The organism is Rhodococcus sp. NPDC003382 (assembly GCF_053589135.1).
This window is the reverse complement of sequence record NZ_JBSFRH010000007.1, coordinates 1-114139: the sequence shown is the minus strand read 5'-3', so window position 1 is coordinate 114139 and position 114139 is coordinate 1. Positions and strand designations below refer to the sequence as shown.

Annotated in this window: 110 protein-coding genes (1 of these 110 cut by a window edge); 54 read left to right on the top strand and 56 right to left on the bottom strand. The window is 68.0% G+C overall.

The window, feature by feature from the left end:
- The 4 genes in view from kdpB to ACWDUD_RS07530 are tightly spaced (at most 8 nt apart) and all read left to right on the top strand, a layout consistent with a single transcriptional unit that may run on beyond the window.
- Positions 1–1317 carry the 3' portion of a potassium-transporting ATPase subunit KdpB gene (gene kdpB / locus ACWDUD_RS07545; RefSeq protein ID WP_450108952.1) on the top strand. Its footprint begins 729 nt before the window's first position, so 1317 of the gene's 2046 nt are visible here — the last part of the coding sequence; its start codon lies off the left edge, out of view; the stop codon is at positions 1315–1317.
- A gap of 6 nt (positions 1318–1323) precedes the next feature.
- Complete coding sequence (locus ACWDUD_RS07540) at positions 1324–1980, top strand: potassium-transporting ATPase subunit C (RefSeq protein ID WP_450108911.1); 657 nt, start codon at positions 1324–1326, stop codon at positions 1978–1980.
- An 8-nt stretch (positions 1981–1988) separates the two neighbouring features.
- A complete protein-coding gene (locus ACWDUD_RS07535) occupies positions 1989–4514 on the top strand; it encodes a DUF4118 domain-containing protein (protein WP_450108910.1) in 2526 nt (841 codons plus the stop codon).
- Positions 4511–5191, top strand: a complete 681-nt coding sequence (locus tag ACWDUD_RS07530) for a response regulator (RefSeq protein WP_248674682.1) — start codon at positions 4511–4513, stop codon at positions 5189–5191. The genes ACWDUD_RS07535 and ACWDUD_RS07530 overlap by 4 nt, the downstream gene beginning before the upstream one ends.
- 27 nt (positions 5192–5218) lie before the next feature.
- Here the strand turns inward: ACWDUD_RS07530 and ACWDUD_RS07525 are convergent, their stop codons facing one another.
- Both ACWDUD_RS07525 and ACWDUD_RS07520 read right to left on the bottom strand, forming a co-directional pair.
- Entirely contained in the window at positions 5219–5860 is a 642-nt protein-coding gene (locus ACWDUD_RS07525) for a (2Fe-2S)-binding protein (protein ID WP_450108909.1), read from the bottom strand.
- 73 nt (positions 5861–5933) lie between these two features.
- Positions 5934–6116, bottom strand: coding sequence for a hypothetical protein (locus ACWDUD_RS07520; protein WP_450108908.1), 183 nt, complete (start codon positions 6114–6116; stop codon positions 5934–5936).
- Positions 6117–6290: 174 nt separating this feature from the next.
- On the opposite strand from ACWDUD_RS07520, the gene ACWDUD_RS07515 reads away from it, so the two are divergent.
- Positions 6291–6797, top strand: coding sequence for a hypothetical protein (locus ACWDUD_RS07515; RefSeq protein WP_450108907.1), 507 nt, complete (start codon positions 6291–6293; stop codon positions 6795–6797).
- Positions 6798–6806: 9 nt separating this feature from the next.
- Here ACWDUD_RS07515 and ACWDUD_RS07510 read toward each other — a convergent pair whose 3' ends face one another.
- Complete coding sequence (locus ACWDUD_RS07510) at positions 6807–8375, bottom strand: YfcC family protein (RefSeq protein WP_450108906.1); 1569 nt, start codon at positions 8373–8375, stop codon at positions 6807–6809.
- Positions 8372–9745, bottom strand: coding sequence for a M20/M25/M40 family metallo-hydrolase (locus ACWDUD_RS07505; protein WP_450108905.1), 1374 nt, complete (start codon positions 9743–9745; stop codon positions 8372–8374). The genes ACWDUD_RS07510 and ACWDUD_RS07505 overlap by 4 nt, the downstream gene beginning before the upstream one ends.
- A 169-nt stretch (positions 9746–9914) precedes the next feature.
- Here ACWDUD_RS07505 and ACWDUD_RS07500 point away from each other — a divergent pair, with 169 nt between their 5' ends.
- On the top strand, positions 9915–10526 hold the full coding sequence (locus ACWDUD_RS07500; RefSeq protein ID WP_248674674.1) for a maleylpyruvate isomerase family mycothiol-dependent enzyme: 612 nt from the start codon (positions 9915–9917) through the stop codon (positions 10524–10526).
- 68 nt (positions 10527–10594) lie between these two features.
- Complete coding sequence (locus tag ACWDUD_RS07495; RefSeq protein ID WP_248674672.1) at positions 10595–12133, top strand: acyl-CoA carboxylase subunit beta; 1539 nt, start codon at positions 10595–10597, stop codon at positions 12131–12133.
- 63 nt (positions 12134–12196) lie between these two features.
- Here the strand turns inward: ACWDUD_RS07495 and ACWDUD_RS07490 are convergent, their stop codons facing one another.
- Complete coding sequence (locus tag ACWDUD_RS07490; RefSeq protein ID WP_450108904.1) at positions 12197–13423, bottom strand: oxygenase MpaB family protein; 1227 nt, start codon at positions 13421–13423, stop codon at positions 12197–12199.
- Between the two features lie 146 nt (positions 13424–13569).
- On the opposite strand from ACWDUD_RS07490, the gene ACWDUD_RS07485 reads away from it, so the two are divergent.
- From ACWDUD_RS07485 to ACWDUD_RS07470, 4 genes are all read left to right on the top strand, one after another.
- A complete protein-coding gene (locus tag ACWDUD_RS07485; protein WP_450108903.1) occupies positions 13570–14253 on the top strand; it encodes a TetR/AcrR family transcriptional regulator in 684 nt (227 codons plus the stop codon).
- A gap of 54 nt (positions 14254–14307) precedes the next feature.
- Positions 14308–15345, top strand: coding sequence for a TIGR03857 family LLM class F420-dependent oxidoreductase (locus ACWDUD_RS07480; RefSeq protein ID WP_450108902.1), 1038 nt, complete (start codon positions 14308–14310; stop codon positions 15343–15345).
- Between the two features lie 90 nt (positions 15346–15435).
- Positions 15436–16194 carry a cutinase family protein gene (locus tag ACWDUD_RS07475; RefSeq protein WP_450108901.1) on the top strand — a complete coding sequence of 253 codons (759 nt, stop codon included), beginning with the start codon at positions 15436–15438 and terminating at the stop codon, positions 16192–16194.
- 105 nt (positions 16195–16299) lie between these two features.
- The gene (locus ACWDUD_RS07470; RefSeq protein ID WP_248674666.1) at positions 16300–17256 is read left to right on the top strand and encodes a DUF808 domain-containing protein; all 957 of its coding nucleotides are present in this window, start codon (positions 16300–16302) and stop codon (positions 17254–17256) included.
- Positions 17257–17321: 65 nt separating this feature from the next.
- Here the strand turns inward: ACWDUD_RS07470 and ACWDUD_RS07465 are convergent, their stop codons facing one another.
- On the bottom strand, positions 17322–17933 hold the full coding sequence (locus ACWDUD_RS07465; RefSeq protein ID WP_248674664.1) for a phosphoribosylanthranilate isomerase: 612 nt from the start codon (positions 17931–17933) through the stop codon (positions 17322–17324).
- Between the two features lie 179 nt (positions 17934–18112).
- On the opposite strand from ACWDUD_RS07465, the gene ACWDUD_RS07460 reads away from it, so the two are divergent.
- Complete coding sequence (locus tag ACWDUD_RS07460; protein ID WP_450108900.1) at positions 18113–18586, top strand: SRPBCC family protein; 474 nt, start codon at positions 18113–18115, stop codon at positions 18584–18586.
- A gap of 53 nt (positions 18587–18639) precedes the next feature.
- Here ACWDUD_RS07460 and ACWDUD_RS07455 read toward each other — a convergent pair whose 3' ends face one another.
- The 4 genes from ACWDUD_RS07455 to ACWDUD_RS07440 form a co-directional block, all read right to left on the bottom strand.
- Positions 18640–19089: an iron chaperone gene (locus ACWDUD_RS07455; protein WP_450108899.1), complete on the bottom strand. Its 450-nt coding sequence runs from the start codon at positions 19087–19089 to the stop codon at positions 18640–18642.
- A 243-nt stretch (positions 19090–19332) separates the two neighbouring features.
- Positions 19333–19635, bottom strand: a complete 303-nt coding sequence (locus ACWDUD_RS07450) for a WhiB family transcriptional regulator (protein ID WP_450108898.1) — start codon at positions 19633–19635, stop codon at positions 19333–19335.
- Positions 19636–19667: 32 nt separating this feature from the next.
- Entirely contained in the window at positions 19668–20441 is a 774-nt protein-coding gene (locus ACWDUD_RS07445) for an SDR family NAD(P)-dependent oxidoreductase (RefSeq protein ID WP_450108897.1), read from the bottom strand.
- 17 nt (positions 20442–20458) lie between these two features.
- Positions 20459–21283, bottom strand: a complete 825-nt coding sequence (locus tag ACWDUD_RS07440; RefSeq protein WP_450108896.1) for a sugar phosphate isomerase/epimerase family protein — start codon at positions 21281–21283, stop codon at positions 20459–20461.
- A 183-nt stretch (positions 21284–21466) separates the two neighbouring features.
- Here ACWDUD_RS07440 and ACWDUD_RS07435 point away from each other — a divergent pair, with 183 nt between their 5' ends.
- From ACWDUD_RS07435 to ACWDUD_RS07420, 4 genes are all read left to right on the top strand, one after another.
- Positions 21467–22852, top strand: coding sequence for an MFS transporter (locus tag ACWDUD_RS07435; protein WP_450108895.1), 1386 nt, complete (start codon positions 21467–21469; stop codon positions 22850–22852).
- Positions 22849–23733 (top strand): transketolase, encoded by an 885-nt coding sequence (locus ACWDUD_RS07430; protein WP_450108894.1) that lies wholly within the window; start codon positions 22849–22851, stop codon positions 23731–23733. The genes ACWDUD_RS07435 and ACWDUD_RS07430 overlap by 4 nt, the downstream gene beginning before the upstream one ends.
- Positions 23730–24719 carry a transketolase family protein gene (locus ACWDUD_RS07425; RefSeq protein ID WP_450108893.1) on the top strand — a complete coding sequence of 330 codons (990 nt, stop codon included), beginning with the start codon at positions 23730–23732 and terminating at the stop codon, positions 24717–24719. Before ACWDUD_RS07430 ends, ACWDUD_RS07425 begins: the two co-directional genes overlap by 4 nt.
- Positions 24720–24815: 96 nt before the next feature.
- Positions 24816–25469: a GntR family transcriptional regulator gene (locus tag ACWDUD_RS07420; protein WP_450108892.1), complete on the top strand. Its 654-nt coding sequence runs from the start codon at positions 24816–24818 to the stop codon at positions 25467–25469.
- Between the two features lie 107 nt (positions 25470–25576).
- Here the strand turns inward: ACWDUD_RS07420 and ACWDUD_RS07415 are convergent, their stop codons facing one another.
- The 3 genes from ACWDUD_RS07415 to ACWDUD_RS07405 all read right to left on the bottom strand — a co-directional run bounded on the left by ACWDUD_RS07415 (position 25577) and on the right by ACWDUD_RS07405 (position 28790).
- Positions 25577–26056: a hypothetical protein gene (locus tag ACWDUD_RS07415; RefSeq protein WP_450108891.1), complete on the bottom strand. Its 480-nt coding sequence runs from the start codon at positions 26054–26056 to the stop codon at positions 25577–25579.
- A gap of 193 nt (positions 26057–26249) precedes the next feature.
- Complete coding sequence (locus ACWDUD_RS07410; RefSeq protein WP_450108890.1) at positions 26250–27005, bottom strand: alpha/beta hydrolase; 756 nt, start codon at positions 27003–27005, stop codon at positions 26250–26252.
- 306 nt (positions 27006–27311) lie between these two features.
- Positions 27312–28790 carry a glyceraldehyde-3-phosphate dehydrogenase gene (locus ACWDUD_RS07405; protein ID WP_197252679.1) on the bottom strand — a complete coding sequence of 493 codons (1479 nt, stop codon included), beginning with the start codon at positions 28788–28790 and terminating at the stop codon, positions 27312–27314.
- A gap of 748 nt (positions 28791–29538) precedes the next feature.
- Between ACWDUD_RS07405 and ACWDUD_RS07400 the strand changes: the two genes are divergently transcribed.
- The gene (locus ACWDUD_RS07400) at positions 29539–29673 is read left to right on the top strand and encodes a hypothetical protein (protein WP_450108889.1); all 135 of its coding nucleotides are present in this window, start codon (positions 29539–29541) and stop codon (positions 29671–29673) included.
- A 471-nt stretch (positions 29674–30144) separates the two neighbouring features.
- Here ACWDUD_RS07400 and dnaB read toward each other — a convergent pair whose 3' ends face one another.
- From dnaB to rpsF, 5 genes are all read right to left on the bottom strand, one after another.
- Positions 30145–33342, bottom strand: coding sequence for a replicative DNA helicase (gene dnaB, locus ACWDUD_RS07395; RefSeq protein WP_450108888.1), 3198 nt, complete (start codon positions 33340–33342; stop codon positions 30145–30147).
- A gap of 446 nt (positions 33343–33788) precedes the next feature.
- A complete protein-coding gene (rplI, locus tag ACWDUD_RS07390; RefSeq protein WP_197250690.1) occupies positions 33789–34244 on the bottom strand; it encodes a 50S ribosomal protein L9 in 456 nt (151 codons plus the stop codon).
- Positions 34245–34260: 16 nt separating this feature from the next.
- Positions 34261–34503, bottom strand: coding sequence for a 30S ribosomal protein S18 (gene rpsR / locus ACWDUD_RS07385; protein WP_197250689.1), 243 nt, complete (start codon positions 34501–34503; stop codon positions 34261–34263).
- A 41-nt stretch (positions 34504–34544) separates the two neighbouring features.
- Positions 34545–35063, bottom strand: a complete 519-nt coding sequence (locus tag ACWDUD_RS07380) for a single-stranded DNA-binding protein (RefSeq protein WP_248676080.1) — start codon at positions 35061–35063, stop codon at positions 34545–34547.
- A 64-nt stretch (positions 35064–35127) separates the two neighbouring features.
- Positions 35128–35415, bottom strand: coding sequence for a 30S ribosomal protein S6 (gene rpsF, locus ACWDUD_RS07375; RefSeq protein WP_068161222.1), 288 nt, complete (start codon positions 35413–35415; stop codon positions 35128–35130).
- A 130-nt stretch (positions 35416–35545) separates the two neighbouring features.
- Between rpsF and ACWDUD_RS07370 the strand changes: the two genes are divergently transcribed.
- The 4 genes from ACWDUD_RS07370 to ACWDUD_RS07355 all read left to right on the top strand — a co-directional run bounded on the left by ACWDUD_RS07370 (position 35546) and on the right by ACWDUD_RS07355 (position 38434).
- Positions 35546–36916, top strand: a complete 1371-nt coding sequence (locus tag ACWDUD_RS07370) for a hypothetical protein (protein WP_450108887.1) — start codon at positions 35546–35548, stop codon at positions 36914–36916.
- On the top strand, positions 36913–37515 hold the full coding sequence (locus tag ACWDUD_RS07365; RefSeq protein ID WP_248676078.1) for a GNAT family N-acetyltransferase: 603 nt from the start codon (positions 36913–36915) through the stop codon (positions 37513–37515). Before ACWDUD_RS07370 ends, ACWDUD_RS07365 begins: the two co-directional genes overlap by 4 nt.
- 22 nt (positions 37516–37537) lie before the next feature.
- On the top strand, positions 37538–37951 hold the full coding sequence (locus ACWDUD_RS07360; RefSeq protein ID WP_450108886.1) for a DUF2752 domain-containing protein: 414 nt from the start codon (positions 37538–37540) through the stop codon (positions 37949–37951).
- A gap of 117 nt (positions 37952–38068) precedes the next feature.
- Positions 38069–38434: a CD225/dispanin family protein gene (locus ACWDUD_RS07355; protein ID WP_450108885.1), complete on the top strand. Its 366-nt coding sequence runs from the start codon at positions 38069–38071 to the stop codon at positions 38432–38434.
- Positions 38435–38501: 67 nt separating this feature from the next.
- Here the strand turns inward: ACWDUD_RS07355 and ACWDUD_RS07350 are convergent, their stop codons facing one another.
- Complete coding sequence (locus tag ACWDUD_RS07350) at positions 38502–42278, bottom strand: nSTAND1 domain-containing NTPase (protein ID WP_450108884.1); 3777 nt, start codon at positions 42276–42278, stop codon at positions 38502–38504.
- Positions 42279–42462: 184 nt separating this feature from the next.
- Here ACWDUD_RS07350 and ACWDUD_RS07345 point away from each other — a divergent pair, with 184 nt between their 5' ends.
- Positions 42463–42735, top strand: coding sequence for a LuxR C-terminal-related transcriptional regulator (locus ACWDUD_RS07345; RefSeq protein ID WP_450108883.1), 273 nt, complete (start codon positions 42463–42465; stop codon positions 42733–42735).
- A gap of 4 nt (positions 42736–42739) precedes the next feature.
- On the opposite strand, the gene ACWDUD_RS07340 is transcribed toward ACWDUD_RS07345, so the two are convergent.
- The 5 genes from ACWDUD_RS07340 to ACWDUD_RS07320 form a co-directional block, all read right to left on the bottom strand.
- Positions 42740–43015: a response regulator transcription factor gene (locus ACWDUD_RS07340; RefSeq protein WP_450108882.1), complete on the bottom strand. Its 276-nt coding sequence runs from the start codon at positions 43013–43015 to the stop codon at positions 42740–42742.
- A gap of 146 nt (positions 43016–43161) precedes the next feature.
- Positions 43162–43623: an RNA polymerase subunit sigma-24 gene (locus ACWDUD_RS07335; protein ID WP_197250683.1), complete on the bottom strand. Its 462-nt coding sequence runs from the start codon at positions 43621–43623 to the stop codon at positions 43162–43164.
- Positions 43624–43649: 26 nt separating this feature from the next.
- Positions 43650–45257 carry a glycosyltransferase family 87 protein gene (locus tag ACWDUD_RS07330; protein ID WP_450108881.1) on the bottom strand — a complete coding sequence of 536 codons (1608 nt, stop codon included), beginning with the start codon at positions 45255–45257 and terminating at the stop codon, positions 43650–43652.
- Positions 45258–45267: 10 nt separating this feature from the next.
- Positions 45268–47850 (bottom strand): transglycosylase domain-containing protein, encoded by a 2583-nt coding sequence (locus ACWDUD_RS07325; RefSeq protein WP_450108951.1) that lies wholly within the window; start codon positions 47848–47850, stop codon positions 45268–45270.
- Between the two features lie 572 nt (positions 47851–48422).
- The gene (locus ACWDUD_RS07320) at positions 48423–48845 is read right to left on the bottom strand and encodes a DUF5318 family protein (RefSeq protein WP_197250682.1); all 423 of its coding nucleotides are present in this window, start codon (positions 48843–48845) and stop codon (positions 48423–48425) included.
- 96 nt (positions 48846–48941) lie between these two features.
- Here ACWDUD_RS07320 and ACWDUD_RS07315 point away from each other — a divergent pair, with 96 nt between their 5' ends.
- From ACWDUD_RS07315 to ACWDUD_RS07300, 4 genes are all read left to right on the top strand, one after another.
- Positions 48942–49781 (top strand): DUF1707 SHOCT-like domain-containing protein, encoded by an 840-nt coding sequence (locus ACWDUD_RS07315; protein WP_450108880.1) that lies wholly within the window; start codon positions 48942–48944, stop codon positions 49779–49781.
- 200 nt (positions 49782–49981) lie between these two features.
- Positions 49982–50536 (top strand): PadR family transcriptional regulator, encoded by a 555-nt coding sequence (locus ACWDUD_RS07310; RefSeq protein ID WP_197250680.1) that lies wholly within the window; start codon positions 49982–49984, stop codon positions 50534–50536.
- Complete coding sequence (locus tag ACWDUD_RS07305; RefSeq protein ID WP_197250679.1) at positions 50529–51623, top strand: inositol-3-phosphate synthase; 1095 nt, start codon at positions 50529–50531, stop codon at positions 51621–51623. The genes ACWDUD_RS07310 and ACWDUD_RS07305 overlap by 8 nt, the downstream gene beginning before the upstream one ends.
- Positions 51624–51815: 192 nt before the next feature.
- The gene (locus tag ACWDUD_RS07300) at positions 51816–52259 is read left to right on the top strand and encodes a hypothetical protein (protein ID WP_450108879.1); all 444 of its coding nucleotides are present in this window, start codon (positions 51816–51818) and stop codon (positions 52257–52259) included.
- Between the two features lie 26 nt (positions 52260–52285).
- Here ACWDUD_RS07300 and ald read toward each other — a convergent pair whose 3' ends face one another.
- A complete protein-coding gene (gene ald, locus ACWDUD_RS07295) occupies positions 52286–53386 on the bottom strand; it encodes an alanine dehydrogenase (RefSeq protein ID WP_450108878.1) in 1101 nt (366 codons plus the stop codon).
- 164 nt (positions 53387–53550) lie between these two features.
- On the opposite strand from ald, the gene ACWDUD_RS07290 reads away from it, so the two are divergent.
- Positions 53551–54078, top strand: a complete 528-nt coding sequence (locus tag ACWDUD_RS07290) for an Lrp/AsnC family transcriptional regulator (RefSeq protein WP_450108877.1) — start codon at positions 53551–53553, stop codon at positions 54076–54078.
- Between the two features lie 67 nt (positions 54079–54145).
- Here ACWDUD_RS07290 and ACWDUD_RS07285 read toward each other — a convergent pair whose 3' ends face one another.
- From ACWDUD_RS07285 to ACWDUD_RS07275, 3 genes are read right to left on the bottom strand one after another with little or no spacing between them, the layout of a single operon-like run.
- Positions 54146–54907 (bottom strand): SDR family oxidoreductase, encoded by a 762-nt coding sequence (locus tag ACWDUD_RS07285; RefSeq protein ID WP_450108876.1) that lies wholly within the window; start codon positions 54905–54907, stop codon positions 54146–54148.
- Positions 54908–55972: a phosphotransferase family protein gene (locus ACWDUD_RS07280; protein ID WP_450108875.1), complete on the bottom strand. Its 1065-nt coding sequence runs from the start codon at positions 55970–55972 to the stop codon at positions 54908–54910.
- A gap of 9 nt (positions 55973–55981) precedes the next feature.
- Positions 55982–57214 carry an acyl-CoA dehydrogenase family protein gene (locus tag ACWDUD_RS07275; RefSeq protein ID WP_450108874.1) on the bottom strand — a complete coding sequence of 411 codons (1233 nt, stop codon included), beginning with the start codon at positions 57212–57214 and terminating at the stop codon, positions 55982–55984.
- 50 nt (positions 57215–57264) lie between these two features.
- Here ACWDUD_RS07275 and ACWDUD_RS07270 point away from each other — a divergent pair, with 50 nt between their 5' ends.
- Entirely contained in the window at positions 57265–57855 is a 591-nt protein-coding gene (locus ACWDUD_RS07270) for a TetR/AcrR family transcriptional regulator (protein ID WP_450108873.1), read from the top strand.
- 7 nt (positions 57856–57862) lie between these two features.
- On the opposite strand, the gene pcaDC is transcribed toward ACWDUD_RS07270, so the two are convergent.
- The 12 genes from pcaDC to ACWDUD_RS07210 all read right to left on the bottom strand — a co-directional run bounded on the left by pcaDC (position 57863) and on the right by ACWDUD_RS07210 (position 70745).
- A complete protein-coding gene (gene pcaDC, locus ACWDUD_RS07265; protein ID WP_450108872.1) occupies positions 57863–59020 on the bottom strand; it encodes a bifunctional 3-oxoadipate enol-lactonase/4-carboxymuconolactone decarboxylase PcaDC in 1158 nt (385 codons plus the stop codon).
- Positions 59017–60354, bottom strand: a complete 1338-nt coding sequence (locus ACWDUD_RS07260; RefSeq protein WP_450108871.1) for a lyase family protein — start codon at positions 60352–60354, stop codon at positions 59017–59019. The genes pcaDC and ACWDUD_RS07260 overlap by 4 nt, the downstream gene beginning before the upstream one ends.
- Before the next feature lie 13 nt (positions 60355–60367).
- Complete coding sequence (pcaG, locus tag ACWDUD_RS07255; RefSeq protein ID WP_450108870.1) at positions 60368–60949, bottom strand: protocatechuate 3,4-dioxygenase subunit alpha; 582 nt, start codon at positions 60947–60949, stop codon at positions 60368–60370.
- The gene (gene pcaH, locus ACWDUD_RS07250; RefSeq protein ID WP_450108869.1) at positions 60942–61661 is read right to left on the bottom strand and encodes a protocatechuate 3,4-dioxygenase subunit beta; all 720 of its coding nucleotides are present in this window, start codon (positions 61659–61661) and stop codon (positions 60942–60944) included. Before pcaH ends, pcaG begins: the two co-directional genes overlap by 8 nt.
- 45 nt (positions 61662–61706) lie before the next feature.
- A complete protein-coding gene (locus tag ACWDUD_RS07245) occupies positions 61707–62903 on the bottom strand; it encodes a 4-hydroxybenzoate 3-monooxygenase (RefSeq protein WP_450108868.1) in 1197 nt (398 codons plus the stop codon).
- Positions 62904–62973: 70 nt separating this feature from the next.
- Positions 62974–63753: an IclR family transcriptional regulator gene (locus ACWDUD_RS07240; protein ID WP_450108867.1), complete on the bottom strand. Its 780-nt coding sequence runs from the start codon at positions 63751–63753 to the stop codon at positions 62974–62976.
- A gap of 36 nt (positions 63754–63789) precedes the next feature.
- A complete protein-coding gene (locus tag ACWDUD_RS07235; protein ID WP_450108866.1) occupies positions 63790–65841 on the bottom strand; it encodes a transglycosylase domain-containing protein in 2052 nt (683 codons plus the stop codon).
- A 232-nt stretch (positions 65842–66073) separates the two neighbouring features.
- Complete coding sequence (locus ACWDUD_RS07230; protein ID WP_248675664.1) at positions 66074–66265, bottom strand: hypothetical protein; 192 nt, start codon at positions 66263–66265, stop codon at positions 66074–66076.
- Entirely contained in the window at positions 66262–67113 is an 852-nt protein-coding gene (locus ACWDUD_RS07225; RefSeq protein ID WP_450108865.1) for a carbohydrate ABC transporter permease, read from the bottom strand. Before ACWDUD_RS07225 ends, ACWDUD_RS07230 begins: the two co-directional genes overlap by 4 nt.
- Entirely contained in the window at positions 67110–68219 is a 1110-nt protein-coding gene (locus tag ACWDUD_RS07220; protein WP_450108864.1) for a carbohydrate ABC transporter permease, read from the bottom strand. The genes ACWDUD_RS07225 and ACWDUD_RS07220 overlap by 4 nt, the downstream gene beginning before the upstream one ends.
- Before the next feature lie 19 nt (positions 68220–68238).
- Positions 68239–69516, bottom strand: a complete 1278-nt coding sequence (locus ACWDUD_RS07215) for an ABC transporter substrate-binding protein (RefSeq protein ID WP_450108863.1) — start codon at positions 69514–69516, stop codon at positions 68239–68241.
- Between the two features lie 155 nt (positions 69517–69671).
- Positions 69672–70745, bottom strand: a complete 1074-nt coding sequence (locus ACWDUD_RS07210) for an ABC transporter ATP-binding protein (protein ID WP_197250170.1) — start codon at positions 70743–70745, stop codon at positions 69672–69674.
- Positions 70746–70792: 47 nt separating this feature from the next.
- Here ACWDUD_RS07210 and ACWDUD_RS07205 point away from each other — a divergent pair, with 47 nt between their 5' ends.
- Both ACWDUD_RS07205 and ACWDUD_RS07200 read left to right on the top strand, forming a co-directional pair.
- On the top strand, positions 70793–71602 hold the full coding sequence (locus tag ACWDUD_RS07205) for a DUF2786 domain-containing protein (protein WP_450108862.1): 810 nt from the start codon (positions 70793–70795) through the stop codon (positions 71600–71602).
- Positions 71599–72114 (top strand): TIGR04338 family metallohydrolase, encoded by a 516-nt coding sequence (locus ACWDUD_RS07200; RefSeq protein ID WP_450108861.1) that lies wholly within the window; start codon positions 71599–71601, stop codon positions 72112–72114. The genes ACWDUD_RS07205 and ACWDUD_RS07200 overlap by 4 nt, the downstream gene beginning before the upstream one ends.
- Positions 72115–72139: 25 nt before the next feature.
- Here ACWDUD_RS07200 and ACWDUD_RS07195 read toward each other — a convergent pair whose 3' ends face one another.
- Complete coding sequence (locus tag ACWDUD_RS07195; protein WP_450108860.1) at positions 72140–72364, bottom strand: CsbD family protein; 225 nt, start codon at positions 72362–72364, stop codon at positions 72140–72142.
- A gap of 240 nt (positions 72365–72604) precedes the next feature.
- On the opposite strand from ACWDUD_RS07195, the gene ACWDUD_RS07190 reads away from it, so the two are divergent.
- The 10 genes from ACWDUD_RS07190 to ACWDUD_RS07145 are packed head-to-tail and all read left to right on the top strand — an operon-like array spanning position 72605 to position 78075.
- Positions 72605–73297 (top strand): hypothetical protein, encoded by a 693-nt coding sequence (locus ACWDUD_RS07190; RefSeq protein WP_450108859.1) that lies wholly within the window; start codon positions 72605–72607, stop codon positions 73295–73297.
- 5 nt (positions 73298–73302) lie between these two features.
- Complete coding sequence (locus tag ACWDUD_RS07185) at positions 73303–74574, top strand: SRPBCC family protein (protein ID WP_450108858.1); 1272 nt, start codon at positions 73303–73305, stop codon at positions 74572–74574.
- Positions 74571–74978, top strand: coding sequence for a gas vesicle protein GvpJ (gene gvpJ / locus ACWDUD_RS07180; RefSeq protein ID WP_450108857.1), 408 nt, complete (start codon positions 74571–74573; stop codon positions 74976–74978). Before ACWDUD_RS07185 ends, gvpJ (ACWDUD_RS07180) begins: the two co-directional genes overlap by 4 nt.
- 2 nt (positions 74979–74980) lie before the next feature.
- The gene (locus ACWDUD_RS07175; RefSeq protein WP_450108856.1) at positions 74981–75784 is read left to right on the top strand and encodes a GvpL/GvpF family gas vesicle protein; all 804 of its coding nucleotides are present in this window, start codon (positions 74981–74983) and stop codon (positions 75782–75784) included.
- Positions 75785–75787: 3 nt separating this feature from the next.
- Positions 75788–76033 carry a gas vesicle protein GvpG gene (locus ACWDUD_RS07170; RefSeq protein ID WP_450108855.1) on the top strand — a complete coding sequence of 82 codons (246 nt, stop codon included), beginning with the start codon at positions 75788–75790 and terminating at the stop codon, positions 76031–76033.
- A 13-nt stretch (positions 76034–76046) separates the two neighbouring features.
- On the top strand, positions 76047–76376 hold the full coding sequence (locus tag ACWDUD_RS07165; protein ID WP_450108854.1) for a gas vesicle protein GvpO: 330 nt from the start codon (positions 76047–76049) through the stop codon (positions 76374–76376).
- Complete coding sequence (locus tag ACWDUD_RS07160) at positions 76373–76789, top strand: gas vesicle protein (RefSeq protein ID WP_450108853.1); 417 nt, start codon at positions 76373–76375, stop codon at positions 76787–76789. Before ACWDUD_RS07165 ends, ACWDUD_RS07160 begins: the two co-directional genes overlap by 4 nt.
- Positions 76779–77567 (top strand): GvpL/GvpF family gas vesicle protein, encoded by a 789-nt coding sequence (locus ACWDUD_RS07155; RefSeq protein ID WP_450108852.1) that lies wholly within the window; start codon positions 76779–76781, stop codon positions 77565–77567. The genes ACWDUD_RS07160 and ACWDUD_RS07155 overlap by 11 nt, the downstream gene beginning before the upstream one ends.
- A complete protein-coding gene (gene gvpJ, locus ACWDUD_RS07150; protein WP_197250158.1) occupies positions 77564–77785 on the top strand; it encodes a gas vesicle protein GvpJ in 222 nt (73 codons plus the stop codon). The genes ACWDUD_RS07155 and gvpJ (ACWDUD_RS07150) overlap by 4 nt, the downstream gene beginning before the upstream one ends.
- Positions 77782–78075, top strand: a complete 294-nt coding sequence (locus tag ACWDUD_RS07145; RefSeq protein ID WP_197250157.1) for a gas vesicle protein K — start codon at positions 77782–77784, stop codon at positions 78073–78075. Before gvpJ (ACWDUD_RS07150) ends, ACWDUD_RS07145 begins: the two co-directional genes overlap by 4 nt.
- A gap of 7 nt (positions 78076–78082) precedes the next feature.
- Here ACWDUD_RS07145 and ACWDUD_RS07140 read toward each other — a convergent pair whose 3' ends face one another.
- Positions 78083–79222: an acyl-CoA dehydrogenase family protein gene (locus tag ACWDUD_RS07140; RefSeq protein ID WP_450108851.1), complete on the bottom strand. Its 1140-nt coding sequence runs from the start codon at positions 79220–79222 to the stop codon at positions 78083–78085.
- Between the two features lie 9 nt (positions 79223–79231).
- A complete protein-coding gene (locus ACWDUD_RS07135; RefSeq protein ID WP_450108850.1) occupies positions 79232–80404 on the bottom strand; it encodes an acyl-CoA dehydrogenase family protein in 1173 nt (390 codons plus the stop codon).
- A 111-nt stretch (positions 80405–80515) separates the two neighbouring features.
- Here ACWDUD_RS07135 and ACWDUD_RS07130 point away from each other — a divergent pair, with 111 nt between their 5' ends.
- The 5 genes from ACWDUD_RS07130 (at position 80516) to ACWDUD_RS07110 (ending at position 85508) form a co-directional block, all read left to right on the top strand.
- A complete protein-coding gene (locus ACWDUD_RS07130; RefSeq protein WP_450108849.1) occupies positions 80516–81151 on the top strand; it encodes a TetR/AcrR family transcriptional regulator in 636 nt (211 codons plus the stop codon).
- A 47-nt stretch (positions 81152–81198) separates the two neighbouring features.
- Entirely contained in the window at positions 81199–81993 is a 795-nt protein-coding gene (locus ACWDUD_RS07125; protein ID WP_450108848.1) for an LLM class F420-dependent oxidoreductase, read from the top strand.
- Positions 81994–82019: 26 nt separating this feature from the next.
- Positions 82020–82883: an LLM class F420-dependent oxidoreductase gene (locus ACWDUD_RS07120; RefSeq protein ID WP_450108847.1), complete on the top strand. Its 864-nt coding sequence runs from the start codon at positions 82020–82022 to the stop codon at positions 82881–82883.
- A gap of 147 nt (positions 82884–83030) precedes the next feature.
- Positions 83031–84545 carry a carotenoid oxygenase family protein gene (locus ACWDUD_RS07115; RefSeq protein WP_450108846.1) on the top strand — a complete coding sequence of 505 codons (1515 nt, stop codon included), beginning with the start codon at positions 83031–83033 and terminating at the stop codon, positions 84543–84545.
- Positions 84546–84554: 9 nt separating this feature from the next.
- The gene (locus ACWDUD_RS07110; protein ID WP_450108845.1) at positions 84555–85508 is read left to right on the top strand and encodes a winged helix-turn-helix transcriptional regulator; all 954 of its coding nucleotides are present in this window, start codon (positions 84555–84557) and stop codon (positions 85506–85508) included.
- Between the two features lie 145 nt (positions 85509–85653).
- Here the strand turns inward: ACWDUD_RS07110 and ACWDUD_RS07105 are convergent, their stop codons facing one another.
- Positions 85654–86460, bottom strand: a complete 807-nt coding sequence (locus ACWDUD_RS07105; RefSeq protein WP_450108844.1) for an acyl-CoA thioesterase domain-containing protein — start codon at positions 86458–86460, stop codon at positions 85654–85656.
- 115 nt (positions 86461–86575) lie between these two features.
- Between ACWDUD_RS07105 and ACWDUD_RS07100 the strand changes: the two genes are divergently transcribed.
- The gene (locus ACWDUD_RS07100) at positions 86576–88375 is read left to right on the top strand and encodes an ABC transporter substrate-binding protein/permease (RefSeq protein WP_450108843.1); all 1800 of its coding nucleotides are present in this window, start codon (positions 86576–86578) and stop codon (positions 88373–88375) included.
- 8 nt (positions 88376–88383) lie between these two features.
- The gene (locus ACWDUD_RS07095) at positions 88384–89127 is read left to right on the top strand and encodes an amino acid ABC transporter ATP-binding protein (protein WP_450108842.1); all 744 of its coding nucleotides are present in this window, start codon (positions 88384–88386) and stop codon (positions 89125–89127) included.
- Here the strand turns inward: ACWDUD_RS07095 and ACWDUD_RS07090 are convergent, their stop codons facing one another.
- A complete protein-coding gene (locus tag ACWDUD_RS07090; protein WP_450108841.1) occupies positions 89128–89946 on the bottom strand; it encodes a glycoside hydrolase family 19 protein in 819 nt (272 codons plus the stop codon).
- 809 nt (positions 89947–90755) lie between these two features.
- Between ACWDUD_RS07090 and ACWDUD_RS07085 the strand changes: the two genes are divergently transcribed.
- Positions 90756–92807: a PhoX family protein gene (locus ACWDUD_RS07085; RefSeq protein ID WP_450108950.1), complete on the top strand. Its 2052-nt coding sequence runs from the start codon at positions 90756–90758 to the stop codon at positions 92805–92807.
- A 55-nt stretch (positions 92808–92862) separates the two neighbouring features.
- Here ACWDUD_RS07085 and ACWDUD_RS07080 read toward each other — a convergent pair whose 3' ends face one another.
- The 5 genes from ACWDUD_RS07080 to ggh all read right to left on the bottom strand — a co-directional run bounded on the left by ACWDUD_RS07080 (position 92863) and on the right by ggh (position 100439).
- Entirely contained in the window at positions 92863–94152 is a 1290-nt protein-coding gene (locus tag ACWDUD_RS07080) for a PucR family transcriptional regulator (RefSeq protein WP_450108840.1), read from the bottom strand.
- Positions 94145–95572: a phytoene desaturase family protein gene (locus ACWDUD_RS07075; RefSeq protein WP_450108839.1), complete on the bottom strand. Its 1428-nt coding sequence runs from the start codon at positions 95570–95572 to the stop codon at positions 94145–94147. Before ACWDUD_RS07075 ends, ACWDUD_RS07080 begins: the two co-directional genes overlap by 8 nt.
- The gene (locus ACWDUD_RS07070; protein WP_450108838.1) at positions 95569–97368 is read right to left on the bottom strand and encodes a DUF3556 domain-containing protein; all 1800 of its coding nucleotides are present in this window, start codon (positions 97366–97368) and stop codon (positions 95569–95571) included. The genes ACWDUD_RS07075 and ACWDUD_RS07070 overlap by 4 nt, the downstream gene beginning before the upstream one ends.
- Before the next feature lie 82 nt (positions 97369–97450).
- On the bottom strand, positions 97451–98905 hold the full coding sequence (locus ACWDUD_RS07065; protein ID WP_450108949.1) for a class I adenylate-forming enzyme family protein: 1455 nt from the start codon (positions 98903–98905) through the stop codon (positions 97451–97453).
- A 196-nt stretch (positions 98906–99101) separates the two neighbouring features.
- Complete coding sequence (ggh, locus tag ACWDUD_RS07060) at positions 99102–100439, bottom strand: glucosylglycerate hydrolase (protein ID WP_450108837.1); 1338 nt, start codon at positions 100437–100439, stop codon at positions 99102–99104.
- Between the two features lie 97 nt (positions 100440–100536).
- Between ggh and ACWDUD_RS07055 the strand changes: the two genes are divergently transcribed.
- Entirely contained in the window at positions 100537–101418 is an 882-nt protein-coding gene (locus ACWDUD_RS07055) for a spermidine synthase (RefSeq protein ID WP_450108836.1), read from the top strand.
- Here the strand turns inward: ACWDUD_RS07055 and ACWDUD_RS07050 are convergent.
- Positions 101408–102844 carry a flavin-containing monooxygenase gene (locus tag ACWDUD_RS07050; RefSeq protein WP_450108835.1) on the bottom strand — a complete coding sequence of 479 codons (1437 nt, stop codon included), beginning with the start codon at positions 102842–102844 and terminating at the stop codon, positions 101408–101410. The genes ACWDUD_RS07055 and ACWDUD_RS07050 overlap by 11 nt on opposite strands.
- 8 nt (positions 102845–102852) lie before the next feature.
- Positions 102853–103863: a PHP domain-containing protein gene (locus ACWDUD_RS07045; protein WP_450108834.1), complete on the bottom strand. Its 1011-nt coding sequence runs from the start codon at positions 103861–103863 to the stop codon at positions 102853–102855.
- 117 nt (positions 103864–103980) lie between these two features.
- Between ACWDUD_RS07045 and ACWDUD_RS07040 the strand changes: the two genes are divergently transcribed.
- The gene (locus ACWDUD_RS07040) at positions 103981–104652 is read left to right on the top strand and encodes an SDR family oxidoreductase (RefSeq protein ID WP_197251465.1); all 672 of its coding nucleotides are present in this window, start codon (positions 103981–103983) and stop codon (positions 104650–104652) included.
- A 10-nt stretch (positions 104653–104662) separates the two neighbouring features.
- On the opposite strand, the gene ACWDUD_RS07035 is transcribed toward ACWDUD_RS07040, so the two are convergent.
- The 3 genes from ACWDUD_RS07035 to ACWDUD_RS07025 are packed head-to-tail and all read right to left on the bottom strand — an operon-like array spanning position 104663 to position 107169.
- Positions 104663–105736 carry a DUF6777 domain-containing protein gene (locus ACWDUD_RS07035; RefSeq protein WP_450108833.1) on the bottom strand — a complete coding sequence of 358 codons (1074 nt, stop codon included), beginning with the start codon at positions 105734–105736 and terminating at the stop codon, positions 104663–104665.
- A gap of 48 nt (positions 105737–105784) precedes the next feature.
- Positions 105785–106786, bottom strand: coding sequence for an alpha/beta fold hydrolase (locus ACWDUD_RS07030; protein ID WP_450108832.1), 1002 nt, complete (start codon positions 106784–106786; stop codon positions 105785–105787).
- Positions 106786–107169 carry a nuclear transport factor 2 family protein gene (locus tag ACWDUD_RS07025; protein WP_450108831.1) on the bottom strand — a complete coding sequence of 128 codons (384 nt, stop codon included), beginning with the start codon at positions 107167–107169 and terminating at the stop codon, positions 106786–106788. The genes ACWDUD_RS07030 and ACWDUD_RS07025 overlap by 1 nt, the downstream gene beginning before the upstream one ends.
- Positions 107170–107325: 156 nt before the next feature.
- On the opposite strand from ACWDUD_RS07025, the gene ACWDUD_RS07020 reads away from it, so the two are divergent.
- On the top strand, positions 107326–108141 hold the full coding sequence (locus tag ACWDUD_RS07020; protein ID WP_450108830.1) for an alpha/beta hydrolase: 816 nt from the start codon (positions 107326–107328) through the stop codon (positions 108139–108141).
- Positions 108142–108179: 38 nt separating this feature from the next.
- On the opposite strand, the gene leuS is transcribed toward ACWDUD_RS07020, so the two are convergent.
- Positions 108180–111029 carry a leucine--tRNA ligase gene (gene leuS, locus ACWDUD_RS07015; RefSeq protein WP_450108829.1) on the bottom strand — a complete coding sequence of 950 codons (2850 nt, stop codon included), beginning with the start codon at positions 111027–111029 and terminating at the stop codon, positions 108180–108182.
- 104 nt (positions 111030–111133) lie between these two features.
- Between leuS and ACWDUD_RS07010 the strand changes: the two genes are divergently transcribed.
- The 3 genes from ACWDUD_RS07010 to ACWDUD_RS07000 all read left to right on the top strand — a co-directional run bounded on the left by ACWDUD_RS07010 (position 111134) and on the right by ACWDUD_RS07000 (position 114084).
- Complete coding sequence (locus ACWDUD_RS07010; protein ID WP_248674522.1) at positions 111134–111538, top strand: SdpI family protein; 405 nt, start codon at positions 111134–111136, stop codon at positions 111536–111538.
- A 72-nt stretch (positions 111539–111610) separates the two neighbouring features.
- Complete coding sequence (locus tag ACWDUD_RS07005) at positions 111611–112573, top strand: DUF1648 domain-containing protein (RefSeq protein WP_450108828.1); 963 nt, start codon at positions 111611–111613, stop codon at positions 112571–112573.
- 122 nt (positions 112574–112695) lie between these two features.
- Positions 112696–114084: a glutamate decarboxylase gene (locus ACWDUD_RS07000; RefSeq protein WP_450108827.1), complete on the top strand. Its 1389-nt coding sequence runs from the start codon at positions 112696–112698 to the stop codon at positions 114082–114084.
- Positions 114085–114139 lie beyond the last annotated feature (55 nt).

Genomic DNA, 114139 nt, shown 5'->3' with positions numbered 1-114139 from the left:
GCGCTGCTGGTGTGCCTGATCCCCACGACGATCGGCGCTCTGCTGTCGGCGATCGGCATCGCCGGCATGGACCGCCTGGTTCAACGCAATGTGCTGGCGAAGTCCGGGCGGGCCGTCGAAGCCGCAGGTGACATCGACACCCTGCTGCTCGACAAGACCGGCACCATCACGTTCGGGAATCGTCGTGCCACCGCCCTCCATCCGGCCCCGGGCATCGCCGACGACGAACTCGCGGCGTCCGCACGCCTGTCGAGTCTCGCCGACCACACCCCTGAGGGTCGCAGCATCGTCGACCTGTGCGCCGAGCACCATCACCTCGATCCGGTGCCGTCCGACGACGAGCGTGGCGCCGAGTTCGTCGCGTTCACGGCACAAACCAGGATGAGCGGCCTCGACACCACCAATCCCGCCGACGGCACACCGATCCGGATCCGCAAGGGTGCCGGCGATGCGGTGGCCCGCTGGATGCACGAGCACGACGCCGAGATTCCCTTCGCCGTAACCGATCTCGTCACCGATATCGCCCAGCGCGGCGGGACTCCCCTCGTGGTCGCTCGCAGTGCGGGCGGTGCCATGACCGTTCTCGGTGTCGTGGAACTCTCCGATGTCGTCAAACCCGGCATGGCAGAACGGTTCGCGCAGCTGCGGGCGATGGGCATCCGTACGGTGATGATCACCGGTGACAACCCGCTGACAGCGAAGGCGATCGCAGGCGAGGCCGGGGTGGACGACTTCCTCGCCGAGGCCACCCCGGAGGACAAGCTGGCGCTGATCCGCTCCGAACAGCAGGGCGGGCGACTGGTCGCGATGACCGGCGACGGCACCAACGACGCGCCCGCGCTCGCGCAGGCCGACGTCGGCGTGGCGATGAACACCGGCACCTCCGCGGCGAAGGAGGCCGGCAACATGGTCGACCTCGATTCCGACCCGACGAAGCTGATCGAGATCGTCGAGATCGGCAAACAACTGCTGATCACTCGCGGTGCACTGACCACGTTCTCGCTCGCGAACGACCTGGCCAAGTACTTCGCGATCCTGCCTGCCCTCTTCAGCGGCATCTATCCGCAACTCGCGAGGCTGAACATCATGGGGCTGGCGACCCCGCAGTCCGCGATCCTGTCGGCGGTGATCTTCAACGCCCTGGTGATCGTGGCGCTGATCCCGTTGTCGCTGAAGGGTGTCCGCTACCGCCCGTCCGGTGCGTCGGCGCTGCTGGGACGCAACCTGCTCGTGTACGGACTCGGCGGTGTCGTCACGCCCTTCGTCGGCATCTGGCTGATCGACCTCGTCGTCCGGATCGTTCCTGGAATGGGGTGACACACAATGTATTCGATGCACTTCCTCCGCCAGTTCCGTGCGGGAGCCCTGGTGCTGATCGCGCTCACCATCGCCGTCGGCGGTGTGTATCCGGCGGCGGTGTGGGCGGTGAGCCGGGTCGTCACCCCGAGCGCCGAGGGTTCGGTGCTCTCGGACGCACACGGTTGCGTCGTCGGCAGCCGCTGGATCGGGGTGGACCCCCAGGTCGCGCCGGGGCAGCCCGATCCCTACTTCCATCCGCGCGTGGTGGGGTCCGTCGCCGACGGCGACCCGTTCACACCGGGTGATCCGGCGGCGGCTGTGCCGTCCAACCTGGGGCCGAGCAGCGACGTGCTCGCCGGATTCGTCGATGCGCGCCGGGCGGCGATCGCATCCCGCGAGCAGGTCCCACCGGACCGGGTACCCGCCGATGCCGTCACCGGCTCCGGCTCGGGGATCGATCCGCAGATCTCCCCCGCCTACGCGGAGTTGCAGGTGCCGCGGGTCGCACGCGAAACCGGGCTGAGCGAGGACCGGGTTCGGGAACTGGTTGCCGAGCACACCGAGGGACGGCAGCTCGGTTTCCTCGGCGCTGCGCGAGTGGACGTGCCGGAACTGAATGTGGCACTAGGCTTGACAGCACCCGGTTGCTCGGGCGACGCAGCCGGGCCGACCGGCTCGTGAGGAGACAGATGGGCGCCACCGGCTCGCCGTCCCGGCGCGGAACGCTGCGGATCTACCTCGGTGCCGCCCCCGGCGCCGGAAAGACCTACGCGATGCTCGGAGAAGCCCACCGGCGCATCGCACGCGGCGCCGACGTCGTGGTCGCGATCGTCGACACACACGGGCGCGCACAAACTGCTCAGCAACTGGAAGGACTGGAAATCGTTCCGCCGCAACGGATCGAATACCACGGTACGGTGTTCGAGGAACTGGATCCCGAGGCGGTGCTGGAGCGTCGGCCGGCGGTGGCACTGGTCGACGAACTCGCTCACACCAATGTTCCGGGCAGCCGGCACGAGAAGCGGTGGCAGGACGTCGAGGACCTGCTCGACGCCGGTATCGATGTGCTCACCACCGTCAACATCCAGCACCTGGAGTCGCTCAACGACGTCGTCGAACAGATCACCGGGATCGTGCAACGCGAAACCATCCCGGACGAGGTGGTGCGCCGCGCCGAACAGGTCGAACTCGTCGACATCACTCCACAGGCCCTGCAGCGTCGCCTCGCGCACGGCAACGTCTACGCCCTCGACAAGGTCGACGCCGCGCTGCGCAACTACTTCCGGGAAGGGAACCTGACCGCGCTGCGCGAGATCGCTCTGCTGTGGCTCGCCGACCAGGTCGACGTGGCGCTGGCCAAGTATCGCGGCGAGCATGCGATCACCGCGACGTGGGAGGCCCGCGAGCGGGTGGTGGTCGCGGTGACCGGCGGTCCGGAATCGGAAACCCTGGTGCGGCGGGCGAGCCGGATCGCGTCCAAGGCCAGCGCGGAACTGATGGTGGTGCACGTGGTGCGCGGTGACGGGCTCGCCGGAGTGGCCGCGCCGCGAATGGGAGCGGTGCGAAGGCTGGCAACGAGCCTGGGGGCGAGCGTGCACAGCGTGGTCGGCGACGACGTGCCGGGCGCGCTGCTCGACTTCGCACGCGAGGTCAACGCGACACAACTGGTGATCGGCACGTCCCGGCACTCGCGATGGGCGCGCATCGTCGACGAGGGAATCGGTGCGGCGGTGGTGCGCCGATCCGGGAAGATCGACGTGCACATGGTCACCCACGAACACACCGCCCCCATCGCGCGGGTGGCGTTCACCGGCCGCCGCGGCCGGCGGTTGCAATCCTGGATCGCTGCATTCGCCATCCCCCTGGGCGTCACCGGACTGCTGGCCGGTGTCGACCGGTTCACCGGCATCGCCGGGCAGAACGCCCTGTACTTCATCGTCGTCCTGGCCGTCGCGCTGTTCGGCGGCATCGGCCCGGCGATCGTCGCGGCGCTGTTGTCCGGACTGCTGCTCAACTTCTTCTTCACCGAGCCCCTCTACAGCTTCACCATCGCCGAACCCGACAACTTCGTCACCACCGTCGTGCTGCTCGTCGTCGCCGTGGCGGTTGCCGCGCTCGTCGATGCCGCCGCCGCGCGCACCCGCGAAGCGCGGCTGGCCTCCCAGGAAGCCGAACTGCTCGCGGTGTTCGCCGGCGCGGTCCTCCGCGGCGCCGATGTGCCCCGTCTGCTCGAGAAGGTCCGGGAGACGTACGCGCAGCACGGGGTGAGCCTGATCCGCACGGACAGCGATCCGCCACCGGTACTCGGATCGGCCGGATCGACACCCCCGGCGACGGTCGAGACCGCGGACACCGTCTGCGTGGTGGAGGACAGTCCCTACGCGCTTCTCCTCGGCGGACCTCGGCTGCGCGCGCGGGACCGCCGGATCCTCACGGCGGTGGCCGGGCAGGCCGCTGCCCTGATCCGGCAGCAGGAACTCGCCGCCGAAGCCGCACGGGCGTCGGCGCTGGCGGAGACCGACCGCATGCGGCGGCTGCTGCTCTCCGCCGTCAGCCACGACCTGCGTACCCCGCTCGCCGCGGTCAAGGCCGCCGTGTCGAGCCTGCGGAGCACCGACGTCGAGTTCTCCCCGGAGGACACCGCCGAGCTGCTCGCCACGATCGAGGAATCCACCGATCAGCTCACCCGCCTGGTGACGAACCTGCTCGACTCCTCCCGGCTCGCCGCCGGCGTCGTCTCCCCGATCCTCGCGCCGGTCTACCTCGACGAGGTGGTGCACGGTGCGGTGACGACGCTGACCGGCGGCGGGCCGGACACCGGCGTCCGGGAGAGAATCGACATCGACATCGACGACACCGTCGTCGAGGCCGACGCTGCGCTGCTCGAACGAGTCCTCGCGAATCTGCTCGACAATGCCTTGCGCTACGCCCCCTCCGGACCGGTCCGCGTCGGCGCCGGCCCATCCGGTGACCGGATCACGATCACTGTCGCCGACCATGGACCGGGACTCACCCTCCGCGACGGATCCGGCGACGTCTTCACCCGGTTTCCGCGGGCAGGCGACCAGCACAGCAGGGGCGGGGCGGGTCTCGGGTTGACCGTCGCCCGCGGATTCGTCGAGGCGATGGGCGGTAGCATCACCACCACCGATACTCCCGGCGGCGGGACCACCGTGATCGTCGAACTCGCCGCGCCCGCGAAGGAACACCCGTGACCCGCATTCTCGTCGTCGACGATGAACCCCAGATCCTGCGGGCGTTGCGTATCAACCTCACCGCCCGCGGTTACGAGGTCGTCACCGCCGCCGACGGCGCCGGGGCACTACGCGCGGCCGCGCAACGGCATCCCGATGTCATTGTGCTCGATCTGGGACTGCCGGACCTCGACGGTATCGAGGTACTCGCCGGGTTGAGGGGGTGGTGCACCGCGCCGGTGATCGTGCTGTCCGCTCGCACCGACTCGGCCGACAAGGTCGCCGCTCTCGACACCGGCGCCGACGACTACGTGACGAAGCCGTTCGGGATGGAGGAGTTCCTCGCCCGTATCCGCGCCGCGGCACGCCGCGGGGCCGCGGCTCCGGACGCGAACGAACCGACCGTCGAGACAGGGGATTTCACCGTCGATCTTGCAGCCAAGAAGGTGACACGCGACGGTGTACAGGTGCATCTGACGCCTACGGAGTGGGGCATGCTCGAGATGCTCGTGCGCAATCGCGGCAAGCTGGTCGGTCAGCGCGAGTTGCTCACCGAGTTGTGGGGTCCGACCTATCTTGATCAAACACATTACCTCCGTGTGTATCTCGCTCAGCTACGCCACAAACTCGAACCCGATCCCGCGCACCCTCGACACTTGATCACCGAATCGGGACGCGGGTACCGGTTCGAGGCCTAGCGTCGAAGTTCGGACCGGGGCGCAATCCTACGCGAGAGGGGATGCGGGAAAAGGACAATCGCCGCATACCCCACCGGACGGGGTGCGGTAGAACAGGCAGCAACTGCGGCGGCGACCCGATTCCGGATCCAGCGCGGCCCCGAGCCGCGGATCGCAGAACAGCGGGGCGGTGATCGCATCGGCTTCCGCATCGAGAACCTCACCGGTGCCGCGCAGAGCGGATGCGGCATTGCCCCACAACAGTCCCGGGGCGACGATGTCTCTCCACGCGTCGATCAACGGCGCGAGCTGACCATCAAGGACCTCCGCCACTGCCGATCCACCGAAACACGGTTGCCGGATGTGCAGGTTCAGCGCTCCGGAGTCACTGCGCCACAACAGCCCTTCAGCATCGAGACTGACGCAGCGACCCGCGACGAGGACCGAGCCGACCGCGACCGACCACAGCCGTGCGGCATATCCGAAGAACACGGTCGATGCGGCGACACGAGTTTCGGTCACGCCCATCCGTTCGGCGGTGGACGCGACGAGGTCGTCGCGGACGGCAGGGTCACGCAGCGTCGCCGTCGGCTGCCAGGTCCCGGTGGGCACCGGTCCGGTACCCACCGTGAAGTAGGCGCCGTAGGCGGTGAGCCTGTCGAGCGTCGTGGTTGCGTCCAGGTCAGGCATGTCCGATCTCCGCGTCGATGTCGGACGCCATTGTGCCGGACGCCCTGAAGGCGGTGGACGCGGCGACCGTGTGTCACACGTCGAAGAGACGGAACTGGGATTGCTGGGCGCGCGCATCCGTGTCCTCGCGGTATCGCTCGGCCATGGCTTGCGCGAGCGATACGTCGCAGCCGAGTTCCTCGGCCACCGCGGTCCAGTCGTGCCCTGCCTGGCTGAGCTGCCACGCCAGCTCGTGCAACTGTTCGTCCATCTCCATCTCGCTGCCCCTCGCAGGTCCGGATGTGTGGTGCGCTTCCGGTACGGTAGCCCGCGCGGAACCGTTCCGGGCGGTAACATGCCGACGCAAGCTCACCGAAGTGTGTCCGGGGCTGTGCGCCTGCGGGTTACGATGCTGACACCCATCCACTCTTCCGAGGTGATCGGAGCCGGCATGAGCAAGCTCGAGAACTCGCTGTCCGAGGATGAATACGTTCTGGTTCGGGAAACCAAGAAGTCGCAGATGGCGGATCTCGACGAGGACGCCCTGATCGACCTGCACAGCCGGGTTCGCCGGGCTCGCAACAAGTACGTGAAGTTGTACCGCCGGGCCGGAGCCGAGAAGGTGGACAAGAAGAAGTCCCGGGCGACGGGCCGGTCGGCGAACCAGCGTAACGCCGGTAAGGCCGAGGTGTTCGAGGACGCGCTGGCCCGGGTGAGCCGACGGCTCGGCGCGGTGGCCCGGCAGTCCGCCGAAACACTCAAGCAGGAGCGGCTGGCCCTCTCCCGGGTCGACTCCCCGGTCGCCGGCGACGGCGTCGCGGGCCAGGGCAAGGTGAAGTCCTCGGGGAAGATTCGTGTCGATTCGACGCGGGAGTCGTCCGGCCGCAAGAAGTACGAGGCGTCGAGCATCGCTGCCGGTGCCCGTCGGCAGGCCAAGAAGGACAAGAAGAAGAGCTGACGGTTCCGGCTACTCGAACGCCGCGGCGAAACCGATTATCCCACAGACGATCACGAAGTCGATCGCCAGCAGTGGCCAGAGGAAGCGGAGATAGCGGTCGTACCCGACCTTCGCCATCGCGAGTCCACCGACGACGACGACGTTGGTCGGGGCGACCAGCAGCATCAGTCCGTGACCCATCTGGAATGCGGTGATGACCAGATCCCGTCCGACACCGGCGAAATCACCGAGCGGGGCGAGCAGCGGCATCGCCAACGTCGCATGCCCCGACGAGGACGGGATCAGGAACGCCAGCGGAATGTTCACGACCGTCACGAGAATCGCGAACACGGCCGAGGACGCGCCGCTGACCAACTGCTCCATCGCATTCAGGACGGTGTCGAGGGTTTCGGTGTTGTTCAGGATCACCGACACTCCGCGGGCGAGCATGATGACGATCGCGGGGCCGACCATGTCTCCCGCGCCCTGGGTGATGAGCGAGACGATCTTCTTCTCCCCCATGCGAGCGACGAGACCGACGACCAGCGCGGCGAATACGAACAGCATCGCCAGTTCCGGGAACCACCAGTTCAGTTCGAACCAGTAGGGCTCCGTCGCTGTTTCGTGGTACTGCTCGTATTCTGCGGGCCCGGGATCCGCACCGAAGATCGCCGACCACGGGATCACCGCGAAGATCATCAACCCGAACGTGAAGACGGTGATCGCGAGCACCGATTTCTGTACGCCCGAAAGCTTCTCGTCGGGCGGCGGTTCGTTCTCTGCGGCACCGGGCTCGATGTCGGTGGCGGAGTCTGTTTCGGAGTCGAATCCGACGAGCGAGCGGGACGGATCACGCTGGACGCGGCGCGCGTAGCGCACGACGAACACGACGGCCACGGCGGTGAGCACGACCCACAGCAGCACGCGCAGGACGATGCCGTCACCGATCGACACCCCCGCCTCTCCGGACGCGACACCGATCGAGAACGGATTGACCGTCGAGGCCATCGTTCCGGTCAGGGCACCCACGATGATCGTTGCGGCAGCGACCATCCGGTCGTATCCGAGGGCCAGCATCAACGGCACGATGAGGGCATAGAAGCCGAAGGTCTCGACGGAGAACCCCATCGTGGAACCCAGCAACGAGAACAACGTCATGATGACGGCGATGAGCAGCCATCCCCGATCCCCGAGTCGCGCACCGAGTCCGCTCACCGCGACCTCGAGGCTGCGCGTGGCGAAGCTGACCGAGATGAACGCGCCGAGCGCCATGATGAACAGCACCACCCCGACCGAACCGAAGAGTCGGCCGAGGTTGTCGGGATCGACGAATCCGCTTATCGGATCCTGTATCCCGTAGAGTCCGTTGACCGGGGAGAGGATCAGCTCGCGCACCCGCTCGCCGAACGTCAGTGGCGAGTCGATCTGCTCGAACGAACCGGGTATCGGTGCGCCGTCTTCGTCCGTCGCGAAGCGGCCGGGCGGGATCACCAGGGCGGCCAGCCACACCACGACGGTGACGAGCGCGAGCACCGTGATCGAGCCCGGGAACTCGAACTTCTTCTTCGCGGGTGCGGCGGATTCGGTGTCGGCGCTCATGGCTGCTCCCGGTAGCGGCGGGCGAACTCCTCGAAGAACAAGGCCTTCGCGACGACGGCTTTTTCGAGTTCGTCGATCAGGACGCGTTCGTTGGGACCGTGGATGTTGGCGTAGCCGTCGGTCGCCCCGAAGAGAAGCTTCTCGGCGCGCGGCACGGCTTCGTGCAGTGCCATGACGAGGGGGATCGAACCGCCACCGGCCAGCAGACCCGCGGAGGTTCCCCAGGCCTTCTCCAGGGCGCTGATCGCCGCGTCGAACGCGGGTCCACCGGTTCCGGCCGCGAAACCGTTTCCGGTCTCCCCGGCGGTGACCACGAGTCTCTGTCCGAGGGGGCGCAGCGCTTCGAGATGCCGGATCAGGGCGTCCTGCGCCTCCTCCGCATCCTGTTCGGGGTGCACACGAAGGTTCAACGATGCGCGCGCCGAGCCGGCGACCGCGTTGACGGCGCCGTCGACCGAGGGCGCGTCGAATCCGGTGACGGTGATGGCGGGGCCCGACCAGATCCGTTCACCCAGGCCGCCCGTACCGAGAAGGGGACGGCCCTCGAGTACCTCGGCGAGATCGCGGAACTCCTCGTCCGTGTACGACACGCCCGTCCACTCCTCGCGCCGGAGACCGTCGACCGCGACGTTGCCGTCCTCGTCGTGCAGCGTGGCGAGTGCGTGGATCAGCGCGAGGCGCGCGTCGGGTGCGGCGCCGCCATACAGGCCGCTGTGCTTGTCGGCGGCGAGGGTCTCGATCGCGACGGTCACGGACGCAGATCCGCGCAGTGCCACGGTCAGCGTCGGGGATCCGGGGCGGACGCTGCCGACGTCGGCGATCACCATGGCGTCGGATTCGAACACTTCCGGCGCCTGCACGGGATAGAAGTCGAACGGGCTGCCCACCTCCTCCTGACCTTCGAGGACGATGCGCAGTGTCACCGGCGGCTTGCCGTCGTAGATGCGGAGTGCGCCGATGATTCCGATGATGTTGGCCTTCGAGTCTGCGGTACCGCGACCGTAGATCGCGCCGTCCCGCTCCTCCGGCTCGAACGGCGGGCTCTCCCACAGATCGGTGTCGTCGGCGGGAACGACGTCGTAGTGCGTGTACAGCAGGACCGTCGGTGCGCCTTCCGGGCCGGGGACGGTCGCGACGATCACCGGCGCCGTCTTGCCCTCGATCACCAGGTCGTCGATCTGTTCGACGCCTGCGTCCCGCAACAGCCGAACGACCAGATCGTGCGCCTCGAAGAGCGGTTCCGGTGGATAACCGGCGGCGGAGATCGACGGAATCCGTACCAGCCGGCACAGATCGGAGACCAGTTCGGGCATGAGTCTCGCCGCAGCATCCTCGACGGGCTCGGATATCCGATTGCGTGAATCAGACATGCCTACCTCGATCCGTGTAGGAAATGTGCGACCCACCGGAGTATGGCACCGAACCCGTTGCCGATCCGGCATTTTGGGCGCGGTGGCCACCACCAGCCTCTAGATTCACCCTTTGTGAAATGTCATAGGACCGAACGCAATCGCGGTGCGCTCGAGGTGTGGTGGATCTGTGAACACCCGTGAGCACATTATCGCCGAACGTGCCGAACTCGTGGATCTGCTCCGCTCGCTGACACCGGAACAGTGGGCGACGCCGTCGCTCTGCGAGGGGTGGTCCGTGCGGGACGTCGCCGGCCACCTGTCGATCGACGGTGTGCCGTTCCACCGTTATTTCCTCGCCGGCCTGCGCAATCCGTCCGCCGACCGCCTCAACCGACACTACGTCGAGGCAGCACGCAACGTACCCGTCGATCGCCTCGTCGACGGGTTGGCGACGTCGATCTCCGGAAGCTGGTTTCCCCGTTGGTTCCCGCGGCTGACCCTCGCCGATCATCTTGTGCACCAACAGGACATCCGGCGCCCCCTGGGGATTCCCCGGGCCATCGACGCCGATCGTCTTCGCCTGGTCCTCGACCGTCCGGATCCGTTCGCCCGCCCCTCCCGCTATATCCGCGGGCTGCGTCTCGTCGCCACCGACATTGCGTGGGAGCGGGGCGATGGCCCGATCGTGCGAGCCACCGGCGAAGCACTCGCGTTGGCGATGGTCGGCCGGCCCGCCGTGCTGGACGAACTCGAGGGTCCCGGCCTGGACTTGTTGCGTTCGCGCATAGAACGAGCCTGACCTGCGCCGACAGCGCCTGTGACGATCGCGGGTGCGGGCGGCCGGCACACGGTTTCTATTGTGTCGGCATGACGATTCGCCCCGATCTCCTGGACGTACTCGCACGCCGAGCCCTCACCGAGGACTCGGCGCGGCCCGACGCCGTCGAGAAACTGCACGCTCGCGGCGGGACCACCGCCCGAGAACACATCGCGCGCATCGTCGATCCGGGCAGCTTCGTCGAGTACGGCCGCTTCGTCACCGCGGCGCAGGAAGCGCGCCGCAGCATGGACGAACTGCTCGACCGCACGGTCGCGGACGGCATCGTCGGGGGAGTGGCCACGATCGACGGACGGCCGTGCGCGGTCCTGTCCTACGACTATCTCGTCATGGCGGGAACCCAGGGGATGCGCGGGCACCGCAAGACCGATCGCCTCATCGAGGTCATCGGCCGACTCCGCCTGCCCACCGTGTTCGTCGCCTCCGGCGGTGGCGGGCGCCCCGGCGATACGGATCTGCCGCTGGTGTCGGCTCTGGACGTGACCACGTTCGCCGAGTGGGCGGCGCTGTCGGGTCGGGTACCGCGGATCGCCGTCGTCGACGACAACTGCTTCGCCGGGAACGCCGTCATCGCCGGTTGCGCCGACCTCATAGTCGCAACACCGCGTGCGTCGCTGGGCATGGGCGGTCCGGCGATGATCTCCGGCGGTGGGCTGGGCGACGTCGCCGCCGCCGACATCGGGCCGCTCGACGTGATGATCGAGAACGGGGTCGTCGACGTCGCGGTGGACGACTCCGAGGACGCGGCGGAAATGGCGTGCCACCTGCTCGGCTACTTCCTCGGAAGGTCCGAGACATGGTCCGCAGCAGATCAATCCGTTCTCCGGGATCTCGTCCCCGAGCACGAACGCACGACCTTCGACGTCGCGCCCGTCGTCGAGACCCTGTGCGACGAGGAGTCCGTCACCGTGCTGCGGCCCGGCTTCGCACCCGAGCTGTACACCGCCCTGGGACGGATCGAGGGCCGCACGGTCGGGATCCTCGCGAACGATTCCCGCCACACGGCCGGGGCGATCACCTCCGACGGCAGCGACAAGGCCGCCCGGTTCCTGCAGTTGTGCGACGCATACGGATTCCCGGTGATCTCGCTCGTCGACACCCCGGGCATCATGGTCGGCCCGGACGCGGAACGGACCGGGCTGGTTCGGCACGCGTCACGGCTGCTCGTCGCCGCGGCCCGGATCCAGGTGCCATTCATCGGTGTGATCCTCAGGCGCGCTTACGGACTCGGTGCCCAGGCGATGCTGGCGGGCAGCACCCACTCGCCGTTGATGACGATCGCGTGGCCCGGAGCAACGATGGGCGCGATGGGACTCGAAGGCGCCGTGCGACTGTCGATGCGCGCCGAACTCGAGGCGATCACCGACGACGACGAACGCGAGGAACGGGTCCGGCAACTGACCGAGATGCTGCGAGCCAACTCCACCGGCCTGAACGCGGCCCGGTACTTCGAGATCGACGACGTGATCGACCCTGCCGAAACCCGCTCTCTCATAGCTCATCTGGTGGAGGCTGCGGCCGCCGGCGGGGAGATCTCGGGAAGCGGTGGTGCCGTAGATACCTGGTGAACCCCGGTGTGCCTTTGTGGCGGCCCTGACCGCCACAAAGGCACACCGGCGGCGAAGCCGCACCTACGGGTAGTTGGGGTTGTTGAACGTCGGGATCTCGATGCTGATCGTCTGCAACTCCGACATGTACAACAACACGAACTGGCGCAGCAGTTCGTCGAACGCCCAGTAGGCGTCCGGTGCGAGCGGCAACGGCAGCAGGCCTTCGCGCACCGCGATGAACGGCCGCCACCCGACGTTCAGCAGCGTGCCCCAGACCGGCTCGGGAGGGATCTTCAGCCAGTCGGCGATCCGGTCGCCGAGCACGTAGCGGGTCAGTGCCCCCAGGATCGGCCGGGTCAGCAACGTGAAGTCCAGTCCCGCACCGAGATCGAGGAGCATGTCGGCGAGCTTCAGCCCCTCCGGCGTGGGCGCCAGGATCGGATCGAGCACCTGCGTCGCCTGGGATTCGGCGTCCGCCCACGTCGCAGGAATGTACTGGTCCTGGATACCGAGCATGTGCGCGCTGACCTGCCACGAATGCAGGAACGCCTCACTCTCGTCCGCGGCGACCGGCACCTGCCAGTTCTTCAGCACGCGCATCACCGTTGTGGGGAGGCTGTGCCAGGTCACCATCATGTCGTGCTGACTGATGGGATATTCCTCCGGCGCCACGTTCACCCAGTGCGACGACTGCGGCAGCAGATGCCGCACCCCGGCGTGCGCGAGACGCGTCTTCAGGCCCGTCACGATCATCTCGCCGTCGGGCAGGTAGGCATTGCGCGAACCGATGTCGTATCCGAGTTTCGCCGTCCGCGAGATGCGGCGCTTCATGTTGGCGCCGCCCTTGGAGTAGTAGACGGCGACCGATTCCTTCGGGATGACGGTGCTCATCATGCCGCTCGCGAAGCCGTAGAGGACACCGAGATAGAGCCCGCGCTTGTCGTTGAATTTCACTGCAGTGGCGAGCTTTCCGACATCCGCCCATTCCGGGAGCTGTCGATGCCGCTCGAGAAAGGCGTGCAGGTCGGCAGGCAGCCCGGCTGGGAGCGGCTGCCCGTTCTTCTTCCACCCGCGTAACAGGTCGTTGACCAAGGGGACCTCACCGCGCTCGAACAGCGACGCGACCAGCGTGTCCGCCTCCTCATCCCACACCAGGCGGGGATCCGCTCCGTCGCCGGTACCGGGTATCGACCCGGCCGGCGACCATCTCCACGGACGAGCCTGCGCCGGGGTCGCCGCCGCGACCGCCCCGAGCGCCGCGAGCGCCCCTCCGGCTTTCAGAACATTCCGTCTGCTCAAATCGGACATCCGCAGCCCCCATTGGCTTCGATGTGGCAATGTAACAGCAACAGTTACGCTGTATCAGGAGAGCACATCGCCACGATCCTCACGGAAGATTCCCGGAATCCGTCCCGAAGCGTCACCCTGTAACAAGGCCATCACAGGAGGTAGCCGTGGAATCACGATCGTCGACCAGGTCGGGACTGTGCAGATCGACGTCGCTTCTCGAACGCGCGTACAGCGACGCCGTCGAGCCGGCGGACGACACCGACACGACCCGAACCCGTCTGCTCGATGCGGCATACGACCAGTTCTGCCGGATGGGCATTCAGCGGTCGACGATGGAGGATGTCGCCAAGCGCGCCAATCTTTCCCGAATTACGATCTACCGCAAGTTCGACACCAAGGAGGCCCTGGTCGACCAGGTGATCCTGCGGGAGTTCAGCCGGTACTTCACCCGGTTCATCGAAGAGGTCGCCGGCGCCCCCACGGTCGCCGACCGTGTGATCCTCGGCTTCGTGAGCTCACTGCGGACGATCCGCACCAATCCGCTCGTCACCGCGCTGATCGAAACCGACCCCACCTCGTTTGCCGGATCCATCATCGGCGCGAACGGCGAAATGCTCTCGGCAGTACAGACATTCGTTGCCGGGCAGCTTCGACGCGAGCAGGCGTCCGGCACCGTCGCCGCGGAACTCGACGTCGACCTGGTCGCGGAGATGATGGTCCGGATCACCGGCTCGTTCCTCGCTTTTCCCAGTCGCATCGTCGATCTCGACGACGACGCCGAACTGACGGCGATCGCACGCCGATTCCTGGTGCCCATGCTGCAGGTGCCGCAACAGGAAGCCGGCTGAGTCACCCACCGGAGCAAGGATGTTCCCACCCCGCCGTCGTCGGAAGGCCCAACCGTGCACCACACGCTCGACGAACTGGGTTACTACCTGCTGGCCGGGGCGGGCGGCGACGGGCCGAGAACGCTGGTCGACGAGGCCCGCCGCGGGGAGGAACTCGGCTTCGGCACCGCGTTCATCTCCGAACGGTGGAACATCAAGGAGGCCTCGTCGCTGACCGGGGCGGCGTGCGCGGTCACCGAGCGCATGCGCATCGCCACCGCGGCGACCAACCACAACACCCGGCACCCGCTCATCACCGCCTCGTGGGCCACCACGATGCACCGCCTCTCCGGTGGCCGGTTCACCCTCGGGATCGGCCGCGGCATCGCCGCTCTGTACTCCGCGTTCGGTGTGCCCGAGGTGACCACCGCGCAGATGGAGGACTTCGCGCAGGTCATGCGCAGGCTGTGGCGCGGCGAGGTCGTCGTCGGACATTCCGGTCCGATCGGTGAATACCCGCTGCTGTTCCTCGATCCCGATTTCGACGAGGACATCCGCCTCGCCCTGGTGGCGTTCGGTCCACGCTCACTCGCGCTGGGAGGACGGGCGTTCGACGACGTCGTCCTGCACACCTACTTCACACCCGAGACCCTGCAACGGTCGGTGGCAATCGTGAAGAAGGCCGCCGAAGAGGCGGGCCGCGACCCCGACGACGTCCGGGTGTGGTCGTGCCTCGCGACCGTCGGCGACCACCTGCCCGAGGAACTGCGGTTGAAGAAGTCGGTGGCGCGGCTCGCGACGTACCTGCAGGGTTACGGCGATCTGCTGGTGCGGACGAACAACTGGGATCCCGCTGTGCTGCAACGCTTCCGAAGCGACCCGATGCTTCTCTCGATTCCGGGTGGGATCGACCACAAGGCGTCGGCCGACCAGATCGAGCACATCGCGACGCTGCTTCCCGACGAATGGCTCGAACCCGCGGCCACCGGATCCGCCGCGCAGTGTGCACAGCGGATCCGACGCGAGTTCGACTACGGCGCCGACGCGGTGATCCTGCACGGCTGCACACCCGACGAACTGGAGCCGATCGTCACCGCCTATCGCGCGAGGTGATCCGGGCACGGTCGACCGGTCGTCCGAACGCACGACGACGCCGACGACCGACCCCTGATACCGTCCACGCGGATCAGGGGAGGAGCACACATGCACCGGCGGCCGCGAGCGACACGGTTCGGCACGATCGCCGTTGCCGCGGTCGCGATCGCCGGGCTCGCGACCGGTCCCGCCGCTGCGTCCCCGCCGGAACAAGGTACGTGTCCGCACACGATCGTCTTCGGTGTCGACGGCACCCTCAAGGTCGGCAAGCCCACATCGACCGTGCATCCGATCCTCGAGGGCCTGGCCGAACGCGGCGCACGCACCGTGCGGATCGACTATCCGGGGGAGATCAGTCCGCTCGGGAGCCACACGTACGACCGGTCCAAGGAGATCGGAGTCCGTGAACTGCACCGGCAGATCACCCTCGCCCACGCCGAGTGCCCCGGGGCGGCGTATCGCGTCGTCGGCTTCTCCCAGGGTGCCGCGATCGCCGGTGACGTCCTCGCCGATCTCACGCAGGACCTGGACCGCCCGGCCGATCTCGCCGGGGTGGTGATCGCCGACCCGCGTACCCCCGGCACCGGCGCGGAGGTCGTCGCGCCCGGTGCTCTTCCGGGGATCTCGTTCACGGGTGAGCGTGCTGGGTTCGGGACCGTTCCGGTCGCCACGGTTTGCGCCCTGGGCGACGCCGTCTGCGACATGGTCGACCCGCGCGCGGACTCCCGTGAAGCCGCGCGCCGCGTCGAGCGCTACTTCGCGATTCATCAGCACTATGTGGAACTGACCGTCGGCGACCGTCCGTTCGTCGACGCGATGATCGATCTTGTCGAGCATCCGCGGACCGCAGTGGTCCGGATCGGCTGACCGCGGCTCGTTGGTGTCCGTCACCGCGAATTCGGTACCGTTCGAGAGGACTCGCAACAGTGTGTGTCGCGTTCGGCTCGGCACAGCCGAAAGAGGGAGGTTCCCGTGGCTGGTGGTCTCGTCGCCCTGCTGGACGACGTCGCGCTGATTGCGAAGGCAGCTGCAGCATCCATCGACGACATAGGTGCAGCCGCCGGTAAGGCCAGCGTGAAGGCGGCGGGTGTGGTCGTCGACGACACGGCCGTCACCCCGCGCTACGTGCACGGGTTCACCCCCGACCGCGAGCTGCCGATCATCCGCAAGATCGCGATCGGATCGATCCGGAACAAACTGCTGATCATCCTGCCGGTCGCGATGATCCTCAGTGAGTTCCTGCCGCAGGCGCTGCCGTACCTGCTGATCGCCGGCGGCCTGTTCCTCTGCTACGAGGGCGCCGAGAAGGTCTACGAAGCGCTCACCGGCGGGCACCACGAGGAAGAGGGCGCCACCGCGGCCGAGAAGGGGCCCGCGTTCGAGAAGACGATGGTCAGCGGTGCGATCCGCACCGACCTGATCCTGTCCGCCGAGATCATGGTGATCTCCCTGTCGTCGGTCGAGAACGAACCGTTCCTCACCCGGCTGCTGGTGCTCATCGTCGTCGCCATCCTCATCACCGCCCTGGTGTACGGCGTGGTCGCGTTGATCGTGAAGATGGACGACGTGGGCCTGGCGCTCGCCGGACGCGAATCGAAGTTCAGCCAGAAGATCGGCCGCGGTCTCGTCGCCGCGATGCCCAAGGTGATGTCGGTGCTGACCGTCGTCGGTATCGCCGCGATGCTGTGGGTCGGTGGCCACATCCTGATTGTCAATGTCGGCGAGGCCGGGTTCCATTGGCCGGCCGATCGGCTCCACGATCTCGAGCACTGGTTCGGTGAGCTCGTGCACGGCGGGTTCGGTGGTGTCCTGTCGTGGACCGCGGGCACGGTGGCATCGGCCCTCGTCGGCCTCGTCCTCGGCGCGCTGGTCGTGCTGATCATGCACCTGATTCCGAAGCGCAAGAAGCACGCGCACGAGGTCCACTGAGGCGGTAGACAGCCGCGCGCTGCCGTCCGCGCGCCGCTGTCTTCTCGCTCGGCGGATCCGGTTCGCTACGCCCCTGCCCGGCCGATCCCGCGCACCGCGTCGGCGAACGCTCTCATCAGTTCCGGGTCCTTGACGCCGCGGCTCGACTCGATGCCGCTGGACACATCCACACCCCACGCACCCGACGTCTCGACCGCGCGGGCCACATTGCCCGGGTTCAGCCCGCCGGCGAGAATCCACCGGCCCTGCGGCAGTCCGCTGCGATCCTGCCAGTCCCACGTGACCCCGGCACCGGCGACCGCACCGTCGACCAGCAGGAGGTCGGCGCCGAAGTCCTCGTCGAGTGCCTCGGCACCGCCGGTGTTCACGGCGCGGATCACCGTCAGCCCGGCGTCGTGCAGCATCCGCACGTCGTCCGCGGACCGCAGGTCGTGCACCTGAACATGATCGATGTTCGCGGCTTTCGCGGTCGCGACGACCTCGTCGAGCGGCATCTTCACGTACACCCCGACCGCGAGGACTCCCGCGGGAACCCGCGATCGCAGTTGCGCCGCCTGCTCGACGGACACGCGGCGCGGGCTCTCGGCGAAAACGAAGCCGACTGCGTCGACCCCGAGTCCGACGGCCAGCTCCACCGTCGCCTCGTCGCGCAACCCACACATCTTGATGAACGTCACCGCATGCCTCTCGTCCTCGCGTGCCTTCTCATCGACGATATTGCAGGTGCCGGTCTCCGGCGAACACGATCCGCTTCGGGAGGAACCACCCCCCGCGTGGGGGGTATCGGGACCACGCCCGGGGGCGCACGCTGAATCACACCAGCACCGAAGCGCCGAGCGACCGGGAGGAAATCCTTATGCATCGAATCATCCACGCCGATGCACTGTTCCGGCTCGGACCCGAACAGACCTGGGACCTCGTCTTCGGCAACCGGCTACAGCGGTTCGTGGAGTTGTCCCCCTCCATCGTCGCGGTCGAAGACTACGAGATGCGCGCGAACGGGACGCCGAGGTACGCGATGGTCTTCCGCATCGGTCCCACCACGATCCGCAGGATCTCCGACTATTCCGTCTACGACCGACCGCGCAGAACCGTCAACGCCGTGCTGGGCGGTCTCTTCGGGGGCACCTACGAGACGGTCTTCGGTCCCGAAGGACCGGATACCCGACTGTCCTACCGCTGGAGAATCGAACCCAACACACCGGTGGCCCGAGTCCTGCTGCCGGTGCTCGCACCTCTGCTCGCCCGCGCGCTCCGCAAGGACCTCCGCGCAATCGCGAGAGCCGCCCGGGGTACACCGAAGGACGAGAAACGCTCCACTGCTCGATGACCGATACTGCAGCGCGTCGCCTACCGTGGTGACGTCGCGAAGGACGGAGCGCCCTATCCCGCGGCCTTGCGCACGAGTTCCCGCAGACGCTGCTCGATCTCGTCGTTCACCTCGAGCACCGCGAAAGCCGTGGGCCAGAACGATCCGTCGTCGAGGAGAGCATCCTCGTTGAAACCGACCGTTCCGTACCGGGTGTCGAACTTCGACGCAGGTTGATAGAAGACGACGACCTTGCCGTCGCGGGCATAGGAGGGGAAGCCGTACCAGGTCTTCGGGTCGAGGTGGGGAGCCTCCTCGGTCACGATCGTGTGGAGACGCTCGGCGATCTGCTTGTCGGCGCCGGTCAGCGCGGCGATCGCGTCGAGGCACGCCTGCGCCTCACGCTCCCGCTTCGCGGCGCCCTTGCCGCTCCGTCCCTGCTCGCGGAGTTCGGCAGCGCGCTGCTTCATCGCGGCGCGCTCTGCGTCGGTGAAGCCCGTTTCGTCACCGGTGTTCGACGCCATCGGTTCCATCCCCTCGTGAATTCCTGAATGCCGAAGCACTTTCCGGGTGGGTCACGATCAGCGGCACCCGGGAGCCACGCCAGCATCATTCCACTTCTGGTTTCGGACGGGGTCGGAACAGGACGGAGGCGACGATGTCGAACCTCTTGTAGCGTCGTCCACACCGGTCGTGGAGTTCGGAACGGCTGTAGACGTACTGAATGGCGGTTGGCGTACGGATATTTCCGCACACCAACCACCATTTCAGGAGCGAATCCGGCGGATCGACTGTCGGGCCCGTTCGGTTGTGCCTCCCCAGATTCCGAAGGCTTCCCCGGTCTCGACGGCGTGCTGCCGGCATCGGTCGACGACTGCGCAGCGCGCACAGATTTCGAGGGCGGTTCGTTCTCGCCGGGCTCGTTCGCCTCGGGTCTCGTCGTCGTGACCGAAGAACAGGTTCGACAGAAAGTTTCGGCAGAGCGCCTCCCGTCGCCACGCCACATCGTTCCGGTCATCTGCGGGTGGAGCAGGTTCTCGCGCCCGCCCCTCATACGTTGTTGCTTTCATCGGCATCGAGCGTGCACGCAGGTGGAATCCGTTCAGTGCATGTGACTTCCGCCGTTGATGTCGATGGTGGTTCCGGTGAGGTAGGCGGCGTCATCCGAGGACAGGAAGGTGATGACGGAGGCGACCTCACGGGTGGTTGCTGTACGGCCGAGCGGGACCCCGGCGCGGATCGCCGCTTCCTGCTCGTCTGTGCTGCCGACGCGGATGCTGGTGTCGACGGCGCCGGGGGTGACAGCGTTGACGGTGACTCCGCTGTCTTCCAGTTCGCGGGCGAGCGACTTGGTGAAGCCGAGGATTGCGGCCTTCGCGGAGGAATAGGGGACCTTGCCGAACACTCCGCCACCACGCTGGGCAGACACGGAGGACATGTTCACGATCCGGCCCCAGCCGTTGTCGATCATGGCCGGCAGGAATGCGCGCGTGACGAGGTAGGTGCCGGTTGCGTTGACCGCCATCACCTTGTTCCAGAGGTCGAGCGTCGTTTCCAGGAAGGGGACGGGGGAGGTGATGCCGGCGATGTTGGCGAGGGCACCGACCGGAGGCAGGTTGCCTGCCGCGACTTCCGCAGCGACGGCGGCATGCGCGCGATGCACGGAGTCCTCGTCGGCGACGTCGATGGCGTGGCCGAAAGCGGGCACCGAGTACTCGCTGCCGATCTCGGCGGCGACCTTGGCGGACTTCTCGCCGTCGAGATCGAGAACGACGACGGCCCAGCCGTCTTCGGCGTAGCGGCGGGCGGTGGCGAGGCCGATACCACGATCGGAGGTGGCTCCGGTGATCACAGCAGTGCGAGCGGTGGTGGACATGGGGATCTCCTTCTGGGTCAGGGAATGAGGGGGGAGATGAATCGTGCTGCCGCCGCAGTGGCGTCGGCGCGCTGGGGGTCGGTGACGTCGCGGGTTTCGAGTTCGAGACTGAAGTGACCTGCGTACTCGATGTCGGCGAGAGCACCTATGCCGCAGGCGAAGTCGGCGGCACCGTTGCCGATGCTCAGGTTGATGTTGCCGGGGACGGCGTCGCGCAGGTGAACGTGGGTGATCCGGGGCCCGAACAGGTCGACGAACGTGGCCGGGTCGCTACCCGACGCGACGATGTGGCTGAAGTCCATGACGATGCCGATGTCCGGAGAGAGCCGCCCGGTCAGATCGGAAGCCCTGGTGATGTCGCGGCACAGGCGATGCAGGTGCAGTGATTCCGTCCACACAGCGACACCGAAGTCGTATGCGAGATCCGACGCCCACGACAGCGCGGCTGCGACGACATCGAGGTCCTCGTCGAGGGAGCGGACCGGGTCGTGGTCGAGCGCACCGCACGGCAACACCAGCGCCTCGGCACCGACTCCCGAGGCCAGGGCGAGAAGGTGCTCGAGATGCTCCTTCCGTACGTGCCGTTGCGGTCCTGTCAGGATCGCGTTCAGATCGCCGATATCGCCGTTGACGCTGCGTACCCGCGTTCCTGATGCCGTCACCACCGCCGTGACGGTGTCGACGGTCCGGCGGTCGAGCACGTAGGGGACGTGGTCGCAGACTCCGGGCAGCGCCCCGAGATCGATCTCGTCGAAACCGAGGCCCGCGATGGTCGCCAGCGCCGACTCGAGGTCGAGGTGACGGAAGCTGATCGTCGAACAGCCGAGCCGAGGGTGGATCACAGTCGCTTCCTCCTGGTGGTGGTGACGGGGACCACGGTATGCGTTTGACTGTTAACAGTCAACGGTCGCCGGTTGGTAGTTGACATCAATGGTGGTGCCGGTCACACTGGAGGTCACTGTTGACAGTCGACATACTTTCCTCATCGCCTCGCCGGGGATTTCCCGGTTCGTCAGGAGAACGACATGAGCACAGACGCTCTGCAGATGCGGGGACCGGTCCACGGAACGAAAGACGCCAAACGCGTCGCGATCGGATCCTCGGTGGGCGCGGTCATCGAGACCTACGACTTCATCGGCTTCGGTACCGCTGCCGCGCTCTACTTCGGCACTGCGTTCTTTCCGAGCGGGGATCCGGTCATCGGTACCCTCGCCGCCTTCGCCACGCTCGGCGTCGGCTTCGCCGCCCGTCCACTGGGCGGCATCATCGGCGGGCATCTCGGCGACCGCGTCGGCCGGAAGCCGGTGCTGGTCGCGTCCCTGATCATCATGGGACTGGCCACTTTTGCGATCGGCCTGCTCCCGACATACACCCAGGCCGGACTCGTTGCGCCGGCGTTGCTGGTGACGGTGCGCATCATCCAGGGCCTTGCATTCGGAGCAGAGTGGGGCGGCGCAATCCTCATGAGCTACGAGCACGCACCTTGGAAGTCCAAGGGGCGCTACACCGGCATAGTGCAGGCAGGGTTTCCGGTCGGACTGCTGTTGGCCAACCTGGTCTTCTTGTTCAGCGTCCATCTCGGAGGCGATTGGGCGTGGCGAGTACCGTTCCTGGCCAGCATCGTCCTGGTTGTCGTCGGATTGATCATCCGCTCCAAGGTTCCGGAATCCCCGGTGTTCGAGGACGTCAAGGACAGTGGCGAGATCGCCGCGTCACCGGTGCTCGACTCGATCAAGAAGGACTGGCGCGACATCCTGCGCGGCATCGGCCTGCGGATCGCCGAGACCGCCGGCTATGCGGTCTCCATCACCTACATGATCTCCTACCTGCACGAGAACGGTCTCGCTGGTAAGTCGGAAACCCTTGTCGCACTGTGCATCGCCGCCGCAATCGGCATCTTCGCGACCATCGGATGGGCGACGCTGACCGACCGCGTCGGACGCAGGCCGGTCTACCTCGGCGTCTGCGCGTTCGCCACCGTGTTCGGCGTGCCGATGTTCCTTCTCGTCAACACCGGGACCTTCGCTCTGGTCATCGCCACCATCGTCATCGCCTACGCGGTGTGCCAGAACGCCCTCGCCGGCACCCAGGGCTCCTGGTTCCCGGAACTGTTCCGGGCAGCACGCCGCGCATCCGGCGCGTCCCTCGCCTACCAGATCTCCGCCATGATCTCCGGTTTCACTCCCTTCGTCACCACCCTGCTCTACTTCTCCTTCGGGTGGCTCGGTCCCGCACTCCTCTTCAGCGCTTACGGATTGCTCGGCCTCGTGACGGCGGTGTTCACCCGCGAAACCTGGGGGCCGGCGGAACGCCACCTCGCCGCAGAGGCCGGCCGTAACGACCACACCGAGCACGGTGGGTCCTCGCTCCCCCCTTCCACATCGACTCTCAAGGAAAAGGAACTGCTGTGACCACCACCGCGCCCACGGACGCCGTTCCCCGCGACGTACGGATCGCCGCCATCGACGAATTCGCCTATCGCGCCCGGCACAACGCCCTCGACATGGGCGAGGTACAAGGACAGGGCTACGTCGGACAGGCTCTCGGAGCTGCGGACATCCTCGCCACCGTCTACGCCACCCAACTGCGCTTCCGGCCCGAGGATCCCGAATGGGAGGACCGCGACCGGTTCCTGCTGTCGACCGGACACTATGCGATCGGGCTCTACGCCGCCCTCGCCGAAGCCGGCATCATCTCCCGCGACGAGCTGCTTACCTACGCCATGGACGACTCCCGACTCCCTATGTCCGGAATGGCCTCGTACACACCGGGAATGGAGATTTCCGGCGGGTCCCTGGGCCACGGGCTGACGGTCGCGGTCGGGATGGCACTCGGACTGCGGCACCGAGGATCGAAAGCGCGAGTATTCAACTTCCTGTCGGACGGAGAGCTCGACGAGGGGTCGACATGGGAAGCCGCGATGAGCGCCCACCACCACCGGCTCGGCAACCTCGTCGCGATGGTCGACATCAACTCCCTGCAAGCCGACGGCCCCACCCGCGGCGTCCTGAGCACCGAACCGGTGCACGACAAGTGGGCCGCCTGCGGCTGGCGCACCTATCGCGTCGACGGCAACGACACCTCCGCGCTGCTCGACGTCTTCGACGACGCGGTAGCAGGCTGCGCGGACCAAGGTGCACCGGCAATCGTGTTGTGCGACACCCGCGTCGGCAAGGGAGTCCCGCTGCTCGAGAACCGGGAGAAGGCGCACTTCATGCGCATCGAAGAAGACGAATGGCAGATCTGCCGAGACCAGCTGACCGCCGGACACAACCCCGAGGACCCGCGATGACCACCGCTACCCCCAAGCTCAAGACTTCGGCGATGATCGCCTCGTTCGTCGACCCCGGCCAGAAGACGGCTGCGGCACCGTTCGGGCATGCACTGGTCGCCGCGGCACAGCAGAACGACAAGATTGTGGGTCTGTCCGCAGATCTGGCGAAGTACACGGACATGCACATCTTCGCCGAGGCGTTCCCGGATCGGTTCTTCCAGATGGGCATGGCCGAGCAACTCCTGTTCGGTGCGGCCGCCGGGATGGCGGAGACCGGACTCGTCCCCTTCGCGTCCACATACTCGGTGTTCGCCGCCCGTCGCGCCTATGACTTCCTGTGCCTCGACATCGCCGAACCCAACCTCAACGTCAACATCGTCGGCGGGCTTCCGGGCCTCACCACCGGCTACGGGCCGAGCCACCAGGCCACCGAGGACATCGCCATCTTCCGCGGCATGCCGAACCTGACGATCGTGGACCCCTGCGATTCGGTCGACATCGAACAGGCGGTCCCACAGCTCGCCGCCAGCGACGGCCCGACCTATCTCCGGCTGCTGCGGGGCAAGGTCGCCACCGTTCTCGACGAGTACGACTACACATTCGAACTCGGGAAGGCGAAGGTGCTCCGCGGCGGGAACGACGTGGTGTTCGTCTCCAGTGGACTGATGACGATGCGAGCGCTGCAGGCCGCGCAGGAGCTGTCGCGTCACCACGTCGACGTCGCCGTCGTCCACGCACCCACCATCAAGCCGTTCGACACCGCGACGGTGCTCGCCGAGATCGACACCGACCGGCTCGTCGTCACCCTCGAGAACCACACCGTCGTCGGCGGGCTGTTCGAGACCGTCGCGGCCACCGCCGCGCGCGTCGGCGTCGGCCGGAAGATCGTGCCGATCGCCCTGCCGGACGAGTTCCTCGACGCGGGCGCGCTACCGACCCTGCACGACCGCTACGGGCTGAGCACCGATCGGGTCGTCGCCAAGGTTCTCGCCGAACTCGGCTGAAACCGGTACGGGTCCGCACCGGCGGGCGCGCGGACCCGTACCATTGTCGACAGGACTGCTGTCAACAGTTACCCGCCGACACCGACCGGAGGCACCATGGCCGCCCAACCCGCACTCCTCGGACTGGAACGCACCAGCCTCCGGCAGCAGGCCGTTGCTGCGCTGCGCACCGCCATCACCAGTGGTGCCCTCGCTCCCAGCAGCCCCCTGGTCGAGACCGAACTGTCCGAGAAACTCCAGATCAGCCGCGGCACCCTCCGTGAAGCGATGCGCCAACTGCAACAAGAGGGCCTGATCACCACCGGAGCCCGTGGCCGGCTCTACGTGCGGCACCTCGACGCCAAGGAGATCCGCGACATCTTCGCCGTCCGCGCCGCGCTCGAAGCGCTGGCGGTCCGAGAACTCGCCGCCCGCCCCGACCGCGCCGACGTCATCCCGGAGTTGCGCGAGGCACTCACCGTCATGGCAGCAGCCGAGGACGATCTCGAGGCCCGGATCGAATCGGATCTCGACTTTCACCGGTCCCTGTGCAAAGTCACGGGGAACGAGACGCTGATGCACTCCTGGCAGTCCCTCGAGGGATCCATCCGCATGTCCATCATGTTCGCGGGCCTCGAGAAAGCTGTCGGCAACATGGACGTGGGTCGCCACAGCGCCATCGTCGACGCGGTCGAAACCGGTGACGCAGACGAAGCGGCTGCAGCCGTACGAGCCCATATGAGCTGGGCAGCAAACAATTTGGTGTCATAACGTCAGGCCATGGTGGCCCTGGGGCCGTCTCGCACCTGCAAGACGGCCCGGTCCGGAATCTTCGGAGCTGATCGATAATCCGATCGACGCCTGTCGATCTCTTCACATCACCCTTCTGCCCCCTGCGTGTCCTGTCCGCTCGCGCCGTGGCTGCGAGCTTCGATGGCCTCCACGGACTTCCTGAACTGCTTACCCAACATTCGGGTTCCGACGATTCCGAGCACGCCCGCGAGAACCCTCCCCTTGAGGTTCTTGCCGTCACGGACCACAACGACGTCCACGTCAGTCTTTCCGGTGGACTGCGGCGTCAGAGTGTAGGTGTGGCTCGAGGCCCCGCCCCACAGATTGGAATCGGTGGTCGTCAGCACGACGTGGTGAGGGTCGCTCCAGTCGTAGTGCAGGCGTTCCCAGATTCCGCTCGAGCCCTCGGTGACGTCGGCGTCGTGGGGGCCTCGGTTGTGCACCTCGAGATAGTTGTCCGCGCTGTTGCCGAAGAGTTCCTTGCGACCGGGCCCGAAGTCGGTGAGACCGGCAATGAATTGCTCGGGTGTCGCGGTGGTCGTCTGGTGAAGGTGGATCGTGGTCATGGCGTGTTCCTCGATGATTGAGTGATCCGCTCCCGCCCCGGAGGCCGGGTGATGACCTGTCCAGCACACCACTGCTGAACACATCGCGAAAGAGGGTCCGAATCGCAACGCCTCGTGCCGCTCCCGACCAGGACGATCGGGAGACGGCAGGTATCGGCGTCCGGCACGGAACCGGACGCCGATACCGGTCACGTCATCTCGAAGCTGCGTCGGCAGCGCGGCCGAGATGGTGAGCGAAGTACCGCGCCGAGCTGTCGCGCTCGTAATCCGGGATGCGTCTGCCGGGATAGGCGTGCAGCGCCTTCTCCTTCGAGGCGAAGGCGTCGAACAACGCGACTCCGGATGCGTTGTCGAATTCCTTCTCGTCCCACGGAATTCGGCACTCGACCGGAACGGTGACCTTCCTTGCGGCCTCGATCAGATCATCGTTCACGAAGACTCCGCCGAAGCTGAGGGCAGCGATCCGGGGTTCGACCGCCGCCCACATCACCCCGGTTGCCACGCCCAGGTTCATGCCGCCGTAGCCGATCGGCGCTTCGACACCGATCTCGGGTAGTGCCTGTAGCGCGTCGAGGGTCGCCTGCCATTCCGGCACCGCACGCTCCGCCAGCGACATGTTGTACTCGGCGACGATCGGAGCGATCGGCTCGCCTTCCGTGCGCGCCCGATGGATGGCCTCGACCCACCGTTGATCCTGAGCGTTTCGTGGTCGGTCACCGTGGCCTGGCGCGTCGATGGCAGCGACGGTGAATCCATGAGCGGTCACGCCGTGGAGTGCGCCGGCCACCAGTCCCGGCGCCTTCTTGTGCATGCCGCCGGAGTGCCCGGACAGCAGCAGCGGTGCGCCTGAGGTTCCGGACGTGGGCGTCCAGAGCACACCGGTGATCTCATCCAGGGTGAATCGGCGTTCGATGACACCGTTCGACGTTGTCTCGGAGGTGAAGTGCATGATGCAGCCTTTCGGGGTTGCCTTGTTCAGGCGCTCCCGGCGATACCTGCATCGATCACCCGACCGCGAACACGAGTGGGAGCACCCACATGGTTGTTGCGTTCATGGGTCTCACCTCCTCGCGTGAAGTCACGGTCGGGCGCACGCTATCAATCCGAGCCGAAGCCCGTCCATTCAATTTTCTGCCCGCACACAGGCTGAGCAGTTCCGGTCCATGAATGCACCGAAGTGGTGATCGGTGCACGGATATTTCCGTACACCAACCACCACTTCAGGAGTAGATCGGAGGCGCTCCGCCGGGCGATGTCAGTGCGTAGCGACAGGCTGGTCGGCCTGCTCCACGGCAGCACCGTCCGTCAACGGGTAGACCGGGTACTCCACGCCCGAGAGGTACTGCACGGTACGCACCACCTGGCAGGAGTAGCCGAACTCGTTGTCGTACCAGACGTAGAGGATGGCGGTGTCGCCGTCGACGATCGCAGCGTTCGCGTCGACGATGCACGCCGCGCGCGATCCGATGAAGTCGCTGGACACGGCGTCGGTGGCAGCCGTGTAGTCGAGGTTCCGGCTCAGCGCACCGGTGAGCGACTCCTGGCGGAGGTGCTCGAGCACCTCTTCCTTGGTGGTCTCACGGTTCAGCTGCAGGTGCAGGATGGCGACGGACACATCCGGCGTGGGGACGCGGATCGAGTTGCCGGTGATCTTGGCCTTCAGGTCGGGCAGGGCCTTCGCAACCGCCGAAGCGGCACCGGTCTCGGTGAGCACCAGGTTGAACGGCGCGGAACGACCGCGGCGGTCGGCCTTGTGGTAGTTGTCCAGCAGGTTCTGGTCGTTGGTGAACGAGTGCACGGTCTCGACGTGGCCGCGCAGAACGCCGAACTTGTCGTCCATGGTCTTCAGCGGCGGGACGATGGCGTTGGTGGTGCAGGACGCGCACGAGACGATCTTCTCGGCCGGATCGATGCTGCGGTGGTTGACACCGTGCACGATGTTGGGCAGGTCGCCCTTGCCCGGTGCGGTGAGCACCACCTTGGCGATACCGGGGCGGAGGTGCTTCGACAGTCCGTCACGGTCGCGCCAGATCCCGGTGTTGTCGATCAGGATGGCGTTGTCGATGCCGTACTCGGTGTAGTCGACGGTCGCCGGATCGTTGCTGTAGATGAACTTGATGACGTTGCCGTTGGCGATCAGGGTGTTGTTCTCGGTGTCGACCTTGATCGTGCCGTTGAACTGCCCGTGGACCGAGTCGCGGCGCAGCAGCGAGGCACGCTTGGTCAGGTCGTCACCGCCACCCTTGCGAACCACGACGGCGCGCAGGTTCAGGCCGTTACCCGAGCCGGCCTTCTCGATGAGCAGACGGGCGACGAGACGCCCGATTCGCCCGAACCCGTACAGGACCACGTCCTGCGGCTTCGGAGTGTGCGTCTGGCCGCCACCGACCAGGTCGGCGAGGCTCTCGGCGACGAACTCGGGGATCGATCGTCCGGCGCCCTCGGCGTGGTACGCCGTCACCAGGAGGCCGAGGTCGATCTTCGACGGCCGCAGGTCGAGGTCGGTCAGCGCCTCGAGGAACGGGAAGGTCTCCTCGACGGACAGCTCGTCGCCGCGGATCTGCCGCGCGAAACGATGGGTCCGCAGAATGTCGATGACCGACTTGTTCACGAGGGAACGGCTGTGAAGCAAGATCGTGACCGAGTGCCGGCGGTGCAGGCCGCCGATGATCGGGATCATCGCTTCCGCAAGCGCCTCTTCGGAGTTCCAATGTGCCAATTCCGGGGTGCTCACTGCGCTCCTCTGTCCTTCCGGCTCGACTGACCCGTCCGCAGGTTGGGTGCCACCCGGACGAGACGCACGTCACTCGCCGGTCAGCGTTCTGGATCGGTGGAACAGTTCGCGACCGACGCCGATTTCGACGTGTGCAGCGCCATCATATGAGAGCGCTCTTACAGGTCGACGCCCGGTAGCCGGAAACCGACCCTCGTGGGCCTGGTCGTCTCACGGGATGACCGGGAATCTCTCCCGGGGCGTGTCCCGGAAAGCACCCTCATGCCGATCCGGGCGGCACCGGAACCTTCCCGGAAGAAGGAAACCGGTCGGTACGAACCAGGACCGAAACGGGTACCCCACCCCGCCGGTCGGCCGTTCCCGAACTCCCGCGCGCACACGATCCTCGAAGAACCCGAAACGCTCCACCCACCGGGAGGCACATGCCCGACACACCGGCCACGCTCTCACCCGCTGCGGTGATCGAACACGCGACCCCGCCGGCGCGCTGCCACGGCCTCCTGCGGACCGAAGACCGGTCGCCTTCGCCGTCGAATGGACCCCTACGGCGGCCCGGCACGGCCCACCGTCCCTGTTGATTTTCGGCACCGAGTGCCGTAACCCTGAAGAACGGTGTGCAGCTGTCTCCGTCCACTCGGACGACCTCGCTCCCACGAATCGCCCCCTGCCGGCAGTTCGTGGAACCAGGGTCGACAACTCGCCCCGCCCCCACCCCGACGGCGACCCCAGAAAGAAAAGAACCCTTCCGATGATCTCCTCGTTCGTCCTCCGACCGGTTGCTCTCACAATCGCCGTCGCCCTGCTCCTCGCCGACACCGTCCTGGCCACCCGGATCCCGGAGCTGCCCGACTGGGACGAGGCAGGCAACCCCGTCCGCCACTGACACCCCACTCGCCCCGAACGAACCCCTGCGGCCCGACGCATCGACACTTCCGGCGTCGCATCACCGGTGCAGGCCAGGGCGAGCACCACGCGGCTGCGGACAGGCTCCGCGGCGGCGACGGTCAGGATGCCCGACCACTGCACCTCGGAGGGAATCCGGGGCAGCTTCGTCAACCGGGACACCACACGCCGCGTCAACCGAGTGTGAAGCGGCCCCGGCCAACGGGATTGGACTCGCGCAAACCAGCCGTCCCTTGCTGCACTCGTGTGTCGACACCTCACACGTCGGGGACGGTGGAACGCCGTCTCAACAATCGGTCAGATGTTCAGATTTGTCTACACACGACGAAAATTGTGGTTGGCGTACGCATATATCGGTACGCCAACCACGATTTCGGACGCACCTGGGTTCAATCCGAGATGACGGACGGCGGAGCAACCGCACGCAGCGGCACCGCCGCGGTCTATCGGCTCAGCCTCGCGCCATGTCCACGAAGCGTGACAGGTGCAGCTGGTGCGCAACCGTGATCGTGGCCGTCGGACCGTTACGGTGCTTGCCCACGATGAGGTCCGCCTCGCCACCGCGCGGGTCGTCGCGTTCGAACGCGTCGGGACGGTGCAGCAGGATGACCATGTCGGCGTCCTGCTCGAGGCTGTTGTGCACCGAGATGCCGTCGGCCACGAAATTATGGGTGCCCGGGACGGTTCCGTCGAACACGTCCTGCTCGCCGAGGCTCTCGATGGAGACGATCTCGTCCCAGAACACGTTGTTCGTCGCGACCATGTCGATGTCGGCGGTGTCCAGGACACCGGCGACCTGCGCCAGGCTCGATCGTGCACCCGATGCGGACCGGGATACCGCGGCGGCGACCAGTTCGGCGGGGGCGAGGTTCTCGACCGCGAGGAGCCGGGCGAGTTCGGCCTCGATCTCGGGGGTGACCGTATCGGCGCTGTGCCGCACCAGCTTCGGGCCGAGCTGCGCGAGCACCCACTGCGCTGCGGTGCCGTACTTGCCGACGTCGTGCAGGAAGACGGCCTCGTTCTCGCGGCCGGTGACGACCACGCCCCAGCCCGCAGCGGTCTCGACGATCCGCGCGAACACACCGATCCGTAGGAGCAGGCGGGCCAGGTCGTCCGCGAGCCGCCGACCGGCGGACGGGAAGCGGATCACCGCGCGCGCGGCCTCGGCATCCCACGCGACCTCGCCGCCGTCCTCCCAAACGTGGCAGACGAACGCCGCAACCTGAGCCTTCGGCAGCGAAAATGCCTGTGCGGGAACACAACCCTGCGCGACCGCACGACCCGCGAGATCGAACACCTCGTCGTCCGACAGTTCGACGACCTCGAGCGGAGCAGGCAGGGCGCGGGGAACCGCGACACGCTCGCCGGCCATCAGCTCGCCGAGCGGAATCCAGCCGTCGACGGTGAGGAACGGATGGTTCGCCGTGGCCTCGACCCGACGACCCGAATCGAGCGTCAGCCGGAACACTTCCTTGCGCCCGGACGGGAACACCTTCATCATCGGGCGGGCGACCATGCGCATGCGCTCGTCGAGCGACCACACCTCCGGCTGTTCGCCGGACTCCAGCAACTCGCCGAGGGTGACCTCACAGCCGTTGTCCGCCCGCAGCACCCGAGTGCTCGCGGGAAGGCAGCCCGACTCGCGGAGGTCCGAAACCTGCGGCTTCTTGTCGGTGCGCTGCTCGGGGCCACGGTTGAGCTGACACACCGCGACGACCGGAACCTCGAGTTCCTTCGCGAGAAGCTTGAGGCTACGCGAGAATTCGGAGACTTCCTGCTGACGCGACTCGACCTTCTTGCCGGACGACATCAGCTGCAGGTAGTCGATGACGATGAGACGGATGTCGTGCTTCTGCTTGAGCCGCCGCGCCTTTGCGCGGATCTCCATCATCGTCAGGTTGGGGGAGTCGTCGATGAACAGCGGGGCCTCGCTGATCTCGCTCATCCGTCGGGCCAGGCGCGTCCAGTCGTCGTCGGTCATACGGCCGGACCGCATGTCGCCGAGCTTGATCTTCGCCTCGGCGGAGAGCAGACGCATGACGATCTCCGTCTTGCCCATCTCCAGGGAGAAGATGACCGACGCCATGCCGTGCTTGATCGAGCACGACCGCATGAAGTCCATGCTGAGCGTCGAATTGTGGGTGGGGACCATCGACCGGCCCGCCAGGTACAGGTGCTCGCCGTCGACCTCGACGCACCGCACCGGCACCGACGCGACGGGCCGTACCGCGACGACGCGGCGTTCCTGCGCGACGGCGGGACGGTTCTCCTTGTGCTGCAGGGCTTTGCTGGGCAGCACGAACACGTCGTCGTCGGCGGTGAAGGACACCGAACCGGATTCGAGGGTGCGGGTGTAGCCGAGGCCGGCGAGCAGTTCGGCGATGTCCTCGAGCAAGCGCGGGCAGTCGCTCTCGAAACGGACGGTGCCGTCGTCCTCGACGGTGGCCCCGGCATCGAGGACTCCGGCGAGCAGGTCGCGGCGCTGCCGTTCCGAGGCTCGCAGATAGGCCTCGGGGATGTGGGCGCCGAGCGTCATCAGCTCCTCGGCGAAGTCGCCGTCGCCTTCCATCCGCATGTGCAGGTCCGGGTCCTCGGAGGGCCCACCGAGCCACGCACCCAACGTGAACGGCGCGACCGGCAGGTCCGCGTCCGGCAACTGCAGCGCCGCACTGTTGGCGACGACGTGACCGTCCGCGACGGTCGCGGCCAGCTCGCCGGTGGTGCGGATCCCCGCGACCGTGCGCCACTGGTGCTGTTCGTCGGCGACGACGACGGTGCCGTCGGAGAATTCGATCTCGTAGCAGGGACGGCCGGTCATGACCGGCGTCGCGGCGACGACGCGTGTCGGCGCGCCGTGGGCGTCGAGCAACAGATCGCCCACCGCGACCTCGCCCATCGTGGTCCACCCGGTGGGGGTGGGCAGGGGAGTGTCCAGCGCGAGCGCCTTACCGACACCGGGGCGCGCGGCGACGATGATCATCTGCCCGGCGTGCAGGCCATTGGTGAGTTCGTCGAGTTCGGCGAATCCGGTGGGGACACCGAGGGAGATGCCGCCGCGGCTGGCGATGGAGTCGATCTCGTCCATCGTCGGCTGCAGCAGTTCCTCGAGGGGAACGAAGTCCTCGGTGGTGCGTCGCTCGGCGACGTCGAAGATCTCGGCCTGGGCGCGGTCGACGACCTCGGCGACGTCCTGTCCTTCGGCGCCGGCGTAGCCGTACTGGACGATGCGGGTGCCCGCCTCGACGAGGCGGCGCAGCACTGCCTTCTCGGCGACGATCTCGGCGTAGTAGCCGGCGTTGGCGGCCGTGGGCACCGTCTGGGTCAGTGTCACCAGGTAGGCGGCGCCGCCGATGCGCTTGAGTTCGCCGCGGCGGTCGAGTTCGGCGGACACGGTCACCGGGTCGGCCGGTTCACCGCGGCTGTAGAGGTCGAGGATCGAGTCGTAGACGACCTGGTGGGCGGGCCGGTAGAAGTCGCCGGGCCGCAGCACCTCGAGGACGTCTGCGATGGCGTCCTTGCTGAGCAACATGCCGCCGAGCACCGACTGCTCCGCGACCATGTCCTGGGGAGGCTGCCGACCGAAGTCGCCGCCCGGTTCTTCCGGGGGTTCGTTGTAGTCGGAATGGCCTCGATCGTCCACAACAGCCACGCGATGCCATCCTTCCCCATCCGCGTTCCACGTTCGGTAGGGCGTGGTCGACGCGTATGTCCGTACACACGTTCTACTCGCCCCCACCGACATTCAGCGTGCAGGCTCGCTCGACGTTAGGGACTCCGACGCGCCGATCCAAATCGGGTTGTGCACATATCTGTGGATGAAATGTGGAAAGGGGAGGACACGCTTGTGCACCTCCTGTGGAAAAACTGGGGACAACACATCTCACACTTGGGATACGACCAGGTCATCGGCCCAAAATCGCTTTTCACAACTGTGTACAACGACGATTTCGGCGTGTCGCACACCGGGCGTGTTCGCTGCTTCGTTCCCGAAACGATATGCCGTAGGTCACATCGGAGCATGTCTATCCACAGGGTTGTGGATAGACGACGAAGAGCCCCACGCACTTGGTGCGTGGGGCTCTTCGGGAGCCGGAATCAGGCGCCGACGACGTTCAGGGTGAACTTCGCGGTGACGTCCGGGTGCAGCTTCACGACGACGGCGTGCTTGCCGGTCGCCTTGATGTGAGCCTTGGGCAGCTCGATGATGCGCTTGTCGACGACCGGGCCACCGGCAGCCTTGATGGCACCGGCAACGTCGGCGGCGGTGACCGAGCCGAACAGCTTGCCCGAGTCGCCGGCGGTCTTGACGCTCAGCGAGACGCTCTCGAGACCCTCGATGGTCTCCTTGAGCTCCTTGGCGTGATCCAGGCCGCGCACGGCGCGCGCTTCCTGGGCACGGCGGATGCCCTCGACCTGCTTCTGGGCACCACGGGTGGCGACGATCGCCAGGCCGCGGGGCAGCAGGTAGTTGCGGCCGTAGCCGTCCTTGACCTCGACGGTGTCGCCAGGCGCACCGAGGTTGTCCACGTCAGCAGTCAGAATGAGCTTCATCGGTTCCTCCCTTTCCTCAGCGAGCCGTCGAAACGTAAGGAAGCAGGGCGACCTCACGAGAGTTCTTCACAGCAACAGCGATGTCGCGCTGGTGCTGCACGCAGTTGCCGGTGACGCGGCGAGCGCGGATCTTGCCGCGGTCGCTGACGTACTTACGCAGCAGCGTCGTGTCCTTGTAGTCGATCTGCACGTTCTTTTCCTTGCAGAAGGTGCAGACCTTCTTCTTCAAAACCTTGTCGCGCGCAGGCGCCTTAGGCATGGTCTTTCTCCGTATTTCTGGATGTTCCGATCGAGGTCGGATCAGAACGGGGGCTCGTCGTCCCCGGGACCACCGAACGAGCCGGCCTGCGGAGCGCTGCCCCACGGGTCGTCGCCACCGGTGCTCGCGCCGGCGCTTGCGCGCCCGCCGCCCGATCCTGCGGAGGAACCACCGAAGCCACCGCCGCCGCCACCACGGCCGGCCTTGGTGACCTTGGCCGTCGCGTAGCGGAGCGAGGGGCCGATCTCGTCGACCTCGAGCTCCACGACAGTGCGCTTCTCGCCTTCACGCGTCTCGTAGCTGCGCTGCTTGAGCCGGCCCTGCACGATCACGCGCGAGCCACGGGTCAAGCTCTCGGCCACGTTCTCCGCTGCCTCACGCCAGATGTTGCAGCGCAGGAACAGAGCCTCGCCGTCCTTCCATTCGTTGGACTGACGGTCGAACACGCGGGGCGTGGACGCGACGGTGAAGTTCGCGACCGCGGCACCCGCCGGGGTGAAACGCAGTTCGGGATCGGCGGTCAGATTGCCGACCACGGTGATGACGGTGTCGCCTGCCATGTGGTTCCTCCTGCTGTGTGTGGAGTCCTGATGCGCCCGAGCCTACGGTCAGGCGCCGACAGGATCACTTGTCGTTGCGCAGAACCTTGGTGCGGAGCACCGACTCGTTCAGGCCGAGCTGGCGATCCAGCTCCGCAACGGCAGCAGGCGTCGCGCTGATGTCGATCACCGCGTAGATGCCTTCGCTGTTCTTGGCGATCTCGTATGCGAGACGACGCTTACCCCACACGTCGACCTTGTCGACCTTGCCGCCTTCCTGGCGGATCACGTTGAGGAACGTCTCCAGCGAGGGAGCGACAGTGCGCTCATCCAGGCTGGGGTCCAGGATGATCATCAATTCGTAATGACGCATAAGACCTCATCACCTCCCATGGACTGTGAACGGTCACGGACGATCCGTGACAGGAGGGTCGTTGCGTCAGCAACCCAAGAAGGGTACATGACCCCGCCTTGACCAGCGAAATTCACCTAGGGTGAGGAACATGCGCACGAGCACCCGGATCCCCGCGCTCGTCGCCGTCCTGCTGTGCGCGGTCACGCTCGTCCTCGGCTATCTCAACAAGGCACGTTGCGCCGGACCGCGTTTCGACGAGCTCGGCCGCACTCTGCGTTTCGAATCGGTCAAGGATGCCGACGTCTGCTACTCCGACATCCAGCAACTGTGGATCGGACGGGACATCAACCTGCACCGCTTCCCGTTCCTCGACGGCGCCATCACCGCCACCGGCCACCTCGTCGGCGGCACCGTCGAATATCCCGTGCTCAGCGGTGTGCTGATGTGGCTCGGGGCCGTCCCCGCCCACACCGATGCGGAATTCCTGTTCTGGTCGGCGATGCTGCTGGCACCGTTCGGTCTGCTCACCGCGTGGATGCTGGGCCGGCTCGCCGGCTGGGCCGCGCTGCTCTGGTCGGCGACGCCCCCGCTCGTGCTGTACGCCTTCCACAACTGGGACCTGCCCGTCGTCGCGACGACGGTGGGCGCGATCGCGATCGTCGCCACCCGACGCTGGTCGCTGCGTACCCGCGGGGTGCTCGCCGCGGTGCTGCTCGGCATCGGCTGCTGCCTGAAGCTCTATCCCGGGATCTTCCTGCTGACACTCGTCGCCTATGTCCTGACCCGCGGTGACCGCACCGATCGGGACCCGGCCGACCGCGCCGGAGCGGCTGCTCGCTTCGACGTGCGCGGTGCCGTAGCCGTGGCAGCCGCGGGTGCCGCGACCGTCGTCGCCGTCAACCTGCCGTTCGCGTTGCTCGGCTACCCGGGCTGGCGCGCGTCCTTCGAGTTCCAGAGCAACCGCGCGGCCGATTCGACGAGCAACTCGATCTGGTTCTGGGGACTGCGCCCGCTGCTGGGCGGCTACGAGGGCACCGAGGTCACCCCCGCCTACAACGGTCTCGTCTCCGTCCTGTCGCCGTTGCTGATCTGCGTGTCCTTCGCGGTGGCCCTGGCGATCGGCTGGCGTCGCTACCGGCGCGAGGGCACGTACCCGTGGATCGCGATCGGTGCGGCGATGCTGTGCGGGTTCCTGCTGCTGCACAAGGTGCATTCCCCGCAGTACACGCTGTGGTTGCTGCCCCTGCTGGTGCTCGTGCGCGTCCGGTGGTCGCTCGTCGCCGCGTACCTGGTCGCCGACGTCGCGATCGGCGTCGGCGTCTTCCTCTGGTTCGCCGCCACCGCCGGTCAGCGCGACATGACCACGGCGATGCTGCTCACCCACGTGGGCGTGTGGGGACGCGCGATCCTGCTGGCCGTACTCTTCGTCGTGTTCGCGCGCGCATCCCTGCGGATGCGTGCCCCCGCCCCGGCTCCCGAAAGGACCAGGCCGATGACGACCGCTGGACGTGCCCGATGAGCGAATCCTGGTACCGGCAACCCACTCTGGAAGGCACCCTCGTCCGCCTCGAGCCGCTCACCATGGAACATGCGCCGGGACTGCTGGCTGCCGTCGACGACGCCGAGGCGATCTTCCGGTGGACGTCGGTGATCATCGAGGAACTCGCCGACGCCGAAGCATTCGTGCGCGCCGCGCTCGACGACTCCGATCGCCTGCCGTACGCGATCGTCGACATCCGCACGAATTCGGTCGTGGGCACCACCTCCTACTACGGGATCGACCCCGCCCACCGGAAACTCGTCATCGGCTACACGTGGCTGTCGCGCGCCGCCCAGGGCACCGGCGTCAATGCGGAATCGAAACTGCTGTTGCTCCGCCGCGCCTTCGAGGAGCTCGGCGCGGTGCGCGTCGAGTGGCACACCGACGAACGCAACGCGCACTCGCGCGGGGCCATCGCCAAACTCGGCGCCGAATTCGAGGGACTGCTGCGCAAGCACCGTCGCCGGCGCGACGGCAGCTGGCGGACCACCGCGCTGTTCTCCATGACGGACGACGACTGGCCGCTCGCCCGCGCTCGCCTCGAGGCGCGGGTCGCCGACAGTTCCGCACAACCCTGAACACCGGGCGAGGACCACGACCGTGCACGCCGCGCTGAGCAGGCTCGCCGCCCCCGCCGGGGTGGCGGCCCTGTCCGCGTGCGTGTGCGCCGCCGTGGTGTGGGCCGACCCCACCACGCCGGGCGGACCGATCCCGCCGTGCCCCACCCGCGCCCTGTTCGGACTCTGGTGCCCCGGCTGCGGTTCGTCCCGCATGTTGTATTCGCTTCTGCATCTGGATGTTCCGTCGGCGCTGCGGTACAACGCCGTCGGTGTGCTCGCGGTGGTGGTTCTGCTGTGGTCGTTCGCGGTGTGGACCGTGGGACGGGCCCGCGACCGCCGCTACGTCCAGTGGTACCAGTGGCGACGGTCCCCACAGATCGTGCTGGTGGTCGTCTTGTGCTGGTTCGTGATTCGCAACATCCCCGTGGGGCCTTTCGCGTCCCTCCGGATATGAGCCTCCCGGCGGAACTCCGGCACCGGCCCGCATACTGCGAATTCGCGCCCGGGCTGGTTCAATTCACGCACCGGGTCCGGATCGGACCGGATACCCGGCCGACGAGCGAGGACCGACGTGAACCAGTATCCGCAGTACCCGCCGAACGATCCACAGGGGTACTACCCCCCGGCCGCACCCGCGGGCTACGGCTACGGGCAGTACCCGGCCGGCCCGCAGTTCGGGCCGCCGCCCGAGAACAACATGGTCTGGGCCATTCTGGCCACGGTGTTGTGCTGCCTGCCCCTCGGTATCGTGTCGATCATCAAGGCCAATCAGGTCAATACGCTGTGGGCACACGGGCAATTCGACGCCGCCCGCAAGTCCGCCGCCGATGCCAGGAAGCTCGCGATCTGGTCTGCGGTGGCGTTCGTCTCGATGTGGGTTCTGGTCTTCCTGTACTGGGTGGTCATGTTCGCCATCGTCGCCTCGTCGGGCTACTGACCGTCGCGAAACCCGAATCACTCCTGTGACTGCCGGGTCGCCGACCGCAACCCGGCAGTCACAGGGCTCATTGCCCGGCGCACGGATTCCGGTAGGGGACACCAGGGAGGTACCGCTCCCACTCGTCCTCTGTGATCGCGGATCCGGCGTTCTCACACACCCGGTCCGTCGCGGCCTCGGTGTCGGTGGTCCACAGTCGCACCAGCCGGTCCGGTCCACCCCCGGCGAGGATCTCGCCGTCGTGCGCCCACGTGGCGTCGTTGACCCGTGTCCCGGACGCGGACAGTACGGCGTAGGCCGCAGGGTGTTCCGCATCCTGCACATCCCAGAGCCATGCCGCGCCACCGCCGACCCCGGCGGCGAGCCGATCGCCGGACGGTGAGAACTGCAGCGAATACACCGCATCCGCCGGCCCCGTGATCCGAGCCCGATCGCGCGGCGCAGTGCGATCGGTGACGTCCCACAACCGGATGCTGCGATCGGCGCTGCCCGCGGCGAGCGTCGCACCGTCGGGCGTGAATGCGACCGCCTGCGCCTGACTGTCGAATCCACCGACGGTCGACAGCAGGGTCGGTTCCGACGACCCGGCGGTCGCCCACAGTTCGACCTCGCCATCCGCGGTCGGCACCGCCAGGGTGCCGTCCGGGGCGAAGGCCATCATCTGCGGATAGTTTCCGGCCGTGAAGGTTCCGATCGTCCGCGGCGCGTTCCGGTCCGTCACGTCCACCAGCGCGACCGTCGCATCGTCCTGCGCGGACACCGCCATCCGGTGCCCCTCGTGGTCGAAGGCGACCACGCCGACCATTCCCGCCACCACGGGCGGCGTCGATCCCAGCGATCGGGGCGCGGTGGGTTCGGTGAGATCGAACAGTGCCACCGCACCCGACACCGTTCCGACGGCGGCCAGGTCGGCGTCGCTCGTGATCGCCGCCGCCCCGGTCTGCACTCCCGGTTCCACGACCAGTTCGGGCAGCGGACGCGGTCTGCGCAGATCGTCGATGTCCCACAACGGAATTCCGCCCGCGCGACCACCTGCCCCGGCGAGCAGCAGGGTGCCGTCCCCGATCGGGTTGACATACACCGTGTCGCGCGCGCCGGGCAGTGCCGGGCCGGGCAGCGGCCACCATCGGGTGACGCCGTCGAGCGCACCGGTGAGGATCGCCGATCCGTCGGGGGAGAAGCGCACGGAGGTAACGGGGTTCGCGCCGGGCAACATCTCCACCGGTTCGCCGTCGGCGGCCCGCCAGATCTGCACCGTGTTGTCGGAGCTTCCGGCCGCCACCCATGTTCCGGTGGAGTCGAAGGCGACATCGTTGACGTAACTGGAGAATCCGGTCAGCGGCGGCAAGGGAACCGGCGGCGCGTCGTCGGCCAGCGACCACCGGGCCACCTCGCGCCGGGTCGTTCCGGACGCCAAGGTGCGACCGTCCGGCGAGAACGTGGCGCTCAGGTGGTGCACCGTCGAGCCGTCCGGTGGCAGATCGAAGCGCGGCGTCATCGCCGTATCCCATCCGCTCGTGTCCCACAACCGCATCGATGCCTGGCGCCCGAGCGTCGCCAGGGTTCTCCCGTCCGGGGAGAAGGCGACGAATGCCGTTCCAGCACCGGGATGTTCGAGTTCGGGAAGCGCCGTGACGGCAGCGCCATCGATGTTCCAGCGCAACACGTGGCCGGTGGCGTCGCCGGCGGCCAGCCGAGTGCCGGTGGGATCGAACGCGAATCCGTAGATCACTCGATCGGTGTCCGTCAGCTCGGTCACGACCCGCGGGTTTGCGGGATCACGCACGTCCCACAGCCGTGCGCCGCCCTGCCCCCCGACGGCCAGGGTGCTTCCGTCCGGTCCGAACTCGAGTGCGTACAACGCGCCGTCCACCGTGGCCGGCAACTCGGCCACCGGTGTCACGGCGGGCCGCCCGCCGATGACCGGAAACAGACGCACCACGCCGTCGCTGCCGGCGGAGGCGACGATCCGGGCATCGGGATCCACCCGCGCGACCGATCCTCCTTCCGGTCCGGCGATCCGGGTCGGCGCATGCACGGCCGTCGCGTCCAGCAATGCGGACCGGGCCTCGAGGGTGTCGCTGACCTGATAACCGGCGGCCGCGAGCTGCGACGCCAGCGCGGGATCGTCGTCGCGCAACTGCGCGGACACCGTTGCGATCTGCCGGGACATCGCTTCGTCGCGTGCCGATTGCGCCTGGGCCCGTTCCCCGTTCGCCTGTAACCCCGCGGCGACCGCGGCCGTCACCGCGACCACGGACACGACGGCCAGGGCACCGACGAGCCGCCGCAACATCCGGGTGCGGCGTTGCTCGTCGCGGACGGTCAGGTCGCGGTGGTGAAGGCTGGCGTCGACGAACTCCAACTCCAGGGAATTGAGCGCGTCCCGCCGATCGTCGTCGACCCATTCCTCGAACAGCTCGAGCCGCCCTCCGGTGAGGAGCGCCCCGGTGTCGCGTCCGCTGTCCTGCCACACCTGCGCGGCGCGGGTCAGGCGGCGGTGCACCCCGAGACCGACCCGGTCCGAGTCGATCCACTCACGCAGCCGATCCCAGGCGGTGAGCAGCACTTCGTGGGAGAGCTGCACGGTGTCCTCGTCGACGGTGAGCAACCGCCGCGCGGCGAAACGGTCGACGACCGAGGTGACATCGGCGGTGTCCCCGATCGCGAGCTCGCTCCACGGTGTGCGGCGGCGGGTCTGCGTGTCGTCGTCGACGTTGACCAACCGCAGGAAGATCCGCCGGGCGAGCACCTGCTGCTCCGGGGCCAGTTCCGCGTAGACCTCCTCGGCGCTCTTCTGCACGGCGCCGGAGACACCACCGGTGGCCAGGTAGTCGGCGACCGTGAGGGTGCGGCGACGGGCCCGCTGCCAGGTGCCGAGCAGCGCGTGCGAGAGCAACGGCAACGTGCCCGGATCGGTCGCCGTACGGGTGGTGCGCGGAGTGAGGTCGGCGAGGAGAACACGGACGAGTTCGTCGGGCACGGTGGCACCGGCCTTCTCGGCCGGGGCGACGATGACCTTCTCCAGGTCCGTGTCGGTCAGCGGTCCGACGACGAGCGGACCCGCCGCGAGGATCGGCACGAGCACCGGTTCGCGCGCGGCAGCAGGGTAGAAGTCCGCGCGCAACCCGAGCACCACCACGACGTCGGGGCCGACGGCGGCCAGCCGGGTGAGGACCGTCGCGCGGTCGTCGGGCCCGCAGTGGGTCCACAGTTCCTCGAACTGATCGACGACGAGCAGCGCGGGTCCGGTCTCGGTCAGCGCGGCGACCAGCGCGCTCACCCCGATACCCGCAGGGGTCACGACGGTGCGCCGCCACTCCGGAAACGCCTCGGCGACGGAGGCGGCCAGGCCGGCGCGCAGCAGTGAGGACTTCCCGGCCCCGGACGGTCCGATGACGAAGAGCACCCGGCCGGCGGCACCGGTGCTCGCGGCCCGCACGCGAGCGAGCAGTTCGGCGGTGAGGTCGTCGCGCCCGAAGAACCATGGGGCGTCCTCTTCCCCGAACGGTGCCAGTCCCCGGTACGGGACAACCGACTTGTCGGCCCGGCGGATCGCGGCTTGCCGGGCCCGTCCGGCGGCGGCCTGCCAGGCGGCCACTTCCGCCTCGTCGTCGACCCCGCACGCGGCGAGCACCGCGGTCAGGGCGGCACTGCTCGCTTTCGTCGGCAGGTGCTGGCCGGCGAACCATCCGGCGACCGTGCCGTGCTGTGCCCCGGATGCGGCGACGACGTCGCGCACGGACAGTCCGGCCCGGGTGCGGAGCTCGGTCAGTGCCTCGGCGAACTGCGTTCTGGCGCCGATCCGTTCGGGATCCAGCGGCTCCGTGCTCTGGTGCGGCATCTATGCCCTTTCGTATCGGTGCAGGTAGAAGACGTTCTGCCGTACGGATTCCGTATCGAACCGTTCGGTGTACTTCTGACCGTGCCCGGGTGGCGGCGAGGATGGATTCCGGCGCGCTCGCGCCGTTCCCTTTCCCGGCGTTCTCGCGCCGCACCCCGTTTCGGCTTCTTCCGGAAGGAGCTCCATGACTGCGCCCCAACCCGTGACCCGGATCCGTTCGTCCCTGGTACGTCGACCGCTGTTGAGCGCCCGCGAGGTGGAGGTGTTGCTGACCTGGCTGTCGTCGGATTCGAAATCTCGCGCGGCGCAGGAGTTGTTCGTCTCGGAATCGACGCTCAACACCCACATCACGCGGATCCGTTCGAAGTACGCGTCGGTGGGACGCAGCGCACCCACGAAGGCCGCGTTGTTCGCGCGGGCCCTGCAGGACGGTCTGACGACGCTCGACGAGTGGTAGCCGACTACAACTCGTCGAGGGTGACGAGGCCGTCCTGCAGGGCCCGAGCGGTGAGCGCGGCCTTGGTACCGGCATTCCGGCCCACCGCAGCGTATTTCTCCCGAATCCGGGCCAGATGCGTGTTGACGGTGGCGACGGAGATGAACAGCTCGGCGGCGACTTCGGTCTTCGAATCGGATCGGAGCCAGCCGCGGAGAACCTCGACTTCACGAGGGGACAGCGCCGGGCGGGTCGGTTCGGGGTTTACGGCAGCAACCGACCACGAAACATCAGCTGACACGGGATCCTCCTCGATCGGCCCACCGCCGCAGGTCCCCCGACCTTCCGAAAAGTGATGCTCGGGATAATAACGGTTACGGACCGACGAGGCCGTCCGACGACTGCAAGGGAATCGTCACAGAGCGCAAACGTAACGTCGCGCCGACGTCATGCCACGCGCAGGGATTTCAACGCCGCGTGCTGTTCCAGCCGGACCCGGCCGGGGCTGATGCTCAACACCGCCGCGGTCTGTTCGGGATCCAGCCCGACGATCGTGCGCATGATCAGCACTTCCCGGCGCAACTGCACCGCCGTGTCCGTGGATACCGAATCGACGGCACGGGATGCGATCTCGTAGACGAGGGTGGCGAAGTTCCGATTCGCACCCGTGGGGGAGGAGAGTTCGGCGAGCACGGTCCGGCATGCGTCGAGAGCGATCCGGTCGGCTTCGGCGAAGGGGATACCACCGTCGTGGGCCCGGGCGCGGCAATAGCCCACCACCCGCGGGTGCAGCACACGCAACAAGGCCGGGATCGCGGACGAGTCGCCACGAGCAACAGCCCACGCGAGTTCACACGGAACCGATCCGGTCGTCGCCTGCCCCGACGAGCCGCGGTGATTCGCAGCCACAGCGCCTCCTCACGTCCCCGTCGAGACTAGGTCGAGGCACCGACAGTCCGCGTCGTCCCATCGGATGACTTCGTGGGTGATTCGCGGCCGTCCCGGGGGCGCAGCACCTTCGGCCACCAGCGCGGGAAGTCGTCCGGGGCCTGATCGACGACCCCACCGACCGGGTCGTCGACGAACCCGTAACGCACGAGATCCTCGGCGGGTCTCCGGATCTGCCGGATCACCGCGACGCACAGCGCCAGCACCGCCAGGTCCCGGATCAGGACGGTGACGGTGAACCACTGTTCGGGCAGTCCCTTCTCCGCAGGACCGAGGTAGTAGTACATGCGCGGCACCCACACGAGCGCATCGATCGTCATCCACGCGAGCAGCGCCCGGCGATGAGGCAGCGCGAGCACCGCGAGCGGCACCAGCCACAGCGAATACTGCGGACTCCACACCTTGTTGGTGAGCAGGAACGCCGCGACCACGAGGAAACACAACTGGGCCAGCCGGGGCCGGCGCGCGGCGGTCAGGGCGAGCCACGCGATCGCCGCGCACGCGGCCGCGAACAACAGCAGCGACACCAGGTTCGACGTCTCCGGATCCCACCCGGACCACGTGGTGAGGGAACGCACCACGTTGTAGATCGAATCGGGATCGACGCCGCGTTCGGTGTTGAGACGGAAGAACTCGGCCCATCCGCGCGGGAACAGCAGCATGATCGGCAGATTCACGACCAGCCACGCCGCCGCAGCCGCCGCCGCGGTCCGGCCGAAGGCACGCATCTTGCCCGCGCGCAGACACAGCAGGAACAGCGGGCCCAGCAGCAGCAGCGGATACAGCTTGGTGGCGCCGCCGAGGCCGAGGAGAACACCGGCCAGCACCGGCCGGCGTCGCGCCCAGGCGAGCAGACCACCGGCAGCGCACGCGGTGGCGAGTGCGTCGAAGTTGGTGAACGCGTGCACGATCACCAGCGGGGACGCCGCGACGAGCGCGGCATCCCAGATCCGGCGGCCGGCGGACAGCGCCGTCGCCCACACCGTCACCAGCCATGCCATGGCCGAGCCGAGCGCGACGACGTTGAAGTAGATCGCCACCTGCAGGCCGCCGGGCAGCCACGACGCGGAATCCCACGCCTTCGCGACCCGCATCGACACGTACTGGTACAGCCCGGCGACCACCGGGTATTCCATGTAGCGGACCTGCGTGCCGCCGTCCGGTGCGGGTTCCTCCCACGACGTCGCGTACGGAAACGCGCCTTCGTTGAGGCGTTCGGCGCCGTACAACGGCACCACGTCCGAGTAGCACATCGCGACGTACTGGCGGTTGCCTCGCCAGTCGAGTCCCAGTTCACCGTTCGGTCCGATCGGCGCCTGCTGGATGCAGGCGGCCTTGGTGAACCAGCCGAAGGACAGGAACACCACGGCCAGAAGCAGCAGCACCCGCAGCGGGGTGAAGAAGCGGGTGCGGCCGAGCAGCGCGTACCGGCCGACCGGCCCACCGATCGCGGTGGACAGGCGCGACACCATCGGATCGTTCCATCCGGGGGTGTCGCGCCAGTCCGCCGAGCGGAGGTCGGGTGCGAGCGGTGCCGGCGACACGACCCTCGTCTTCGCGCCCGCGGGCCTGCCGGTCGCCTCCTTGTCGCTCACGGAGGCGAGGTTACCTGCCGGGTACTGCTCCGCCGGGTTGCTGCTGGCCGGCCTGTCCGCCCGGAGCCGGAACCGCTTCCTCCACGGACGGTTCCGTTCCCTGCTCGTCGCCCGAATCCTCCTCGGTTCCGAAACCGGGTGAGTCCTCTTCCGGGGTCGTCTCCGTCTCCCGGCCGGGCCGCTGCGGAGTGGTGGTCGGCTGTTGCGCCACCCCCGGCAGCTGAATGGTCACGCCCGGCAGAATCTCGACGTCGCGCGTCGTGATCTCGGGGATCTCCGGCAACGACGGAATCGTGCGGCTCGTCTCCGGGGCCTTGGTGGTCGTCGGCACAGCCGTGACCTCGGCCGTGAAGGCGGGCACACCGGACACGCCGGCGATGGCGCCCGGGGTCGGGAACTTCTCGACGTCCGTGCCCTCGAGAGCGCCGTCCATCGTCGCCTTCCAGATGTCGGACGGCAGACCGGAACCGTAGATCATGCCGCCCCAGCTGTTCTCCAGCGGCAGGCCCTGTTCGGTGCCGACCCACACCGCCGTCGACAGCGACGGGGTGTACCCGACCATCCAGGCGTCCTTGTTGGAACCGGTGTCGCCGAGCTGTGCGGTGCCCGTCTTCGCCGCCGACGGACGTCCGCCCGCGAGAGCGTGCCCGTTGGAGTACGCGGCGATCGGCTGCATGGCGGCGGTGGTGTTGTCGGCGACCGCGTCGTCGACGACCTTCTCACCGGTGGGTGAGCCGCGGTCGAGTAGCACGCTGCCGTCGGCGGTGACGACCTTCTGCACGAAGTACGGCTCGTGGTAGGTGCCGGACGCGGCGAGGGTCGCGTACGCGGAGGCCATGTCGAGGACGCGGGACTGGTACTGGCCGAGGACGATGCCGTAGTTCGGGCCGGCGCCGTCCGGTTCCGTGAGGGTTTCCCCGACACCGGGGATCTCCTTGGGGATGCCGAGCTTGTGCGCCATGTCCGCGATGGCCTGCGGACCGTTGTCCATCGACAGCATCATCCGGTAGAAGCTGGTGTTCAGCGACCGCTTCAACGCCTCGGCGATGGTGCACTGGCCGCACTGCTCACCCTCGACGTTGCCGATCTTGATGCCGTTCACGGTCAGCGGGCCGCTGTCGTAGGTCGTCGACAGGGGCTTGCCCTGCTCGAGGTTCGCGGCCAGGCCGAACACCTTGAACGACGAACCGGTCTGCAGGCCGGACTGTGCGAAGTCGAACCCGATGCCGCTTTCGCCGCCGTAGTACGCGCGGACGGCACCGGTGTGCGGGTCGACGGACACGACGGCGGTGCGCAGTTCCTCCGGTTCACCCTCCATCGTCGAGCGGACCGCGTCCAGGGCCGCTTCCTGTGCCTGCGGGTCGATGGTCGTGGTGATCTCGAGGCCCTCGGTGTTGAGGAGCTTCTCGTCGATGCCTTCCGCGGACAGCTCCTGCAGCACCTGGTTCTTCAGGAGTCCTTCGGGACCCGAGGATTCGTCTCCGTTGTCCAGTTCGGCGAGCGGCACGTACGCGGGGTACTTCATGCCGGCGCGATCCTGGGCGTTGAGGGTTCCGGCCGTCACCATGCCGTCGAGCACGTAGTTCCAGCGAGCCTCGGCACCCTCCGGGTTCTGCTCCGGGTCCAGCAGCGACGGCAGCTGGATCGACGACGCCAGCACCGCACCTTCCTCGACGGTCAGCGCGCCGACCGGCTTGCCGAAGTAGGCGTTGGACGCCGCGGCGATGCCGTACGCACCGCGACCGAAGTAGATGGTGTTCAGATAGGCGGCGAGGATGTCGTCCTTCGACCACTGGTTGGCCATCTTCGACGACAGCACCAGCTCCTTCATCTTTCGGGTGAGCGTGCGCTCCGACCCGACGAGGGCGGTCTTGACGTACTGCTGGGTGATGGTCGAGCCACCACCCGCGCTCTCACGGCCGAGGATGTTGTCGCGAGCCGCGCGCGCGAAGCCGGTGACCGAGAAGCCCGGGTTGGTGTAGAAGTCGCGGTCCTCGGCGGCGAGCACGGCGTTGCGGACGTGCTCGGGGATCTCGTCGAGCCGGACCTCGGTGCGGTTTCCTTCGGGCGGGATCACCTTCGTGATGACCGTCGAGCCGTCGGACGCGTAGATCGTGGCGACCTGATTGGTCTTGAGGTCGCCGGGCCGGGGCACGTCCTGGACGACGTAGGCGACCATGAACGTGAGAATCGGAACGATCAGGCCGAGCGCGACCGCCACGTAACCGATGCGCCGGATGGTGCGCCACCGGGACGACTTGCCGCCCTTGCCGCCACCGCTGTTTCCGCCGCCACCGCCGCGGGCGGTCGGGGGCGGAGTCGGCGGACGTCCACCCGGCGGGGTACCTGCGGGGCGTGACGGAGGCTGCCGGTTGGCGGCCACGGCCTGCCGGGCCTGATCCTGCGGGATCCGTACGGTCGGGTCGGCCTGGGGCCGGGCCCCTTCCTGCGGGATCCGTACGGTTGGGTCGGCCTGAGGCCGGCCGCCGGCGGGCTGCTGGGGACCCGTCTGTGCACGGTTCGGCGGCGCGGCGGCGAACTGCTGGGGACGCTGCTGCGGCATCGGTCCGCTGCGCGGGTTCTGTTGGGGCATGGGTCCGCTGCGGGGGTTCTGCTGGGGAACCGGTCCGCTGCGCGGATTCTGCTGCGGAATCGGCCCGCTCCGCGGAGACTGCTGGGGACGCTGAGGCCCCTGCGGATATTGGGGGCCCTGCGGTTGCTGCGGGCCCTGCTGCTGCGGTTGCTGCGGATTCCGGGGCATCGGGTTCCGCATCGGCGGCGGTCCCGGCGGGCCCCCGGCGCGCGGGCCGGGTTGCCCCTGCGGACCCGGCCGGCCCTGCTGACCCGGATAGGGCTGCGGAGGGTACGGCCGGCCCTGGCCGGGCTGCGGCGGCAGCGGCCGGTCCTGGGCGGATCCCCCGACCGGTCCCGGTCCCGGGACCCGCTGCTGGCGCGGATCGGCAGGGCCGGTCCGGCGCGGCGGGGTGGACCGATCGACCTGTGGATCGTTGTCAGGGGAATTCACGTACTCATCTCCAACTGGTTGCGCGGACGCGGTACGACACGTCCTCGTTTCACGCCGGTGGGCACCCGACAACATCGTCGGGCCTCAACGGACAGCGTTACGTTCAGGCAGCGTTCGATCACGGGACCGGGCGTCCTCGTTCACTCGCTCGCGGTGCGACGGCTCTGCCCCGTCGACCGGCGTCGCGGCCGCGGCGGCGCAGGCTCGGCGCCGACGACATAGGACTGGACCAAATGGTTCCAACTGCAGGTGCGGCACACCTCGACCACGTGGACCGAGAACGCCTCCTGGCTGGCTGCCAGGCGGTCGAGTTCCTCGGCGGTGCGGGCGGAACCGGACACCTGGCCCAGTTTCTCGCCGAACACCCACGAAACGAGTGTGAGCTGCTCTTTCCTGCAGATCGGGCAGACGACTTCGCTGCCCTTCCCGTGGAACTTCGCGGCACGCAGCAGATAGGGACTGGCGTCGCAGACCTCCGCGACACCCCGTCGTCCCGAGTAGACCTCGGCGAGCAGCGACCGTCGCTGCAACGCGTAGTCCACCACCTGCCGCTGTGTTCGCACGCGTTCCAGAGTACGTGCGGGTGCTGTCGAAGTGGTCGGGGTGTGTGCTGCGTGACGGTTTCCCCGCGATCGTTCGGGACGAATTACTCTGCACCGGTGTCCACCCGACAGACGCCGCAGACCCGGGCCCGCGACATCGATCGCGTGAACACGTGCGCCCGGCTGGACCAGGCCTACGCCGACGGCCAGCTCGACGCATCCGAGCACCGCGAGTTCGTGGCCCGGGCACAGTCCGCGAAGACACTGCGTGAACTCGCCGACCTGGTCCGCGACCTGCAACCACCGGTGGAATCCGTCGAGGTCACCTCTCCTGCGGCCCGCTCGGGGCGTGGCCGGAAATCGGCCTGGGTCGTCGCGGCCGCAGCCGTCGCGATCGCGGTCGCCGTCGTGGTGGCGAACGGGAGCGATTCCCCCGAATCCGGATCGCCGGCGCTTGCGGGCGAGGCCGCGCCGGCCGATCCCCCAGGTCCGGCCGAATCGAGCGCGGTTGCGGCCGTCGAACCGGTGCGCCCGCTCCGGCCCGGCGGCTTCCAGCGCGTCGTCGACAGCTACCGCGCGGAATTCGGCGACACCATCGCGTACGAGGTCATCCTGTATCCCGAACGGGCGGCGGCGGGTCGTGCGCTGCCCGAGGCTCCCGACCGCATCGTGCCCTACACGTTCAAGGGTGGCTGGGAGCGGACGAACGTGCCGGCGTCGTCGCGTTTCCCCGGCTTTCGCGATTTCGATGCCGCCCTGGTCGATGCTGCGGCCCTGGACGACCTGATCGCCCGGGCCCCGGGATTGCTGGGCGCGCCGGAGGGCGTGGTGACCCACGTCATCGTCCGGGACGACGGCACGCCCACGACCAACATCTACGTCGACTACCGCAACGACCTGGGAAACGGGTATCTGAAGGCCGGTTTCGACGGATCCGTCCTGCGCGAATACCGCTGACTCCGCGTCGGCGCGACCGCTCGATCCGCGCGGCGACCGCGGCGCCGGTCGGGTTCCCGCACGCCTCGAACAGGCCGGTCCCCCCGACACATGTGGCAAACCTATCAGCGCGGAGTATCGTCGTATATATCGGTGCGATATAGTTCCGCGTCGTATCAAGTCGGTTTTGTCGGATCGGGAGAGTCGAGGAGGTAACCCCTGTGCTCGAACTGGCAATCCTCGGGCTGCTTCTCGAGTCCCCGATGCACGGTTACGAGCTACGCAAACGTCTGACCGGACTACTGGGCGCCTTCCGCGCCTTCTCCTACGGTTCCCTCTATCCGACGCTGCGCCGCATGCAGGCGGACGGCCTCATCGAGGAGGACTCCGGAGTTCCCGGCACCGTCAGGCGGGCCCGTCGCGTGTACCAATTGACGGACGCCGGTCGGGAACGTTTTTCCGAACTGGTCGCCGACACGGGACCGCAGAACTACACCGACGACGGATTCGGCGTGCACCTCGCCTTCTTCAGCCGCACTCCCGCCGAAGCGCGGATGCGGATTCTCGAGGGCAGACGCCGCCAAGTCGAGGAGCGCAGAGAAGGGCTCCGCGACGCAATCGGACGGGCAAGCGGCACTCTCGACCGCTACACCCGTCAGCTCCACCAGCTCGGTCTCGAATCCAGCGAACGCGAAGTCCGCTGGCTCAACGAACTGATCGCCGCCGAGCAGTCGACAGCACCCAGCAAGAAAGAAGGAGAACCCGACCATGGGTGAGAACAACACCTCGGTGCGCGTGGCCATTGTGGGCGTGGGGAACTGTGCCTCGTCCCTGGTCCAGGGCGTGCAGTACTACAAGGACGCGGACGAGACCTCGACCGTTCCCGGCCTGATGCATGTGAAGTTCGGTTCCTACCACGTGCGCGACGTCAAGTTCGTCGCCGCGTTCGACGTGGATGCCAAGAAGGTCGGCTTCGACCTGTCCGAGGCGATCCTGGCCTCGGAGAACAACACCATCAAGATCGCCGACGTCCCGCCGCTCGACGTCCCCGTCCAGCGCGGCCCGACCCTCGACGGCATCGGCAAGTACTACGCGCAGACCATCGAGCTGTCCGACGCCGAGCCCGTCGACGTCGTCCAGGCTCTCAAGGACGCGCAGGTGGATGTTCTCGTCTCCTACCTGCCGGTGGGCTCCGAGGAAGCCGACAAGTTCTACGCCCAGTGCGCCATCGACGCCGGGGTCGCGTTCGTCAACGCGCTGCCCGTGTTCATCGCTTCCGACCCGGAGTGGGCCGAGAAGTTCAAGGCGGCCGGTGTTCCGATCGTCGGCGACGACATCAAGAGCCAGGTCGGCGCGACCATCACCCACCGCGTGATGGCCAAGCTGTTCGAGGACCGCGGTGTCGTGCTGGATCGCACCTACCAGCTGAACGTCGGCGGCAACATGGACTTCAAGAACATGCTCGAGCGTGAGCGTCTGGAGTCGAAGAAGGTTTCCAAGACCCAGGCCGTGACCTCGAACCTCAACGGCCCGCTGGCCGGCAAGGTCCACGACCGCAACGTCCACATCGGCCCCTCGGACTACGTGGAGTGGCTCGACGACCGCAAGTGGGCATACGTCCGCCTCGAGGGTCGCGCGTTCGGTGACGCCCCGCTGAACCTCGAGTACAAGCTCGAGGTCTGGGACTCGCCGAACTCCGCCGGCATCATCATCGACGCCATCCGCGCCGCGAAGATCGCCAAGGACCGCGGCCTCGGTGGCCCGATCCTCCCGGCCTCGGCGTACCTGATGAAGTCCCCGCCGGTCCAGATGGCCGACGACAAGGCTCGCGCCGAGCTCGAGGCCTTCATCATCGAGGCCTGAGTCTCGAATCTCACCCGACGGCGGTGGGTCGGTCCGGATTTCTCCGGGCGACCCACCGCCGTCGGCGTGTTCCCGGCCGGGACGGAACGGGACGAACACTCACTTCCACGAAAGCTCCAGTCGCGGTAGAACACTCGACTAGGCTCGGGCCAGCGGCGGTGGGTGGACCCGGTATGCGCCGAAGGAGCGGTCATGGACACCTGGTGGACGGCACTGCAACTGCTCGCACCCGCGTTCTGGCTCGGGTCGGTGTTCGCGATCTCGTTCCTCGAGGCGCCGTTGAAGTTCCGCGCGCCCGGCGTCACGATCCCGATCGGCCTGGGCATCGGGCGCCTGGTGTTCCGGGCCCTCAACATCACCGAAGTGGTGATCCTCGTGGTGCTGTGGATCGCGATCCTCGCCGCCACGGCGGCCCCGACCACGGCGATGTGGTGGCTGCTCGGCACGGTCACGGTGGTGTTGCCGGTGCAGGTGCTCGGGGTGCGGCCGGCCCTGACGAGACGGTCGGATCAGGTGCTGGCCGGCGCCGAGCTGCCCCGCTCGCGTGCCCACTACGTGTACGTCGCACTCGAGGTGGTCAAGGTGCTCGCACTGGTTGCGTTGATCGCCGTGAGCACCGACGCGTTGCTGTCGTAACGACGCCGGGCAGCGGCACCGTCGGATCAGAGGCGGGCAGAAGCGTATCCGTGCGCCTCGGCGACCTCGGCGGACAGCAGTTCCCCTCGGTGCGTCGAAAGACCTTCCGCGAGGCCGGGATCCGCCGCTACAGCTTCTTCCCAACCCTTGTCCGCGAGGGCTACGACATAGGGGAGCGTCGCGTTGGTGAGCGCGAAGGTGGAGGTGCGGGGGACCGCGCCCGGCATGTTGGCGACGCAGTAGAACACCGAGTCGTGCACCCGGTAGGTCGGCTCGGCATGCGTCGTGGGCTTCGAGTCCTCGAAGCAACCGCCCTGGTCGATGGCGATGTCGACGAGCACCGATCCCGGCTTCATCCGGGACACCAGGTGATCGGACACCAGCTTCGGAGCCTTCGCACCGGGCACGAGGACCGCGCCGATCACCAGATCCGCATCGAGGACCGCCTGCTCGAGTTCCAGCGTGTTCGAGACGACGGTCTTGACCTGGCCGCCGTACAGGGCGTCGATCTCACGGAGGCGGGCGACGGACAGGTCGAGGACGGTGACGTCGGCGCGCATTCCGTGTGCGATCGCGATGGCGTTCTTGCCGGAGACACCGGCTCCGATGACGACGACCTTGGCCGGACGCACACCCGGAACACCACCCATCAGGACGCCGCGGCCACCGCCCTGGCTCATGAGGTGGTACGCACCGGCCTGCGGGGCCAGGCGGCCCGCAACCTCGCTCATCGGCGCGAGCAGCGGCAGCGAACCGTCCGCGGCCGTGACGGTTTCGTAGGCGATGGAGGTGGTTCCCGAGGCGAGGAGCGCGTCGGTGCACTCCTTGGAGGCGGCGAGGTGCAGATAGGTGAACAGCACCTGGTCCCGGCGCAGACGCGAGTACTCCTCGGCGATGGGCTCCTTGACCTTCAGCAGCAGATCGGCACCCTCCCAGACCTGGTCGGCGTCGGAAAGGATTTGTGCGCCTGCGGCTTTGAAGTCCGCGTCGGCGAACGACGAGCCGACACCGGCGCCGGTCTCGATGAGCACCTCGTGGCCGCGGTCGACCAGTTCGTGGACGCCGGCGGGGGTGATCGCCACCCGGTACTCGTGGTTCTTGATCTCGCGGGGGATACCTACTCGCATGTGAAGCTCCGATGATGGGGGTCGCGTCGGCGGCGTTGCCGGACTGCGTGGGATTGTCGGACTGTGTGAGGGAGAGCGTCGGGAAGGTGATCGCTCACCGAAAATGTTGAAGAAACTGCACAATCAGCACAAGAGATCCGAACATAATTCTCTAGAATCGGGATATGCCTGGCGACAATTCGAAGAACCCGGTCGTCGGGGACGCTCGATCGAACGATGTTCGGCCGGGCGTCACGATCGACGCCGTCGACCGGATCATCCTCGACGAGCTCTCACGGAATGCGCGAATACCCAACAACGCCCTGGCCGCTGCCGCCGGTATCGCCCCGTCGACCTGCCTGGGCCGTGTGCGGTCGCTCATCGAGCGGGGAGTGATCCGCGGTTTCCACGCCGAGATCGATCCCGCGGCCCTGGGACGGGACCTTCAGGCGATGATCGCGGTCCGTGTCCTGCCGGGCGCACGCCGACATCTCGGACAACTCGCCGAACAGCTCAACGATCTCGACGAAGTCCTCAACGTCTACTTCCTCGCCGGTGCCGACGACTACCTCATCCACGTCGCGACCTCGAACACGGACGCGCTGAGGCGCTTCGTCGAGCACCTCAGCGCAAACCCCGCCGTCGCCTCCACCGAGACCAGCCTGATCTTCGAGCACGTACGGCCGAGCCCGCGATCGGAGAACTCCCCATAGCCCGACGCACCGGGGCGGTGACGGGATCGATCGGATCCCGTCACCGCCCCGGGTGGTCTCGGATTCGTCAGGCCATGCGCCGCACGACCGCCATCGGCAGCATCTTCATCGCGTAGGCGATCGGCGTCCACGGCCACGCCGGGACGTACGCGTTGGCCGGTTCCTTCTCGATAGCCGCAGCCAGTGCCCGGCAACCGGTTTCGGTGTCGACGATGAACGGCACCTTCTTCACCTTCTCGTTGATCTCCGACCGGATGAAGCCGGGGAAGATCGTGCTGACGTCGATACCGGTCTGCGCGAGGTCCGCGCGCATGCCTTCGCCGAGCGACGCCACCGCCGCCTTCGACGCCGCGTAGGTGGTGAGGTTGCGGGGCATGCCGCGCACCGCACTCACCGACGAGATGAGCACCAGGTGACCGGCATTGCGCGGCCGGAACAGTTCGAGCGCCGCCTCGCTCTGGGCCAGCGCCCCCAGGAAGTTCGTGCGGGCGGTCGCGACGTTCGCGTGGAAGTAGCCCGTGCCCAACGGTTGTCCCTTGCCGAGACCGGCGTTGACGACGACCCGGTCCAGACCGCCGAGCTCGTCGTCGAACTCCCGAAAGACGCGGAAGACGTCGTCGTGCACGTCCACGTCGAGCGTGCGGATCGCGACGGTGATCTGCGGGTGTGCGGCGAGTAGTTCGTCGCGCAGTTCCTCGAGCCTGTCGGTGCGGCGGGCAGCCAGCGCCAGATTGCGCCCGCGCGCGGCGAATTCACGTGCCATGCCGCGACCGAGCCCTGAACTGGCGCCCGTGATGAGAATGTTCTTGCGTGTCGTGCCCCTGCCCACTTACTTCCCCTCCGCCTTGTCGATCAGTTCGTTGCAGCGGGCGTCCAGGTAGCCCACGATCATCCAGAAGTTCTCGAACATCGGGTTGGTCGTCTGCCCGTGGTGGAAGCGGTAGTAGATCTGCTGGGCGATCACCGCGAGCCGGAAGACCCCGAAGACTTCATAGAAGCTCCAGTTGCCGATCGGCAGACCGGTTCGCTCCCCGTAGTATTCGACGATCTCGCGACGGGTGAGCATGCCCGGCAGGTCCGTCGGTTGCAGCTTGGTGGCGAGCATCGTCGGATCGTCGTCGGCCTGCACCCAGTACGCGAGGGTCGACCCGAGATCCATCAGCGGATCGCCGACCGTGGCGAGTTCCCAGTCCAGCACGGCGCGCGGCGTCAGATCGTCGCCGAGAACGATGTTGTCGAGCTTGAAATCACCGTGGATCACCCGGGAAGCGACGTCGGCAGGCTGGTTGTCCGCCAGCCATTTCGTCACGCGCGCGAAGTCGGGGACGTTGTCGGTGCGGACGGCAGCGAACCGCTTGGTCCACCCCTCGACCTGGCGCGCCACATAGCCCGAACCGTGGCTCAGTTCGACGAGACCGGACGCTTCGGTGTCGACGCCGTGCAGCTCGATGAGCAGGTCGATCACGCGCAGGCACAGCTCCCGCGTCTTCTCCGGGGTGAGCCCGAGATCCGCGGACGTCGACCCCGGGCGCACGATGGTGCCCTCGACCCTCTCCATGACGTAGAAGTCGCTGCCGAGCACCGACGGGTCGGTGCACAGCCCGATCATCTTCGGCACGTGCGGATATACGGGGGCAAGCAACGATTGGATCCGGTACTCCCGGACCATGTCGTGCCCGGACTTCGGCTTTGTGCCGGCCGGAGGACGTCGCAGCACCAGGTCGCGATCTGGATACCGCAGAAGGTAGGTGAGATTGGATGCACCACCGGCGAATTGACGCACCTCGGGAATCCCGGTGATACCGGCGCGTTCGGTGAGCCACGCGGCGACGGCGGCGACGTCGAAGTTGTCCTCGTCGCGAACGGGCCGGGCGTTGTCGGGAAGGCTGCTCACGGGTCCCCCTCAGTTGTACTTGCCGAGTTCGAATCGGGCCACGAGACCCTGGTGCACCTCGTCCGGACCGTCCGCGAGCCGCAGTGCCCGCGCGGCCGTCCAGGCACCTGCGAGCGGGAAGTCCTCGGAAAGCCCTGCACCACCGTGGATCTGGATGGCGAAGTCGACGATCTGCTGGACGACGCGTGGGGTGGCGACCTTGATCTCGGACACCGCCGACCGGGCCCCGGCCAGGCCCTGGGTGTCGAGCAGCCAGGCGGTGTGCAGGACGAGCAGCCGCAGCTGGTTGATGGCGATGCGGGCGTCGGCGATGCGTTCGCGGTTGCCGCCGAGGTTGACCAGGGGCTTGCCGAACGAGACCCGCTCGAGGCCGCGGCGGCAGGCGAGTTCGAGGGTACGTTCGGCGAGACCGATCAGGCGCATACAGTGGTGGATGCGGCCGGGTCCGAGGCGCCCCTGCGCGATCTCGAATCCGCGGCCGGGCCCGGCGATGATCGCGTCCAGCGGCAGGCGCACATCGGTGAACGACACCTCGCCGTGGCCGCTCGGCTCGTCGTAGAAGCCCATCGTGGACAGCATCCGCTCGACCTTCACACCGGGGGTGTCGATCGGCACGAGCACCATCGAATGGCGTTGGTACTTGTGGGCTTCCGGGTCGGTGAGGCCCATGAAGATCAGGACCTTGCAGTCCGGATGCCCGACACCGGTGCTCCACCACTTGCGGCCGTTGAGGACGACCTCGTCACCCTCGACGACCGCGGTCGCGGCCATGTTGGTCGCGTCCGACGAGGCGACGGCGGGTTCGGTCATGCAGAACGCGGAGCGGATCTCGCCGTCGAGCAGCGGACGCAGCCAGCGGTCCTTCTGCTCGGCGCTGCCGTAGTGGTAGAGGACCTCCATGTTCCCGGTGTCGGGGGCGGAGCAGTTGAAGACCGCGGACGCGAACTGGGAGCGACCCATCTCCTCGGCCAGCGGTGCGTATTCGACGTTCGACAGACCGGCACCGAGCTCGGCGTCCGGGAGGAACAGATTCCACAGCCCCTGTTCCTTGGCCTTGCGCTGCAACTCCCGGAATTCGGGCGGCACCGACCAGGTGGCCGCCCCGGAGCTGTCGCCGCGCTGCGCGAACGGTGCGACGCGCGCCGCGTGCATCCGCTGTTCGAACGGTTCGACCTCGCTGGCGATGAAGGTTCGCAGACGTTCGAGGTTGTCGCGGGAACGTTCCGACTGTGCGAAATCCATGGGTTCCTCCGTCGAGCTCTAAATGAGCAATGCTCAGTTAGAGTATCGGGGTGACCCCAGCACGACAAGCACCACCGCAGCCCGCACCCCGGCGGCGACTGCCTCCGGAGGAACGCAAGCGGCAACTCGTGGCCATCGGCCTGCAGGAACTCGCCGCGCGTCCCATCCACGCGCTGTCCGTCGACCGGGTCGCCGAGATCGCCGGCATCTCCCGCGGCCTGCTCTTCCGCTACTTCCCGACCAAGCAGGACTACTACGCCGCGGTCGTCGGTGCGGCCGCCCGCCGCCTGCTCCGCGCCGCGGTGCCCGACCCCGGCGACGACGACCCGCTGCGCGGCATCGTGCGGGCGTTCGTCTCGTTCATCGACCGGCACGGCCGGAACTACCAGATGCTGTTCCACGGAGCCGGATTCGGTTACGACCCGCAGATCCGGGAGATCCACGAGAACGTCAAGACCACCATGGCCGCGCGGATCCTCGACGCCACCGGCACCCAGGCGAGCACCGCCACCACCATGAAGGTGTGCGGCTGGTGGTCGATGGTCGAATCGGTCGCGATCGACCGCACCACCGAGCCGTCGGTCACGGTCGACGACGTCGTCGACTTCGCCCTCCGCACCCTGCGGGCCGTGCTGGCGTGAAGGACATCTACGACCGAGCGTCCTCGACCGCGGCCTTGGCGAGCGCGAAGGCCCGGTTGCTGTTGGGTACCCCCGCATAGACGGCGGTGTGCAGGAACACCTCGACGAGCTCGTCGGGGTCCACACCGGCGCGCAACGCCGCCCGGATGTGCATGTCGAGTTCGTGCTCGTTGCCGACGGCGGTGAGGATGGCGAGGGTCAGCAGCCGACGGGTGTGGTGGTCCAGACCGGGCCGCGCCCAGATGTCGCCCCACGCGGTGCGGGTGATGAAATCCTGGAACGGCGCGGTGATCTCCGTGGCCGCCGCCATCGCGCGGTCGACGTGGGCGTTGCCGAGCACCGAGCGCCGCACCCGCATGCCCAGTTCGAACGCGGCGGTGCGCTGGGCACCGGCGGGGGTCGCGCGGGTGAGGTGTTCGCGGACAAGGGCTGTGACGCGGCCCGCCTGCTCGACGCTCGCCAGGTGCGCCGCGGGATCGACGACGTGGAAGCCGGCACCGGCGATGCCGTCGGCGAGCCGGCGCATCACGTCCGGCGGGGTCGCCGGGTCCTGGGCGCCCGCGATCACGAGGGTGGGCGCGACGATCCGGGCCAGGTCGGCGCGGCCGTCCCACGTCGCGAGGGCCTCGCAGCACCCGGCGTAGCCCTCGTCGCTCGTCGCGGACACCATCGCGACGTGGCGGTCGATCAGGTCGCGGTCGCGTGCGGCGAGCTCGGGGGTGAACCAGCGACCGACGATCGACTCGGCGATCGAGGCCACGCCCTCGGCGCGGACGGTCACGGCCCGTTCCCGCCACGGTTCGGCCGGGAGGAAGGCTGCCGAGGTGCAGAGCAGCGTGAGCGTGCGAACACGTGCCGGATGATGCGCGGCGAGCCACTGTCCGACGGCCCCGCCGAGGGACAACCCCACGACGTGGACGGTGTCGAGAGCGAGTGCGTCGAGCAGCGCGACGACGTCGCCGCCGAGGTCGTCCATCGTGTACGGGCCGTCGACGACCGGTGACTTGCCGTGCCCTCGGTGGTCCACCGCGACGACGTGCGCGAGCGGTGACAGCGCGGCGATCTGCGGCTCCCACATCGACAGGTCGGAGCCGAGCGACCCGAGCAGCAGCACCGCGGGGGCGGTGGGGTCGCCGTGCTGTTCGTAGTGGAGAGCGACGGTCATGCCGGTCCTTCCGTTGTGTGGTGGCGGGCGACCGCGCGGTCGACGAGATCGCCCGCGTGACCGAGATAGTGTGTGGGGTCGAGCAATTCGCGAACGCGGTCGGCGCCGAGAGGTCCGGTGATCGCCGGGTCGCGGTCGAGTGGGGTCCCGGCCAGGGCCGCGGCGGTGACGATGTCGCGGGCGTTGTCGGTGTGCTCGGCCAGCGCCGCGGTGACCTTCTCCGCGAGGATCGCGCCGCCGGTGAGCCCGAGGTTGCGGGCCAGCGCGTCCGGGTGCACGTGCAACCCGCCGAGGCTCACCGAAAGCTGGTGTGCCGCACCACCGGACAGCCGGATCAGGTCGGTGAGTGTCTCCCACTCGGCATGCCAGGCACCGGCTGCGCGGGCGAACTCGTGGTCCGCCGCGGCGAGCACCGTGGCGACCAGACCCGGCACCCGTCGCGCGGCGGCCCGCGCGGTGATCGACGCGACCGGATTGCGTTTGTGCGGCATGGCGGAGGACCCGCCCGGTGCGTCCTCGCCGACCTCGCCGAATTCGGTTGCGGCCATGAGCACGACGTCGGTGGCGGCCTTCGACACCGATCCGGTGGCGACACCGAGCGCGGAGGCGAGAGTCGTGACCGGGGTGCGCACGGTGTGCCACGGCACGATCGGCCGGGCGAGGCCGAGCAGGTCCGCGAGCGTGTCGGCGAACGCGAGACCCTCGGGATACACCGCGGCGAGAGTTCCTGCCGCACCGCCGTACTGGACCGGAAGCATGTCCAGCGCCCGCTCGATCGCGGCGACACCGTCGTCGAGCGCGACGAGCCAGGTCGCCGCGAGCGCCCCGAAGGTCGTGGGCAACGCCTGCTGGCCGAGCGTGCGGGCGACCATCGGGGTGTCGCGATACGTGGACGCGAGCCGTGCGGCGGCATCCGCTGCGGCCCGTAGGTCGGCGACGACGCGTCGACCTGCCTTGCGGGCCAGCAACATCAGCGCGGTGTCGAGCACGTCCTGGCTGGTGGCGCCGACGTGCACGGCGGCGGCCGGCGCATCGGCGCGTTCCCGCAGGATCTTCACCAGCGGGATCACCGGATTGCCGCCGGCCGCGGAGAGCGTGCCGAGTTCGGCCGGGTCCAGTTCGCGGGCGATCCGCGCGGCCGCCGCGGCGACCGCTGCGACGTCGGCGGCGGTGGCGCGGCCGTGACGTTCCGCGGCACGGGTGATCGCCACCTCGACGTCGAGCAGGGCCGTCAGCCATGCGTGATCGGACAGCATCGGCGCGAGCTCCCCGGCCCCGAAGACCGGGTCGAACAGGCTCCCGCGGGTGTGGTCGGACCGTGCCGGCTCGGACAACGCAGGCTCCCGTCTAGATCGAGAAGAACGGTGTCTCGACACCGTTCGGATCGAGGTCCTGAACGTACACCGTCCACTCGTAGCCGTCGCCGGTCTTGTCGGCGACGAGCTTGGCGCGCTGCGACTCGGGTAGGGCCGTCAGTACCGGATCGGTCGCGTGCTCCGCGAGGTCCTCGGGGAAATACATGCGCGTGTACAGGCGGTCCAGCGTGCCGCGGGCGAAGATCCCGACCAGCAGGTGCGGCGCCTGGCCGTCGCCGGAACCCGGCTTGACGGTGTGCACGACGGCCGTTCCCGTCTCGTCGGCGGCGCTGCGGGCGAAGCCCCGGAATCCCGGTGCGCCGTAACGGCCGTCGGTGTCGGCCTGCCACGTCTCGAGCATCGCGTCGGCCACGGGTTCGCGGTGGCCGTCGAGGACCGTGATGCGGACCGTGATGCGGCCGGGAGTGTCTGCGGGGACGACGTTCTCGCCGTCGGTGCCCCAGTCGAGACCGATCTTCCAGTAGGGTCCGACGGTCTGCGACGGTGTCGGGCCGAAGGTGGCGGTGCTCTGGTCGCCGGGGGTGACGGGGTAACGGGGAGCGAAGTCACTCATCGTCGTCCTCCTCGTTCTCGAAGGGGGTGGCCTCGCGGCCGCGCAGCACGATGTCGAAGCGGAACCCGAGGGCCCAGTTGTCGACGGTGGCGTCGTAGTCGAACACGCTGACCATGCGGTGCCGCGCCTCGGCGGGCACCGAGTTGTAGATCGGGTCCTGGAAGAACAGCGGGTCGTCCGGGAAGTACATCTGGGTGACGAGCCGCTGCGTGAACGCCGTGCCGAACAGGGAGAAGTGGATGTGCGCGGGCCGCCACGCGTTGTGGTGGTTGCGCCACGGGTAGGCACCGGGTTTGACGGTGGTGAAGCGGTATTCGCCCTGCGCGTCGGTGACGCAGCGGCCGACTCCGTTGAAGTACGGGTCGAGGGGAGCGGGCCAGCTGTCGTTCACGTGGCGATACCGGCCGGCGGCGTTGGCCTGCCACACCTCGACGAGGGTGTGCGGGACGGGCTTGCCGTCGCTGTCTAGGACGCGACCGTGGACGATGATGCGCTGGCCGGCTGCTTCGCCGCCGTTGGCGAGGGTCAGGTCGGCGTCGCCGTCCTGCACCCGGTCCTCACCGAAGACGGGGCCGGTCAGCTCGCCGAGGCGCTGCGGGATCAGCGTGAGGGGCTGGGCGGGGCGGCGCAGGGCGGTGGTCCGGTAGTCCGGGAAGTCCAGTGGTGGGTGCACGCCCTCGGGGCGGACGAATCGTGGTGGCAGATGAAGCACGGGAACCTCGCGTGTCGAATCGGGAAGGGACGGGGCGACGTGGTGTCAGTTGTCGGGGCCGCCGGTGTACGCCTCGGCGAGGTACTGCCGGCCGTACCGGGAACCGGTGACGGCGGCGAGCTCGCCGAGGGCGCGACGGCGTTCGAACGATGTTGCATCGGAACGGGTATGGAGCATGGAGGTCATCCGGTAGGAGAAGTTCTGCGCCTTCCACACCCGCTGCAGCGCGGTGTCGCTGTAGGCGTCGAGCAGCGCACCCGAACCGGTCGAGAAGAAGGAGTCGAGGGCACGGAACAGCACGCGTACGTCCGCCAGCGCGAGGTTCAGGCCCTTCGCACCGGTGGGCGGGACGGTGTGCCCGGCGTCGCCGGCCAGGAAGAGGTTGCCGTGGCGCATCGGTTCACACACGTAGGACCGGAACGGCAGCACCATCTGCTCGAAGATGCGGCCGCGCTTCAACTCGAGACCGTCGGGGCCGTCGACGCGCCGCTGCAGTTCGTCCCAGATGCGTTCCTCGCTCCAGCTCGAGGCGTCCTCGGCCGGGTCGCACTGGAAGTACATGCGCTGCACCGTCTCGCTGCGCTGACTGATCAGCGCGAAGCCGTATTCCGAACGGGCATAGATCAATTCGGGTGCGCTCGGCGGCGCTTCGGTGAGGATGCCGAACCAGGCGAACGGATACTCGATGAAGTGGTCGGTGCGCACGTCAGCCGGAATCGCCTTGCGGCAGATGCTCTGTGATCCGTCCGCGCCCACGAGGATGCGGCAGTGGATCTCGACCTCGGTGCCGTCGGCCTCGGTGACGCGGATCTTGGGCGTGTCGGTGGTGACGTCGAGAACCTCGGTCTCGCGGACGCCGTAGCGGACGTCGCCGCCGTCACGCTCGCGCGCCGTGGCAAGGTCCACAAAGACCTCGTTCTGCGGGTACAGCCACACCGACTCGCCGACGAGGTCCTGGAAGTCGATGCGGTGGCTGCGCCCGTCGAACCGCAGGTCGATGCCGTCGTGCCGGTGGCCTTCGGACAGGACGCGACCGTTGACGCCGCTGTCGGTCAGCAGCTTCACCGATCCGTGCTCGAGAATGCCCGCGCGGTGGGTGGTGCGGATGGTCTCGCGGTCGCGCTTCTCGACGACGATGTTGTCGATGCCGGCCTTCGCCAGCAGGTGCGAGAGCATCAGCCCGGCCGGACCGCCACCGACGATGCCGACCTGCGTGGTGACGGTCGTTCGGGGTGCGGTCATCGGATTCCTCCAGGGGTGCTCGGATGAACGCAAGTGTGGTGCGCACCTCACCCGAAGCGAACAACTCTTCTCATTGAACGAGAAAATCGGAGGTGGTCGGGGGCTGTTCCCCGGCGGCGCGGGCGATGCCCCGCGCCGCGGCCATGAGCACCGCGATGATCGCCTGCCTCTGCGCGATCCCGGTGGGAACCACCACGCCGAGCGCCGCGAGGGCGTGCCCGGACCGGCCGACGACCGGAACCGAGATGCCCGTGGTGCCCACGTCGAGGACCCCGTCGTAGCTCGCGTAGCCGCGGCGCCGGATCTCCGCCAGATCGCGACGGAAATCCCTTGTGGTGGTGGGAGATCGGAGATTCACCTCGGGGTGGAGTCGTTGATACTCCTCCTGCACGTCGGCGGGGGAGAACGCGAGCATGACCATGCCCATCGACGTGTCGTGTGCCGACATCCGGCCCGCCACCGAAGCCTGGTTGATCACCGACCCGGACGATGAAAGCCGATCGAGCACGAGAACCTCACCGTCGCGCAGCACCGACAGTTGCGTGTGCTGGTGCACGACCGACTGCACATCCTGCAGGAACGGCAGCGCCGCCTCCCGCAGGTCCTTCGCCGGGGAACTGCGCGCGACGAGTTCCCACAGACGCATGCCCAGACGCACCGTGCCGTCCGGTTCCCGCGCGAGGATGCCGTGGTGCACCATCTCGCCGACGAGCCGGTACATCGTCGCCTGCGGGATACCGGACCGGCGGGCCAGGGCGCTGACGGTCAACGCCGGTTGCGCGTCGTCGAAGGATTCGAGGATGCGCACGACGCGGTCGAGAATCGAGTCACCGGACGGCGAATTGGCCATGCCCCGATTATCGGCGCCGCGGCACCTGCGCCCGCGTCAGCCGGGGATCCTGATCGTGATACCGGGGAACACCTCGATCTGCGGCGGCAGGTCGATCGGTACGTCCGGGATGTCCACCGGCGGCGCTTCCAGGGTGATCGGCGGCAGTTCCGGCAACGTCAGCTGCGGCAGCGGGGGAGCGGTCGTCGTCGTCGTTTCGCTGATCCCCGCGTCGGCGGGCACGCCGGCCTGACCGTCGATCGGGTCCGGCCACGGGAAACTCTCGAAGTCGGTGCCCTCGAGCGCACCGTCCATCGTGCCCTTCCAGATGTCCGACGGCAGGCCCGAACCGTAGATGGATCCGCCCCAGCTGTTGACGATCGCCTCGCCGTCCGGGGTACCGACCCACACCGCCGTCGACAGCGACGGCGTGTACCCCACCATCCAGGCGTCCTTGTTCAGGCCGGTGTCCCCGAGCTGGGTCGTGCCGGTCTTCGCCGCCGACGGACGACCCCCGGCCAGCGCGTGACCGCGCGAGTACGCGGCGATCGGCAGCATGGCCTGCGTGACGTTGTCGGCGACCGCCGGATCGAGCCGGAATTCGCCGGGGGAGGCGGGGCGGTCCAGCAGCACGTCACCGTCGGCCGTCTCGACCCGCTGGACGAAGAACGGCTCGTGGAAGGTGCCGGACGCGGCGAGCGTCGCGTAAGCCGAGGCCATGTCGATGACGCGGGACTGGTACTGCCCCAGAACGATTCCGCCCTCCGGCGGGCCGCCCTCGTGACTCAGCGTGGTCCCCTCCACGCCCGGGATGGTCATGGGGATGCCGGCGTCGTGCGCGGCGTCGGCGATCGCCTGCGGGCCGTCGTCCATCGACATCATCAACCGGTAGAAGCTCGTGTTCAGCGACCGCTTGAGGGCCTCGGCGATCGTGCACTTGCCGCACGAGGCGCCCTCGACGTTGCCGATCTCGATGTTGCCGACCTTGAGCGGCGAACTGTCGAAGCGGGCGTTCAGGCCGATGCCCTGCCGCAGAGCCGCGACCAGACCGAACACCTTGAACGACGAACCGGTCTGCAGCGGCGCTTGCGCGAAGTCGAAGCCTGCGCCCTCCTCGCCGCCGTAGTAGGCGCGCACGGCACCGGTGCGCGGGTCGATCGACACCACCGCGGTCCGCAGGCTCTCGTCCTCACCGTCGAGAGTGCTGCGAGCACTGTCGATCGCCGCCTGCTGCGCGACCGGATCGATGGTCGTCGTGATCCGCAGACCCTCGGTGTTCAGCGTCTGCTCGCTGATGCCCGCGGCGGACAGTTCACGCAGCACCTGGTTCTTCACGTGACCTTCCGGTCCGGTCGAATCATTCTGCTGCGCAAGCTGATTCGACGGCACCGTCGGCGGGAACTGCTGCCCGTCACGTTCGCCAGCGTCCAGCACGCCCATCTCGACCATGCCGTCGAGCACGTACGTCCAGCGCGCCTCGATCGCCGGCCGGTTGAACTCCGGGTCCAGCGACGACGGGCTCTGGATGACCCCTGCGAGCACCGCCCCCTCGGACACCGACAGCTCGCCGACGGGCTTGCCGAAGTACGCCTCCGACGCCGCCGCGATGCCGTACGCACCGCGACCGAAATAGATGGTGTTCAGGTAGGCCTGCAGGATCTCGTCCTTCGACGACTGCCGGGCCATCTTGGTGGAGACGACCAGCTCCCGCATCTTGCGGGTGATCGTCCGGTCCGCGCCGACCAGCACGTTCTTCACGTACTGCTGGGTGATCGTCGAACCACCACCGGCGGTTTCCTTGCCCATCACGTTGTCGCGCGCCGCGCGCACGAACCCGGAGATCGAGAAGCCGGGATTGCTGTAGAAGTTGCGGTCCTCCGCGGACAGCACCGCGTTGCGGACGTGCTCGGGCACTTCCTCGATGTCCACCTCGGTGCGATTGCCCTCGGGCGGTACGACCGTGCTGAGCACCGTGGTGCCGTCGGCCGCGTAGATCGTGGCCACCTGATCGTTCTTCATGTCCGACGGACGCGGTACGTCGACCGACATGTATGCCACCGCGAAACCGATGCCGGGCACGATCACCAGGAGCGCCACGACGGCGAGCACCAGGTAACGGACAAGGCGCCACCCCCGTGACTTGGCGGGGGTGGCAGGTCTGGAAGGCGACGACGACGAAGAACTCACACGGGCTACTTTCTGGCGAAATCCGGGCTCGACAGATCATCGCACCCTGTCATCCGTATGGTACGTAGTCCGGGACAACTGTGATCGAAGGCGCACGGGCCGTGTCCCGTGTCTATATGTGGCGCCTCCCACCGCCACAAAGGCACACCGGCGCCTACGGCGCCCTCCGCCAGGCACGGAACGCGAAACCCCACGCGGTCGCGAATCCGAGCAGCACCAGTCCCGGGACGATGCCCGGCGCCGGGGACCACAACTCGGCGACCGCGGCGATCAGCGCCATGACCGTGAACACGGTCAGGAACCCCAGCAGCATCTCGAGCCGCTGCCGCCGGGGGACCCGCCTCACGACTTCACGCCGCCCGCGGTCAGACCCGCGATGATGCGGCGCTGGAAGATCAGCACCATGATCACCAGCGGCACCATCACCAGCGTGCCGCCGGCCATGATCGACGCGTACGGCGTCACGTACGGGTCGGTGCCGGTGAACCGTGCCATCGCGACCGTCACCGGCGCGGTCTTCTCGCTCGACAGCTGCGACATCAGCAGGTACTCGTTCACGGTCGCGATGAACGCCAGGATCGCGGTGGTGAACATCGCCGGCGCGGCGAGCGGCAGCATCACCAACCGGAACGCCTGCCCGCGCGTCGCACCGTCCATCCGGGCCGCCTCCTCGAGTTCCCACGGCAGTTCCGAGAAGAACGAGGTCAACGTGTACACCGTCAGCGGCAGCACGAACGAGATGTTCGGGATGATCAGCGCCTGGTAGCTGCCGATCCAGCCGATGTCGGTGAACAACTGGAACAGCGGCGTCACCAGCGCCACCACCGGGAACATCGACGCACCCAGGATGATGCCGGTGACGAAGTACTTGCCCCGGAAATCGAACCGGGCCAGCGCGTAGGCGGTGAACACACCGAGCAGCAGCGCGACCGCGGTGGTCGCACCGGCGATGATGACGCTGTTGACCAGCGCGCGGGAGAAGTTCACCTTCGCGTCGGGATCGAGGGCGTCGGCGAAGTTCTGCAGCGTCGGGTTCGCGGGCCACAGCGACGTGCTGAACGTCTCGGACGGCTCGCGCAGCGCCGTGACGATCATCCAGTAGCAGGGCGCCAGGCCCCACAGGACGATGAGGATCACCCCGGCATACGTGCCGGCCGAGCGCACCTTCGTGCCTCCGGTACCGGGACTGCTCATCCGACGTCTCCCTTCCGCTGCGCCTCCTGCGTCTGCACGGCGTTGGCACCGAGGAACCGCACCAGCACGAACGCGACCGCGAAGATGAGGAGGAACGTGATCGTCGACAGCGCGGACGCCGAGTTCGCGCCCTGACGCATCTGCTCGACCACCAGCACCGAGATCGTGGAGGTCGCGGGGTTCGAGCCCATCATGATGGCCGGCAGGTCGTACATGCGCAGCGCGTCCATCGTGCGGAACAGGATCGCGACCATCAGCGCCGGCTTGACCAGCGGCAACGTGATCATCTTGAACCGCTGCCACGCGTTCGCGCCGTCGACCTTCGCGGCCTCGTACACCTCCGCCGGGATCATCTGCAGGCCGGCGAGGATCAGCAGCGCCATGAACGGCGCGGTCTTCCACACGTCCGCGACGATGATCGCGAACCGGGCCGGCCACGGATCCGCCGTCCACAGGATGTCCGTGCCGAGCATCTTGTTGGCGATGCCGTCGTTGGCGAAGATGAAGAACCACAACTTCGCGGTGACCGCGGTCGGGATCGCCCACGGCACCAGCACCGACGCGCGGAGCAACCCGCGACCGCGGAACGATTTCGCCATCACGACCGCCATCGCGAAACCGATGACGGTCTCGAGCGAGACGGTGACGACGGTGAAGAAGAACGTGTTGAAGATCGAGCCCCAGAACTGGGAGCCCAGCGTGCCCGGCGGGCACGGAATGCTGCCGGTGGCGGTACCGCAGGACTGGGTGATCCACCGGACGTAGTTCTCGAAACCGACGAAACCGCCCTCGACGAACCGGCCGGTTTCGGGATCGAGTTTCTTCGCGTCGCCGTGCAGCGACATCCAGACGGCCCGCCCGAGCGGGTACAGGATGATGACGGCGAGCACGGCGAGGGACGGCGCCACGAACATCCACGGAGGGATCCGGCGGGGCTGCTTGATCGCGGGCGCGCTCGGCTCCGGAGGTTCGGTCACCCGGTGCCGTCCGTGCACACGGTCGCGGTCGGGACCGAGGTACTCGGTCCCGACCGCGGAATCGTGTGGCGGATCCGCGGGAACCGGTCGGCGGTCTTCGTGACCGGCTTGGACCTGCGGTTCTGCCATAGGTACTGCTCCTAGTGGATCAGTTGCCGGCGGTTTCGATGCCGGCCTTGATGTCGGCGAGCGCCTGCTCGACCGTCTTCTCGTTCCGGATCGCCGCGTACGAGTTGTCGGCGATCGCCTTGGACACGTTCGAGTAGTACGGCGAGGACGGACGCGGCTTCGCGCTCTCGAGCGCCTGCTTCAGCGTCGCGAAGTACGGGTACTGCTCGAGGATCGCCGGGTCGTCGTAGACCTCGGCGAGGACCGGCGCGCCGCCGACCTCGGCGTAGTAGGTCTGCGACTGGCGGGTCTGCATGAACTCGAGGAAGTCACGCGCGGTCGCCGGCGCATCCGAGAACGCGCTGATGCCGACGTTGTAGCCACCGAGGGTGGAGACGCCCGGTCCGTCCACACCGGGGAGCACCGCGATGCCGTAGTTGCCGGCGATCGAGGAGGACTCGCCGTCGGTGTAGAAGCCCGGCCACGTGCGCAGGAACAGGGCCTTGCCGTCGCCGAACGCGGTCTGCGACTCACCTTCGGTGTAGGTCTGCGCGGCCGCCGGGATCGTGCCGTCCGCGAAGCGGTCGACGATGAACTGCAGACCCTCGCTCGTCTTGTCGTCGATCGACGGGGTGAGGCCGTCCTCCGAGACGAAGCTGCCGCCGAAGGCGTTGGCGATCTCGGTGACGTTGACCGTCAGGCCCTCGTAGTCCTTGAACTGGCCGAGGTAGCAGTCGATGCCCGCCTCGACGGCCTTCGGGCACTCCGCCTGCAGTTCCGCCCACGTGGCCGGGGCCTTGTCGACGAGGTCGGTGCGGTAGTACAGGAACGCGGCGTTGGTGTTCTTCGGGGCCGCGAACAGGGTGCCGTTGTAGGTGCCCGACTCGACGGTCGCGGGCAGCAGGCCGTCGGTCGAGATCGCGTAGTCGCCCTCGAGCGGCAGCAGCCAGCCGTTGGCGGCGAACTCGGCGGTGTTGGTGACGTCGACGGCCACGAGGTCGTACTCGTCGCTCTTCGCCTGCATGCGCTGGGCGATGTCGGCGTACTGGTCGTCGGCTTCCTTCGCCAGCGGCTTGAAGGTCACCGTCTCGTCCGGATGCTCGGCATTCCAGTCGGAGATGATGTTCTCGAGCGCCGCGTTCAGGGGGTCCTGACCCTCGACGATGGTGATCGGGCCGCGCCCTTCGCCTGCCGCGGACGCCGAGCCGCTGCTGTCGCTGCTCGAGCTGTCGTCGGACGAGCAGGCCGTCAGGACCAGCAGCGACGCCGCCGATGCAGCGATCGCTGCGCGGCGGACCGCCTTCGTGTTCAGAACCATGGATTACTCCCGTTCGGATTCGGAAAACTCCTCGTCGGCAGCCTGCGGCCACCGACACCGGCACCTACTCTGGCATGCGAGACCGGGAAAAGGGGATATTGCTCCCAACCTGAATCGGTCATGTCCGTTCCCGCAGGCCTCGTCGTCGGCCGTGCTCAGCCGAGCCGGCGACCGTCCTTCGTCGAGAACACATGCACCTGCTCCGGATCGAAGTTCAGGTAGATGCGCTCGCCCTTCTGCGGCGGATTCCGCCAGTCGCCGCGCGCCACGATCTCCTGCGAGCGACCCGCGATGTACGCGCGGCCGTACACATAGGCGTCGGAGCCGAGCTCCTCGACGACGTCGACGTCCATCGCGAGACCGTACTCGGTGATCTGGATGTGCTCGGGACGGATACCGACGACGACCTCGGTCTCGTGGACCTCACCGACGACGTCACGCGGGATCGGCACGTACGTCTCGCCGAGGATCGCGCCGCGGTCGAACACCGGCAGCGTGAACAGGTTCATCGCAGGTGAGCCCATGAATCCGGCGACGAACACGTTCGCGGGCCTGTTGTAGAGCACCCGCGGCGACGCGCACTGCTGCAGGATGCCCTTCTCGAGAACCGCGACCCGGTCACCCATGGTCATGGCCTCGACCTGGTCGTGGGTGACGTACACGGTGGTCGTGCCGAGGCGGCGCTGCAACTGCGCGATCTGCGTGCGGGTCTGCACCCGCAGCTTCGCGTCGAGGTTCGACAGCGGCTCGTCCATGAGGAACACCTGCGGCTGCCGGACGATGGCGCGGCCCATGGCGACGCGCTGACGCTGACCACCGGACAGGGCCTTGGGCTTGCGGTCGAGATACTGCTCGAGGTCGAGCATCTTCGCGACCTCCTCGACCCGCGCGCGGATCTCCGCCTTCGGGGTCTTCGCGAGCTTGAGCGCGAAGCCCATGTTCTCGGCGACCGACATGTGCGGGTACAGGGCGTAGTTCTGGAACACCATCGCGATGTCCCGCTGCTTCGGGTCCTGGCCGGTGACGTCGGTGTCGCCGATGAGGATGCGGCCGCTGTGAACCTGCTCGAGACCGGCGAGCATGCGCAGCGACGTGGACTTGCCGCAACCCGACGGACCGACCAGCACGAGGAACTCCCCGTCCTCGATCTTCAGATCCAATGCGTCGACCGCCGGCGTGGTCGAGCCGGGGAAGAGGCAGGTCGCCTTGTCGAAGGTCACTGAGGCCATGGCACGAGAGAATAGGCGACAAAGCCGAACGCGCCTATTCTCTGTCGGTGAGTTCCGACCGGATGCTGACCCGTATCGGCGGCCTGCTCCGCCAGGCGGAATCGACCGACAACCAGCACGAAGCCGACGCGTTCCTGGCGGCGGCGCAACGTCTAGCGACCGCGTCGTCCGTGGATCTCGCGGTCGCGCGCGCCCACACCGCGTCCCGGGAACGCCGGGCCACGCCGGTGCAGCGGCTCATCACGATCGGGGAGAGCGGGAAGAAGGGGCTGCGCACGTACGCGCAGTTGTTCCTGGCGATCGCCGCCGCCAACGACGTGCAGTGCGACATCACCGCCACCTCCACCGTCATCTATGCGTACGGGTTCGCCGACGACATCGACGTGTGCGAGGCGTTGTACTCGTCGCTGCTGGTGCAGATGGTGCGGGCGTCGGACGCGTACCTGCGCGCGGGCAGCTATCGGGAGGAGACGACGGTGCGCACGGTCGTCGAGCAGCGCGGGGGACGGCGGGTCCGCACGCGGGTGCGCAAGCCGGTCGCCGGGGTGACCGCACGTCTGAACTTCCAGTCGGCGTTCGCGGCGCGGATCGGGGCACGGCTGGCCGAGGCGAAGCAGCAGACCGAGCAGGAAGCGGAGGTCGCGGTGCCGGGCACGGAATTGGTGCTGCGCGACAAGCAGCTCGAGTTGCGCGATTTCTACACCAGCACGTCGCAGGCGCGGGGCAGCTGGCGCGGCAACCGTCCGAGGGCCGCGCACTCGTCGGACGCGCAGCGGGCCGGGGACCGGGCCGGGCGGCGGGCGCGGCTGGGGACGGCGCCGGAGCTGCCGTCCGGGGGCCGGAGGCTGACCCGATGACCCGCGTCCGGGATACGCAGCGGGCGGCGGTGTACGAGGCGGAGTCGCTGGTGCGCCGCATGTTCGACCTCGCCGACGAGCGGGGGATCCGGGAGGTGGAGATCGCCGGGTCTCGTGTGACGCTCCCGGTGGAGCGCCGGTTCGCGTCGATCGAGTCGGTGCAGGCGTATCTGGATGCGGTGCTGGCTCTGAACTGGGTGCGGGAGCGCTGGCCGCGCGCCGCCGTGCGGGTACGGGTGCGGGCGCGCGCCGGGAACACGGCAGCGCACTACGAAAGTGATTCCGCGGTCATCGCACTGCCGGAGCACCGGGCGAACACGGCCTGGGCGTTCCGGGAACTGGTGGTCCTCCACGAACTCGCGCACCATCTGGATCCGTCGGATCCGGACGATCCGGCCGAACCGGCACACGGAGCGGCGTTCGTCGACCGCTTCCTGACGCTGGCGGGCGAGATCATCGGACCCGAGGCGGCGTTCGCGTTGCGCGCGTGCGGATTCGCCGCCTGCGAATGACGGTGGTGAAGTTTTCCGGGCGCGGTCAGGGCATGTCGGGGCGACGGTGCGACCACCGGCGAATCCGCGAGCGTCCCTGATCGGCCGCGTGAATCACCTTGTCCCCCAGCTTCTTCGACTCGGCGACGAAGCGCCGCCGACTGCCCTTGTCCTCGACGCGCCGGTTTCCCGTCCACCGTCCCACCGTCTGCTTCGCCTTTCCGGCGGCAGCCTCGGCGCTGTGCTTGATCCTGTCGGTGAGGTGGGCCATGGTGTGCTCCTGTCCGGCCACGTGCGGTCGTTCGACGCGTCCGGATACCCCCACGACATCCAGAGAAACCGAACACGAACATACCGACCGGTCCGCATCCTAGAGCCGAAGATCAACTCCGGATCGATGTTTCACGAAGTGTGACGCAGGTTACTCCAGTCCCACGTGCAGGCGGACGCCCGCAGAGTTTTCGATCGCCGACTCTCCCCACGGGACGGGTCGCAGCCGAAGGAGATGACCATGAAGGGTGGAGCACGAATTGCCGCGGGGGTCGGCATCGGCTACATGCTCGGACGTACCCACAAGATGCGACTCGCGCTGATGCTCGCGGGGGCGGGATTGAGCGGGCGCCTCCCCGGTACCCCTCAGGAATTGATGAAACGCGGTGTCTCCGCGCTGGGGTCCTCACCTGAACTGAGCAAGATCACCGAATCCGTTCGGGGCGAACTGCTCGGCGCGGCGCGGGCCGCGGCCGTGACCGCAGCGAGCAACCAGATCGACTCGCTCAACGAGCGACTCCAGCAGGGTGGGGGTTTGCTACGCAGCAAGAGGAGTACCAAGTCGGAGGACGAGGACTACGAGGAACCCCAGGACGAATACGACGAGGACGAGCAGGGAGCCTACGAGGACGAGCCCACCGACGAGGAGGAAACCTCGGAGGAGGACACCGGAGACGAAGGCACGGGCGAAGAGGCCTCCGGCGAAGAGGATACGGAGGATGCCGAGGCCGAGGAGGAGCGGAAGCCCGCGAAGAAGCGGCCCCCGGCCCGGCGCCGGACATCCGAGAGCGCCTCGTCGACACGATCACGATCCGCTCCCCGCCGGAAGAAGTCCGATGAGGACGACGAACAAGCACCCAAGCCACGCCGCCGAAGCTCCCGGACCGAGAGTTCGGCATCCGGGCGCGCCCCCGTGCGACGTACGAGGAGCTGAGTCCCATGACCAAGGCACTGTCCGATACCACCCGGAAGGTGGGTAAGGCCGCGACCGGCGCGGCAGGAAAAGTCGGCAAGACCGCAACCGGTGCCACGGGCCGAGCCGGCAAGGCCGCGACCGGGACGGCGCAGAAGGCGGCCGGCGCGGCCTCGCCGACCGGACATCTGCAGAACGCGCTGCAGACCCTCGCCGGAACCGTCACCGAACGGGCCGTGGACACCGTCACCGACAAGATCACCGGAACGGCCGGGCGACTGCACGACTATGCCGAAGGCACCGGCAACACCGGTCTGCTGTCGGCGCTGACCGGCGTCGATAAGCTCTCGGAGGGCGCTTCACCGCTCAAGGCCGCCATGAGCGCCGGTTTCGAGGGCGTCAAGGGCACGGCCAAACAGAAGTTCCAGGACGTGAAGGAGTCCTTCGGCGGCGGTGGTGGCCGGAAAGGCTCGGGCGGCAAGAAGATCAAGCTCACCAACATCGTCGAGCAGATCGACGTCGGGGTGCCCGTCCGGCTCGCCTACGACCAGTGGACCCAGTTCGCCGACTGGCCGAAGTTCATGAAGAAGGTCGAGCAGGTCGAGCAGGCCGCCGACGAGAAACTGCAGTGGACCGGCAAGGTCTTCTGGTCGCGCCGGAACTGGGAGTCGACGATTCTCGAACAGGTTCCGTTCGAACGGATCGTGTGGCGTTCCAAGGGCGGCAAGGGTTACATCGACGGCGCGGTGACCTTCCACGAGATCACCGAGAACCTCACCCGGATCGTTCTGGTACTGGAGTACCACCCCCGCGGTCTGTTCGAGAAGACCGCCAATCTCTGGCGTGCCGTGGGACGGCGATCCAGACTGGAACTCAAGCACTTCCAGCGTCACGTCATGACCGAGAGCATCCTGCATCCCGACGACATCGAGGGATGGCACGGCGAGATCCACGAAAGCAAGGTGGTCAAGGACGACGAGACCGCCCGCCGCGAGGAGCAGGAGGAGCAGGAAGAGGACGAAGGGTACGACGAGCAGGACGAATCTGCCGAGGAGCCCGAAGAAGGCGAAGAAGAGGAGCCCGAGGACGAGGAGCCCGAGGACGAATACGACGAGGACGAGTACGACGACGAACTCGAGGACGAAGAGCCCGACGAAGAGGAGCCCGAAGAGGAGCCCGAACCCGAAGAGGAGCCCGAAGAGGAAGAAGCAGAGGAAGAACCGCCTGCTCGCCGTAGGGCCCCCGCGCGAAGCAGGGCACGGTCCACGGCCGGCACGAACCGAGGAGCCAGGAAATGACCATCCAACCCGCCGGTGGCGGTGGCGGCGGTGGCGGCGGGATGGCACGCCCGAACTCGTCCGGTCTCGCCGAAGTCATCGACACCATCCTCGACAAGGGCCTCGTGATCGACGCGTTCGTGCGGGTCTCCCTCGTCGGCATCGAACTCGTGACGATCGACGCCCGCGTCGTGGTCGCCAGCGTCGACACCTACCTGCGTTTCGCCGAAGCGGTGAACCGTCTGGAGATCTCCGACAGTGAACCGAAGGGTCTGCCCGATCTCGTCGGTGACATCACCTCGGGCGGTGCGAAACACAAGACCAAGGGAGCACTGGAAGCAGCTACCGAGAAGGTCTCCGATTTCCTCGGAGACGTCGACGAGAAGCGGCAGCGCGCATCGCGCGGATCGAAGAGAGGGGAGTAGCGATGACCGACACGACCGCGGATGAACGTACGCCGGAGGAGCAGGGCGTCACCGGCAGCACGGGCATCTACGTCTACGGCATCGTCCCGGCCGACGTGGAAGCGGAATCGCATGCCACCGGCGTGGGCGACCCCCCGAGCAACGTCTCGGTCGTACGCAGCGGCGAAATCGCTGCGCTGGTCAGCGAGATACCGGTCGACCGGCCCCTCGGCACGCCCGACGACCTCAAGGCCCATGCGGAACTGTTGGACGGGACCGCCGCCGTGGCACCGGTGTTGCCGCTCCGGTTCGGGGCGGTGCTGTCGGACGAGGACGCGGTGTCCGAGGAACTGCTCGACGCCCATCGCGACGAGTTCGAAGCGGCGCTGAACGAACTCGAGGGCAAGGCGCAGTTCGTCGTCAAAGCACGCTACGACGAAAGAGCGGTGCTCAGTGAGATTCTCGAGGAGAACGCCGACGCGGCGCGCTTGCGCGAGGAGATCCGCGACAAGCCCGAGGACGCGACCCGCGATGCGCGAATGATGCTCGGCGAGATCATCAACCAATCGATCGAAGCCAAGCGCAACGAGGACACCCAGCGGGTCGTCGACGCGCTCGAGGACCTCGAGCCGATGGTCAACGTCCGCCAGCCGACACACGACGAGGACGCTGCGCACGTGGCGATCCTCATCGAATTGTCCCGACAGGGAGACCTCGAGGACATCGTGCGTTCCCTCGCGGAAGAATGGGAGGGCCGGGCGAAGATGGACCTGCTCGGTCCGATGGCGGCCTACGATTTCGTGATGAAACGAGAACCGGAGGGCTGAGCCGTGGGACTGATCTCGTCCGTCCTCACACTGCCGATCGCACCGATCCGGGCAGTGCTGTGGCTCGGCGAACTCATCCAGGACCAGGTCGAGCAGCAACTGCACGACCCCGCCACCATCCGCCGGGAACTCGAGGAGATCGATGAGGCGGCCGCCGCCGGCCGCCTCACCGAAGACGAGAAGGCCGCGGCGCAGCAGGCCGTCCTCAACCGGATGATCCGGCCGGATACCGGCGCCCCGCCGATCTAGGAAGGGGACCACGATGGCCGGACGTACGACCCGCAAGGACAGCGGCAGTTCCGAGCCTGAGCCTCTGCCCCCGTTGTCCGCGGCGGAGGTGGCGCGGATCGCGATCGAGCATCTCTCCGAACTGACGACGAAGGAGCCGCAGGGCGCCACGTCGGTGGAGCCGACCGACGACGGGTGGACGGTCGAGATCGAAGTGATCGAGGACCGGCGCATCCCATCCACGGCGGACATGCTCGCGCTGTACGAGGTCGAGCTGGATCCGGACGGGAACCTGTTGGCCTACAGGAGAACCAAACGCTACGGACGAGGCAGCACCGACCTGGGCCGAGGAGGAGCGAGATGACCGTGGTGGGTGGCGGCTCGTCGTCCCCGCAGCCCTACGACGGCGGGCACCAGTCGACGAATCTCGGTGACATCCTCGAGCGGGTCCTGGACAAGGGCCTGGTGATCGCCGGGGACATCCAGGTGAATCTGCTCGACATCGAACTGCTCACCATCAAGCTGCGCCTGGTGATCGCGTCGCTGGAGACGGCGAAGGCCGTGGGCATCGACTGGTGGGAGACCGACCCGTGGCTCAGCAGCAAGGGCAAACGAGCGGAAATCGAAGGCGCACAACAGGATCTCGAAGTCGAGAACCGGAAGCTGCGGGACCGCATCGCGGAACTCGAGGCCGCACGGAGGGAACCGGTCGCCGAACCGCTCGAGGTCGAGGATGCCGAATTCGAGGACGACGAGGTGACCGACGATGACCGCTGATCACGGCGTGTGGGTGTACGCGGTGACGGGTGCGGACCTGCCGGACGAAGCCGTCTCCGTCGTGACGGGGGTTGCTCGTGAGCCGGTCCGCGCCGTGTCCGCCGCCGGACTGACCGCCGTCGTCGGCACGGTGCCGCTCGGTGAGTTCGGGGAAGAGGCGTTGCGCAGCAACCTGGAGAATCTCGAATGGCTCGAGACGGTGGCGCGCACGCACGATGCCGTCGTGTCCGCCGTGGTGCGGTGGGCTCCGGCGATTCCTTTGCGGTTGGCCACCGTGTATCTCGACGACGCGCGCGTCTGCGACGTGCTCGAGGCGCGCCGGGCGGACTTCGACGCGGCGCTCACCCTCGTCGCGGGACGTACCGAATGGGGTGTGAAGGCGTACGCGGACGTGGACGCGATCGCCGCCGGCGCGGTGGAAACCGCGGGATCCGGAGCCGAGAAGGGAACCGGCACAGCCTATCTGCTGCGGCGTAAGGCGCAGCTGTCCGCGCGGGAGGACGCCGAACGCGCCGCAGCGGACCGCGCCGACACCCTCCATGCGTTGCTGCTGCAGCACTCGGCCGCAGGGCGCCGGCAACCGCCGACCGATCCGACGCTGAGCGGCCGGCGGGACCGGATGGTGCTCAACGGCACCTACCTCGTGGACGACGCGCGTAGCGACGAGTTCGCCGAAGCGGTCGCGGCGGCGCGCACCCAGTTCGACGGGCTCGAGCTGGAACTCACGGGTCCGTGGCCCCCGTACTCCTTCGCGGGTGTGGACCGGGGGAACCCGTGAGCGAGGTACCCGAGGAGCGTCGGATCGCGCTCGTCGACCTGCTCGACCGGGTGCTGGCCGGGGGTGTCGTCATCGTCGGCGACGTGGTGCTCTCGGTCGCCGACGTGGACATGGTCCGCATCTCGTTGCGCACCCTGATCTCGTCGGTCCGTGCCATCGCCGAGGACCAGGGGATCGAACAGCAGGGAATCGAACAGCAGGGGATCGAGGGTCCGTGACCGAATTCGGCGGGCTGCCACCGCGTATCGACTCCGACCCCGAATCCGTGGAGCGGGGTCTGGTCACCCTGGTGCTGACCCTCGTCGAGCTCCTCCGCCAGTTGATGGAACGGCAGGCACTGCGACGGGTCGACCAGGGCGACCTCAGCGACGAGCAGATCGAACGCATCGGCACCACGCTGATGCTGCTCGAGCAGCGCATGGACGAGCTGCGCGAGCATTTCGGCCTGACGCCCGAAGATCTCAACATCGATCTCGGGCCGCTCGGTCCCCTGCTGCCGCCACCCTGACCTTCGATCAGTCTCCGGTGACGTCGACCCGCTCGTGCTCGGCGACCGCCCCGGCCAGGACCCGCAGGTGGTCCTCGGTGCTGCCGAGGGTGTGTTCGATCGCGGTCAGCCTGCTGACGTAGTGCCCGACCGGATATTCGGCGGTCATGCCGATACCGCCGTGCATCTGGATCGCTTCCTGCCCGATGCTGCGGGCGGACCTGCCGACCTGCAGCTTGGCCCGGGAGGCGATGGTCGGGTCGACGATGCCGTCGGACAGCGCCATCGTCGCGTACAGGCTCAGGCTCGTGGCGAGTTCGAGCAGCACGTACATGTCGGCGGCGCGGTGAGTCAGTGCCTGGAAGCGGGCGATGGGTGCACCGAACTGCTTGCGCTGCTTCAGGTATTCGGTCGTCAGTCGCAGAGTTTCCTGCATCGCGCCGACCGCTTCGGCGCACAGCGCGGCCTGCGCACGTACCTGCGCGGCGACGATCGCGTCGGTCGCATCGGTGACATCGACACCGAGCGGTTCGGCGGTGACGCCCTCGAGTGCGAGCTGGGCGCCGCGGCGTTCGTCGTGGGTGCGGTACGCGGTGCGGGTCAGGCCCTCGGCGGACGCATCAACGAGGAACAATCCGGTTCCGCCCTCGGGCAGGGTCGCCGACACCACGAACTTGTCGGCGCAATCACCGTGCAGCACAGGGTTCTTGCGACCCGTGAGGGTCCAGATGTCACCGCTGCGGGTCGCGACGGTCCGCACGTCCGTGAACGGCCAGCGGCTACCCGGCTCGTCGTGCGCGAACGCGAGCAGCAGTTCGCCTTCGCCGACACGCGGCAGGATCGCGGCGCGCTGCTCGTCGCTCCCGACCTCGGCGACGAGCCCACCGGGCGTGTACACCGCGTCGAGCAGGGGTTCCGGCGCGAGCGACCGACCGATCTCGGTCATCACGGCCATCGTTTCGACCGGTCCGGCGCCCATACCGCCGTGTTCCTCGGGGAAGGGCAGACCGAGCAGTCCGAGTTCGGCGAACTGCCGCCACACCTCGGGGTTCCAGCCGCGGTCGGTCGCGGTGATCGCGTTACGGGTTTCCGCGTCGTACACCCCGGACAGCAGGTCGCGGGTGGTCTTGCGGAGCAGATCCTGTTCGGTGTCGAGTTCGAAATTCATGGTGGCTGCTCACAATCCGAGAATGGAGGAGGCGATGATCTGACGCTGGACCTCGCTCGATCCGCTGTAGATCGAGACCTTGCGGTTGTTGAGGTAGACCGGGGCTGAGCGTTGTGCCCAGTCGGGGGAGTCGATGTCGTCGGCACCGACGGGCAGCGAATCGGGGCCGGCGATGTCGGTGAGCAACTCGGTCGCGGCCTGCTGCAGCTCCGAGCCGCGCAGCTTCAGCAGCGACGACGCCGGATTCGGCTTTCCGTCGGCGGAACTCGCGACGACGCGCAGCTGGGTCAATTCCAGTGCCAGCAGCTCGTTTTCGAGTTCGGCGACGCGCGCGGCGAACAGCGGGTCGTCGAGCAGCGACCCGGATCCGAGGCGGACCTGGGCGGCGAGTTTCTTGGCGCGTGCGATGCGAACCTTGGTGGCACCGACGCGCGCGACCCCGGTGCGTTCGTTGCCGAGCAGGAACTTCGCGTAGCTCCAGCCGGCGTTCTCCTCGCCGACGAGGTTCTCGGCCGGGACGCGCACGTCCTCGAAGAACACCTCGTTGACCTCGTAGCCACCGTCGATCAGCTTGATGGGGCGCACCGTGACGCCGGGCGTCTTCATGTCGATGAGCAGGAACGAGATACCGGCCTGCCGTTTCGGTGCGTTCGGATCGGTGCGGACGAGCGCGAAGATCCAGTCGGCGTGCTGCGCAAGCGTGGTCCAGGTCTTCTGCCCGTTGACGATGTAGTCGTCGCCGTCGCGGACCGCGCGGGTCTTGAGGGACGCCAGGTCGGAGCCGGCTTCGGGTTCGGAGAAGCCCTGGCACCACCAGATGTCGAGATTCGCGGTCGCCGGGAGGAAACGTTCCTTGAGCTCCTGGGAGCCGAATTCGGCGATGACGGGACCGACCATCGCGGTGTTGAACGGCAGCGGGTCGGGGACGGACGCGAGTTGCAGTTCGTCGAGCCACAGGTGCCGCTGGACCGAGGTCCAGTCCTTGCCGCCCCATTCGACGGGCCAGTGCGGCACGGCGAGGCCGTGCGCGTTGAGGATCCGCTGGCTGGTGACGATGTCGTTGCGGCCGAGCGGGCGGCCTGCGGCCACGCGTTCGCGGAGCTCGGCGGGGATCTCGGTGGTGAAGAACGTGCGCAGTTCGTCGCGGAATGCGAGTTCCTCGTCGGTGAGCGTCAGATTCATGATGGCCTTCCGTCCCGGTGATGGACGCGGACACGCGGCGGCTCCGCGTCGCCCCGACGATAAACCGTACACTGTTAGGACGTCCAGGTCCCCGCTTCGAGGAGGATGCCGATGGCCCGGCCCCGGACACCGCTGCTGAGCCGGCAGCTGATCCGCGACACCACCCTGCGCATGATCGACGAGCACGGCCTCGGGGACGTCTCGATGCGCCGGATCGCCACCGAACTCGGAGTCCGCGCGCCCTCGCTCTACACGCACTACCCGACCAAGGACGCGCTGCTCGACGACATCGGCAACCTCATCGCCGACGACGTCGACGTCTCGGGTTTCGAAACGGGCGACTGGCGACAGGCGCTGCGCACGTGGGCCCGCTCGTACCGGGCGGCGCTGGCCGCGCATCCCAACATGGTTCCGTACCTCGCCTCGAGTCCCGGCACACGTCCGGGTGCTCTCGACCGGGCGGATGCCGTGCACGGCGGTCTGACCCGCGCGGGCTGGCCACCCCGCACCGCCACCCTCATCGGCGCGTCCGTGAAGTACATCGTGCTCGGCGCCGCGATCGCGTCGTTCGCCGGCGGATTCCGCGGCGACCGCGACACCTACGACGACCGCTACCCGCATCTGTCGGACGCGCACCGCCTCGCCGAGCGCGCCGCGGAGATCGATCACGACAGCTTCGAGCTCGCGCTCGAGACGTTCCTCGTGGGACTCGAGCCGCAGTTCGCCGCGCTCGGCGGCAGCCGCTGATCCGGTTTCGGATGCAGGAGGCGATCGGTGGTCCTACCGTGGTTTCCATGACGCGCCCCATCCGCATCGGACTCCAACTCCAGCCCCAGCACCAGCCCGACTACGGCGTCATCCGCGACACAGTCCTGCGCGCCGAGGACGCCGGCGTCGACATCGTGTTCAACTGGGACCACTTCTATCCGCTCACCGGCGACCCCGACGGTGCTCACTTCGAGTGCTGGACGATGCTCGGCGCCTGGGCCGAGCAGACCGAACGCGTCGAGTTCGGCGCACTCGTCACGTGTGGCGGTTACCGCAACCCGGATCTACTGGCCGACATGGCCCGCACCGTCGACCACATCAGCGGCGGGCGGCTGATTCTCGGCATCGGGGCGGGCTGGTTCGAGAAGGACTACACGGAGTACGGCTACGACTTCGGGACCAAGGGTTCGCGGCTGGCTCTGCTCGCCGAGTATCTGCCGCGCATCACCGCGCGGCTCGGCAAGCTGAATCCGGCCCCGACGCGCCATATCCCGATCCTCATCGGCGGTGGGGGCCCGCGGAAGACACTGCCGCTCGTCGCGAAGTACAGCAACATCTGGCACAGCTTCGGTGACCTCGGCACCCACGTCGAGAAGTGGGGAATCGTCGAGAAGAGGTGCGCCGAGATCGGCCGGCACGCGTCGGAGATCGAACGGTCCGTGCCGTGGCCCGGCGTCGACCAGGCCGCCGCGTACGCGGATGCGGGGGTCACGCTGTTCACCGTCGGCGCCAGCGGTCCCGACTACGATCTGGCGCCGCTGATCGAGGCCATCGGGTGGCGTGACGAGAACTCGCCGCCGCCGCTGTCCGGTCTCGCCTGACCCGTCACGCCGCTACTGTCGGGGTCATGACACGACAGGTGAGTGTGTGGGGTGGACATTTCTGGCTGAGCGGGAAGACCCGGGAGGCGGCGCTGGACGCGGCGCGCGAACTCGACGAACTGGGGTATTCGAGGCTGTGGACGTCCGGCGGATTCGGGGACGGCGTTCCGTCGATCTACGGCGAAGTACTGGATGCGACAACACGTCTCGGTGTCGCCAGCGGCATCCTGAGCATCTGGCACGCCGAGCCGGCGACCACCGCCGAAACCGTCCGCGGGTTCGAGGAGAACCATCCGGGCCGTTTCCTGCTGGGCCTCGGCACGAGCCACGCGCCGGTGGTCGAGGCCAAGGGCGCGAACACCTACGCCAAGCCGTACAGCCGGATGGTCGAGTACCTCGATGCCCTGGATGCCGAGGGGTTGCCGGCGGAGCGTCGGGTGCTGGCCGCCCTCGGCCCGCGCATGCTCACCCTGTCCGCCGAGCGGTCCGCGGGTGCGCACCCCTACTTCGTTCCTGCCGAGCACACGGCGCAGGCGCGGGAGCTCCTCGGTGACGGCCCCCTGCTGGCCCCGGAGGTCGCGGTGGTGCTCGAGCGCGACGAGGACACCGCCCGCGCGATCGCGCACGAGTACATGCGCGGCTACCTGGCGCTGCCGAACTACTCGAACAACCTTCGTCGCCTCGGCTACGGCGACGACGACCTGGCCGGGGTCGGCAGCGACCGACTCCTGGATGCGCTGATTCCGTGGGGTGATCTCGACACCGTGGTCGCGGGGATCGAGAAGCACTACGAGGCCGGGGCCGACGAGGTCGCGATCCAGGTGCTCACCGGCGACCCGTTCACGTTCGCGAGTTCCGCGTATCGGGAGCTGGCGGGGGCACTTATGTAGGCGGAACCGGTGTGCCTTTGCGGCGGTCCCTGCCGCCACAAAGGCACACGGGCGGAGCCTTGCCTCCTGACCCGTCACTCTGTTAACTGTAGTTGTGGTCGCCGTTCGCCCAGAACGACCGCCTCGTCGACCCAGGGAAGAGACGTCATGGACATCGAAGTACTCGGACGCGTACTGACCACGCTGCCGGAGAACGACGACCACCCGTACCGCACCGGCCCGTGGCGGCCGCAGCACACCGAGTGGCGCGCCGACGACCTCACCGTCGTCGGCGAACTTCCGTCCGACCTCGACGGCGTCTACCTGCGCAACACCGAGAACCCGGCGCATCCCGCACTCGAGGGTCTCTACCATCCGTTCGACGGCGACGGCATGATCCACACCGTCGGATTCCGCGACGGAAAAGCGTTCTACCGCAACCGATTCGTCCGTACCGACGGCTTTCTCGCCGAACAGGAGGCCGGAGGCCCGCTGTGGGCCGGCATCGCCGAGCGGCCCGAGAACTCGATCCGGCAGGACGGCTGGGGCGCGCGCGGTCGCATGAAAGACGGCTCGAGCACCGACATCACCGTGCACAACGGGGTCGCGCTGTCGAGTTTCTGGCAGTGCGGTGAGCTGTACCGGCTGGATCCGACCACGCTCGAGACGCTCGGAAAGTCCACGTGGCACGGCGATTTCCCGTCCACGGGTGTCTCCGCGCACCCGAAGGTCGACGAGCGGACCGGCGAGATGCTGTTCTTCGACTACACCACCGACGCGCCCTACATGCACTACGGCGTCGTCGACGCACAGGACCGCCTGGTGCACTACGTCGACGTGGAACTGCCCGGTCCGCGCCTTCCGCACGACATGGCCTTCACCGAGAACTACGCGATCCTCAACGACTGCCCGCTGTTCTGGCTGCCGCAACTCCTCGAACGCGGCCGGTACGTCCCGAAGTACCACCCGGACATGCCGATGCGGCTCGGGGTGATCCCGCGCCGCGGCAACTCCGACGAGATCGTGTGGTTCGACGCCGACCCCACCTACGTCCTGCACTGGACCAATGCCTACGAGAGCGGCGACGAGATCGTCCTCGAGGGCTTCCACCAGAGCGACCCCGAACCGGCCGACGACGGAAACGGCAACATCTACAAGCGTCTGTTCCGGTCCCTCGCCCTCGACCGCATGGGCACCCACCTGCACCGGTGGCGGCTGAACCTGCGCACCGGGCAGGTGAAGGAGGAACGGCTCTCCGAGTCGATCACCGAATTCGGAATGATCAACCCGCACCACGCGGGAGTACAGCACCGCTACACCTACGCGGCGACGGGCGTGCCCGGCTGGTTCCTGTTCGACGGCCTCGTCAAGCACGACGTGCTCACCGGCAACGAGGAGCACTACGCGTTCGGCGACGGCGTGTTCGGCAGTGAAACCGTGATGGCGCCCCGTACCGGGTCGACGTCCGAGGACGACGGCTACCTCGTCACCCTCGTCACCGACATGAACGAGGACCGCTCCGAATGCCTCGTGTTCGATGCGCAGAACGTCGCCGACGGTCCCGTCGCGCGGATGCAACTGCCTGAGCGGATCTCGAGCGGCACGCATTCGACATGGGCCGCCGGATCGTCGCTCCCCGGCTGGCGTGAGGACGACCGGCCGGGCAGCACGATCGGCTTGTAGGCTGCCCCGGTGCCCGGCACCACCACGTTCACCACGCTCGAACCGGGCGGCGACAACGCGCTCGCGGTGACCCTCGGGATCCTCGGCGACGAATGGAACCTGTGGATCCTCCGCTCGGCACTGCTCGGCGCACGCCGGTACGGCGACTGGATCGCACGCGGTCCCATCTCCCACGCGGTGCTGACCGCGCGGCTGGGCCGGCTCACCGAGGCCGGGCTGTTCGAGAAGGTCGCCTACCAGCAGCAACCGGTACGCCACGAGTACGTGCTCACCGCGCGCGGACGCAGCGTGTGGACCGTGCTCGTGAGCATGTGGGCGTGGGAGCAGCGCTGGTCGGCCGATGCGGAAGCGCGTCTGCCGCGTCGGCGCCACACCGTGTGCGGGCAGCGGTTCGTGCCGCGGCTCGTCTGCGCCGCGTGCGGGGCCCCGGCCGACGCGCACGACGTGAGCGTGCGGACCGGACCGAGCGGCGAGTGGTCGCGGTGTGTGCCCGCCGCGGCCGGTCGTCGTCGCTCCGGGCGTGCGGCCCGCACCCCGGACATCGTCCCGCACACCATGGAACTGGTCGGCAACCGCTGGTCGGCGGCATTGCTGGGCTCCGCGCACCGCGGCGCCACCCGATTCGGGGAATTCGCCGAGCAGATGGGGGCACCGCCGGCGGTCGTCACCGATCGGCTCCGGCGGTTCACCGAACTCGACGTGCTCGCGCCGCGCCCGCATCCCGGCCGGGCCGATTGGGTGACCTATCACCTCACCGACAAGGGCCTGGCGTTCTTCCCCGTCATCGCGTGCATGATCGCGTGGGGACAACGCTGGTTCCACGCGCCCGAGGGTCCCGCGCTCGAAACGGTGCACCTGGGATGCGGGGCGCCGTTCCTGCCGAGACTCGTCTGCGACCGGTGCGACGGCACCCTGCACGCGGCGACCATCGCGATCGAGGATGTACCCGACGCGAACGGGTAGGGACCGACAGCTCCGTCTTCCGACCCCCGTTTTCCGAGCGCGCGGCCCCGTTCTTCCGAGCGAATGTATCGCTCGTCTCCTTCAATCGACCGAATGTACCGCTCGCTCGGAGAAAGACGGGGGTGCGCAAGGACGGCGGGTCGGCTCAGCCGAAGTCGACCTGCCGGTGTTTGTTCGCCAGTGCCACCACCATGCCGGCGCCGAACGGGCCGCGGCTGTCGAACAGCACCGAGGTGCCGACAGCGACACCGTCCTCGCCGATGTGGTGATCGGCCTCGACTCCGACCTCCTCACCGAGCGGCAGCCGCGACAGGGTCAGGGTGAGGTCGGCGTTGATGTATCCGACGCCCTGCTCGCTCCAGTTGGTGACCAGGCTCGTGCCCTCGCCGACGATCGCGGTCCGCACGAACGGGGACATCCTCTCGCCGAGGATCACCGGAAATTGTCTGGCCCACATGCGTTTACGGCTCGAATTCTGATGCTCGGACCGTATCTGCGACCAACCCTCCGGGTGGTCGTCGCTGCCGAACCAGGTCGGCACGAATCCGGTCTCCGGGTCATCCGTGCGACTCTGCGGCGGCGCCGGATGTTCGTCGCGGGTCCATACCGTTCCGGGCGGCTGTTCCGACGGACGGAGATACACGACGGTCGCGCGCGCGACCACGTCACCGTTCTGCAGCATCTGTGCGTCGGCCACCCGGATGCGGTTGCCGTCGCGCACGAGGGTCGTCTCGACCGTCACGGGATCGGTGCGCACCGGTTTGAACAGATCGACGGTGAGCCGCGACGGCACCCAGTTCTCCACCGCATGCCGGTTCTCGAGTTCCCGGGCGAACAGCCCGCACACGCACGGACCGAGCAGCATGTCCGACGACCAGGGACTGGTCGCCAACTCGGTCGGCACGAACCGGCCGTCGACCTCCGTGAAATATCCGCGTTCGGTACGTCCCATGCTCCGCATTCTCCGGACCGGTCGTGCGAGAGGTCACGGCGGGTCCGTGGACCGTGCGGTCCGACAGTGTCGAATGTTCCCGTTCAACCCGTGCTCGTCGGTCTAGGCTCCGAACATGGTCGGATCGGCGAGGAAACTCCGCACCGCGTTCGCGATACTGCTGACGATGCTGCTGGCGCTCGTGCTGACATCGTGCAGCTCGTCGGGCGACGACGCCTCCGGAACCCGCGACCTGTGTTCGCCCCCGGGAATCGAGTCCGCGTCGGCCGCGCCGACGAACCTGGCGCAGGGCGCGACGGAAGCGGAGGACCGCTACACCACCCCGGACGTGGTGCCGCTCGAAAGCATCGACACGTCGCGGCTGGGGCTCATCACCCCGGGTGTCCTGACCGTCGGCACGCTGTCCGACGCCCCGCCGAGCATCTGCGTGAACTCCGAGGGTGTGTTCACCGGCTACGACAACGAGGTTCTGAAGGCCATCGGGGAGAAGCTCGGACTCGAGGTGCAGTTCGTCGGCACCGAGTTCGCGGGGCTCCTCGCGCAGGTCGCCGGGCGCCGCTTCGACGTCGGCTCGTCGTCGATCACCACGACGGACGAGCGCCGCAATCTCGTCGGGTTCACCAACGGCTACGACTTCGGCTATTTCTCACTCGTGGTGCCCAACGGCAGCCCGATCACCGGGTTCTCGGATCTGAACGCTTCCACCCGTATCGGCGTCGTCCAGGGGACCGTGCAGGACGACTACGTCGTCAACACCCTGAAGCTCGATCCGGTCAAGTTCCCGGACTACAACACCGCGTACGCGAATCTGAAGACCGGCCAGATCGACGCGTGGGTCGCGCCGTCGCAGCAGGCCGAAGGGGCCATCGCACCGGGTGACCCCACGTCCATTGTGGAGAACACGTTCAGTGTCAACAACTTCGTGGGCTGGGCGGTCGCGAAGGAGAACCAGCCGCTGATCGACGCGCTGAACTCCGGTCTGGACGCGGTGATCGCCGACGGCACGTGGGCCGAGCTGTACACCGAATGGGTGCCGCGCGAGCTGCCCGAGGGATGGAAGCCCGGCAGCAAGGCCGCACCCGAACCGGAACTGCCCGACTTCGCGGCGCTCGCCGCCCAGACGGGCACCGAACCGGCGGGCACGCCCGCCGCCGAGCAGAAGTCGACGCTGACGCAGCTGCGCGAGACCTTCTTCGACTGGGGGCTGTATCAGAAAGCGTTCCCGGATCTGTTGAAGACCGGCCTGCCGAACACCCTGATCCTGGCGCTGACCTCCGGGATCGCCGGCACGATCCTGGGCATGCTGCTGGCGGTCGCCGGGATCTCCCGTACCCGCTGGCTGCGCTGGCCCGCCCGCGTCTACACCGACATCTTCCGGGGACTGCCCGCCGTCGTGATCATCCTGCTCGTCGGCCTCGGGGTGGGACCGGTCGTGCAGGGCCTCACCGGCAACAATCCGTACTGGCTCGGCGCGGCGGCGCTGGCGCTGCTGGCCGCCGCATACATCGGCGAGATCTTCCGCTCCGGCATCCAGTCGGTCGAGGCCGGGCAGATGGAAGCTGCGCGAGCACTGGGCTTCAGTTACCGGCGGTCGATGTCGCTGGTGGTGGTGCCGCAGGGTGTCCGCCGCGTGCTGCCCGCGCTCATGAATCAGTTCATCGCCCTCATCAAGGACTCGTCGCTGATCTACTTCCTCGGCCTGCTCGCGACGCAACGTGAGCTGTTCGCGGTCGGCCGCGACCTCAACGCCCAGACCGGCAACCTGTCGCCGCTCGTCGCCGCCGGTCTGTTCTATCTGATTCTGACGGTGCCGCTGACGCACCTGGTGAACTACATCGACCATCGGCTGCGCGTCGGCCGGAAGGAAGTCACGCTCGACCCGCTCGAGCAGGACCTCGTCGTGGAGAGAGGCTGAGAACGACCATGACCGCTCCGACTCTCGAGGGTGTCTCGCTGACCGGCACGGGGCTGCACCTGGCGTTCGGATCCAACAAGGTGCTGCGCGGCGTCGACCTGCACGTCGACGCGGGGAAGACCGTCACCGTGATCGGGCCGTCCGGATCCGGCAAGTCGACGTTGCTGCGCGTGCTCAACCGCCTGTACGAACCCGACGCCGGCGACGTGCTGCTCGACGGGAAGTCGGTGCTGAAGGACAACCCCGACGCGCTGCGTCAGCGCATCGGCATGGTGTTCCAGCACTTCAATCTGTTCCCGCACAAGACGGTCATCGAGAACATCGCGTTGGCGCCCCGCAAGCTCAAGGGCATGTCGAAGGACGAGGCCCGGGCACTCGCCGTCGAGCAGCTCGAACTGGTGGGTCTCGCCCACAAGGCCGAGTCGCGGCCGGCGAATCTGTCCGGCGGGCAGCAGCAGCGCGTGGCGATCGCGCGGGCACTGGCGATGAAACCGCAAGTGATGTTCTTCGACGAAGCCACCTCCGCGCTCGACCCGGAACTCGTCAAGGGCGTGCTGGCGCTGATGGCGGATCTCGGTGCCGGCGGCATGACGATGGTCGTCGTCACCCACGAGATGGGTTTCGCGCGGTCGGTGTCGGACACCGTCGTGTTCATGGATCACGGCGCGGTCGTCGAGACCGGCACCCCGGACCAACTGTTCGACAGCCCGGAAACCGAACGGCTGCAACAGTTCCTGTCGCAAGTCCTCTGATTACGGCTGGATCAGCACATTCAGGCCCCGCTCGAAGTCGGCGATACGCCGGTTGAGGGCGTGGTGGCCACCGTTGACGATCTCCGACACCCGGACGATTCCGGCGGTGTCCGCGACCTGGTTGAGGTTGCGCGACGTCCAGTACCAGGCGGCCGTGGTGAAGGCATTCTCCGGCGCGGAAAGCAGTTCGGGGTGCGCGACGAAGTCCACTCCGGTGGCCTGGCTCAACTTCTCGTAGTTGTGACGACCCGTGATCTGGATGGCGCCGCGGCCCTTGTAGCGCACGCCGTCTCCCGGCTGGGTATTGCCGAGATCGCGGCGGCCCTCGTAGGCGCGCCCGGAGGCGTACTCCTCGAAGGTGCGGAAGGAATCGGACTCGACGGCGAGCTGGGCGATGAACGCTGCCTGCCGGACCGGTGTGTCGATGCCGTTGCGCACCATCGCGTCGTTGAGCGGGGCGATGTACTGCTCGATCTTCTCGGGCTGGACACCGGGCACGATGCGAGCCAGCTCGTCGGGGGTGACGGCGGGCGGTGGAGGAGGTGCCGGGGCAGGCTCGGGCGCGACCTCGGCCGGCTCCGTGGACGCTGCCGGCTCGGCGGTGGCAGCGTCGGCGGCGCCACTCCACCCCGCGGTCGACAGGGCCTCGAAATCCAGCGCCTTGAGCTGCTCACGAGGCTGATCGAACCGAGCCGGCACGACGGAGGCAGTATCGGCGTTGGCGGCGGACGTATTCGCCACAACGGCGGCGGTGGCAGTGGTGATCATGGCGGCCGCGGCGACGGCGGCACGCAAACGGCGCGAATATGAAACTGACATGGGTCGTGCTCCAAGATCGGCCGAGCGGGTTCGGCCTCCGAAACTGGCGGCCGCGGGCGTTACCGAAGGGAAGTCTTTGTTCCCGGATGGATCACCATCGAGCGGCCTTAAGGTCACATCCAGGTAACGGCGCAGGTAGGGCGCTTTTCAAGGTATCGTGATCCATGTCACGTTTGCGGCCGAAAGGCGGCACCCAGCGCATTCGCTCTCGATTCGGTGCGCCCCGAATCGCCCGATCACGGCACCCGGAGGCCGGGGCTGCGGCGACCGATCGGCCTCACCCGGCCACTCCGGCGACCGACGCCGATGACGTGGGATTCGTTGCGCTTCAACAGGACTCGTAGCTGGACCGATTCCGGGGCGAGACTGTCGACCGACCCGCCCACCGGCTCAGGGCCGACGTGCCCCGCACCTGCGTCCCGCATGACACAAATAGGACACATCCATCGTTCGTCGACCGCCCAACCGTTACATATTTGTGTCCCATCACACAGTCGCTACAGGGGTCCGCAACACCGTGTCGGACCCCTCCACTCTGCACATCAGCGCGAAACCGGTCGGCCCCATCGGTATTCACTGCTCCACATCTGTCACACGGGTTCCGAAAGGGACTGCGGGGAATGTTACGACCGCTCCGGCCCCGGCTCGGAACAAGCGGAAGGGTGATAACCGACCGGTCCGTTTGCGCGGACCCGGAGCATCCACCGGACGAAAAGCCGTCGCTCCCTGTTCATCTGTTCGTTCCGTTTGTCTCGTTTGCGCCTTCTACGGTGCCCCCGAAGCGAATCGACGAGGGAGATCACGTGCGCATCGAAAACCTGCCCCTGTTCGTCCACGACGGGAAGTCGTCACGGGCGAACATCACGTGCCGCTACAAGTGCGGCGACGCCTGCTCGCACGCAGTACCGAACAGTTCGGAAGGGACGTACTTCGGGGACATCGTGCGGGGTGCGGTGTCGCGGCGCGGAGTGCTGCGCGGCGGTGCGATGGCGGTCCTCGCGGTCGGCGCGGGCGGGGTGCTCACGGCGTGCTCGGACGACGCGAGCGCCGGGGAGGCACCGGCGCCCGGCAGTGGTGATCTTGGACCGGCAGCTCCCGGAACCGATTTCACACCCGTACCACCGAACACCGCGGACGCGGTGACCGTCCCCGACGGTTACGAGCAGGCCGTGGTGATCCGCTGGGGCGACCCGGTGCTGCCCGATGCCCCCGCATTCGACATCGAGAATCAGACCGCGGCGGCGCAGGAGAAGCAGTTCGGGTTCAACAACGACTTCGCGGGCCTGCTGCCCGTCGACGGCGTGCCGCACACCTATCTGCTGGTCGTCAATCACGAATACACGACCGAACCGTTCATGTTCGCCGGGTACGACGCGGAGAATCCCACCGAAGAGCACGTGCGGATCGGCTGGGCCGGCCACGGACTGTCCGTCGTGCAGGTCAAGGGTGAGCCCGGAACGGGGCATCTCACACCGGAATTCGGTCCGTACAACCGGCGCATCACCGCCCTGAGCGAGTTCGCCGTCACCGGGCCCGCGGCCGGCAGCGACCTGCTGAAGACCGCTGCGGATCCGACCGGCACCCGAGTGCTCGGCACACTGAACAACTGCTCGGGCGGACTCACCCCGTGGGGCACGGTGCTGTCGGGGGAGGAGAACTTCAACCAGTACTTCGCGAACGCCGAGCAGGTCACCGATCCGATCGTCGCCGAACGGCTCACCCGCTACGGAATCGAAGGCGGTGCATCCGAACGCAAGTGGGAGCGATTCGATCCGCGCTTCGATGTCGCGGCGAACCCGAACGAGGTCAACCGCTTCGGCTGGGTCGTCGAGGTCAACCCCTGGGACGCGACGTCCGTGCCGGTCAAGCACACCGCGCTCGGCCGGTTCAAGCACGAGGCCGCGACCGTCCACATCACCCCCGACGGCACGGTCGTCGCGTACAGCGGTGACGACGAACGCTTCGACTACATGTACAAGTTCGTCTCGTCCCGGAAGATGCAAGCCGGGAACTCGCAAGCGGCGATGCGGCACAACATGACCTTGCTCGACGCCGGCACCCTGTACGTCGCGCAGCTCACCGGCGACAACCCCGACACGATCGACGGCACCGGAACCCTGCCGGAGAGTGGCGCATTCGCCGGCAGCGGCACGTGGATTCCGTTGCTGCGCACGGGCGAAGACGGTTCCGCAGAGTCTCTGGTCGACGGAATGTCGGCCGAGGAGGTCGCGGTGTTCACCCGTCTCGCCGGCGACAAGGTCGGTGCCACCAAGATGGACCGGCCCGAGGACTTCGAACCGAATCCGGCGACCGGCAAGGTCTACGTCGCCTTGACCAACAATTCGAATCGCGGCGCAGACGGCAAACCCGCTGCCGACGAAGCGAATCCGCGTGCGAACAACAAGAACGGCCAGGTCCTCGAGCTCGACGACGACCACGCCGGCACCACGTTCACCTGGAATCTGCTGCTCGTGTGCGGCGATCCCGAAGCGGCCGACACCTACTTCGGTGGATTCGACAAATCGCAGGTCAGCCCGATCTCGTGCCCCGACAACCTCGCGTTCGATCCGCACGGCAACCTGTGGATCAGCACCGACGGCAACGCCCTGAAATCCAACGACGGCCTGTTCGCGGTCGTGCTCGACGGGCCCCGCCGCGGCGAGACCAAGCAGTTCCTCACCGTTCCGATCGGCGCAGAGACGTGTGGTCCCGTCGTCCAGGAGAACCGCGTCCTGGTGTGTGTACAGCATCCGGGCGAGACCGACGACGCGTCGTGGGACGCTCCCGCGTCGCACTGGCCCGACGGTGGCACCGCCCAGCCGCGACCTTCGGTCGTGGTGGTGTGGAAGAAGTGGGCGTGAACGCCCTCGTGTGCCCTTCTGGCGGCCCCCATCGCCACAAAGGCACACCGGCGCGTCAGCGCAGCACGGAACTGCCGAGGTACTCGCAGGCCTGCAACGCGAGCGCGACGTCCAGCTTGTCGTGCGTGGCGGGTGCGCGGGTGGGGTCGCCGAGGGCCTTGCCGACCCGGTACTTGACGGTGTTGCGGTGCAGGTTCATGCGTTCGGCGGTGTGCAGGTGGCTCTCGCCGGTCGCGAAATAGGTGCTCAGCGTTTCCCGCAGCATCGCAGCCTGCTCGGTGTCGTCCGCGAGGGGACCGAGCACCTCGCCGACCCACGCCCGTGCGGCGTCGAGATTGCGGGCGAGCAGGGACACGACAGCGACACCGCGGTCACCGAAACCGATGACGCGGCGATGTGAGGTGCTCTGCACCATGGCAATCGAATACGCGGCCCTGGCCTGCTCGTGGCTGCGGCAGAATCCGGCCTGACCGGTCGCGGGCAGCCCGACGGCCACCCGGCCGGTGGAGTGGGTGCCGACGACCGCGGCGAGTTCGGCCGTGTCGATCGTCGGCGGGCGCCGGCCGAACGGCAGCCACGCCCACACGGTGCGGCGGTCGACGGCGGTGAGGATCGGAGGGCCGTCGGCCCTCAGGTGTTCGGCGATGCGGCGGACCAGCCGGTCGAGGGGACTGACACCTCCGTCGGCGGGTTCGACGGCGGACCAGACGATCATCGCGACGTGGCACCGGTCGAGGCGGTATCCGGTTTCGGATTCGAATGCGGCAGTGTCGGTTTCGGTTCCCTCGACCAGTCCGTGGATGAGCGCCGAGTGCACGTTCCCGCGGACCGCCGACCACCGTTGACGTTCCTTCTCGTACGCGTCGAACACGTCCAGGGTGATCCGGTCGATGTACCGGGAGACGACCGACGAGACGTTCTCGATCACATCGAACGCCAGGTTCGTCGGCAGGTCCATCGAGCGGACCTCGTCGACGAACATCCGGATGAACTCGTTCTGCCCGAGGTGATAGGCCCGAACCAGTGAGTGCGACGACACGTCGCGCTGCGCGAGCCGCAGCGCGTATTCCACTGCTGCCGTGGCAGGTTGGAGGTGCTCGGTGGGAATATCGTTGGCGAGCACGTGGATCATCGTCGTGATGTTGCCGTGCACGCTCGCCTCGAGCAGTTCGACGAGCAGCGGGTCCTCGTCGAGCCGGGCCACCTCGCGGGCAATCATGGTCGTCAGCGCGCGGGTGATCTCCTGCTGGCGGTCCCCGAACCGCTGCGCGATCTCACCGACGACGCGGCGAACCTCGTCGTGCGTCGTCGTCCCTGTGCCGTTCGTGGCCGCCGGATCAGCCACGGCCACTCCGTAGCCGGCGCAGCGCGGATTCGGCGGCGTTGTAGCCGCACATGCCGTGTGCGCCCGCGCCGGGCGGGGTGGACGCCGAGCACAGGTACACCCCCGGGACACCGATGTCGTACGGATCGAGGGCGATCCGCGGCCGGAACACCACCTGCACACCGGCGTTCGCACCACCGATGATGTCGCCGCCCACCTGGTTCGGGTTGTCCCGCGCCAGATCGGCCGGGGTGGCCACCGTCGTCGCGACGATACGGTCGCGGAATCCGGGTGCGAACCGCTCGACCTGGGCGACGACGGCCTCGGTCGCATCCCCGGTGTATCCGGCGGGCACGTGCGCGTAGGCGTACACCGGGTTCACGCCGTCACGGGAGCGGGTGGGATCGGCCACGTACTGCTGACCCAGCAGCACGAACGGCCGCTCCGGCATCCGACCGGACGCGACCGCTCTTTCGGCAGCGGCGACCTCGTCGAACTCCCCGCCGAGGTGCACGGTCCCGGCGCGACCGCATTCGGGGTCGGTCCACGGGATCGGCCCGTCGATCGCGAAGTCGACCTTGAACGCGCCGGGCGCGTGCCGGAACTTCCTGTACGACTTCGCGATCCGTGACGGCATCACATCGCCGAAGATCTCGAGGGCGCCCTCCGGGGCCACGTCGAGGAGTACGACGTCGGCGGCCGGGATGTCCGCGGTGCGTCGCACCCGCACACCGGTGTGGATCTTCCCGCCGTACTCGGCCAATTGCGCGGCGAGCGCGCGGGTGATCGCCGACGATCCACCCTCCGCGACCGGCCATCCGTAGCGGTGACCCGCGGCGACGATCATCAACCCGACCGCGGAGGTCGCGGGCCGATCCAGCCGGTGGTAGGCGTGTGCGGCCACCCCGCCGAACAGCGCCCGGGCCTTCGGAGTGTGGAACCAGCGTGCCGTCACCGTGGCCGGCAGCAGCGCCCGGGGACCGAACGCGGCCAGCCGCAGCGGGTGCCTCGGCACGTTCAGGACCGGGCGCATCAGGTCCCCGGCCAGCGCATCGAACCCGCCGGCCAGGTCCGCGAACATCCGGCGCCACCGCGCGCCGTCGGCTGTTCCGAGTCCGGCGGCGGTGGCGTCGAGCGACCGGTACAGCAGCGCGGCCTCACCGCTGTCGAGCGGATGTGCGCAGTCGACCTCGGGCCACCGCCACCGCAGCCCGTACCGCTCGAGGCCGAGGGTCTGCAGGTAGGGGGAGCCCGCACCCATCGGGTGGAAGGCCGAGCAGTGGTCGTGGACCAGGCCGGGGACGGTCAGCTCGCCGGAACGGGTGCCGCCACCGATCTCGTCGGCCGCTTCGAGAACCTGGACGTCCACACCGCTACGGGCGAGGTGGACGGCGGCGGCGAGCCCGTTGGGCCCGCTGCCGACCACGACCGCTGTGCTCACGCCAGGACCTCCCGATCGTCCGCGTCGCGATGTGCGCCCCTGCGGTCCATTGTCCACTGCACGTCGAACGGGATCGGGCCGTTGGGCAGCCAGGGCTGCTCGGCGACCGCGTCGGCGACCTTGTAGGTGCCGCGTTCGATCACGCCGACCGCCGCGTCGATCACCTTGTATTCCTGCACGCCGCGGTGGATGGGCTGCGATTCGATCCAGGCGACGACGAACTCGCCGGGCGCGAAGTTGCAGCGGCGCTGGATCGCGGCGATCAGGTGTTCGTTGTGCAGGTGCCCGTCACCGAAGTTGAAGGCGACGATCGAGTTGCACGAGAACTCGGCCTCACGCAGGTCGTAGGTGTCGATGTCGTCGCCGAGGTGCCGCATCATCAGGGAGAACAGCGCGCGGCCCTGGCTGTGCATCGACCGCCAGCCGAGCAGCTGGTGCATCACGACGTCCGCGACCTCCGGCGGGTACGTCTCGAGCAGCTGGGTGCGAGTGTTCTTCGCGGCCCGGACGATGTGCCGGTCGAGCTTCTCCTCCGCGCCCGGCGCGAACGCCCAGGTCGCGGACGCCCAGTTGCCGGCGTACTGCCGCATCGACGGCAGGAACGACACCAGGTCGGGCCGCAGGTTGCCGAGGACGGGGAAGAAGCACAGCGCGGCGGCGATACCGCCCGCCAGCCACCACGACGACATGTCGCCGACGCCGTAGCCCTCCCACGCGGGGAAGCCCCAGAACAGGAACACGGTGGCGTACGCGAAGAGCAGGTTCCACTCCAGCGGGACCGCGAGCGGGAAGGTGGAGGCGATGAAGAAGTGGAACGCCACCATCAGCAGCACCGCGAGCAGCGTCACCGTGCGGTTGGTGGAGAACAGCAGGATCACCGGGGTGACGATCTCGACGAGCGTGCCGAGGACATGGGCGACGCCGCTGCCCAGGTGCGACGGGCGCAGGTCGTTCGGGAAACTGCGGTAGTGCATGCGCTTGATGCGCTTCGACGGCATCCAGGGCGTGTTGCTGATCATCGGCGGCACGACCATGGCGAAGTGGCGTCCGAACTTCGAGACACCGGCCCCGACCCACACGGTGACGATGAGCAGCTTGAGCGCGACGATCATGTCGACGAACGGCAGGAACGTGAAGAACACCATGGCCGGGAGGTACTGCTCACTGCGAGCCGCGATGAAGATGACCTTGTCCCGCAGGCCGATCACGACGAGCAGCGCGATCAGCGGGGCCACGACGGCGGGCCGGACCAGGCCGACGTTGTCGGCGACGAGTGCGTCGAGCGAACCGGTATGGACACCCGGAAGAACCACGGCGGCAACGAGGTTCGCCAGCAGCACGGCGTAGAGCAGGACGTCGCCGACGGTGCGGCGGTCACCGGCCGTGCCGGGCACCTTGTCCGGCCACGGTGGGAGCCGGATCGTCTCGGGCTTGAGCCAGTACCGGAAGCCGCCGGTCATCGGCTTGAAGTGGCCGGCGAGGGGGCCCCACGAACCGGCGAGACCGAGCGCCTCGAGCAGCACCGTCCACAGGATCAGCTTCTGGTAGACGATCGGCTGGTTCCACCACGACGCGACGTCGAACCACGACAGTCCCGACGTGAGGGTCGCCAGTGCGGTGCCCGCGCCGACGTAGAGGATCGCCAGTTTGAGGATGTAGACGGTGTGCACCATCTTCGGGGTTCCGAACCCGTGGTCGACCCAGTGGGTCGACATGGCGCGCAGACGGTCCCGGAACGGTCGGTCACGAAATGTCGAGGGGTCCACCTCGGGGAAGTTGCCGGTCTTGAATCCCATGGGAATTCGCCTCCTGGGTAGGGTGTATCGCCTCACCGGCCTGCTGCCGGCGAGTCGAGTGGACGAGCTGTGGGGGAAGGGGTCAGGCGTCGGCGGGCACCGAGTGGCGGCGCCGTAGGCCGGGCTTGTCGATCTTGCCGACCGGGTTGCGCGGCAGAGCGTCGACCAGGACTATCGCTTCGGGTACCTTCACCCGCGTCAACCGGTCGGCGACGTGGGCGAGCAGTTCCTCCTCGGTGGTTTCACGATCGGGGTAGGTCACCACGTACGCGACCGGCACCTCGCCGTACACGTCGTGGGGTGCGCCGATCACGGCGCATTCGAGCACCGCCGGATGTTCGGCGAGTGCGTTCTCGATCTCCTTGGGGTACAGGTTTTCTCCGCCCCGGATGATCATGTCCTTGATGCGGTCGACGAGGGTGAGGTAGCCGTCCTCGTCGAGGCGGCCGACGTCGCCGGTGTGCAGCCGTCCGTCGACGACGGTGCGGGCGGTCTCGTCGGGCCGGCCGAGGTAGCCGGCCATGACGTTCGGGCCTTCGATGACGACCTCGCCGATCTGCCCGGGCGGCAGCGTGTTTCCGTTCTCGTCGACGATGCCGATGCGTTGACCGGGCAGTGCCGGCCCCACGGTGCCGAGTTTGCGGGGACCGTCGATCGGGTTGCACGCGGACCCACAGGTTCCTTCGGTGAGCCCGTATCCCTCGACCACGACCAGCCCGAAGCGTTGCTCGACCCGATCGAGGAGTTCCTTCGAAATCGGTGCGGCACCGCAGATCCCGAACCGGAGCGAGGACGTGTCCAGCGACGCCTGCGCGGGCTGCGAGACGAGCAGGGCGTAGATCGTGGGCACGGCCGAGAAGTAGGTCGGCCGCAGCGTGGCGACGTCGTCGAAGAACCGGGCGGGGGAGAACCGGCCGGTGATGCTCAGCTGCGCCCCGGCCAGGATCGGTGTGAGGAAGCTGACGGCGATCGCGTTGACGTGGAACAGCGGCAGGATCAGCAGGCAGTGATCGGATTCGGTGAGCCGCAGATGCGTCCGGAACGATGCCGCCATGAACTGCAGGTTCGCGTGCGTGAGCTGCACTCCCTTGGGGCGGCCCGTCGAACCGGACGTGTAGATCAGCAGTGCGGTGTCGTCGGCGGCGGGATCGTCACCGGCGGTCCACCCGGCCGGCGGTGCGGTGACCATGTCGTCGACGTGGATCAGCGGCCGCCCGGCAGACGGCGACTCGGGGCCGGTGCCCAGCACGAGTACCGCTCCGGCGTCGTCGATCTGGTAGCCGGCCTCCGCGGCCGTGAACGCGGGATTGACGGGGGTCGCCGTCGCCCGGAGCCGCCACGCGGCCATCAGCGCGACGAGCAGTTCGGCGCGGTTGGGCAGCATCACCGCCACGACGTCCCCGGCTCCGATCCCGTGCTCCTGCAGCTGGGACGCGAAACCGTCCACCCGGCTGGCGAATTCGGAGTAGGTGAGCTGAAGGGAGTCGTCACGCACGCACGGCCGGTCGGACTCGCGATGCCACACCAGGTATTCGATCGTCGCGGGGTCGAGCGTCTCGGCGCTGTGGATTGTCACGGTGCTGTCGGTCGTCACGGCGGTCGGTCCTTCCTTCGGGGGATGACCGCAACGGTAGTGACGCATGTCACGTATCAACCAGGGCCTCGCGGGCTCGAGTTCCGGCGCGGCGTTGTCCCCGGAGCACAAAAGCCCCGCGTGCGGGCCTTCTGTATGCCTATCCCAGCCAGTCCAGAACGGCCGCCGCCGTCCACGACTGCTGCATGCTGCCCAGCGGTTCGCCGGTGAACGGCTCGTAGTACTCGGCGAACGAACCGTCGGCGGCCTGCCGGAGCCCCTCGGCGCGCAGCATGTTCGCGCGCTCGGCCCAGCCGCGGCGCGCGAACGCCCACGAGTACAACCACGTCATCACCGGCCACACCGGTCCGCGCCAGTACTCGCGGGACCTGAAATCCTTCGACACCGGCGACGTCGACGGCGGCACCGCGTACCGCAGGTCCGGATGTCCGCAGAACTTCGGTCCCTCGAATGTCCGCAGCAGCGCGAGTTCGGTCGCCCTCGGCAGGCCGCCGCACAGCAGCGGCGCGAACATCGCGAAAGTCTCGGTGGCGATCCACTTCCCGGATCGGAGATCGAAATCTCGTGCCGCGCCGGTACGTTCGTCCGTCGTCGCGATGACGCCCCGCCGGAATCGCTCGGCCCAGCCGTAGAGGTCGCGCACGTCCGCGTGCGGCCGCGAATGCTCCTCACCGATGACGGCGAGCACCTCGCACGACAGCGAGAAAACGGCGCTGACGAACACGTCCTCGACCGCGAAGCTCATCGCGGTGGTGAGTTCCTCGTCGTTGTACCGGACGCCCTTCATCTCCTCGAGCAGCCACAGATAGCGGTTGTACTCGGCGTCGGTGGGACGCTGTCCGGCATCGCCGACGTGCACCAGATCCTCGCGCAGATAGGCCGGGATCGGACCGGGCACGACGTTCGCGTACGCGGCGTCCCAACGCGGCGAGTTGTCCATCCCGGACTCCCACCCGTGATACAGCGCGATGCGGCCGTTCCCCTCCAGGTCGCGGGCACGGGCGAGCCAGCGATGCCAGCGCACCAGATCCGCCCACCGCCGGTCCAGGAACTCCTCGGCGACCGCGCGCGTGCTGCGGCCGTGCCGGCGGCCGTGATCGAGGATCCGCTGCACCGCGATCGCGTGCACGGGCGGCTGCGTGATCCCCGACGTCTGCACACCCTCCGGGGCGTGCGCGGCGAGCTCGCTCACCGCCCACCGGGACGGACCGGGGAAGTACCCGTCGACGCCGTTGGCGAAGACGATGTGCGGGATCATTCCGTTGCTCCACTGCGCCGACAGCAGCGTGTCCAGTTCGACGACGGCGCGTTCCACGCTCAACGGCGCCAGTCCGACGGCGACAAACGCCGCGTCCCAGCTCCACATGTGCGGATAGAGCTTCGGCGCCGCACTGGTCATCGTGCCCAGATCGTTGCCGCGCAACAGGTAGGCAGCGCGCGCGGCGAGCTGCGTATGGGTGAATCCGCGGTCCGGCATCGTTTCATTGTGCGACTTCCGAGGAAAAGCGCACGCCGAGAGCCCGGTCGGCCGCCCCCTCGTGCCGTGCCGGCGGCACCGGGAGGACAATGGGACGGTGAGCTCCCGTCCCCGTCCCGCCTCCGATGCCGTTCTGTCGCCCGGAATCCACGACATCGACACCGGCACGTGCGAGCTCGTCAAGGACCGGTACCGGCCGGACGGGTGGCTGCTCGAGATCAACGGGGTGCCCAGTTCCCACATCGACCTGTCCGATCCGACGCTGCTCGAGTTCGAGTACATGCGGTGGATCGCGCACCTGATGGATGCGCACTGGACCCGGGCCGACCGGCTGCGGGTGCTGCACCTCGGTGGCGGTGCGTGCACGATGGCCCGGTACGTCCACGCGTGCTTTCCGAACTCCCGGCAGGTGGTCGTCGAGATCGACAGCCGGCTCGCCGAGCTGGTGCGCGAGTGGTTCGATCTCCCGCGGGCACCGCTGCTGCGCATCCGGGTCGGGGAGGCGCGTGCGGTGCTGAGTTCGCTCACCGACGGCACCCGCGACCTGATCGTGCGGGACGTGTTCGCGATCAACCGCACACCTGCGGCGCTGACGACCGTCGAGTTCACCCGGCACGCCCGTCGTGTGCTGGCACCCGGCGGGATCTACGTCGTGAACTGCGGGGACACCCGCGACCTCACGACCGCCAAGCGCGAGGCAGCGACGATCGGCAGCGTGTTCGCGCACACCGCGATCATCGCCGACCCGGCGATGCTCAAGGGCCGCCGCTACGGCAACGTCGTCATCGCCGGCAGCGATTCGCCGCTCGGCGACTCCGCGAGCCTCGCCCGGGATCTGCTCGGCGGCGCGGTCCCGGCGCAGATCCGTCGCGACGACGAGGTGCAGCGGTTCGCGTCCGGAGCGAAGGTACTGTGCGACAGCGAGATTCCGCTACCTCACGAATCGGCACCGGCCGAGAAGGGCCTCGTCACCGGCTGAACGCCATCGATTCGTCGATCCGGCCGAATCGCATCGTCGGCAGGTCCAGCAGGTAGTTCTGGCGCATCCGCCACGGGTTGCGGGTGCCCTGCCGCGGCAGGATCCCCGCGGCGCGCTGCACGTATCCGGAGCTGAGATCGAGCAGCGGGCGGGTCCGTCCGTCGCCGCGATAGTCGGGCATCGCGCTCCGATACCCTTTGCGCCTCATATGGTTCAACAGCCGGCACACGTACAGGGACGCGAGATCGGCACGCAGCGTCCACGACGCGTTGGTGTAGCCGAGGCACAACGCGAAGTTCGGCACGCCGCTGAGCATCGTCCCGCGGTACACGTACCTGTCGCTCGGATCGACCCGTTCCCCGTCGACGACGAGCGTGATACCACCGGCCGGAACGATCCGCAGACCGGTCGCGGTGATCAGCACGTCGGCCTCGAGTTCTTCACCGGACTCGAGCCGGACCCCACGGTCGGTGACCCGTTCGATCCGGCCGGTGACGATGTCGGCGCGACCGGATCGGAGCGCCCGGAACAGGTCCGAGTCGGGAACCAGGCACATGCGCTGATCCCACGGATCGTAGGTGGGCGCGAAATGTGGATCGACCGGCGCGCTCCCGTGCAGGCGGCGGGCGGCACCGGTGCGAATCACCTTGCGCGCCAGGTGCGGCATCCGCCGGCAGAACTGGTAGAACGCCAGCATTCTCGTGACGTTCTTCATACGCACGACACGGTGGGCGACGTTGCCCGGCAACCATGTCCGGATCCGGTCGGCGAACCGGTCGCGAGTGGGAAGCGAGATCATGTACGACGGGGACCGCTGCAGCATCGTGATGTGCTCGGCGTCCTCGGCCATCGCGGGCACCAGGGTGACCGCGGTGGCACCGCTGCCGATCACCACCACGCGTTTGCCGGACCAGTCGAGGTCCTCCGGCCAGAACTGCGGATGCACCACGGGGCCGTCGAAGATGTTCAGGCCGGGAATGTCCGGCAGGTACCCCGATTCGTAGCTGTAGTAGCCGCTGCACATGTACAGGAACGAGCACGTCAGTTCGACGGGGAGGCCGTCGGCGATCGCCCGCACCGTCCACGTCGCGGTGCCCGAATCCCACGTGGCACCGGTCACCTTGTGCCCGAACCGGATTCGTCGATCCACCCCGTAGTCCGCGGCGGTCGCCCGCACGTACTCGAGGATCGAGGGGCCGTCGGCGAAGGACCGGTCGCCGTGCCACGGCCGGAACGGATATCCGAAGGTGTACATGTCGCTGTCGGATCGAATACCCGGGTAGCGGAACAGATCCCACGTTCCGCCGATCGCGTCGCGACCCTCGAGGATCGTGTAGGTCAGGTCCGGGCACTGCGTCTGCAGGCGGTATCCGGCGCCGATACCGGAGAGGCCGGCCCCGACGATCACGACATCGACGTGTTCCACATCCGCTCCTATCCGGCGGTCCAGGCCAGCAGTTCCTCGACGGGCCACGTGTTGATGACGTCCTCCGGTTCGACACCCCGCTCCGCGGCGCGCTCGCATCCGTACCCCAGCCAGTCCAGCTGGCCGGGGGCGTGTGCATCGGTGTCGATCGCGAAGCGGCACCCGAGCCGCAGCGCCAGGTCGATCATCCGGCTCGGCGGGTCGCGACGCTCCGGCCGGCAGTTGATCTCGACGGCCGTGCCGTGGTCGCGGCACGCGGAGAACACCTTCTCGGCGTCGAAGGTCGATTCGGGCCGCTGCCCGCGACCACCCGTGACGAGCCGCCCGGTGCAGTGCCCGAGCACGTCGACGTGGGGATTGGTCACCGCCCGCACCATCCGCCGGGTCATCGCGGACTTCTCGGCCCGCAGTTTCGAATGCACGCTGGCCACGACGATGTCGAGCTCGGCGAGCAGGTCGTCGTCCTGGTCGAGCGACCCGTCCTCGAGGATGTCGACCTCGATGCCGGTCAGGATCCGCGCTCCGTCGCCCGACGCGTTGAGTTCGGCGATCACTCCAAGCTGGGTGCGCAGCCGCTCCGGGCTCAGCCCGTTGGCAACGGTCAGTCTCGGCGAATGATCGGTGACGGCGAGGTACTCGTGCCCGAGCATGGTCTTCGCGGCGCGCGCCATCTCCTCGATGGGGCTACCGCCGTCGGACCAGTCGGAATGGGTGTGCAGGTCGCCGCGCAGGGTGGTGCACAGGTCGTCGGCCCCGCGCCCGATCGGCTCGGCCGCATCGCGCAGTTCCTGCAGGTAGCCGGGGATTCCGTCGTAGGATTCGCGGATCACGGCGGCGGTTTTCGGGCCGATGCCGGGCAGTTCGGACCACGTGTCGGTGCGGCGGCGGTGCTCCCGTTGTGTCTCGTCGAGTGCCGCCACCACGTCCGCCGCGTGGCGGTAGGCCTGTACACGGTAGGTCTTGGCGTGCTCGCGTTCGAGCCAGAACGCGACTTCGCGCAGTGCGCTCACCGGGTCCATATCCTCCATTGTGGCCGCCCCACCGCGGCCCGGGTGGCGGGAAACCGCTATTCGGTCCGTCCGGTCGGGAGAGGCGGCACGGAACCGGGCCGGGCGCCCTGTCCTACGCTCGGCCGTATGCGTCCGACAGCCCTGATCACCGGCGGAACCCGCGGCCTCGGTGCCGCGATCGCCCGCGAACTCGCCCCCGACCACGACCTGCTGCTGGGTGGTCGCACCGAGGAGTCCCTCGGCGCGATCGTCGCGGAACTTCCCGGCGCGACCCCGTGGCCGGTGGATCTGCTCGACCACGATGCCGTCGCCGCGGCCTGCTCCGGCATCGATCGGCTCGACGTCCTCGTGCACAACGCGGGCATCGCGAGCCTCGGCACCGTCGCCGAATCCGATGTCGCGCAGTGGCGGGAGATGTTCGACGCCAACGTCTTTGCCGTCGTGGCCCTGACCCGCGCCCTGCTGCCTGCCCTGCGTGCCGCGAACGGGCATGTGGTGCTGATCAATTCGGGTTCCGGCCTGAATGCGCGGGCCGGATGGGGAGCGTACGCGGCGAGCAAGTTCGCGCTGCGGGCATTCGGCGATGTACTGCGCCAGGAGGAACCGGCCCTGCGCGTGACGTCGGTGCACCCGGGCCGCATCGACACCGACATGCAGCGTGCGCTCGTCGCCGAGGAGGGCAACGAGTACCGGCCCGACCGGTACCTGCGCCCGGCAACCGTCGCGCAGGCGGTCGGGAACGCGATCCGCACGCCCGCCGACGCCCATCCGACGGAAATCGTGCTGCGCCCCCGGTAGCCGCTACCGGTCAGAACGGCAGCGGAATGACCACCGGCGGGGCGCCCGGGATCTGGATCTGGATCTGCGGAGGGGGCGGAGCCGGCGCGGGGGGCGGCGCCGGTGCGGGTGCGGGAGCCGGCGCAGGCGCAGGCTCGGGCGCGGGTGGTGCAGGCTCGGGTGGCGGAGGCGGAGGCGGCGGTGGCGCTTCGGCCGGTAGCGGTGGGGGAGGAGGCGGCGGTGCCGGTGCCTGGGACTGTGGGCGCGGCACCGGAGCGGCGGCCTCGGGTGTCCGGGTTTCGGCTTCCGTGCGCGGCGTGGGGCTCGCGACCGCGGACTCCGCCGGCGGCGCGGGTGCCGGTTGCCGCGGTCCCGCTCCGATCGGCACCGGCAGCAGGTCGCCGGTCGAGATGTCGACGACCGTCAGCTGCGGCACCGAGGTCGCGGCGGGCTGCACGACGAGCAACCGCTTCGGATCCAGTCCCTCCCAGCCGTCGCCCGTCAGTTCCGGGGCCGGTGTCAGCACGGGGGCCGTCAACGGTGTGCCGCGTGCACACCGCACTTTCGGGGTGCCGCGATCGTCGACGAGCACGACCGTGCCCGCCTCGAGTACCGACTGCACGGGGACGACGGTGCCGCTGCGGTACTCGTGCACGGTGACGCGGGTGTCGGCCCGCAGCAGCACCGGTGTCAGCTTGCGGACGTATTCGCGGGCGTCGGTGACCTTCAGGACGCCGAGCCACGCCTCGATCTTCGCGGGATCCTGCTCGAGGGTGTCGACGAGTTCCTGCCGGTCGCACAGTTCGCGCTCGAGGCTGCCGCCGTAGAGCGCGGGGCGGTCCCCGGCGACCGCGGCGGTGCCGTCGTCGGTCACTGCGACCGGATCGCCGGAGCCCTCGACATCCTCGTCGTCGGGTTCCGGCACCACGACCGGGACCTGGGCCGGCAGCAGCAGTCCGGTCCAGGGGTACTGGTCCTGTGCGGTCGCGATCTCGAGTCGTACCGGTTCGGTTCGCTCGGAACCACCCGACGAACATCCACTCACCACGAGCGCGATCAGAACGAGCACCAATCCGAATCCGCGCGCAGCGGCATCGGTGGCCACCCGCACATCCTAGGACGGGTTACAAATGCGATCGGTGGATTTGCGGATTCACCGGAACGGGGTGTCGGGCGATATGTCCTGTGTCGTGAACACCTCCGACACGAAGTCCACGAGCAGTTCGTCGACCCGGCGCGCGCGTTCCATCTGCACGAAGTGGCCGGCGCCGGCGAGCAGGTGAACGCCCCTGAGGTCCGGCACCGTCTGCCGCATCCGCTCCAGCGCGTGCGGTCCGGCCATGGTGATGACGGGGTCGTTCGCGCCGGCGACGAACAAGGCCGGGACCTCGAGCAGGGCCGGTTCACTTCCCGCCGCTGCCTCCCAGTTGGCGTCGTAGGCGCGATACCAGGACAGGCCGCCCCCGAATCCGGTTCGCGCGAACACCCTCGCGTAGTGGTCGAGTTCGTCCTCGCTCAGCCAGTCCCAGGGCAGGTCCGGCGCCTCGGGCAACACGTCGAGGTAGCCGTTTCCGTCCGACGGGTGCTGCCAGATGTCCAGGTACCGGTATCGGCCGGACAGCGCGTGGAACAGCCGCTGCAGGAACTCGCGGGGCCGCGCGTCGAGTTCGCGTTCCGCGACCCCCGGTTCCTGGAAGTAGTGCAGGTGCAGGAAGTGCCGGTGCGCCATCGCCGCGTACAGCTCGGTGGGCCGCGCGGGCAGCGGGTCCGGCGCGTACGGCACGGCGAGCAGGACCAGTCCGGCGACGCGGCTGCGGTGGCGGAGCGCGGCGGTCCACGTCGCGGGTGCCCCGAAGTCGTGCCCGACCAGAACGGCCCGTTCGATGCCGAGGGCGTCGAGCAGACCGACGAGACGATCGGCGACCGCGGCGTTGGTGTACTCGTCGATCGAGGTCGGCCGGTCGGTTCCGCCGTAACCGGGCATGTCCGGCGCGATGGCCCGGTAACCGGCGGCGGCGAGTGCGCTCACCTGGTGCCGATAGCTGTATCCGAGACCGGGGAATCCGTGGCACAGCACGACGGCGGGCCGGCCGGCGTCACCGGCTTCGGCAATGTTCCACGTGAAACCATCGACCTCGACGACGACGTTGCGCATCAGGACGCGGGCACCGTGACCATGTCGTCCTGGTTCCAGTACGCCTTCATCGAGGTGATCTTCGCGTCGTCGTCGAAGGTCATGACGTCCACGACCTCCATCACGAGGTCCTGCTCGCCGAGGTGCGTGGTGAGGCGGAACAGGAACGCGGCGTTGTTCGCGGCGATCTTGAGGGTGAGCAGTTCACCGGTCTGAGCGAGCGGCTCGATGACGCCGTAGAACTCGCGCAGCGCCTCTTCGGTGGTGCGCGGTTCGGTGCCGACCGGGTCCTCGACGGTCGCGCCCGGCGCGTACAGGGCCAGGACATCGTCGGTCGTGCCCTTCGCGACCGAGCGGATGTAGTTCTCGACGGTCTCGCGGATCGCGTCGGCGGTCGGTGCCATGAAAGCCTCCTCGAATAGAACATGTTCTAGATCAGGAGACTAGTGTCACCGGAGCCCGCAGACCAGGTCCCGCAGCGAATCGGCTCCGCCCCGGCGCGCGGGATGCTTGGCTGACACGAACTGGATGACGCTGCAGGTGCGCCGAGAGGAGTCTTCATGAGCGAGACGGCCGCGTTCACCCTCGACGGTCACGGCGGAACCCTGGCCGGACGCCACTGGCCGGCCGAGAACCCGCGCTATGTCGTGTTGCTGTGCCACGGCTACGGCGAGCACTCCGGACGGTACGAGTACGTCGCGACCCGGTTCGCCGCCGACGGCGCCACGGTCTACGCGATCGACCACGTCGGGCACGGGCTCAGCGACGGCGAGCGGGTCCTCGTCGAGGACTTCGAGAAGGTCGTCGACGACTTCCACCTGCTCGATCTGACCGCGCGGCGCGAGAATCCCGGCCTGCCCGTCGTGCTCGTCGGGCATTCGATGGGCGGGATGATCGCCGCGCGCTACGCCCAGCGATACGGCGACAGCCTCGCCGCGGTCGTCCTGTCCGCGCCGGTGCTCGGCACCTGGGCCGCGGTCGACGCCCTGCTCGCCGCCGACGAGATTCCCGACACGCCCATCGACCCGGACACGCTCTCCCGGGACCCGGCGGTGGGCCGCGCCTACGTCGCCGACCCCCTCGTGTGGCACGGCCCGTTCAAGCGGCCCACGGTGCAGGCACTGAAGAACTGCCTCGACACCATCTCGGCGGCCGGTCCGGTTGATTCGGTTCCGGTGCTGTGGCTGCACGGCTCCGACGACGGCCTGGTGCCGATCGAGGGCACCGCGCAGGGCTGGGGGACGTACTCCGGTGCGCAGGCACGGTCCGGCACGTATACCGGTGCGCGCCACGAGATCTTCAACGAGACCAACCGCGACGAGGTCCTCGGGGACGTCCTCGACTTCGTGAACAGCGTTCTGCCGGAACGGAACTGATCCGGCAGAACGCCGTCACCCGGAACTTGCGAACCGCGCTACTTGACCACGTTGATCATCTTGCCGGGCACCACGATCACCTTGCGGGGCGCGGCACCGGCGAGCAGCTCGACGATCTTCTCGTCCGCCAGCGCCGCCGCCTCGATCGCGTCGGGCTTCGCGTCGGCGGGCACCGTGATGCGGCTGCGCACCTTGCCGTTGACCTGGATCGGGTACTCGACACTGTCCTCGACGAGCCACTTCTCGTCGGCGACGGGGAACGGACCGTGCGCGAGCGACTCGGTGTGCCCGAGCCGCGACCACAGTTCCTCCGCGAGGTGCGGCGCCACCGGCGCGAGCATCGACACGAGCGGCTCGACCGCGGTCCGCGGCGCGCCGTCCGGGTACGTCTTGGTGAGGTGGTTGGTGTACTCGATGAGCTTCGCGATCGCGGTGTTGTCCCGCAGGTTCGCGTAGTCGTCGGACACACCGGCGATGGTGCGGTTCAGCGCACGCAGCGTGTCCTCGGCCGGCTCGGCGTCGGTGACGCGCACCGCGCCGGTCTCCTCGTCGATCGCGGCGCGCCACACGCGCTGCAGGAAGCGGTGGGCACCGACGACGTCCTTGGTCGCCCACGGGCGGGACTGGTCGAGCGGACCCATCGACATCTCGTACACGCGCAGCGTGTCGGCACCGTAGTCGTCGCAGATCTCGTCCGGCGCAACGGAATTCTTCAGGGACTTGCCCATCTTGCCGTACTCGCGGTTGACCCGCTCGCCGTTGTGGAAGTACTCACCGTCGCGCTCTTCGACCTCGTCGGCGGGGACGTAGACACCGCGCGAGTCGGTGTAGGCGTACGCCTGGATGTAGCCCTGGTTGAACAGGCGGCGGTACGGCTCCGACGACGTGACGTAGCCGAGGTCGAACAGCACCTTGTGCCAGAACCGCGCGTACAGCAGGTGCAGCACGGCGTGCTCGACACCGCCGACGTACAGATCCACACCGCCCGGGTCGTTCGGGCCGTGGATCTCCGGACGCGGACCGGTCCAGTACGCCTCGTTCTCCTTGGCGCAGAACTCGTCCGGGTTCGTCGGGTCGATGTAGCGCAGCTGGTACCACGAGCTGCCCGCCCACTGCGGCATGACGTTCGTGTCGCGGGTGTAGCGCTGCAGGCCGTCACCGAGATCGAGGTCCACCTCGACCCACTCGGTCGCCTTCGCGAGCGGCGGCGACGGTTCCGAGTCGGCGTCGTCCGGGTCGAACGACACCGGCGCGTAGTCCTTCACATCCGGAAGTTCAACGGGCAGCATCGATTCCGGCAGCGGGTGGGGGCGTCCGTCGGCGGAGTACACGATCGGGAAGGGCTCGCCCCAGTAGCGCTGACGCGCGAACAGCCAGTCGCGCAGCTTGTACTGGATGGTGCCGGTGCCGGCACCCGATTCCTCGAGCTTCGCGACGATCGTCTTCTTCGCGTCCGCGACGGCGAGACCGTCGAGGTAGTCGGAGTTCACCAGCACACCGTCGCCGGTGTACGCCTCGGCGGTGATGTCGCCGCCGGAGATGACCTCGCGGATCGGCAGGCCGAACGCGGTCGCGAACTCCCAGTCGCGCTGGTCGTGTCCGGGCACGGCCATGATCGCGCCGGTGCCGTAGCCGGTGAGCACGTAGTCCGCGATGAACACCGGCAGCTTCTCGCCGTTGACCGGGTTCACGGCGTACGCGCCGAGGAAGACGCCCGTCTTCTCCTTGCTCTCCTGCCGCTCCAGATCGGACTTGGCGGCGATCGAGGCGCGGTAGCCGGCGACGGCCTCGGCCGGGGTGGCGGCGCCACCGGTCCAGCGCTCGTCGACGCCCTCGGGCCACGCGCCGCCGACGATCTCGTCGACCAGGGCGTGCTCAGGCGCGAGCGTGACGTAGCTGGCGCCGAACAGGGTGTCGGGGCGGGTCGTGAAGACCTCGATCTCGGCGTCCTCGTGGCCGTCGACGGCGAACTTCACCTGGGCGCCGTGGCTGCGGCCGATCCAGTTGCGCTGCATCGTCTTGACCTTGTCCGGCCAGTCCAGGAACTCGAGATCGTCGATGAGACGGTCGGAGTACGCGGTGATGCGCATCATCCACTGCCGCAGGTTCTTCCGGAACACCGGGAAGTTGCCGCGCTCGGAGCGGCCCTCGGCGGTGACCTCCTCGTTCGCGAGCACGGTGCCCAGGCCGGGGCACCAGTTGACCAGCGAATCCGAGCGGTACACCAGGCGGTAGGCGTCGAGCGCGTCCTGCTTCTCGGCATCCGACAGCGCGGCCCAGTCGCGGCCGTCGTCGAGGGTGCGGGCACCGGACTCGAGTTCGGACTCGAGTTCCGAGATGCGGCGGGCCTTGCCGGCCTCCGTGTCGTACCACGCGTTGTAGATGGTCAGGAAGATCCACTGCGTCCAGTGGTAGAAGTCCACGTCGGTGGTCGCGACGGCACGACGCTCGTCGTGGCCGAGGCCGAGACGGCGCAGCTGCCGCTTCATGTTCGCGATGTTCGCCTCGGTCGTGGTGCGCGGATGCGTGCCGGTCTGCACCGCGTACTGCTCGGCCGGCAGACCGAACGAGTCGTAACCGAGCGTGTGCAGGACGTTGTGGCCCAGCATGCGGTGGTAGCGCGCATAGACGTCGGTGGCGATGTAACCGAGCGGATGCCCGACGTGCAGGCCCGAACCGGACGGGTACGGGAACATGTCCTGCACGAACAGCTTGTCGGCGGGCACGTCGCCGGCCAGCGGGCCGACCGGGTTCGGCGCTTCGAACGTGCCGCGTTCGCGCCACAGCTCCTGCCAGCGCTGCTCGATCCGCCCGGCAAGCTCGGCGGTGTACCGATGCTGCGGGGTGGCGTCGGACGACGGAGTGGAAGTCTGATCAGGACGAGTCACGGCGGTCGCTATCTACTTGGCTGGCGTCTGTTACCTCCGACCAGGGTAGAACGTGGCCGAACCCGACCGGACCGGCGGCTGCGTCCGGCGGTATCCTGGTCGCCGTGTTGATCGTCGCCATCGTGCTGTTCGTACTCGCCCTCGCTGTCGGTGTCGTCGCCGTCGCCGGGCTCACCGGACGGCTCGGACGCAACCGTTGGGCAGGTGTCCGCACCGCGGACACGCTGCGCGACGACGAGACGTTCGCCCTGGCCAACAAGGTCGCAGCCCCCAGCATCCTCGGTTCCGCCGTGCTGCTCGTCGCCGGTGGTGTCGCCGCGCTGACGCTGCCGACCGTCGCCGGTGTCGTCGCCGTCGTCGTCACGATCGTGGCGGCGTTCGCCACGGCCGGGGCCGGCGGATCCATCGCGGCGCGGGTGGCCGCTGCCACCAAGCCCGAGGAGACCGAGGGCTGCGGCACCTCGTGCGGCGCGTGCAGCCTGCGCGGCGCGTGCGAGCCCACCGCCTGACGACGGTCGGCGCCTGACGACACACGTCTCGGGCACTCTCGCGGATCGTCCCGCAGTCCCTACTCTGGGCCGGTGACGACCCGCCGCATCATCGATCCCGCCGGTGCCCTGTTCGGCATCGCCCTTCCGATCGCCGCCGCCGTGGCCGCGGTGCTGGTCACCGCTGCGTGGGAACCTCGCCTGCCCGCCGCGATCGCGACGCACTCGTCCGGTCCGGACCCGGACGGGTTCTCCTCGCCGATGTCGAACGCGTGGACGATCGCCCTGGTCATCGTGCTGGTCGGTGGCGGTTGCAGCGCGATCGCGGCGCTCGCGCAGGCCATGCTGATGATGCGGCGGTACATGCTCGTCGTCGGGCTGGGCGTCACCGGACTGCTGGTGACCATCCACGTGACCATGCTGGCGGCGCAGCTGGACCTTTCCGACGCGGCGCAGGCGCAGCTGCCGATGTGGTCGATCGGCCTCGGCGTTCTGCTCGGTGTCGCGGTCGGGCTCGTCGGTGCCGCGTTGCTTCGGGACTACCGGGAGCGGGTCCCGGCGACCGCTGCCCCTGACGCGAAGCTCCCTCGCGGTCGCGTCGAGTTGCCGATCGTCGACCAGGTCGGGACCGGCACCCGCACCACGGCCGTGCTGGCACTCGTGGTGCTGGGCCCGGCCGTGCTCGTGTGCTGGTCCGCCGGCTCCGGGTGGCCGCTCGCAATCTTCCTGCCGGTCGGGGTGCTGGTGCTGAGCCTGCTGCGGTTCCGGGTGACCGTCGACGAGGCCGGCGTGCGCGTGCGCAACCTCGGCATGACGGCGGTCGAATACGGCCTCGACGAGATGATCGGCGCGAAGGTCACCGAGACCCGGCCGTTCGAGGACTGGGGCGGCTGGGGGCTGCGCGCCAAGGGCCGCGGCCGGTACGGACTGGTCACCAACACGGGCCCGGCGCTGGTGTTCACCACCGCGGGCGGTCACGAGTTCACCGTGACCACGGAGCGGGCGCAGGAGATGGCCGGGGCGCTCAACAGCCTCGCCGACGCTCGCGTCCGCTGAACTCCGCGCCGGAATCCCGAACCGGCCGAGCTACGGGAAACGGGGACATCGTACGGACCGGTCCGGTTCAATGGAATGCGAATTTCCATGGAGCACAATCGACCGGATGCCCGGAGGTTCCAGTGAGTCATCGGAGACGATCACACCCCGACGGGATACTCGCTCCCGCCTACACGACCCGCCTCGACACCGACCCGGTGCCCGCGTCGAAACTGCCTCAGGGATCGATGGAACCGGACGCGGTGTACCGGTTCATCCACGACGAGCTGATGCTCGACGGCAGTTCCCGGCTCAATCTCGCGACGTTCGTCACGACATGGATGGAGCCGGAGGCGGGCCGTCTCATGGCGGAGACCTTCGACAAGAACCTCATCGACAAGGACGAGTATCCGTCGACCGCAGCGATCGAGGAACGTTGTGTCGCAATGGTCGCGGACCTGTTCAACGCGCCGGGACTCACGGAGTTCGATCCGGCGTCGGCGACGGGTGTGTCGACGATCGGCTCGAGTGAGGCGGTGATGCTCGCCGGGCTCGCCCTCAAGTGGCGGTGGCGGCAACGTCACGAAGCGGCCGGCGGCGACACTTCCCGCCCGAATCTTGTTCTGGGAAGCAATGTTCAGGTGGTGTGGGAGAAGTTCTGCCGCTACTTCGACGTGATACCCAAGTACCTTCCGATGGAACCCGGGCGCTACTCGATCACGCCGGATCAGGTGCGAGAAGCCGTGGACGAGAACACGATCGGCGTCGTCGCGATTCTCGGCACCACGTACACCGGTGAGCTGGAACCGGTATCGGAGATCTCCGCGGTTCTCGACGAGGTCGCCGCGTCGGGTGGGCCGGACGTGCCGCTGCACGTCGACGCCGCGAGCGGCGGATTCGTGGTGCCCTTCCTGCGTCCGGAACTCGAATGGGACTTCCGGGTACCGCGCGTGGCGTCGATCAACGTCAGCGGCCACAAGTACGGCCTGACGTATCCGGGAATCGGATTCGTGGTGTGGCGCGATCAGGACGCGCTGCCCGAGGACCTGGTGTTCCGGGTCAACTATCTCGGTGGCGACATGCCGACGTTCACCCTGAACTTCTCGCGCCCCGGCAACCAGATCGTCGGCCAGTACTACAACTTCCTGCGCCTCGGCCGCTCCGGCTACCAGCGGATCATGGAAACGCTCCGCACGACGGCGGTCCGGTTGGCGCGCGGGATCTCCGAGATCGAGGGCATGAACGTCATCACGGACGGCAGCGCCATCCCGGTCATCTCCTTCGAACTGACCGACGATCCGGGCTTCACGGTCTTCGACATCTCACACGAACTGCGGGCCCGCGGATGGCAGGTGCCGGCATACACGATGCCCGCGGACGCCGAGAACGTCGCGGTGCTGCGGATCGTCGTCCGTGAGGGATTCAGCGCCGATCTGGCCCGGATGCTGCACACGGACCTCGTCGAGGTGTGCGACGAGCTGCGTAAGAGCGGAATCGGAAAGCATTCGACGGAAAAGCATTTCGCTCACTGAGCGGTGTGCCTTTGTGGCGGGGGGGGGCGCCCCCACAGCCCACCCCGGCCCCCGC

What these genes read in the sequence shown, in the direction of transcription:
- ACWDUD_RS07540 (WP_450108911.1), top strand. Translation starts at nt 1,324, where the DNA reads ATGTATTCGATGCACTTCCTCCGCCAGTTCCGTGCGGGAGCCCTGGTG.
- ACWDUD_RS07535 (WP_450108910.1), top strand. Translation starts at nt 1,989, where the DNA reads ATGGGCGCCACCGGCTCGCCGTCCCGGCGCGGAACGCTGCGGATCTAC.
- ACWDUD_RS07525 (WP_450108909.1), bottom strand. Translation starts at nt 5,860, where the DNA reads ATGCCTGACCTGGACGCAACCACGACGCTCGACAGGCTCACCGCCTAC.
- ACWDUD_RS07520 (WP_450108908.1), bottom strand. Translation starts at nt 6,116, where the DNA reads ATGGAGATGGACGAACAGTTGCACGAGCTGGCGTGGCAGCTCAGCCAG.
- ACWDUD_RS07515 (WP_450108907.1), top strand. Translation starts at nt 6,291, where the DNA reads ATGAGCAAGCTCGAGAACTCGCTGTCCGAGGATGAATACGTTCTGGTT.
- ACWDUD_RS07510 (WP_450108906.1), bottom strand. Translation starts at nt 8,375, where the DNA reads ATGAGCGCCGACACCGAATCCGCCGCACCCGCGAAGAAGAAGTTCGAG.
- ACWDUD_RS07505 (WP_450108905.1), bottom strand. Translation starts at nt 9,745, where the DNA reads ATGTCTGATTCACGCAATCGGATATCCGAGCCCGTCGAGGATGCTGCG.
- ACWDUD_RS07495 (WP_248674672.1), top strand. Translation starts at nt 10,595, where the DNA reads ATGACGATTCGCCCCGATCTCCTGGACGTACTCGCACGCCGAGCCCTC.
- ACWDUD_RS07490 (WP_450108904.1), bottom strand. Translation starts at nt 13,423, where the DNA reads ATGTCCGATTTGAGCAGACGGAATGTTCTGAAAGCCGGAGGGGCGCTC.
- ACWDUD_RS07475 (WP_450108901.1), top strand. Translation starts at nt 15,436, where the DNA reads ATGCACCGGCGGCCGCGAGCGACACGGTTCGGCACGATCGCCGTTGCC.
- ACWDUD_RS07460 (WP_450108900.1), top strand. Translation starts at nt 18,113, where the DNA reads ATGCATCGAATCATCCACGCCGATGCACTGTTCCGGCTCGGACCCGAA.
- ACWDUD_RS07455 (WP_450108899.1), bottom strand. Translation starts at nt 19,089, where the DNA reads ATGGCGTCGAACACCGGTGACGAAACGGGCTTCACCGACGCAGAGCGC.
- ACWDUD_RS07450 (WP_450108898.1), bottom strand. Translation starts at nt 19,635, where the DNA reads ATGAAAGCAACAACGTATGAGGGGCGGGCGCGAGAACCTGCTCCACCC.
- ACWDUD_RS07445 (WP_450108897.1), bottom strand. Translation starts at nt 20,441, where the DNA reads ATGTCCACCACCGCTCGCACTGCTGTGATCACCGGAGCCACCTCCGAT.
- ACWDUD_RS07435 (WP_450108895.1), top strand. Translation starts at nt 21,467, where the DNA reads ATGAGCACAGACGCTCTGCAGATGCGGGGACCGGTCCACGGAACGAAA.
- ACWDUD_RS07425 (WP_450108893.1), top strand. Translation starts at nt 23,730, where the DNA reads ATGACCACCGCTACCCCCAAGCTCAAGACTTCGGCGATGATCGCCTCG.
- ACWDUD_RS07420 (WP_450108892.1), top strand. Translation starts at nt 24,816, where the DNA reads ATGGCCGCCCAACCCGCACTCCTCGGACTGGAACGCACCAGCCTCCGG.
- ACWDUD_RS07415 (WP_450108891.1), bottom strand. Translation starts at nt 26,056, where the DNA reads ATGACCACGATCCACCTTCACCAGACGACCACCGCGACACCCGAGCAA.
- ACWDUD_RS07410 (WP_450108890.1), bottom strand. Translation starts at nt 27,005, where the DNA reads ATGCACTTCACCTCCGAGACAACGTCGAACGGTGTCATCGAACGCCGA.
- ACWDUD_RS07400 (WP_450108889.1), top strand. Translation starts at nt 29,539, where the DNA reads ATGATCTCCTCGTTCGTCCTCCGACCGGTTGCTCTCACAATCGCCGTC.
- rplI (WP_197250690.1), bottom strand. Translation starts at nt 34,244, where the DNA reads ATGAAGCTCATTCTGACTGCTGACGTGGACAACCTCGGTGCGCCTGGC.
- rpsR (WP_197250689.1), bottom strand. Translation starts at nt 34,503, where the DNA reads ATGCCTAAGGCGCCTGCGCGCGACAAGGTTTTGAAGAAGAAGGTCTGC.
- ACWDUD_RS07380 (WP_248676080.1), bottom strand. Translation starts at nt 35,063, where the DNA reads ATGGCAGGCGACACCGTCATCACCGTGGTCGGCAATCTGACCGCCGAT.
- rpsF (WP_068161222.1), bottom strand. Translation starts at nt 35,415, where the DNA reads ATGCGTCATTACGAATTGATGATCATCCTGGACCCCAGCCTGGATGAG.
- ACWDUD_RS07370 (WP_450108887.1), top strand. Translation starts at nt 35,546, where the DNA reads ATGCGCACGAGCACCCGGATCCCCGCGCTCGTCGCCGTCCTGCTGTGC.
- ACWDUD_RS07365 (WP_248676078.1), top strand. Translation starts at nt 36,913, where the DNA reads ATGAGCGAATCCTGGTACCGGCAACCCACTCTGGAAGGCACCCTCGTC.
- ACWDUD_RS07350 (WP_450108884.1), bottom strand. Translation starts at nt 42,278, where the DNA reads ATGCCGCACCAGAGCACGGAGCCGCTGGATCCCGAACGGATCGGCGCC.
- ACWDUD_RS07345 (WP_450108883.1), top strand. Translation starts at nt 42,463, where the DNA reads ATGACTGCGCCCCAACCCGTGACCCGGATCCGTTCGTCCCTGGTACGT.
- ACWDUD_RS07325 (WP_450108951.1), bottom strand. Translation starts at nt 47,850, where the DNA reads ATGCCCCAACAGAACCCGCGCAGCGGACCGATGCCGCAGCAGCGTCCC.
- ACWDUD_RS07305 (WP_197250679.1), top strand. Translation starts at nt 50,529, where the DNA reads ATGGGTGAGAACAACACCTCGGTGCGCGTGGCCATTGTGGGCGTGGGG.
- ACWDUD_RS07300 (WP_450108879.1), top strand. Translation starts at nt 51,816, where the DNA reads ATGGACACCTGGTGGACGGCACTGCAACTGCTCGCACCCGCGTTCTGG.
- ald (WP_450108878.1), bottom strand. Translation starts at nt 53,386, where the DNA reads ATGCGAGTAGGTATCCCCCGCGAGATCAAGAACCACGAGTACCGGGTG.
- ACWDUD_RS07290 (WP_450108877.1), top strand. Translation starts at nt 53,551, where the DNA reads ATGCCTGGCGACAATTCGAAGAACCCGGTCGTCGGGGACGCTCGATCG.
- ACWDUD_RS07275 (WP_450108874.1), bottom strand. Translation starts at nt 57,214, where the DNA reads ATGGATTTCGCACAGTCGGAACGTTCCCGCGACAACCTCGAACGTCTG.
- pcaDC (WP_450108872.1), bottom strand. Translation starts at nt 59,020, where the DNA reads ATGACCGTCGCTCTCCACTACGAACAGCACGGCGACCCCACCGCCCCC.
- pcaG (WP_450108870.1), bottom strand. Translation starts at nt 60,949, where the DNA reads ATGAGTGACTTCGCTCCCCGTTACCCCGTCACCCCCGGCGACCAGAGC.
- ACWDUD_RS07245 (WP_450108868.1), bottom strand. Translation starts at nt 62,903, where the DNA reads ATGACCGCACCCCGAACGACCGTCACCACGCAGGTCGGCATCGTCGGT.
- ACWDUD_RS07240 (WP_450108867.1), bottom strand. Translation starts at nt 63,753, where the DNA reads ATGGCCAATTCGCCGTCCGGTGACTCGATTCTCGACCGCGTCGTGCGC.
- ACWDUD_RS07225 (WP_450108865.1), bottom strand. Translation starts at nt 67,113, where the DNA reads ATGAGCAGTCCCGGTACCGGAGGCACGAAGGTGCGCTCGGCCGGCACG.
- ACWDUD_RS07220 (WP_450108864.1), bottom strand. Translation starts at nt 68,219, where the DNA reads ATGGCAGAACCGCAGGTCCAAGCCGGTCACGAAGACCGCCGACCGGTT.
- ACWDUD_RS07215 (WP_450108863.1), bottom strand. Translation starts at nt 69,516, where the DNA reads ATGGTTCTGAACACGAAGGCGGTCCGCCGCGCAGCGATCGCTGCATCG.
- ACWDUD_RS07210 (WP_197250170.1), bottom strand. Translation starts at nt 70,745, where the DNA reads ATGGCCTCAGTGACCTTCGACAAGGCGACCTGCCTCTTCCCCGGCTCG.
- ACWDUD_RS07200 (WP_450108861.1), top strand. Translation starts at nt 71,599, where the DNA reads ATGACCCGCGTCCGGGATACGCAGCGGGCGGCGGTGTACGAGGCGGAG.
- ACWDUD_RS07195 (WP_450108860.1), bottom strand. Translation starts at nt 72,364, where the DNA reads ATGGCCCACCTCACCGACAGGATCAAGCACAGCGCCGAGGCTGCCGCC.
- ACWDUD_RS07190 (WP_450108859.1), top strand. Translation starts at nt 72,605, where the DNA reads ATGAAGGGTGGAGCACGAATTGCCGCGGGGGTCGGCATCGGCTACATG.
- ACWDUD_RS07185 (WP_450108858.1), top strand. Translation starts at nt 73,303, where the DNA reads ATGACCAAGGCACTGTCCGATACCACCCGGAAGGTGGGTAAGGCCGCG.
- gvpJ (WP_450108857.1), top strand. Translation starts at nt 74,571, where the DNA reads ATGACCATCCAACCCGCCGGTGGCGGTGGCGGCGGTGGCGGCGGGATG.
- ACWDUD_RS07175 (WP_450108856.1), top strand. Translation starts at nt 74,981, where the DNA reads ATGACCGACACGACCGCGGATGAACGTACGCCGGAGGAGCAGGGCGTC.
- ACWDUD_RS07165 (WP_450108854.1), top strand. Translation starts at nt 76,047, where the DNA reads ATGGCCGGACGTACGACCCGCAAGGACAGCGGCAGTTCCGAGCCTGAG.
- ACWDUD_RS07160 (WP_450108853.1), top strand. Translation starts at nt 76,373, where the DNA reads ATGACCGTGGTGGGTGGCGGCTCGTCGTCCCCGCAGCCCTACGACGGC.
- ACWDUD_RS07155 (WP_450108852.1), top strand. Translation starts at nt 76,779, where the DNA reads ATGACCGCTGATCACGGCGTGTGGGTGTACGCGGTGACGGGTGCGGAC.
- ACWDUD_RS07140 (WP_450108851.1), bottom strand. Translation starts at nt 79,222, where the DNA reads ATGAATTTCGAACTCGACACCGAACAGGATCTGCTCCGCAAGACCACC.
- ACWDUD_RS07135 (WP_450108850.1), bottom strand. Translation starts at nt 80,404, where the DNA reads ATGAATCTGACGCTCACCGACGAGGAACTCGCATTCCGCGACGAACTG.
- ACWDUD_RS07130 (WP_450108849.1), top strand. Translation starts at nt 80,516, where the DNA reads ATGGCCCGGCCCCGGACACCGCTGCTGAGCCGGCAGCTGATCCGCGAC.
- ACWDUD_RS07125 (WP_450108848.1), top strand. Translation starts at nt 81,199, where the DNA reads ATGACGCGCCCCATCCGCATCGGACTCCAACTCCAGCCCCAGCACCAG.
- ACWDUD_RS07120 (WP_450108847.1), top strand. Translation starts at nt 82,020, where the DNA reads ATGACACGACAGGTGAGTGTGTGGGGTGGACATTTCTGGCTGAGCGGG.
- ACWDUD_RS07115 (WP_450108846.1), top strand. Translation starts at nt 83,031, where the DNA reads ATGGACATCGAAGTACTCGGACGCGTACTGACCACGCTGCCGGAGAAC.
- ACWDUD_RS07105 (WP_450108844.1), bottom strand. Translation starts at nt 86,460, where the DNA reads ATGGGACGTACCGAACGCGGATATTTCACGGAGGTCGACGGCCGGTTC.
- ACWDUD_RS07100 (WP_450108843.1), top strand. Translation starts at nt 86,576, where the DNA reads ATGGTCGGATCGGCGAGGAAACTCCGCACCGCGTTCGCGATACTGCTG.
- ACWDUD_RS07095 (WP_450108842.1), top strand. Translation starts at nt 88,384, where the DNA reads ATGACCGCTCCGACTCTCGAGGGTGTCTCGCTGACCGGCACGGGGCTG.
- ACWDUD_RS07090 (WP_450108841.1), bottom strand. Translation starts at nt 89,946, where the DNA reads ATGTCAGTTTCATATTCGCGCCGTTTGCGTGCCGCCGTCGCCGCGGCC.
- ACWDUD_RS07070 (WP_450108838.1), bottom strand. Translation starts at nt 97,368, where the DNA reads ATGGGATTCAAGACCGGCAACTTCCCCGAGGTGGACCCCTCGACATTT.
- ggh (WP_450108837.1), bottom strand. Translation starts at nt 100,439, where the DNA reads ATGCCGGACCGCGGATTCACCCATACGCAGCTCGCCGCGCGCGCTGCC.
- ACWDUD_RS07045 (WP_450108834.1), bottom strand. Translation starts at nt 103,863, where the DNA reads ATGGACCCGGTGAGCGCACTGCGCGAAGTCGCGTTCTGGCTCGAACGC.
- ACWDUD_RS07040 (WP_197251465.1), top strand. Translation starts at nt 103,981, where the DNA reads ATGCGTCCGACAGCCCTGATCACCGGCGGAACCCGCGGCCTCGGTGCC.
- ACWDUD_RS07030 (WP_450108832.1), bottom strand. Translation starts at nt 106,786, where the DNA reads ATGCGCAACGTCGTCGTCGAGGTCGATGGTTTCACGTGGAACATTGCC.
- ACWDUD_RS07025 (WP_450108831.1), bottom strand. Translation starts at nt 107,169, where the DNA reads ATGGCACCGACCGCCGACGCGATCCGCGAGACCGTCGAGAACTACATC.
- ACWDUD_RS07020 (WP_450108830.1), top strand. Translation starts at nt 107,326, where the DNA reads ATGAGCGAGACGGCCGCGTTCACCCTCGACGGTCACGGCGGAACCCTG.